The organism is Saccharothrix sp. NRRL B-16348 (genome assembly GCF_001280085.1).
Taxonomy (GTDB): Bacteria; Actinomycetota; Actinomycetes; order Mycobacteriales; family Pseudonocardiaceae; genus Actinosynnema.
This window is the reverse complement of sequence record NZ_LGED01000113.1, coordinates 57,672-173,014: the sequence shown is the minus strand read 5'-3', so window position 1 is coordinate 173,014 and position 115,343 is coordinate 57,672. Positions and strand designations below refer to the sequence as shown.

Sequence of the window (115,343 nt, the reverse complement as noted above, 5' to 3'; positions counted from 1 at the left end):
AGGTTCCGGGAGGCGAACTCCAGCATGCGGTCGTGACCGACCCGGCGGACCACGAGCGCGGCGATCTCGTCCAGGTCGAGGCCGGGGTTGTCCAGCCGGGTCAGGGCGAACTCGACCACGAGCTCCTCGTCCGTCATGAACGGCTCCTCCCGACACCGTCGAGCGTAGTCCGAGGAGGGTCGCCGGCGGGCCGACCGGAAGCACGAAGAGTCCCGGTTCTCCGAGCGGTGCGGCGGCTGCCGGTCTTGGATCCCGTGCCGGGTCGGCTCGACCACGACGGCTGCGGAGGGTCCGCCAACGCGGGGGTGGTGCCCGAGGACTTCGGCTGAGCTTCGGGCCGGCGTGGCGACTTCCGCAACCGGCCGTGCGGGCGCGGCGACTCGATTAGCCTCTGCCCGCGTGGACAAGGTCGGCAACCGCTACACCCCGGTGGAACGGCTCGGCAGCGGCGCGATGGGCGTGGTCTGGCGCGCGCACGACGAGCTGCTGCACCGGGACGTCGCGATCAAGCAGCTCCTCCTGCCCGGCCTGGACGCGGCCGAGGTGGACGAGGCCTGCCGGCGGGCCATGCGCGAGGCCCGCATCGCCGCCCGGCTCCAGCACCCGAACGCGGTCGGCGTGTTCGACGTGGTCGTCGAGGACGGCAAGCCGTGCCTGGTGATGGAGTACGTGCCCTCGCGCAGCCTGGCGGCGGTCCTCACCGAACGCGGCCCGCTGCCGCCGGTCGAAGCGGCGCGCATCGGTGGTCACGTCGCCTCCGCGCTGGCCGCCGCGCACCGGGCGGGCGTGGTGCACCGCGACATCAAGCCCGGCAACGTCCTGCTCGGCGCCGACGGCACGGTCAAGATCACCGACTTCGGGATCTCGCGCGCGGTCGGCGACGTGACCGTCACCAGGACCGGGATGCTCGCGGGCACGTTGGCCTACCTCGCGCCGGAACTGGCCCGCGGCGCGGACCCGACGCCGGCGTCCGACCTGTTCTCGCTCGGCGCCACCCTCTACGCGCTGGTGGAGGGCAGGCCGCCGTTCGGCGGCGGTGACAACGACCTCGGGATGCTGCACCGGATCGCCGGCGGCCGGGTCGTGCCGCCGACGCGGTCCGGCCCGCTCACCGGTGTGCTGACGAGGTTGCTGGCCAACGACCCGGCCGCCCGGCCGAGAGCGGAGCAGGCGAGCCGTGAACTGGCCGCCCTGACCGGTTCCGCGCCCACCCAGCCCACGCCGTTTGCACCTTCCGCGCCCACCCCTTCCGCGCCGCCGCCCACCAGGGCCATGTCCCCGGCGTACACACCGACCGCGGTCGCCGCACCACCCGTGACGGCACGTCCGATGGCGGCACCGCCGATGACAGCACCTCCCGGAACAGCACCGCCCACCCCGGACACGCGCCGCCGGTGGGTCGTGCCGGTCCTCGCGGCGGCCGTGATGGTCGCCATCGCGGCCACCGTGCTGATCGCGTCCCTGCTCGACCGCCCGGGGCAGTCGGCCGCGCCGAACACGTCCGAGCCGACCACCACCACCGCGGCGGAGCCGGCCGCCACCACCGAGGCAACCACCTCGGACGCGCCCACCTCGGACGCCTACCCGACGTCGGAGCAGACCACCGAGTCGACCGAAGCGGAAGCGCCGGACGCCGCGACGGTCGCCGCGTTCGTGCGCGACCACTTCGCCAACCTCCCGCACGACCCCGCCACGGCACGGGCGAACTGGGCACCGGAGAACCGGCCGGCGGAGTGGGAGGACGACCAGTTCTGGAGCGCCTACCGAGCCGTCGCGCTGAGCGGCGAGCCGGAGGTCGAGGCCGACGGGTCCACCTACGCCGTCGACGTGACCCTCGAACTCACACCCCAGGACGACGCCGACCCGGTCACCGAGGACTACCTCGTGACGGTCGTCGCGCGGGACGGCCGGTTGCTCCTCATCGGCCTCGACCAGGTGTGAGCCGAGCCGGCCTCACGACGACCACCAGGAGAAACCGGTGTCCGTGCCGGGCGCGGACCGGGCGCGCACGGTGGCCAGCGCCTCGTCCTGGGTGCGGTGCAGCCGCAGCAGGTCCTCGGTGTCGGTCATGCGGATCGGCCGCGCCACCGTGCGCCTGCCCGCCACCACGGCGAACCCGGCGCCCACCACGTCGGCGCGCTGCCGTGCCTCCACCAGCACCGCGATGCCCATCGACCCGAAGAACCCCACGTCGCGCAGGTCGACCACCAACGCGGACGCGCGGCCGTTCAGGCAGGTGAACAGCGCTTCGCGCACGTCGCGGAAGCTGTCGACGTCGAAGTCGCCGTGCACGGCGGCGACCACCACACCGTCGTCACCCACGTCCTCGACCGTCACCGACGGCTGATCGACATCACCGTGCACGGCCGCTCCCTCACCCCGTTCCCGGCTGCTGACCGTCTTCCACCTTTACCCGTTCGACGGCCGACCGACACCGCCAACGCGACCCACGGACGCCCGGCCGCGGAGTTCCCGCCACCCCAGCACGGCGTACCAGGCCATGACCGGCAGGTGGAGCGCGTAGCCCACCTGCTCCACCACCGGCGAGGGGCCGGCCGTCCCGGTCGTCCAAGGCAGCACCACGGAAGCGAGGCCGGACAGCGCGGCGACCACACCGGCCCGGCGCAGCCCGGCCGCCATGGGGACTTGGAGCACGGCGGCGGCGGTGGCCGCGACCCACAGCAACCCGGCCAGGTCGACGGTCCACTTGGCCGTGAGCAGCACCGCCCTGGCCACCTCGACGGCGGCGGGTTCGGCGGCCAGCTGGGTCACCGCCAGGTTGCCCGCGTCGTGGAGCAGCCCGGCCAGCCCCGCGCACGCGAGCAGCCCGGACGGCAGCAACGCCACCCGTCGGGCGGCCATCGTGAGCGCGGCGGCGACGAGGGCCGTCCAGCCGATCACGTCGAGCCCCAGCTCGACCAGGTGCAGCGCGGGCCGCGCGCGGATCGCGGCCAGTGTGGCGGCGGTTTCGGTCGGATTCAGGGTCAACCCCGATGGCACGACGACGGCCGCACCGGCGACCATGGCCGTAAGGGCGGTCAACAACAGGACACCGGTGAGCCGGTGAGCAGTGATCATGGCCGGACGGTAGGAACCTGACGCAGGGGCAAGGTCAACCATGTGGCGCATCGGGCAGGTGGCGCGGATGGCCGGCGTCTCCGACCGCACCCTGCGCCACTACGACAAGATCGGGTTGCTGCGCCCGGCCGCCGTGGACCGGGCCACCGGCTACCGCTGGTACGGCGCGGCGGAGCTGACCCGGCTGGAACGCGTCCGCGGCCTGCGCCGCCTCGGCCTGTCGCTGCGCCAGATCGCCGAGCTGGTCGACGCGCCCGACGCGCACGTGCGCCAAGCGTTGACCGAGACGGTGGACGTCCTCCGCCGCGACATCGCCGCCCTGTCGGAGGCCGTCGCCGCGGCCGAGGACCACCTCGCCGTCGAGACCGCGATCCTGCCGCGGCGGACCACGGTGGCCGCGCGCCGCCTACGCGTCCGGCGCGTCGAGGTCGGCCACCCGTCCGAGCTGGGCGCCTGGTGCTCCACCACGGTGTTGACCTGGCTCGAAGACCTCCCGGCGAACGGCTTCCCGGCGGCCGTGGCGGCGGACGGCGGCGAACCGTTGACGCTGCCCGAGCGGACCGTCGTGCGCGCGGTGGTGCCGCCGGCGTCCGGTGTCGTCCGCGCAGGTCGGGAGCTGTTCGACTGGCTGCGCCGCCACGGCCTGGCGATCGGCGGACCGACCGTGGAGGACCACCTGACCGACGCGGACGGCGTCACGGCCACCGTGCTGGAGATCCCGGTGCGACCCGGCGGCCCACGGGTCAGCGCGGGCGCGTGAGGTCGGGCCGGAGGGCGGCGCCCAGGGCACGGGCGAGCCAGCCGAGGTCGTGGGCGCGGCGGCGTTCGGCGTCGGTCATCCGGTGGCGTCCGCCGTGGTCGTTGAGCGACCAGCTGGCGCGCTGCGACTCGGTGAGCCAGGCGCGGACGTGCCGGCCGAGCGGGCTGTCGGGGGTGACGACCACGGGTTCCGCGCGTTCGGCCGCCGCCAGCGCGTCGGCGAGTCCCGGTGTGTCCGTCAGCCCGTGCAGGCCGGTGAGCCGCCGGACCTCGGCGACGGCGTCCACGGGTTCGTCGCGGCCGGGCCGCGACGCCGGCCGCTTGGGCGCCTCGGTGAACCACGGCTCGATGTGCGCGCTGGTCAACGGGCCGGTGAGCGCGTCGAACGCGGGCAGCACGCCGGTGATGTGCTCGACCACCAGCAGGCAGCGGGCGATGGTGTCGTCGAAGTGGCCGTCGTCGTCCTCGTCCGCGCCGAACCCGACGTCGAGCATCCGGGGGAGCAGGCGGTCCGGGTCGGCGCCGTGCCGGGGATTCGGGAACGTCGGGTCGAAGTAGGTGACCAGCTCGCCGTCGACCGCGTAGCCGAACGCGGGGGACGCGTAGTCGTGCCGCAGCACGGACACCGCCTCGGTCCCGCGCGACACGGCGGCCACCAGGTGTACGCCTTCGAAGCCGTTGGGCTCGAACACGACGGTCCACGTGCCGAGCGACAACGCCGACGCCACGGTGGGGTAGCCGTGGTCGTAGTCGTGCAGGTCGCCGATGTCGGGCAGCGCGCGGGTCGCGACGGTGTCGGGCAGCCCGCCCATCCGCCGCAACGCCTCGGTCTCGTCGACGTCCTTGACGAAGGTCAGGCAGAAGATCTCGCCGAGCGTCGGCCCGGCCCCCGGATACGCGTCCGCCCACGCGACGTCCTCGATCTCGCTCACGTCGTCCCCCTCGCCACCTCAACGGTGCGGGCGAGCCTAGCGGCGTGATCGGCGGCCCTCGCCGAGCACCGGAAGACGCGGTGAAGATCGCCGGTCGCGGCGCGGTCAGCCGCTCCCGAGGCAGACGAACGGCCGCCGCAGCGGGTCGACGGCGATCGCGTCCGCCAGCGCCACGGCCGGTCGCGCGCCGGCGGCCAGGCTGCGGTGGTAGTCGTCCATCGCGGCGGCGCACGCCTGGTCGCCGACCCGGCTCAGCGGGGCGACCACCACCTGCGAGCCGCTGGCGAGCAGGGCGCTGGCGAAGCCCAGGGGCTCGTCGCCGGGGCGGATCCGGTTGAGGGCGAGTTCGCACGCGGCCAGCACGACCTGCCGCGGCGGGTGGGCGAGGCCCGCCATCTCGTGCGCGTAGAGCGGGCCGTCGGTCAGCTCCAGCCGGGAGAACAGGGCGTTCTCCGGCTCGTGGACGCCGTGCGCGGCCAGGTGCGCGATCTCGGCGCCGTCCAACGCCTCCAGCACCGTGGCGACCGACGCCTGCCGGCCCGACATGAGCGCCGCGGTGGCGTAGTGCGCGCCCAGCTTGTCGATCTCGCCGACGGCGGCGGGCAGCCCGGGTCCGCGGACCAGCACCGTCCGCCCCGCGGGCCCGCTCTCGGCGCGGTTCGCGGCCAGCCACGCGGTGGCGGACGGCGCCACGACGGTCGGCCGGCCGCGCAACGTCGGCAGCACACCCCACGGGACCGCGTACAGCGCGCCGGTCGGCACCACCACCAGCTCCCGCTCGCCGATCAGCTCGGCCAGCGGTCGCACCAGCTGCGCGTCGAGCCGGTCGGCCTGCTTGCACGCCGACGCCGACATCACCCGCACCAACGGCTCCGGCAGGTGGTCGGGGGCCAGCGCGTTGAGGTCCGCGTTCAGCATCCGGGCGCTCTCGGCCGCCTGCCCGGCCGACCCGAGCCGGGCCAGCCGCACGTCGGAACCCACCACGACCACCGCGACCAGGGCGTCCTCGCACGCCGCGAAGCTGACCAGCGCCCGGTCGCCGAGCCGGGCCATCACGTCGGTCAGCCCGGCGACCGGGCGCGGGCTGCCCCACCGGCCGGTGTGCCAGCCGAGCCGGTTGGCCTCGCGGAGGCGTTCGGCCCGGCGGGCGCGCAGCGCGCCGGTCGCGTGACCGTCGTGCTCGGCCTGGTGGATCGACTGGGTGAGGCTGCGGACCTCGGCGATCCGCTCGGCCAGCTCGGGGTTGCCGACGTGGGTCAGCGGCTCGTAGCGGTAGGTCTGCGCCCGCGTGCGCTCCAGCCACGAGAACAGCCGGCGCGCGTTGCCGCCGTCGAGCACCAGCTGCACGGCCAGCTCGGCCAGCTCCCGGCCGTGCAGCGCGGTGCCGGACAGCAGCTCCAGGCCGCCCATCCGGTCCCGCACGTGGTCGAGGTCCGTGAGGCCGGCCCTGATCTCGGTGAGCGCGGCGGCCCGCCTGCCGCGGGCGATGGCCAGTTCGGCCCGGCACAGGCGGCGCAGCATCCGGTAGTCGATCGGCGCGAGCTTCCCCGGCCGGGGCACCCGGTCGAGGATCGCCGCGGCGGCGTCCACGTCACCGCGGCGGATCTCCAGCCGCGCCGCCAGCATCCGGGCGAGAGCCGCCTGCTCGGCCAGCCGCGGCACGGGCAACGAGTCGGCGAAGTCCAACGCGCGCCCGGGCAGCGACCGGGACACCCGCCCGGACCGCAACGCCAGCACGGTGTCCACCCGCAGCCCGATGAGGGTCGCGTTCGCGACGCACGTCTCGCAACCCCAACGCCGCATCCGCTGCCGTGCCGACGACGCCATGTCGCGCGCCAGGTCCAGTTCGTCGGTCATGTACGCGGCCGCGGCCCGGTACAGCTCCACGTTGCCCAGGTACCGGGGCACGCCGCGCTCGGCGCGCAGCACGGTCAGCACGGTGTCGAGTTGGCTGCCTGCCTCGTCCGCCAGTCCGGCGGCCATCAACGCGTGCGCCCGGTCCAGGCCGAGCGGGACCGGCATGTCGAGACCGTGCTTGCGGTACTCGCGCTCGCTGTTCTCGTAACGCCGCAGCGCCGCCGGCACGTCGCCGATCCGCAAGTTCAGCACGCCCAGCGCGTGGCTCGCGTCGGCCGCCCGTTCCGGCAGTCCGTGCTCCGTCGCCAGAGTCAGTGCCCTGGTCAGGTCCTGCCGCGCTTGACCGATCAACCCGAGCCTGGTGTGTGCCGTGCCCCTGCTCCACAGCGACTTCACGACCAGGTCGACCAGGGTCGACACCGGTCCGCCCGCGGCGAGCCTGCGTTCCTTGTGCTCGAGAGCGGAGTCGAAGGCCGTGATCGCCTCCTCGATCAACCCCGTGTTCAGCAGCAGCAGACCGCGGTTGTGCTCGACCCGACCGAGCAGTTCCGCCCTCACGACCGGGTCGGCCACGTCCTCGATCAGCCGTCGTGCCTCGGCCAGGCCGGCCAACCCCGTAACCGGGCCCTCGGTCTCCGCCACCACGCCCGCGAACGTCGACGTCAACCGGATCCGCATGGCGAGCCAGTCGGATCGGACCTCCGGGTCGACGGGGTCGATCGTGTCCGCCAGGCTCTGCCCGCGCCGCAGCAGCCGTGCCGCCTCGTGATGCCGCCCGGCGCACGAGGCGTCGATCCCCTCGCGGTGCAGTTCGCGTGCTTCACGGATGACGGCGGCTTCGTCGAGAGAAGCGGTTACAGGCACTGGTCTATGACAGCACAGAACGCATCAGGACAAAGAGCCCGCCGGCCAGGAGACCTGGCCGGCGGGCGTGATCACGCTTGACAGCTCACTTCGTGGCTGGGGCGTCCACGCATCCGCCGCCCACGCACAGCGGCGAAAGCTCGCCGTTCTCGTCCGTGTGGTGGTGGTGCGTGTGGTCGTGCTGGTGTTCGGGCTGCTCCGGCGTGGTTTCCGGCGCGACCGGAGCCGTGGTCCCGTCCTGCTGGACGTTCTCGGCGGACTCGACGGTCTCGGTGTTCTCGTCCACGAAGTCGATCTTGGTCTCGATGGGCGTCGACAAAGCGATCTCCCTCCCCTGAGGATCTGTCTTGGCCGTACAAGCGACTCAGGCGATTGCTCTGAGTCAGGTTCGGCGGACCCCTCGTACCGCTCGAACAGGGCAATAGTGGCACAACGGCGTAACGACCGAGAGGGAATTTCGCACATCCGGTAGGCAACTCGCCTCTGCCGTGCGTAAACAGCCCCAACTATCACCCATTCAGGTAACGCACCACGGACGGTAAGTCGATCATCGTGTGAGCGTCGCCGACGAGTGCAATTGGCATCCGGGTTGACCAGCGCGGTCGCGTTCCGGGCTCATCGGTCTGCCAGGTGCGCGTCGATCCCGCGGTGTGGCGAGAAGACCAGGCCGAGCGGGTTGCGGTGCTCGTCCAGGAACGCGCGGGCGAGGTCGCGGACGACGTCGCCGAGCCTGGTGCCGGGCACGAGGAAGGCGTCGGACAGCCTCGTGCGGTACTCGCGGAGGAACGCGTGCGGCAGGTCGAGCCGCGGCACGATCAGGCAGGGCGCGTCGACCCGCCCGTCGCCGTTCAGGCCGACCGCCACGCCGGAGCCCGTGACCGCGATCCGGCTGTCGGAGCCGGGCGAGCGGGAGGAGTTGTGCTCGACCAGGTGGCGGTAGCCCCAGAAACCGCGCGGGTCCCAGCGGTAGTCGTCGTCCCACACCGAGTCGTGGTCGTCCAGCGGGACGTAGAGCAGGCCCCACGGCACGAACAGGTTGTCGGACTCGACCGTGACGACGTGCTCGCCGGTGCGCAGCGCCGCGAGGAGGAGGTCGCAGAGCTCCTTGAGCCCGGCGTCGCCGTTGCGGAACAGCAGGGCGAACAGGTCGTGGCCCGCGCGGGCGAGCGCCGACACCACCTCGTCGACGTCCTGGCCGGCGAGGTCCCAGCCGTCGACGAACGGACGCCGGGTCGGCCGCACGCCCGGCTCGACGTGCTCGATCAGCCTGGTGCGCCACCGTGCCAGCAGGTCGCCGACACCCGCCTCCACCGTCGACGGGCCCAGCAGCACACGGCCCTGGCAACCGCCGCCGTCCGGGGGAAACGCGCTTCCCCAGGCCTGGACGAGGTAGCCGTCGTCCAGGCGCAGGAAGCGGAGGTGGACGGTGCGGTCGCGGTGGTGGCGGGTGTCCGGAATGGACCGGAGCCGGTCGCTGCGGTCGACCGTGACGGTGCTCGTCAGCTCGCGCATCAGGCCTCACCCACCGGCAGGTCGGCGCGGACCTCCTGGAGCAGGTGGCCGTCGCCGAGGTAGACCCGGAACACGAGTTCGAGCGTGCCGCGCTCGACGGGCACCACGCGGAACCGGACGGTTCTCGCGTCGAAGTCGGCGGGCAGCTCGAACACCCGCGTCAGCGGTTCGACGGTGGCGCCCTCGGCGTGCAGCAGCACGCGCACCACCTCGGTCACGGGTGGGGCGTCGTGCCCGGAGGTCGTCAGGGCGTCCCGGACGACGGTGTAGCCGAACTCGACCTCCGCCGGCACGCCGGCGACCACCGGCTCGGCGGAGAGCAGCCGCACCCGCGGATCGCGGGGCGGGTGCTGGGGCTGTGCGGGCGACGGCAGGCCCGGCCACCCGGCCTCGGCGTCGAGAAGAGCGCGCAGTACGTTCAGGCATCGACCCTCGGTGGGGCCGATGCCGCCACGCGGGGTGGACAGCGCGTCGGCGACCGCGCGGTAGTCGGGCCGGCCGGCCAGCACGGTGAGGCGCAGCAGTTCCTGGCACTTCGGGGACAGGCGACCGAACGCCCGCCACAGCCGGTGGTCCCGGTCGTCGAGCAGCGCCGCGTCCTCGGGCAGGCCGTGCTCGCTCACCAGTTCCGCGCTCCCGTCGCCCGCCGGTGCGTCACGGCGGGCCGGCGCCCACGTCCGCTGCGCCTCGCGACGGGTCGTGACGATGAGCCACCCGGCCAACGCGCGCGGGTCGGCCAACCGGTCGAGGTGCCGCGTCAGCGTCAGCCAGACCGTCTGCACCACGTCCTCCGCCGCGGCGCGGTCCAGCCCTTGTGCTCGGGCGACGTGCCACACCAACGGCGTCAGGTCCGCGACGAGCGCGTCGAAGGCCCCGCGGTCGCCTTCGCGTGCGGCGGTCACGCAGGCGGCGTGCCGTTCCGCACCCTCCAGGCGCAGCCAGTGGGGGTCGGGTCGCTGTGTTCCGGGCAGTGCCACCACTCCCTTTCAGGGGGCGAATCCCGCACGTTCGACCGCTACACCACCATGAGCGCGCGACAACTTGCCCGCACTAGTGCGGACGACAACTCCCCTGTTCGCTCGAACGCCTTCGGACGAATGAGGAAAGCCCCGCCCTCTCGAACCGAGGACGGGGCCGTCGAGCTGCCGGCGAGGGCTAGGGCTGGTTGGGCTGGTAGCAGTCCTTGAAGCCGTCGGGCTTGGGCTGGTTGCCGGCGAACGCGGCCACCACGTCCTGCTGCTTGAGGTTCTCGGGGTAGCCGGGCCAGTCCGGCTCCTGACCGTTGACGTGCAGCTCGTCCAGCCAGTAGCCGGACTGCCCGGACACCTTGGCGAACTCCAGGTCGCAGCCCTTGACCCGGACCGTGACTTCGAGGGTTTTCTGCGACGACTTGACCGTCCGCTTGCCGACCTTCTTGGTCTTCTTCTCGGACTCGCTGCGCGGCTCGCCGACCGCGGTGAAGCCGGCGGCCTTCAACTCCTCGACGAACTTGTCCTCGTTGCTGGAGCACCCGACCAGGGAAGCGCTCAACCCCAGCGCCAGCAGCACGGACGCGACCTTCGTGTTCATGGCGCAAAGCAAACCCGTCCCACCGAAACCTCAGGACCCGCCTCACCCAACCGTTACCGCGCTGTGACGTGGCGGCGGCCGTGGCCCGGGCGGTCCGACCCGCGCGCGAACGCCCGCACGTCGTCGTCGGTATTCCTCCCGGCAGCGCATGGCCGCGCTAACTCGAATGCCCGGGTCGCTCACCCGTTCAGGCCAGTTTCGCGGTGTATTCGTCCTGTTGTCGTAGGCGTATGGTCCGGGGTGGTACCCCTTTGCCCGGTCACCGTTCGAAAAACGCCGCAATAGTGCGGCACCACCCCTGTGGTCGGCGGCTACGGTCTGGATATTTGTGCGGACCCCATTCATTCGGGAGGGCCCGATGGCACCGTCCGAACCGGTCGACGCGGTATTCGTGCACGGACTGTTCTCCGCCGGCCGCACCTGGGACCGGTTCGTGAACCTGATCGCGGCCGACCCGGACTTGTCCGGTCGGGTCCGCACGCACGTTTTCGAGTACCCCTCACCGAAATTCAGCCTCCGGCCCGACCGGCGCATCGCGACCGCCGACGACGTCGCCGACCGGCTGAGCACCTACCTGCGGCACGAACTGGGCCAGTCGGCGTCGCTCCTGCTGGTCACGCACAGCCAGGGCGGCCTGATCACCCAGCGGTTCCTGGCCAGGACGCTGTGGCGGGGCGAGGGCGAGACCCTGGCCAGGATCAAGCAGGTCGTCATGTTCGCCTGCCCCAACGACGGGTCCGAGTTCTTCCTCGGCATCCGCAAGTGGTGGTATTCGGGCAATCCGCAAGAGGCCCAGCTGCGGCCGTTCGACACCGCGATCGTGGAGACCCAGCGGACGCTGTTCCGCGCCGTCGTCAACGCCACGGGGGTCAGCGAATCGACGTGCCGGATACCCATCGCGGCCTACGGCGGGCTGGAGGACCGGATCGTGCCGCCGAGGTCGAGCGCCTGGCTCTTCCACAACAGCGGCATGGTGGACGGCGACCACTTCTCGATCATCCAGCCGAAGGACTCGGCGGCCTCGTCCTACCGCGTGCTGAGAGGGCACGTGCTGGACGTGCTCAACCAGGGCGGCGCGCCCTCCGTCGCCACGTCCGAGACGGTGGTCGAGAAGACGGACGCGCGCCGGGCGGCCGTCTCCGTCACCCCGCGGCTGGAGGACCTGCCCAAGCTGTACGGGCGGAGCAAGCTCGTCGCGTCCGTCGTCTACGACCGGCAGTCGAGGGTGAACGTCCTGGCCGGCATCGGCGGTTCCGGCAAGAGCCGGATCGCGCTGGAGGTCGCGTCACGCGCCAAGAGGGCCGGGCACCGGGTCTGGTGGATCGAGGTGCCCCGGATCAACCTCTCCATGCGCGAGGTGGCGAACCAGCTGGGCGCGCCGCCCGACGAGGCGGAGACCGCCTGGCACGCGGGCCCGCGCAGCGCCGCCGACCTGCTGTGGCGCCTGCTCGACGCGAGCGGCGAGCCGTGGCTGCTCGTCTTCGACAACGCCGACGACCCCCAGCTCCTCGACCCCACGACGAAGCAGGTGTCCGGCGGGACGGGGTGGTTGCGCAAGCCCGCCTCGCCGCACGGCCGGGTCCTGGTCACCAGCCGCGACCGCAGCCAGGCCACCTGGGGCGACTGGGCCACCGTCCGCCCCGTGCCGCCGCTCGACCCCGACGACGGCGCCTCCATGCTGGCCGAACGGGTGCCGGACGGCGGCACCTCGCAGGAGGCCAGGGACCTCGCCGTGGCGCTGGGCGGGCTCCCGCTGGCGCTGCACGCCGCCGCCCAGTACCTGAACGCCGTGATCCGCGACCACGCCGGTTCGGGCACGCCGGCGATCACCGGCTTCCGCAGCTACCGCGCCGCGTTCGAGCTGCGCCTGAAGTCGACCACCGGCGTGTCCGACAACGAGTCCCTGGGCCTGGGGATCGTCGGCGAGGTGTTCGTGCTGTCCCTCGACCTGCTGGCCGCGCGCCGCCAGCCGTGGGCCGCGTCGCTGCTCAAGCTGCTCGCCTGCTTCCAGATCGCGCCGATCCCGTACCACATGCTGTTCAACAGCATCTCGCTCACCGAAACGCCGCTGCTGACCGATTTCGAGGCCACGTCGGACCAGGACTACCTGCCCGCGCTGGACGCGTTGGCGGACCTGGGCCTCGTGGAGCTGCAGCGCGTCGCCGGGGTGCGCGACCCCGACCTCGGGCGGACGCTCACCCTGCACCCGCTGGTGCACAGCGTGATGCGGCAGGACCCGGACGTGCTGGAGCGCCGGGACGACTACTACGGGCTCGACATCGAGATGCTGCTGGCCGCCACGGCGGACCGCGACCCGGACCTGCCCGAGTCCTGGGCGGTGTGGAACAAGGTCATCACCCACTCCGTCGAGCTGGCGAAGGCGTACCTGCTCGGCGGTCCGGCGCCGACCGACCGGCGGCTCGTCGCCGCCGCGCTGGGGCTGGCCAGGTCGAGCACCCGCTACCTGATCGCCACCGGCATCCTCAACCCCGGCTCGGACCTGGTCGAGGCGCTGATCACGCACTGCGCGCGGTTCAGGTTCGACCAGGACGACCCGGAGATCCTCGGGTTGCGGCACGAGCGCGGCCGGATCGCCCTGGAGCGCGACGAGCCCGAGGTCGCCGAGGAGGAGTTGGCGAAGGTGGTCGCGGCGCGGCAGCGCGCGCTCGGCGACGACCACCCCGACACGCTCGCGAGCATGCACAAGCACGCCAAGGCGATCGCCGAGCAGGGCCGCTGGGACGAGGCGGAACCGCTGCTGCGCCGGATCGTCGACGCGGAGCAGACGGTCCGCGGCCCCGAGCACTCGGACATGATGGTGGTCAAGCACAGCCTCGCGCGCACCGTGCTCGCGCTCAAGCGCGCCCCCGAAGCGGAACGGATGCTCCGCGACATCCTGGAGGTCCGCGTCCGCCTGTGGTCGCCGCGGCACCCGGAGACGCTGTCGGTGCGCCGGACGTTGGCGAACAGCCTGCTCGCCCAAGGCGAACTGGTCGGTGCGGAAGCGGAACTCGCCGACGCGCTCCAGGTCGTCGCGGACGACCGGCACGCGCGGGAAGCGCTGGCGCTGCGGTATTCCCTCTGCCTTGTGCGCGTGAGCCTGGGTACCGTGGAGGAAAAGGAACTCGCCATCCTGGCGGACGACCAGGCAAAGGCGTACGGGCCGCGGCACCCCGTCACGGACCGCACCCGGCGACTGCTCGCGCGGTTGCGCCGGGAGTTGCGTCCGTCCGCCCCAACCGATGATGGCTCACTAGAGTGAATGTAACACCGCGTTCGCCATCCGCGATTAGAACTGGTGTAGTTTGCTGCAGGTCTCGGGGGGCCGCCGGCGGATCCGGTTCCACCGCAGATCGATAGTCCGACGATGAAACGCTTGCCGGTGCCAACGCTGCGAGAGGTGTCTCATGATCTTCGCCAAGGACGACGGGGACGACAATCGGCCGCGCACCGGTTATTCGGCCGGTTCCTCCGGAATGGTCCGGGTAGATCAGCTCGACCTGGCCCGCAAAATTGCGCTCGAGACGCTGGAAGAAGATCAGCGGGCACTCGAGGTCGAGGCGCGTTCCGTCTTCCGCTGACCGGTCGATTCGCCATTCGGTCGGCCGCGGCAGGCAGCCGATACGACCAAAAGGCGGGCGATTACCGCGAGGGCGTGGCGATACCCTGAGTCGCGCCGCAACGACTCGTGGGAACGGGTGATGACGTTGAGCCCAGTCGACCTGCACGACCCCCACTTCGCCGCCGTGACGACCCCTGTTTTCCGTCGCGAGCTGATCGCGGATCTCGCGGCCGGCCGGTGCGCCGCCATCCGGGTGCCCGATCTCGTGCCCGCGGCGCTGTGCGCCGAGGTGCTGGACGCCCTGGTCGGGGCCGACTTCGACTCGTACGGCGAGGAACGCGTGTTCCCGCAGGTGATGCGGTTCGGGGTGGGGGTGAGCGACCACCGCGAGGACGGTCGCGTCGCCGACGGCTATTGGGACGCGGTGGAATCGTCGCGCAAGGCGTGGGCGGCTCTCAACCTGTCGTTCGACCCCTTCGAATTGTGCCGCGAGCGGCTGGGCGCCCACTGGCCCGCCGCGGTGGCCGTCGGCACGCGGGACGGCAAGGAGATGGGCGCCGGCGTCGCCCGGGAGCCCAACGGCGGTTTCCAGGTCCACTACGACGACGCGCTGCGCGAGTTCTCCGGGAACCTGCTCGACGCCAACCTGATCGCCCAATTCGCGTTCAACCTGTACTTGAGCGTGCCCGAGTCCGGCGGTGAGACGGTGGTGTGGCGGCATCGCTGGCACCCGGCCGACGAAGCGTTCCGGCTGCCGGGCTCCTACGGGTTCCGCGAGGCGGTCGTGGGTGACGCCGAATCGTTCGTGTTGACGCCCTCGCCGGGTGAGGGGCTGCTGTTCGACCCGCGGAATTTCCACGCGGTGCGGCCCGGCGACGGCGGCCGGCGGATCGCGCTCGGCTTTTCGCTCGGGCTCACCGACACCGGCGAAATACACGTCTGGGGCTGACCCGGTCGCGGTGGACCGGTGGTCCTTTGACCTTCTTTTGGCTCCTCGCTAGCATGCTTCGATGGAAATCCTGAGATATTCCGCTTTCAGCGCCTCTCCCGGTGGCGGCAATCCGGCGGGTGTGGTCCTGGACGCGACCGGCGTCGCCGAGTCGGACATGCTCGCGGTCGCCGCGGAAATCGGTTACTCCGAGACCGCGTTCGTCGTGCCCGCCGCCGACCGGGTGCTCGACATCCGCTATTTCAGCCCCCTGGTCGAGGTGCCGTTCTGCGGGCACGCGACCATCGCGACGGCGGTCGCCTACGCGGAACGGCACGGCGTCGGGGAGTTGGCGCTGCGGACCAAGGCGGGCCCGGTGGCCGTGTCGACCAGGAGCGCGGCCGACGGCGCCGTGGTGGCCACGCTGGTCAGCGTGCCGCCGCGCGTCGAACCGATCGATGCCGACGACCTGGCGGCCCTGGTGCGCGCGCTGCGGTGGTCCGCGGCCGACCTCGACCCGGCCCTCCCGCCACGCGCGGCGTACGCGGGCGCGTGGCACCCGGTCATCGCGGCGGCCGACCGCGGGCGGCTCGCCCGGCTGGACTACGACATGCCCGCCCTGGCGGAGTTGATGGAACGGCGCGGGTGGGCCACCGTCGACCTGGTCTGGCGCGAATCGCCCACCGAGTTCCACGCGCGCAACCCGTTCCCGCCGGGCGGTGTGGTGGAGGACCCGGCCACCGGGGCGGCGGCCGCGGCGTTCGGCGGCTACCTGCGCGAGCTCGGGCTGGTGCCGACGCCGTGCGAGATCGTCGTGCACCAGGGCCACGACATGGGTCGGCCGAGCCGGATCGAGGTGGCGATCCCGGCGGAGCCGGGCAGCGGCATCGCCGTCACCGGGTCCGCCGTCGCGCTGGCGCCGTGACGGACGGCCGTTCCGGCGAGTGCGGAGGGTCTGCGCCGCCCGCACCCGCCGGCGTCCGGCCTCATCCGCCGATCTCGACCACGACCTCGACCTCCACCGGGGCGCCCAGCGGCAGCTCGGCCACGCCGACGGCGCTGCGGGCGTGGCGACCGGCGTCGCCGAACACCTCGCCGAACAGCTCGCTGGCCCCGTTCACGACGGCGGCCTGCCCGGTGAAGCCCGGGGCCGACGCGACGAAACCGACGACCTTCACCACTCGGACGATCTCCTCCAGGCCGACCACCGAGTCGATCGCGGCCAACGCCGCCAACGCGCACTGACGGCAGAGTTCTTTTGCCCGTTCGGGTGAAATATCGGCGCCGACCTTGCCGGTGGTGACGACTTCGCCGTTCACCATCGGCACCTGTCCCGAGACGAAGACGAGGTTTCCGCTCCGGACCGCCGGCAGGTAAGCGCCTTTCGGCGGACTCACCGGTGGTAATTCGAGACCGAGTTCGGACAGGGTCGAGCGCACGTCGGCAGCCATTGCGTTCCCTGAAGTCGGAAGGGGTGGGAGAAGAGCGTACACCCGGGCGTTTCGAGTGAATTTGCGAATGGCGGGAAGGCGCACGGCGGACGTGTCCGGGGATCCGGGGGAGTCGGCCGCAACCGCCGGCCCGTCCGGCACGTCCCAGTGACCATGAGAACGCTGCCGAACCGGACCGCGCTGCCGGGGGTCGTCCTCGTCGCGGTCCTCGCGCTGGCCACGGGGTGCTCGACCAGCGTGACCGGCACGGGCTCCGGCTCCGGGGCCGTGACGACGACCGTCGAGGCGACGCCCAGCCCCGGACCCGGCCCCGAGTCGAGCGCCGAGTCGAGCGCCGAGCCGACCGCGGCGTCCAGCCCCACGCCCGTGCCGTTGCCGACGATCGACGAGGGCGCGCCCGCCCAGTACTGCGACGACCCGTTCCCCGGCGCCCTGGGCAAGCCCATGCTGGCCGTCGTCGTGGAGACCCCGTCGGGCCGGCTGACGTGCGACCAGGCCGCCGCGGTGCTGTTCGACTACTACACCCAGCGCCGCGACCCGACCCCCGGACGCGCGCCGCTGCTGGTCGGCACGATGACGTGCAACCAGGTCCCCGAACCGGCGCTGCCGCAGGTCGTGTGCGCGGGCGAGGACGACCTCGTCTACTCGATGTGGCCCCAGACCTGACGCGGGTCAGAACCGGCCGAACAGCCAGCGACCGGGCTTGTCCGGCGTCGGGTCCAGGCAGAACTCCCTGGTGGCACGGATGATCTCGGCCGTCCCGACGGTGCCGCGGCCGTCGGCGTCGAGGCGGTCGAACAGGGTGCGGGCGTCGGGGTCGGGCAGCCCGCACCGGGTCGTCAGGGTCAGGAACTCGTCGCGTTCCACCACGCCCGAGCCGTTCGTGTCGACGAGCGCCAGCACGGCCGCCGCGAGCGGGCGCAACGTCCGGTCGAACGCGGTGTGCGCGGCGCGGGCGGCCCAGGCCAGGAACTCGGCCTTGCCGACGCGGCCGTCGTCGTCGGTGTCGGACTCGGCGGCCAGCGCGCGCCACAGGCCCCGGTAGCCGAAGCGCACGGCCATCGCGGCGGCCGAGCGGGGCGGGTGGCCGAACGACTGGACCAGGCGCAGCGCGAAGACCTCGTAGTCGTCACGGCGCAGGTAGCCGTCGCCGGTCGCGTCCAGCAGGTCGAAGCGGGCGGACGGCGTGGCCGGGGCGTGCGTGTGGCCGGTGATCGTGGCCGCCCAGTCCGCCGCGTCGGGGTGGGCCGCGGTGAGGATCGTGCCGTGGTCGGCGTCCGGGTACGTGGTCAGGCGGACGTCGCTGCCCGCCGTGGCGATGTCGTCGGCGAAGTCGTGGATCACGGCCGGCGGCACGATCTCGTCGTGCCCGGCGGCGGCGAGGAAGACCGGGCGGTCCAGGCGGGTGACCGGGACGCGGCACTCGTCGAGCACCCGGGCCACGTCGACGTGGCGGGTCAGGTCGGTCATGCCGGTCTGGTCGTTGGTGATCAGCCTGGTGGCGCGGAGCATCTCGACCAGCGACGCGCGTTCGGCCAGGTCGACCAGGGTGACGCCGCGCTCGGTGAGGAAGCCGTGCGCGAAGCCGGGGTGCCGGACGCGCATGCCCGCCAGGACGATCGGCACCAACGCGCACACGGCCTCGGACGCGTCCTTGGTGCGGGTGGCGATGACGCGGACCAGGTGGACGGGTGGCGCGAGCGCGACCGTGCCGAGGAAGTCCAGCTCCGGCGCGTAGCTCGTCGCGATCAGCGCGGTGAACAGCGCGGCGTGGCCGCCCTGCGAGAAGCCCGCGACGAGCCACCGGCGGTCGAGTGGGTGGTCGAGCCGCCGGGCGGCGCGGACGATGTCGATCACGTCGTCGGCCACCGCCTCGCCGTTGAGGTACGGGTGCGGGCCGGGGGTGGCGAGGCCTTCGTAGTCGGTGGCGGCGACGGCGTAGCCGGCCGCGAGCCAGGCGGCGATGTGCGCGCGTTCCAGCCGGAGCAGGCCGGTGCGCGACGGCGCGGTGCGGTCGGACAGGCCCGTGGTGCCGTGGGCGTAGCTGATCACCGGCCAGCCGCCGGCGGGAGGCGTGCCGTCGGGGATGAACACCGACCCGGTGACGAGGCGGCCCCGGCCGTCGTGCCCGACGCCTTGGTAGAACACGCGGTACGCGGCCTCGGCGTGGTCCGGGCGGAACCGGCGCGCGAGCGGGTCGGCGCGGATCAGCGCGCCGGGTCGTCGGCCGGGTTCCGTTCCCGTGGGTGCGTTCATGTCCCCCGAACGGTAGCGGTTGTCGCCGTCCCGATCGGGTGAAACCCCCTACTTTATCGATCTGCGATGCGCTCTTTTGAGGAAGTCGTTGACCGGTTGTCGTCGCGGCGGTGCCCTCATTGAGTTGACTATGTCCCTATTCCCGGTCGTTTCGACTCGACTTTCGGGTTCACTCGGTCGGGGTGTGGTTCGGTTGCCGGGTTTCCGCTTCAATGGCACGGAACCGTCGCGACGCCGGCTCGGCAATCGTCTCGGTGCAGGGGAAATTCGGGTCCGGCGAGCCAATGGCACGCGCCTGGTGCTGTTTCCGATCCGGTGGGGCGGCTTTGTGCTGCCCGCGATTTCGCGCAGTGATCTGTTTCTGGCGTTGGGGGGAAACGGTGGCCGGACGGGATGTGGCCTGGGGCAGCCGGGCTCGCCGGCTCGCGTCGGTGTGCGTGGTGTTGTTGGCGTCGAGCCTGGTGCAGCCGGTCACGTGGGCGCGCGCGGCGGGAGCGCCACCCGGCGTGACGGCGGGAGCGGGACCGGTGGACCGGCCCGCGCCCGCGTCGGCGCGCCCGGACGAGGCCTTGCCGCCGGAGAAGTGGCCACCGGCCGTGCCCGCGGGTGTGCGGGCCGACGGCGAGCCGAGGAGGTTGTCCGCCTCGGACTGGGCCGCGGTGCGCAAGCCCGGCCAGGGCGCGGCGGGGGCCGAGGAGGTGTTCGCCGGCGTCCTGACCAGGCCGGGGTTCGTCGTGGGCGACACCTCCCTGGTCGCCTACTTCGACGTGCGCGACGACGGTCGGGCGTGGTCGTCGTGGCGGGCGCGGGTGTTCGAGACGGCGACGGGCGCCGAGCAGGCCTCGACGGTGCTGCCGCGGTCGGAGTTGCAGGTCCCGTGCGGCGCGGTACGGCAGTTCTGCCGCTCGTTCGGCGGCCGTGAGGGGTGGGTGCTCGACCCGGGCAAGGAGTACTTCGTCACGCTGGCGGCCATCCTGGACGAGGGCGGCGAGCTGGTGTCCGAGCCGGGGCCCACCACGCGTCCGCGCACGACGGTCGAGCCGCCGCCGATCCCGGTCGAGCAGGCGTCCGGCTGCGGCTGCGGCACGGCGTTGAGCACGACCGGCGCGCGGCAGGCGTTCCGCGGCGACGGGGTGAACACGGCGACCGGCGCGTTCACCCGGATCGAGCCCGACCTGACGATGGCGTCGTTCGGGGTGCCGTTCACCTCCACCAGGGTGTACTCCTCGACGTTGAACCAGCCCGGGCTGTTCGGGCCGGGCTGGGCGTGGACCTACGGGATGCGCGTGACACCCGTCGACGGCGGCGCGATGGTGCTGGCCGACGACGGTGCCCAGGTGCGGTACCGGCTGGTCGACGGCGCCTACCAGCGGCCGTCCGGTGTCCGCTCCACGCTGCGCAAGACCGACGGCGGCTGGGAACTGGTCACGCTGGGCAAGCTGGTCTACGGCTTCGACGGCCAGGGCCGCCTGGTGTCGATCCGCACGCCGCGCGGGATCGGGGTGTCGCTGGCGCACACCGACACCGAGATCGCCGTCACCGACGCGTCCGGCCGCGTGGCGCGGGCGCGGGTCGTCGACGGCCTGGTCCGCGCGATCACGCTGCCCGACCACCGCAAGGTCCGGTACGAGTACGACGAGGCCGGCCGGTTGGCGGTCTACCACGACGCGCGCGGCGGCCAGTGGCGCTACGGCTACTCGGCCGAGGGCCGGCTGACCGAGGTGCGCGACCCGCAACCGCACCGGACCGCGTTGGTGCGCAACGAGTACGACGCGTCCGGGCGGATGGCGCGCCAGCTCGACGCCGTCGGCAACGCCACCGCGTTCGCCTGGAACGCCGCCGAGCAGGAGGCGAGGACCACGGACGCGGACGGCGTCGTGGTCATCGACGGCTACCGCGGCAACGTGCTGCTGCACAGCAGGCGCGGCGCGGGCGACACGGACAACCACCGCTACGACGGCTCGCTCAACCGCAACCTGCTGGTCAACGGCAACCACAACCAGCACGAGACGCAGCACGACGCCAACGGCAACACGATCCGCCGCGCCGCGCCCCAGGGCTTCGACGAGAAGACCAAGTACGACGAGCGCGACAACCCGATCGAGTTCACCGACGCCAAGGGCAACGTCTGGAAGAACACCTACAACGAGTTCAACGAGCTGGTCCGCAGCACCGACGCGGAGAACCACTCGATCAGCTACACCTACGACGAGCGCGGCCTGCGGACCAGCAGGACCGACCAGCGCGGCAAGGTGACCCGCTTCGAGCACATCCCGGTCGGTCGGCCGAACTCCGGGCTGCTCGCGGCCGTCATCTCGCCGGAAGGGCGGCGCACGGAGGCCGAGTACGACGCCACCGGCCGCCGGGTCGCGTCGACCGACCCGCGCGGGACGGTGCGCGGTGCCGACCGGCGGGCGTTCACCACCGAGTACCGCTTCGACGCGCAGGACCGCGTGGTCGAGGTGTCCGAACCGGGCAAGCACCACTCGTGGCGCACGGACTACGACGAGGTCGGCCGGATCAGCCGGACGGTGAACCCGGAGCACGTGAAGGTCGAGTACCACTACCTCGAGAACGGTCGGCTGGAGAAGGTCACCGATCCGCGCAAGACCACCTCGATCACCTACACCGCCGCCGGCCGGCGCGCGTCGGTCCGGGTCGAGATGGGCCGCGGCGAGCAGGACGTCGTCACCGCCTACCGGTACAACGCCAAGGGCCTGCTGCACGAGGTGATCTCGCCGCGCGGCAACGTGTCCGGCGCCAACCCGGCCGACTTCACCACCACCTACCGCTACGACGCCAACGACAACCTCGTGCGCATCTCCCGCCCGTACCCCGGCGGCCAGGTCGTGCACAAGGACATCAAGGTCGACGAGCTGGACCGCACCACGTCCACAGTGGACGAGTTCAACAAGCCGTCCACGTTCCAGCGGGACAACACCGGGCACGTCACCGGCACCACCGACAGCCTCGGCCGCAGCCTGTCCATGGGCTTCGACCGCAACGGCCGCCAGACCTCCGCCACCGACGCCGGTCGCAACACCACGAAGTCGACCTACGACGAGGCCGGCAACAAGATCCGCCAGGAGAACGCCACCGGCGGCGTCACCACGTGGGAGTACAGCGACGACGGCCTGCTGCTGCGCACCACCGAGCCGCGCGGCAACGTCGAGGGCGCCGACCGGGAGCGGTTCACCACGCACTTCGAGTACGACCTGGCGGGCAACCGCACCAAGGTGACCGACCCGCTGGACCACACCACGGTCTCGGCCTACGACGCCAACAACCGCCTCACCTCGGTCACCGACGCCAACGACCACACCACCCGCTACCGGTACCGCGAGGACAACCAGCTCGACAGCGTCCACGGTCCCGACGCCCGGTTCCACCCGCACGCGCCGCACCTCGGCGCCACCGTCTACAGCTACCACGCGGACGGCCTGCTGGCGGCGATCCGCGACCCGAACCACCACGTCCGGCGCATCGACTACGACCGGGCCGGACGACCGACGCACACCACCGACCCGCTGGGCCGCCGCGTCGAGGCCACCTACGACGTGGAGAACAACCTCGTCGCCGCCCTCACCCGCGGCGAGCACGAGTGGATCAGCGACGCCGAACGCGCCAGGCGCACCATCGTCGACACCTACGACATCGTCGGCCGCCGCACCGAACGAGCCCTGGGCGACAGCGGGCCGAAGTACACGTGGGGCTACGACGCCAAGGACCGCATCACCTCCTATGGCGACCCGCTGGGCGTGCGCAAGGTGTCCTACGACGACGAGGACCAGATCACCCGCGTCACCCGCGAGGAGGCGGCCGGGCGCAGCGAGACGTTCGACTACGACTACGACGTGCGCGGCAACATCACCACCCGCGCCTACCCCGACGGCACCCGCGTCACCAGCGGCTACGACGCCGACAGCCGCCTGTCCGAACTGACCGTCAGCGGCGGCAGCGCGGGCGCGGACGCGGGCACCTGGCGGTTCGGCCACGACATCGCGGGCCGCCGCACCAGCACCACCCTGCCCCCGGTCACCGGCCTGGTGGAACGGCGCGCCTACGACGACGCCGGCCGCCTGACGTCCATCGGCACCGACCGCACGCCGGGCGCCGGCCCGCCGCCGAACGTGCAGGACCCGATCTCCGCCTACCAGCTCGACCTGGACCCGGTCGGCAACCCGATCAAGGTCACCACGACCCGTGGCGGGGTGTCGGAGGCCGTGGCCTACGCCTACGACCCGGCCGACCGCGTCACCTCCGCCTGCTACGCCGCCACCAGCTGCGACCCGCACGCCGCCAACGCCGGGCGCATCGACTACAGCTACGACCTGGTCGGCAACCGCCTCACCCAGAAGCGCACCGGCACCGCCGGCAGCGACACCACCCGCTACCACTACGACGCCGCCGACCAGCTCCGCAAGCGCATCGTCAGCGGGCACCGCGCCGACGCCGCCAACGCGCCCGACGGCGAGGCCACCGGGCACGGCAGCGTCACCGAGTTCGACTACGACCTCAACGGCAACCAGACCAAGGCCGGCCGGGACACCTTCGCCTACAACCTGGACAACACCCTGGCCACCGCCACCACCGGCGGGCGCACCACGTCGTTCGCCTACGACGCCGCAGGCCTGCGCCTGAGCGCCACCTCCGGCACCGGCCAGGCCGCCACCACCCAGCGCTGGACCTGGGACGTCAACGGCACCCTGCCGCAGATCGCCCTGGACACCACCAGCAACGCGGCCGGCGCGGTCACCGAACGCCGGGGCTTCGCCTTCGGGCCGGACGACGAGCCGTTGGCCCTGCTCGACCCCGCCACCGGCGCCCACCCGTACACGCACGACTGGCTGGGCGGCGTGGCGAACATGCTCAGCCCCGCCGGCGTGCCCGAGGCGGGCTACGACTACGACCCGTTCGGCAACCCGCGCGAGGGCGACACGCTCACGCCGGGCGACCCGTCCGGGCCCGCCAACCCGCTGCGGTACACCGGCGCGTACCAGGACTCGACGTCGGGCGAGGGCAACTACTACCTGCGCGCCCGCAACTACAACCCCGACACCGGGCGCTTCACGAGCACCGACCCCATGCCGCAGCCCGGCGCCGCCGTCTCCGCGTACGCCTACGCCGAGAACAACCCGATCTCCTACACCGACCCCACCGGTGCGGTCGTGGACGCGGGCGGCGGCAGCGGCTCGCCGTCCGAGAACGGCGCCACGGAGCCGACCGGCCCGAGCCCGGAGGACGTGGCCAAGGCGCAGCAGCTCCAGAGCAAGAGCCTGGTCGACGTCATCCTCGAGGCCGGCGGCCAGATCCTCATGGAGTTCCTGGGGATCAACGACATCGTCAACTGCCTCAAGGGCGACATCGGCGCCTGCGTCTCCATGGTCATCGGCGCCCTGCCCTGGGGCAAGATCTTCAAGGCCAAGAAGATCGCCGAGGCCATCTTCCGCGCCGGCAAGGCGGTCATCACCTTCTTCCAGGAGCTGAAGTGGGCCCGCGCCATCATCCAGGGCGCGGAGAAGGCCGCGGAAGCCGCCAAGGCCGCCGCCGCGGCCGCCGCCAAGGCAGCGGCGGAGAAGGCCGCCAAGGCCCGCGCGTTGGCCGAGGAAGCGGCGCGCAAGGCCGCCGCACAGGCCGCCGAACGTGCCAAGGCGATAGCGGCCAAAGCCAAGGCGGCCACCAAGAAGAAGCCCGCGAAGGAGGGCTGCAACAGCTTCCCGGCGGGCACCCGCGTGCTGCTGGCCGACGGCACGACCAAGCCCATCGAGCAGGTCCGGCCGGGCGACCGGGTCCGGACGACCGAGCCGAAGACCGGGCGCGGCGAGGACCGGCAGGTCACCCGCGCCATCCGGACCGACCACGACAAGCGGCACGTCACGCTGACCGTCACCGGTGACGACGGCGCGCGGCACACCATCACCGCCACCGAGCACCACCAGGTCTGGTCGGTCACCCGGGAGCAGTGGGTGGAGGCCGGGCGGTTGCGGCCGGGCGAGCTGCTCCGCACGTCGGCGGGCACGTTCGTCCAGCTCGGCGCGGTCGAGGCGCACCGGGCCGACCGGCGGACCCACGACCTCTCCGTCGACGGCATCTCCGCGTACTACGTCGTCGCGGGCGCGGTGTCGGTCCTCGTCCACAACTGCGGCGAAGGTCCGCTCCGGCCCAGCGTCGAGAAGACCCGGCCCGCCGTCGGCTCCGGTCCCAGCCAGGCGTACCAGGTCGCGCACACCGGCAACTGCGAGCAGCTGTGCGTCGGCGGCGGTTCGCAGGTGTGGGCGGACGGCGTGGAGGGGTTGAGCACCATCCTGGACGCCAAGTTCATCGGCAACCCGGGGCGCAGCCCGTTCATCCCCAACTCGGGGCTGCCGGACAAGATCCGCGGCCTCATCAACGCGAAGATCGAAGGCGAGTTCAGCCGATACGGTGACGTGATCAACGATCCCAGCACGCCGTTCGAGCGACTTCGGGTCATCACGAACGAAGCGGCGGCGGTACCGTACTTCGAAGGTCTGATGACCAAGTTCAACATCCCGGGCGAAGTGGTGGTCAGGTAGGGGAGATGACGTATCTGGCGCTCGTCGAAGGCGACGACTGGTCGCTCGGCAGGGACGCCCTCGTCGAGGCGCTGCGCCGGGACTGGCCGGCGAGCGTGATCGAGGAGGACGGTCGGGGAGACCCGGCCCGCGACGTCGCCTGGAGCCACGGGGACGCGATCTCCGAAGTCGAGGGGACGGCGCACGAGTCGGGCCAGTGCCTCTACCTCGACGGGCAGGTGCGGCCGGTCGCGGAGTTCGTGGCGTGGTACCGGCGGCTCGTGCCGGCCGACCAGACGGTGATCCTGTGCGACGACACGTACAGCTTCGACGCCGTCGTGGAGCCCGGCGCGGACCCCGGTCGGGTCCTGTCGCTGTTCCCCGCCTGAGCCGCAACGCACGCGTTCCGTGCCGTGTCAAGTGTGACAACGTTTCAAAGTGGGCACGATAACGGGTGACGGTTCGCGGTTGCGATGGCACGCCTCGGACCGCGGGTGTTGGCTGGTGCGGACAGGAGGCGGATGGCGATGGGCGGCGGGCAGCGGGTTGTGGCGGGCGACCACGTCGCCGAGGGGTTGGTGCGGCGGCTGGACGACGTGACCGGCGCGTTGGAAGGGCTGTCCGAGCTGTTGGAGCAGGAGGAGGACCTGTCGGTAATCCTCGACCGGATCTGCAGACAGGTGGCGCACGCGATCCCGGGCGCGGACCAGGTGAGCGTGACGCTGCTGTCCGACGGCGAGCCGGTGACCGGTGCGGCGACCGGGCAGGCGGCGCTGGACGTGGACTTCGCGCAGTACCTCGTCGCCGAAGGGCCGTGCCTGCAGGCCGCCCGGACCGGGCAGGTCGTGCACGCCGTGCCGGCCGAGCTGCCGTACCGGTGGCCGTCGTTCGGCCGGCTGGCGGCGGGGTTCGGCATCGCCGGGTACCTGTCGGCGCCGTTGTGCGTCGACGAGGACGCGCCCGGTTCGCTCAACCTCTACAGCGAGCGGCCGGACGCCTTCCGGGCGCTCGACGCGGCGCTGCTCGAGCTGTACACCACCGCGGCGGAGGCGGCGCTGCGCAACGCCCGCCGCTACCTGCGGGCCCGTGCGCAGGCGGTGCAACTGCGTCACGCGCTGACCTCGCGAGCCGTCATCGACCAGGCGAAAGGCGTCGTGATGGCCGTGCACCGGGTGTCCGCGGACGAGGCGTTCGCGATGCTGGTCGACCGGTCGCAGCGGGCGAACGTCAAGCTCCGCGACTTCGCCGAGCGGTTCATCGAGGAGATCCTGACCGGCGACTGACCTGGCGTTCTCCCGGACGGGGGCGCACGCTGGACGCATGACCACGTCCGCGCGCCTGCTCGCCGCCCACGTCGCGACGGCGCGGCGGATCGCGGGCTCGGTGGCCCGCCGGGCGGCGTTGCACGAGGCGATCGGCGCGGTTCGCGGGTGGGACGGCGGCACGGTCGGGCAGGCGGGGGAGCGGTTCGGCGCGTGCGACGGCGACGTCCAGCGTGACGCCGAGGTGGCCCGGGTGGCGGCCGAGGTGGAGGCCACGGCCGATCGGCGTGCGGATCCGGACTGGGGCGGCTGACGGTCTGCGGGCTGGGACCAGGCCGCGCTGGGTCGGGCTGAGCTGGGTGGGGCTGGGCTGCGGTCGATCGGTCGATCGGTCGATCGGTCGGTCGGTCAGTCGGTCAGTCGGTTGGGTTGGGTCGGGTCGGGCTGCGCTGGACCGGGCTGGACCGGGCCTGGTGGCGTGTCGTCGGCCCGCAGATCCGGTTGCGGTTGGCAGGCCTGGCCGGGGCGGTGGCGCGGTTGGACTCGCGGGCCGGTCCGGAGTCGGGCAATCGGCGAGTGGTCCGGGACCGTGGTGGTCGGCTAGTGGTCGGCTTGGTGGTCCGGTGCGGGCAGGGCCAGGGTTGCCGGGTCCAGTGAACCGTCGGTCACCGCGCGGGCGATGTCGCGGACCGGGCGGTCGTGCAGGCGGGCGTGGGCGAGGATCGCGGTCCTGGCGTGTTCCGTGTCGATGGCACGCGCGCCGGCGACCATGCCGATGGCGTGCGCCAGTTGGACCCGGTCGTTCAAGGCGGTCAGGGTGCGCTCGGCCAGCCGGTCGACCCGCCGCACGTCGCCCTCCTGGGACAGGCCCAGCACGGCGAGGTCGGCGAGGACGCGACCCAGCCGGTCCTGCCACGCCACCCACGCCCCGGGACGCGTGTAGAGCACGTTCAGCCCGCCGACGACCCGGCCGTCCAACCGCATCGGCACCGCCTGCACCGACCGGTAACCCGCGCGCACCGCGGCCGGGGCGAACAACGGCCAGCGGTTCGACTCGTCGGTCAGGTCGGCGGAGCTGACGGCCGTGCCGTCGCGGATGCACTCCACGCACGGGCCCTCGTCCGACTGGGCCTGCATCAGCTCGACGAACCGCGCCCGCTCGTCGGACGCCGACACGACCCTGATCCCGCCGCGCGGATCGGCCAGCAGCACACCCGTCGCGGACGCGGCCAGCAGGCGCGTGCACGCCGCGGTGACCATGCCCAGCACCGAGTCGGTGTCGCGGCCGTCGGCCAGTCCCGTCGTGATCTCGCTCAACGCGACGGCGATCTGGTCCTGGACGCCTGGCACACCCGCAGCATACGGTCCCGGGCCCTCGACGCGGTCACGCCGGCCGGTCATTCGGCGAGCCGATCCAACGAGATGCGGCGGGCCAGCACGTCGCCGGAGACCTCCAGCACCGACCGCCCGGTGGCGAACGCGTGCGCCCGCAGCCTGGCGAACGCGTCCTCCAGGCTGATCCGCAGCTGCGCCGCCAGCATCCCGGTCGCCATGTTCACGTCCTGGTAGGAGATCACCCGGCGCAACTCGTCCTCGTCCGACCGCTCGGCGTGCTGGAGCAGGGCCAGCGTGACCACGTCGGCCAGCACCACGGCGTCGGCCACCGCGTCGACGGACAGGCCGCCCGGGCGGCGCCGGTAGAGGTCCAGGGTGCCCAGCCGGATGCCGCCGACCTGCAACGGGAACGCGAACACCGCCGCGACGCCCGCCGCCGCGCCCGCCTCGGCGAACCCCGGCCACCGCACCTGGTCGACGTGCACGTCCGCGACGAGCACCGGGCCGCCGTCGGTGAACGCCTCCACCGCCGGCCCCTCGCCGAGGGTGTACTGGATCTCCTCCAGCCGGGCCGCCCACGGGTCGCTGGCGCCCAGCATCTCCTGCGCCCGCGAGGCGCTGCGCAACGTCAACGCCGCTCCGTCCACACGGGGCACCGCGCGGACGCACACCGTGCACACCGCCCGCGCCCAGTCGCCGCGGCTCGGCTCGGTCGCGCACTCCGCGACCATCCGCGCCAGCAGATCTCGACGCCGCCCGTCCAACAACCCGTCCTCGTCGTCACCGGTGAGGTGCACCACGGGACCCGCGCACACCGCCTGCGGCCAGTCCCACCGCGCGAACGCCGGACCTCGCGCGGGCACGGCGGAGCGCCGCACGGGACTGCCCGGGTCGAACCTAGCCGGGCCACCCCGTCGTCCGCACGCCGCGTTCTGGCTCACCGCCCGGTGCGGGCCGCGGACTACCGGCTCGCCACCCGCCGCGTCGGCACGTCGGCCCGCAGTGCCGTGAGCGCGTCGCCCAGGGTGGGGTGGACGTCGACCGCCTCGCTCACGAGGGTGATCTCCAGGGGCCGCAGGACGGTGCGCCGGTCGGTCGCCACCGCCAACGGCACGCCGAGGCGTTCCGCGCGCGCGATCGCGTCGACCACCAGTTGGATGCCCGCCGAGCCGAAGAAGTCGACGTCGGCGAGGTCGAGGACGAGGCCGTCGGGCCTTCGGTCCAGCTGTGCGGCGATGGCCGCTCGGACCGGTTGTTCGCAGGCCATGTCGATCTCACCGGCCACCGCCACCACGGCCAGGCCGTCGTGGTCGTCGGTACGGGTGATCGTCACGGGTGTGGTTTCGGCGCGGGTATCGCCCACGGGGCACTCCTCGGTTGGTACGAGAACCAACAACCGAGCTTCTGCTCAACCCGATTTCGTCGCCCTGCGCTACGCGTGGTGGCGGCTGGACACCTCAACGATACGACGCCGCCCGGCCAACCACAACCGCCCACCTGCGCCGATGCCCGCCGGGCGACGACCTGGCGTCACGCGTCGACGTCGAGCCGGTAGCCCGTGCCGCGCACGGTCAGCACGAGCGCGGGCTCGTCGGGGTTGGTCTCGACCTTGCGGCGCAGCCGGCGGATGTGGACGTCGAGCAGCCGGGTGTCGCCGAAGTAGTCGTAGCCCCAGACCCGTTGCAGGAGCTGTTCGCGGGTGACGATCCGCCCGCCCGCCGAGGCCAGTTCGACCAGCAGCCGGAACTCGGTGCGGGTGAGGTGCGCCTCGACGCCCGCCCGGTGGACCGTGCCGACGTCCGGGCGGATCTCCAGCGGCCCTACCTGGAGCACCTCGTCCTGCCGCCCGCCGCCGCGCCGGCGCAACAACGCCCGGATGCGGGCGGCGAGGACGCTGGCGACGAGCGGTTTCGTCACGTAGTCGTCGGCGCCCGCTTCGAGCCCGGCGATGACGTCGGCGGCGTCGGCGCGGGCGGTGACGATGATGATCGGCAGGTCGCCGCGGGCACGCAGGGTGCGGCAGACCTCCAGGCCGTCCACGCCGGGCAGCATCAGGTCCAGCAGCACCACGTCGGGCTCCGCGGCGGCGAGCAGCTCCAGCGCCTCCTCGCCCGAGACCGCGTCGGTGACGGCGAAACCCTCGTCGGCGAGGGCCAGGCCGAGGGCCTGCCTGATGTGCTCGTCGTCCTCGACCAGCAGCACTGAGAAGTCCATGACAACGCGATCCTGCCTCACGTCGCCGGTGCGCGTGGGGATCGCAAGCTGAACGCAAGGTTCACCCACCGCGTGCCGGACCGGGGCGCGTCGATCACGGCGTCCCGGCGGTTGCCAGACTCGTCCGCATGGCACGAACCAGGCGGGCGGCTTCCACGCCCGAGCACGGGGCCGACCCCCTGGCCGGGGTGGCGGACACGGCGAGCCGTGACGCGCACGGCGTACCCGCCGACCTCCTCCAGGGGTACCTGGAAGAACTGGACGAGGTCAGCGCGACGGGGCGGCAGTTGCGGCCCGACCAGCTCCGGGTCCGCCGCGAGGTCGGTGCGCGGGCGGCGGCCCGCGGCGTCACCCTGCACGGGGTGATCGACCTGCACCTGAGCGCCACCTGGCTGGCCTGGCGGTCGTTGACCGGTGTGCGGCGGGCGACCGGCGCCGACGCCGTCCGCGCCGCGGGCGAAGCGGTGTTCAAGGCCGCCGACGCGGCCGTCACGGCGATCGCCGAGGGTTACGAGGACGCGCAGCGCTGGTCGGTGCGCCAGGAGGAGTCGTTCCGCCGCGAGTTCGTCGACGACCTGCTCGACGGGCGCAACCTCGGGCAGCTGGCCGAACGGGCGGAGCGGTTCGGGCTCCGGCTGGCCGGCAGCAACGTCGTGGCCGCCGTCCGCTCGGCGCACCCGCTGGTCGACGGCGGCGAGGTGGCGCGGGCCGTGGAGACGGCGCTGGGACTGCGCCTGGACTCCCGCGGCGTGCTGGTCACCACCAAGGAGGGCCTGCTCATCTGCGTCGCGCCCGACGCGATGACCGACGTGCCGGACGAGTTCGTGCGTCAGGTGGCCGCGGCGCTGGGACCGGAGTCCACCTGGCGGGTCGGCCTCGGCCGCGCCCACTCGGGCCCCGGCGGCGTGGTTCGCTCGTTCGAGCAGGCCGTCCACGCGCTGGACATCGCCGAGCGGCTGCACCTGCCCGGACACCTGCACAAGGCCTCCGACCTGCTGGTCTACCAGGTGCTGCTGCGCGACAGCGCCGCGCTGGCCGACCTCGTGTCGGTCGTCCTCCACCCCCTTCGCGAGGCACGGGGCGGTGCCGGGCCGCTGCTGGACACGCTGTCGTCCTACTTCGCGAACGGGCAGGTGGCGGCGGCCTGCGCACGTGAGCTGCACGTGGGTGTCCGCACGGTGACCTACCGCCTCCAGCGGGTCGCGGAGCTGACCGGGTACGCGGTCGACGACCCCACCCAGGCGTTGTCGCTCCAGGTCGCGGTGCTCGGCGCGAAGCTGCTCGGCCGGCCGCCGTCCGACGACCAGGCGCCGTGACGGCCAGTCGGTGACGGCTTGCCGACCAGCCCGTGACGGCGACCTGAACGCGGAGGTGCGAACACCGCCGATCGGCTGCCGATCGACTCGCCCGTGCGGCGGAAATCCGCCTCGCCTGCCGCCGCGAGGGCGCACCGGGCCGGATGATCGACGTCGGGTCGCGGTCGGGTCGGCCGAAAGCCCTCACCTGGGTGTCCGATTCGGACCGGGATGCCGGTAACGTCGCCGCGGCACGAGTACCGGGGGCGAGTGCGAGGCGAGGTGCGGGATGGCAGGGCAGGCCGAACTGCTGCTGCGCCGGTTCGGCCGTCGGTACGCGGCGGTGGTGCGGTTGGCGACGGTGCTGCCCATCGGCGCGATCGCCATGCTGCGCGTGACACCGGAGCACCTGCCGGCCACCGCGCTGGCGGTCGGCGTCGCCGTGCTGTGGACCTGCGGGTACGCGTGGTGGCTACAAAGGACCGACGGCGGCCTGCCGGTCGCGGTGGACCTGGTGGTGCTGCTCGGCGTGTGCCTGAGCGTCTTCGGGACCGACGCCGTCGAGCGCACCAACATCGGCTGGATCAGGCTCCTCGTGACGTTCGCCTGCGTGACGTACCAGTGGCACACCTCGCTGAGGACGGGAGTCGTCGCGGCGCTGCTGGCCGACGGGTGGCTGGTGGCCGTCGTCACCGCGGCCGGGTCGGAGGACCGAGACCTGTGGATCTCGCAAGTGTGGATCCTGGTGGCGGCCGGGTTGTCCCGCGCGGCGTGGCTGCTGGTCCGGCGGGCCGCCGAACGGGCCGACCGGATGGCCGCCGACGCCGCCCGCGCGCACCGGGACTCGTCGGTGGCGGCGGCCGTGCGCGCCGAGGAACGGGAGTTCGCGGCGGCGCTGCACGACACCGCCGCCGCGACGCTGCTGATGGTCGGCAGCGGGCAGGTGCGCGAGGACAGCGCCTGGCTGGCGGCGCAGGCGCGCCGCGACCTCGACCGGCTGCGCTCCGGGCCCGCCGACGCGTCCCGGCACACCGACCTCGTGCGGTTGCTGGCCGCGGAGGTCGAGGCCGTGCACCTGGACGTCGAACTCGACGCGCCCGCCCGGCTGCCGCTGCCGTCCGACGTGGCGGCGGTGTTCGCCGACGCGACCCGGGAAGCGCTCAACAACGTCCGCCGGCACGCGGGCACGACGCAGGCGTCCATCCGGCTCGGCGGCGACGGGCGGCGGTTGCACCTCGACATCGCCGACGGCGGCAGGGGTTTCTCGCCCGACGACGTCCCGGTGACCCGGCGCGGCTTGCGAGAATCCGTGCACGGCCGGTTGAACCGCATCGGCGGCACGGCCACGGTCACCTCCACTGTCGGCGCGGGCACCGTCGTCCGGCTGGAGTGGCGTGATGCCGGTGAGTGACACCGTCGGCGGGCAGACCCGGGCACAGCTCCTGTTCGGACTGCGGGTCGCGACCCTGCTCGTGACCGCGGTCGTGGTCGGCGTGCTCGGCCTGGTCAACCTGCTGCGGCGCTGGGAATCGCACGACCTCCCGTTCGCCCAGCTGACCGCGTTCGGCGCGCTGATCGCGGTGCTGGCCGGCGAAGCCGTGCTGCTCGCCCGGCGGCGGCCGTGGGGCAGGCTGCGCCCGTTCGCCGTCGCCGTGGTGCTGGCCGCGTCCGCGCTGGCCGCCGTGACCCTGCCCCTGGAGCGCACCGCGAGTGCCGTCGACTGGGCGTTCGGCGCGGCGAACTGGGTGGGCCTCGTCGTGCTCCTGGACCGTCCACTCCGGACGGTGGTGCTGTTCCTGTCGGCGCACGAGCTGATCGCCCTGTCGAACATGCTCCTGTTCTCCGACGTGCACAAGGGTGACCTGGCCCGGCTCGCCACGGGCTCGGTCACCGTGATCGGCTTCCCGCTGTGCCTGGCGGTGGTGGCGTCCGTGCTGCACCGGCTCGCCACGGCCGCGGCGACCGCGGGCGACGAGATCGAACGGGTGCGGACCGCAGAGGCCGTCGCGGCGGAGTCCCACCGGCGCAGGCGGCAGCGGTTCGCCGAGCTGTCCGCCGGCGCGATCCCGCTGCTGACAGGGCTCGCGGACGGCTCGCTCAGCCCCGAGGACGCGGCGGTCCGGCGCCGCAGCGCGATCGAGGCCGCCCGGATGCGGCGGCTGTGCGCGGAGACCGACGTGGTGACGAACCCGTTGCTGCACGAGCTGCGGCACTGCGCGGACGTCGCCGACCGCAAGGGGGTCGTGGTGGAGTTGGAGGCACGCGGCCAGTGGCCGACGCCGCCCGTGGCCGTCCGGCGCGACCTGACCGACGCCGCGCTCACCGCGCTCGCCACGGCCGGGTCGTGGGCCCGCGTCACGGTGATCGGCGACCAGGGGTTGGTGTCGGTCAACGTCGTCGCCGACTGCGACGACGTCGTGCCGCCGAGCCCGGCGACGTCCGGCGTGCGGGTCGAGGTGCTCGGCAACGGTGGAACGGTCTGGGTGGAGGCCACATGGCAGCCGACGACGTGATCACGGCGGTGATCGTGGACGACCACGCGGCCATCACCGCGGGGGTGCGGTACTGGTGCGAGCAGGCCGTCCCGCCGATCCGCCTGGTCGACGCGGGCGCCCGGCTCGCCGACGTGTGGACCGGACCGGGCGCCGACGCCGACGTGGTGATCTTCGACCTGGAGCTGGTGCCGGGCCGGCCGGACTTCGCCGAGCTGCGCAGGCTGGTCGACAACGGCCGCCGGGTCGTCGTCTACTCGCAGCACGCGGACACCGCCACCGCGCTCAAGTGCGTCGACCTCGGCGCGTTGGCCTACCTGACCAAGCGGGAAGGGCTCGACCACCTGATCCCGGCGATCAGGGCCACCGCGCAGGGCATCCCGTACACCGCGCCGTCCCTGTCGGGCGCGCTCGTCGCCGACGACGCCCCCGATCGGCCGCGCCTGTCACCGCGCGAGTCGGAGGTGCTGCGGGCGTGGTTCACGTCGTCGTCCAAGGACCTCGTCGCCGCGAAGCTCAACATCACCGTGAAGACGGTCGACACGCACATCGCCCGCGTGCGGGTGAAGTACGCGAACGCCGGCCGGGCGGCCCGCACCAAGAGCGAGCTGGTGAGCCGGGCGCTCGACGACGGGCTGATCACGCTCGCGGAGCTCAACCAGACCGAGACCCCTTTGTAGGGTGTTCACCTGACACCGCGGCGCCCGCTGCCCGCGTACGGTCGTGATCCGGAAGCCGCCGGCGGATTTCCGCCTGCGCACCGCGCCTTTCGTGGGGTAGACGCGGTCTGCGGTCGGGTCGGCGGACTGGCCGGGGACGAATCGCCACGAACGCGGGTGGGCATTTCACATGGGATACACGACGGCCTTTGTCGAGGAGGTCCGATGACGCACCCCGGTGCGCCACAGCAATTCCCTCAGCAGGGGCACCACCCGCAGCAGCAACCCCAGTTCCCGCCGCCCGGGCAGTTCCCGCAGCCGGGGCAGCCCTACCCGCAGCAGTGGGGACCGGGTGGGCCGGGTGGACCCGGCGGAATGGGTGGACCCGGCGGGCCGTGGGGACCGGGAGGTCCAGGGGGTCCGGGGTTCCCCGGTGGACCGGGTGGACCGCCGCCTCGGCGCGGCGGGAAGGGCGCGGTGATCGCGGTGGTGATCATCCTGCTCGTGCTCGGCCTGGGCGCCGGCGGGTACTTCGTGTACACCAGGCTCGACGACTCCTCCGCCGACGCGAAGCCGGTCGTGGACACGTCCGACGACCTGGAGAAGGCGCCGATCGGCTGCGCGATGTTCGAGGAGGCGGAGGTCGCGCCGCACATCCCCGGGCGCATGGACTACAGCGCGGGCGGCGCCAACCCGGGTGTGGGGCAGGCGCACGACCAAGGGCAGTGCAACTGGAACAACTCGGGCAGGCTCGCCAAGGACAACGTCCGCGGCGCCTACGTGATCGTGACCAGCTACGTCTACCACGCCAACCACAAGCAGTCCGGCGTGGACAAGGCGAAGGAGCACATGGAGGACCGCGTCCGCAACGGCGTCGCGGTGAACGTGGAAGGCGCGGACGACGCCAAGCTCGTGTCGCAGGAGAAGGTCAAGTGGTCGGCGGAGGTCGTCGTCCGCTACCGCAACGTCGTCTACTCCATCGCGCACTCCAACCAGACCGAAGGCGCGAACGTGAAGGCCGTCGCGACCTCCCTGGCCACCCTCGCGATCGGCAAGGTGGTCAAGGCCGAGGAGGGCTGACCAAGCGTCAGCCGGACCCGGCCAGGTGCCGCTGGAGGCTGGCGTGGCGGAACTGGTAGACCGTGCCCGTCTGCCGGAGCACGCCGCGCCGGTGCGCGTCGTCGAGGAACCGCATCAGCCGCCACGGCAGCCTGCCGCGCAACGCCCACCAGGCCAGTGAGGCCGCGTACAGCACCGAGGCGTTGTTGACCACGCAGCCGAGGCCGGTGCCGAGGCCGAAGCTCAGCGCCATGGCCGGCAGCGAGGCGTCGACGGACTTGCCCATCACGACGATGGCGAACGCCACGGGCAGCTGGAACGCCACGATCCACGCGAGCAGCCACACGGCGGTCGACGCGACGTCACCGCGCAGCGACCTGGTCGGCCGGGGGACGCTGAACCGGTCCGGCGGGCTGGTCAGCCACGTGCCGAGGCCCCAGGCCACGGCCACCATCACGCTGAGCGCGAGGGGCGCCGACCACAGGTCCCGGCTGTTGACGACCCCGTGCGCGGGTATCGCCGCGGCCATGGCGGCGACCGTGATCACCACGCCGAAGGCCATCCGGGAGAGGACCGCCCTGCCACGACCGCGCAGGCGCAGGCCCGTCCGGTGCGGTGGGCGGTGCACCGACAGGGCGACGCCGACCAGCAGCGCGAGCCCTGCCGCGGCCGCCGCGGTCACGCCGGGGGAGCTGGGGCGCTCGTAGGTGATGAAGAAGATCGCCACACTGAGCACCAAGGGTGCGAGGAGCAGGTGACGCACCGGCGCCCGGCGGCGCACCGTGCCGATCAGCCAGGTGAACGCGGCACCCAGCGCGAAGCCGACCGCGACGGCGGCGTGCTCGCTGGTCGCCACCCAGCACAGCAGGCCGGTGAGGACGATCGCCAGGACGAGGTGCGGCCGGGGCAGCCGCCACCAGGCGATGTCGCCGGCCGCGTTCGAGGCAGCGTGGCCGGCCAGGAAGCCCAGCCAGCGGCGGGCGCGGTCGGCGGGGTAGCGCGCGGCGCCCGACGGCAGGGGCGCGAGCCGGGGCGGTGGTGTCGGCGGGTCGCCGTAGACGGCGGTCACCAGCGAGTCGAGCAGGTGCCGGTCCAGGGCGGCCGGATCGCCGAACCGCTGCTGATCGACCAGTTCGGCCGGGTCGCGGTCGGGGCGGCCGTAGACGGCGCGGGCGAGGTTGATCGTCAGCGGGGTCGACAGCGACCACGCGACCACCGAGTCCCGCGTCGTGCGCAGCTGGTCGAGCACCGGGGCCCAGCGCTCGACGACCTGCGGCAACGAGGCGGAGAGGAACTCGATCGCGTCGTCGGCGGCGACCGGTTCGAGTTCGACCACCGCGGCGGCGGGCAGCCCCGCGCCACCGGCGCGCACCGCGGCTTCGTACTCGTCGCCGCGGCAGGTCAGGACCAACGGCCGGCCGGGGCCGAACGCGCGGTGGACGCCCTCCAGCGCGGGCACGAGCAGGTCCGGCGGCAGCTCGTCCAGCCCGTCGAGCAGCGGCAGCAGGCGTTGTTCGGCGACCAGGCGGCGGGCCGCGTGCCGGCCGTAGGCCTTGCGGTCGCGCAACGCCGGGTAGTCGGTCTCCAGCCGCCGGATGAGCCAGTCCTCGAGGTGTTCGTTGTGCGGGTTCCACGAGGCCGGGGACAGCAGCACCGGCACGGGCCCGTCGGGCGCACGGCGTTCGAGCAGGTCCAGGGCGAGCAGCAGCGTCGTCGCGGACTTGCCCGCGCCGGGCCCGCCGAGGAGCACCAGCTGCCGGTTCGCCGACGAGGCGAACAGCCGGTCGAGGTCGCCGAGGTCGCCGCCCGCGACCACCGGCGCGTCCGGGTAGGCGACCTGCCGGCGGGTGGGCGCCCAGCGCAGGCGCAGCGGCTGCGGTCGGCGCAGCGAGCGGACCGCGGCTTCGGCGGCCCACTGCCGGTGCACCACGGCCGCCAGGAGGTCGGCGGCGCCGTCCAAGCCGGAGGGCGCTCGGCTGATCACGTCACCGTTGATCACGTCGGCTTGGACGACGGTGCGCGCGTTCCCGGTGAATTCGTTGCGAACGATCCGTGGCCCTGGTGGATCACGCCGAAAAACGCCCATGCCGTCCCCTGGTTTCCGCCCTGTGCAGACGGTACCGGGGTAATCACGTTCTGTTAATATTCGGTCGTGAATTCACACTGACGGGGACTCGAAGCGGAATTCGAGCAGGCAGCGGTGATCGGTCAGTTCGGTCACGGTGTCGAGGACCAGGCCGTGCGGCGAGGCGAGCGCGCGGAACTCGTCGAGCCGCCGTTCCCGCCCGCCGAAGATCACCAGCATGTCCAGGTCGCTCGCGCTGCTCGCCCGCAGCCCGCCGACCCCTTCGACGACCAGCACCCGCCCGCCGGGGTGCGCGGCCTCGACGCAGCGGGCCAGGATGCGGTTCGCGTGCTCGTCGTCCCAGTTGTGCAGGATGTCGAACAGCACGTAGGCGTCCGCGCCGGCCGGGAGCGGGTCGAAGAAGCTGCCCGCGGTCACCTCGGCCCGCTCGTCGAGGCCGTGGGCGCTGAAGGTTCGTCGGGCCTCGTCGGCCGTCGGTCCGACGTCGACCAGGTGGCCGCGCATCCCCGGGTGCGCGGTGAGGACCGCGGCGAGCAAGCCGCCCTGGCCGCCGCCGACGTCCACGACGGTGGCGAACCGCGACCAGTCGAACCCGGCGACGATCCGCGGTAGCTGCGCGCGGAACCGGTGCGCCATCTGCCGGTCGAACGACTCGCGGAGGCGCGGGTGCTCGTCCAGGTCGGCGTAGAAGTCCTGGCCGTACCGGTGCGGGTAGGCCGCCTGGCCGGTGCGGACGCTGTGCGCGAGCTCGACGAACGCGAGCTCGGCCCGCCCGCCCGCGGTGTCCAGGCCTAGGAGGCCAGCCCGTTGCCGGCGCCGGCGCGGAGGTGCTCGCCGTACGCGCTCGTCCGGTAGCCGGTGGAGGTGCGTTCGACCACCCCGAGCGTCGCCAGGTGGGCCAGCAGGAGCCCGAGCGCCACCGGGTCGACGTCGAGTTCGGCCGCCAGGTCGTCGGCGGGCGAACCGTCGCCGTGCAGCCGATCCGGCAACCCCAGCGTCACCGCCACGCGCAGCGCCATCGGTGTGGCGAGCCCGGCCAGGTCGCGGATCGCTTTCACATCATCGTCTCCCACGGCAATTCACTATGTCAGCGGCGTCAAAGGAGATCCGGGCACCGCGATCGGTCCAGTCCCCGCGCAGGACTCCTCGAAGTTTCCGGCCGCGGTGTCGATCCGGGCCGTCGCCGTTCGACTCAAGGGTGACAGGCCACGAACGAGACCCCGGGAGACGATGATGAGGGCAGGACGACGCGAGTGGTGGGGGCTGGCGGTGCTGGCGCTGCCGACGCTGCTGTTGTCGCTGGACATGAGCGTGCTGCACCTGGCGGTCCCGCACCTGGCCGCGGACCTGCGGCCGAGCAGCACCCAACTGCTGTGGATCATCGACATCTACGGCTTCATGATCGCCGGCTTCCTGGTCACGATGGGCACCCTGGGCGACCGGATCGGTCGGCGGAAGCTGCTGATGGCCGGCGGGGCCGCCTTCGGCGTGGCGTCGGTCGTGGCCGCGTTCACCACCAGCCCGGAGATGCTGATCGCGGCACGGGCCGTGCTCGGGGTCGCCGGCGCGACGCTGATGCCGTCCACGCTCGCGCTGATCAGCAACATGTTCCAGGACCCCAAGCAGCGCGGCACCGCGATCGCGGTGTGGATGAGCTGCTTCATGGGCGGCATGGTGATCGGGCCGGTGGTCGGCGGCGTGCTGCTGGAGCACTTCCGGTGGGGTTCGGTGTTCCTGATGGCCGTGCCGGTCATGGTCCTGCTGCTGGCCACCGCGCCGAAGCTGCTGCCGGAGTACCGCGACACGGCCGCCGGCCGGCTCGACCTGGCGAGCGTGGTGCTGTCGCTCGGCGCGATCCTGCCGATCGTCTACGCCCTCAAGGAGACCGCCAAGGACGGCGTGTCGGTGGTCAACGCGGTCGTGCTCGTCGCGGGCGTGGCGGTCGGCGCGGCGTTCGTCCGCCGCCAGCGCGGGCTGGCCGACCCGATGCTGGACCTGAAGCTGTTCCGGGTGCGGGCGTTCAGCGCGGCGGTGAGCATCATGCTGGTCGGCGCGCTCACCATGGGCGGTGTCTTCCTGCTGGTCAGCCAGTACCTGCAGATGGTCGCCGGGCTGACGGCGGTGCAGGCCGGGCTCCTGCTGGTGCCGCAGGCGGGCGCGGTGGTGGTCGGCTCGCTGATCGCGCCGCGGCTGGCGCGGCGGTTCCGGCCGGAGTTCGTGCTCGGGTTCGGGATGCTGGTCGCGGCGGGCGGGATCCTGCTGTTCACGCAGGCCACCGGCGCCGCCGGGGTGGCGTTCGTGGTGGTGGGCATGTCGATCGCGAGCTTCGGGATGGGGCCGCAGGGCGTGCTGTGCACCGAGATGGTGGTCAGCTCGGTGCCCCCGCAGAAGGCCGGCGCGGCGTCGGCGACGTCGGAGACCAGCGCCGAGTTCGGCATCGCGATGGGGATCGCGGTGTTCGGCAGCGTCGGCACGGCCGTCTACCGCGACGAGGTCGCCGTGCCCGCGGAGGTGCCCGCCGAGGCCGCCGCCCTGGCGACGGACAGCATGGCGGGCGCCCTCCAGGCGGCGGGCGCCCTGCCCGGTGCGCTGGCGGACGGTGTGCTCGCCACCGCGCGTGACGCCTTCTCGTCCGGCCTGCACACCGTCGCCGTCATCGGCGCCGCGGTCGTCGTCGTGTTCGCGGTGGTCGGCATGATGACGCTGCGCAGGACCGGCCCGGAGGTCGCCGAAGAGCGGGTTCCGGTCCTGGAGAGCCGCTGACCGCTCAGGCGGGCGTGCGCAGGGACGCGATGGCCGCGGCGATGCCCTTCTTGTCGTAGCTGCCGGTGGGCATCGTCGCGCCGTGGGCGTGGCGGACGATCCCCTGGCGGTCGACGAGGACGCTGCCGGACTGCTGCAGCGAGCCGAAGACCTTCTTGCCCAGGCCGACCATCTCGTGCGGGCTCTCGCGGCGGCCGGTGAGGACGGGGAACGGGATGCGGCGCTTCGCCTTCCACGCCGCCGCCGTCTCCCGGTCCTCCGGTACCGCGATGAGGACGAGGACGTCGTCGGCGGCCAGTTCGTCGGCGCGGTCCACGAGGTCCCGGACGTGGGCGGCGCAGACCGGGCACGACGTCGAGCGCACGAAGAAGACCAGCACGGCGTGCTGTCCCTGGTAGTCGGACAGGCGGACGGTCTGCCCGGTGGTGTCTTCCAGCACCATCTGCGGTGCGGGCGATCCGGTGGTGAGCATGGGGATTTTCCCTTTCGGACGGGGTTGGCGAGAACGTCAGGACGGGTCGGCCGGCGGCGGGGCGACCCCGTCACGCAGGCTGAGCCGGAGCGCGGTCCTGGCCCGGTGCAGGTGGGACTTCATCGCCGGGGTGCTCAGCCCGAGCGCCTCGGCGACCGTCCGCCCCGGGTGGCCCAGCACGTCCCGCATGATCAGCACGCGGCGCTGGACGTCGGGCAACGCCCCGATCGCCTCCGCGACGCGCTCGGCTTCCAGCCGCCGGAGCACTTCGTCCTCGGCCGACGCCACCGGGTCGTCACCGGTGTCGTCGTAGCGGTCGAACAGGCGGCGGGCGCGGCGCAGGCACTCGTGCCGGACGACCCGGAACATCCACGAGGCGAGCGCCGCCGAGGCGCGCAAGGTGCCGATCTTGCGGTAGAGGACGATCAACGCCTCCTGCGCCGCGTCCTCGGCGTCCTGCGGGGACGCGCACAGGTGCCCGGCGAAGCGCAGCACGTGCGGATGAGCACCGTGCACCACCGCGGCCAGCGACTCCGGGTCACCGCCTTGTGCGGCCTCGATGAGCTGCTCACTCGCCCAACCGCGGTCAACCACGTCCCACCCCCGCCGCACGGCGCGAACCCGTCGCCCGTGTCCCTCGTGACGTATCCATCGCCTATAAGAGACACCGACACGGCGAAAGGGTTCAGCCCCGGCTCCATGGGTTTCGCCGAAGTTGATTGTCCGTGTCGGTGTTGTTCCCTATCCTGCGCTGGACACGGGGGTTTCCTGCTGTCGGGGGTCTTTGACTTGGGGGGATTTGTGCGCACTTTCCGTGGCGCTGGAGCCTGCGCCGCCGCGCTTCTGGTCGCGACGACACTGATCGGCGGAGCGCCCGCCGCGGCCGCCGCGGAGCCGCCCGCCGCGCCGTACACGGCCTTCACGTCCCACTTCGAGGGCTGGGGGTACATCGACGGGAGCTTCACCTACGAGAGATCCCGGAACACGCTCAACGTCTACCAGCAGACCGCCAACGGGTACGCGTTGTCGATGCACGGGTTCACCGAGGGCAACCGGCACTGGCACCACCTGAACGTGTCACCGCCGAACGGGACGCGGTTCGAGGCGGGCCGGTCGTACCCGACGCAGACCAACTTCTACACCTCCGACTCGATCACCGTGTTCAACATCAGCGGCGACGGCCAGGGTTGCGAAGGGGCCGCGGCGACCTCGGGCACGCTCAACGTCCACGAGGTCGCCTACGACGAGGCCACCGGCCAGTTCACCGCGTTCGCGGCCGACTACTCGATGCGGTGCGGCAGCGCCGGCCGGCTCGCCAAGGGCGAGATCCGGTTCCAGTCCGCCCTCGGCTACCGGGCCGCCGACAGCTGGGACTACCGCCTGCAGTTCGGGCAGCAGCCGTGGGGCAAGCCGGGCACGCCGCTGGAGGTGCCGGTCGAGGCGACGGGCACCCTGCCCACCACCTTCGGCGAGGCGTCGTTGACGGGCCCGAACCCGGACGCCTTCGAGATCACGGCGAACACCTGCTCGGGCAACACCCTGTCCTACGGCCAGAAGTGCGCGCTGACCGTCACGCCGACGGCCACCGCGATCGGCGCCCAGACCGCGCAGCTCACCCTGCCGAACGACGCCGTCACGGGCAACGTCAGGCGCCTGCTGTCGCTGGAGGGCTACCACACCGACCAGGGCACCTACTACCCGCTCGCGCCCCACCGCGTGCTGGACACCCGCGCCGGTCAGGGCGCGCCGCCGGTCAAGGTCGGCGCGGGCCAGGCGATCCGCCTGCAGGTGACCGGCCAGGGCGGGGTGCCCGCCGCCGCGTCGACCGTCGTGCTCAACGTGACCGTCACCGAGCCGGGCAGCGCCGGCCACATCTCCATCTACCCCACCGACGTGGCGCGCCCGACCGTCTCCTCGCTGAACTACACGCCGGGGTGGACCGGGGCCAACTCGGTCACCGTGAAGGTCGGCGCGGACGGCGCGGTCAACCTCTACAACCACGGCGCGCCCGTGCACCTCATCGCCGACATCAACGGCTACTACTCCAAGGGCCGCATCGGCTACACGGGCGGGCAGTACCACCCGCTGACGACCCCGGTGCGCCTGGCCGACACCCGCGAGTGGGGCATCGGCCGGCTCCCGGCCGGCTACTACTTCAACGTGACGGCGTCGTGGGACGACCCCTCGGTCAACCCGAGGATCCGCGCGTTCGCGGTCAACATCACCGCCACCGACACGCGCGCCCCCGGCTTCCTCACCGCGTGGAACGGCTACGGCCCCGGCCTGCCGAACACGTCGACGCTGAACTACGCGGCCGGCAGCACCGTGACGAACTTCGCGGTGGTGCCCAGCCGGCCCTGCGCCGAGTGCGGCAGCGGCACGGGCGACCCGTCCATCGGCGTGTACACCAGCCAGGACACCCACGTCGTCGTGGACATCGTCGGCTTCTACGACGACAGCTCGCTGTCCGGCGGGCTGCGCTTCGAGCCCGTCGTGCCCGACCGGATCGCCGACACCCGCACGGGCCTGGGCTGGCCGGCCGCGCTCGCCCCGGCCACCACCGCGACCGTCGTCACGCCCGACCACCTCGCGGGCACCGAGACGTGGGCGCTGGCCACCAACGTGACCGCCGTCGAGCCGACCGCGTCCACCTACCTGACGGTGTGGCCCGCGGGCTACACCGGGGTGGGCCGGCCCAACACGTCCAACCTGAACCCGGCCGCCGGGGCGATCGTGCCCAACGCCGTGCAGACCATGATCGGTCCGGACTACGGGTTCCACGTCTACAACAACAGCGGCCGGACCCACCTCCTGGTGGACGTCGTGGGCACCTTCTACTACGAGCCGTCGCCCACGTCGTCCTCGGCACCGTCCACCCGGAGCCGGCTGACGGCCCCGACGGTGGAGGCGCCGAAGGCGGCACCTCTGAGCCGTCCCCACCGCGCGTAGTCCCGGTGCCAACGGATGCCGCACCTGCACCTTCGGGCGCACGTGCGGCATCCGTGCGTCCGGGGCAAGGCGCGTCAGGGGAGGGGCAGGTCGGGCGGGATCTGGAGGGCGACCGTGATCAGCGAGTGGACGCGGGTGGCGACCGCGGCCAGCAGGCCGTGCACCTCGGGTGACGCGGCCTCCGCCACGGTCTGGAGGGTCCGCAGGTCCTCGTCGATGCGGTCGAGGATCGCGCCGAGGTCGGCGTGCTGGTTCCGGAGCGCGGTGGCGATCTCCTCCAGGGGAACACCCTGGACCTCGAGGCGTTGCACGAGGTGGATGCGGTCGACGTCGGCGGGGTCGTAGAGGCGGTAGTTGCTCGCCGTGCGCTTCGCGGGGGTGAGCAGGCCGAGGCTGGTGTAGTAGTCGACCGTGCGGGGGCTGACCTGGGCGCGGGCGGCGAGTTCGCCGATCTTGAGGAGAACGTCGGTCACTGTTCGTCACACCTCCACTCGCTCACAGTCAACCGTACAGTTGTACGTGCTACCGTGAAGTATGCCTGATAGCGCTGATACGGACGGTTGTAGTAGTGGGCCGGGTGGGACCCGGCTGATCAAGGATTCGCCCCGGGGGACGGGTGCGCCGTGTTGATCTTCACCGGCCTGCTCGTGATCGTGGCCCTCACCGTGGCCACCGGGTACTTCGTGGCCCAGGAGTTCGCCTACATGGCGGTGGACCGGGGCCGGTTGCGGCAGCTGGCCGAGGGCGGTGACAAGGCCGCCGAGCGGGCCCTGCGGGTCACGCGGAAGTTGTCGTTCATGCTCTCCGGCGCCCAGTTCGGCATCACGGTGACCGCGCTGCTGGCGGGTTACGTGGCCGAGCCGTTGCTGGGTACGGGCCTGGCGGACCTGGTCGGGCTGACCGGCTTGTCGCCCGCCGTGTCGGTGTCGCTGTCGATGGTGGTCGCGCTGGTGGTCGCCACGGTCGTGCAGATGGTGCTGGGCGAGCTGCTGCCCAAGAACTTCGCCATCGCTCGGCCCGAGGCGTTGGCCAAGGCGTTGAGCGCCTCCACGCTGGTCTACCTCAAGGTCGCCGGTCCGGTGATCCGCCTGTTCGACGCGGCGGCCAACCGGCTGCTGCGCGCGGTGGGCATCGAGCCGGTGGAGGAGCTGCCGCAGGGCGCCACGGCGGAGGACCTGAAGCAGATCATCGGCGACGCGAGCAGCGAGGGTCACCTGGACCCGGAGTTGTCGCACCTGCTGGAACGCGGTCTCGGCTTCCGCGAGCTGGTCGCCGAGCAGGCCATGTCCCCGCGGGTGGTGGTGCACTCGGTGCGCGCCGACGAGCCGGTCGCGCGGGTGGTGGAGCTGTTGGACACCGGCCACTCCCGGTTCCCGGTCTTCGGCCACGACCGGGACGACCTGCGCGGCGTGGTCGGGTTGGCCGAGGTGTTGACCGTGGCGCCCGAGCGGCGCGCGGACACGCCGATCGGCGACGTCGCCTCGCCCGCGCTGGTGGTGCCCACGACGTTGCCGCTGCCCGCCGTGCTGGAACGGCTGCGCGCCGAGCGCCGGCAGCTGGCGTGCGTGGTGGACGAGTTCGGCGGCTTCGCCGGCGTCGTCTCGCTGGAGGACCTGGCCGAGGAGCTGGTCGGGGAGATCCACGACGAGGACGACCTGGTCGAGGACGTCATCGAGCCGTTGGGCGCGGAGGTCTGGCGGGTGCCCGGCCGGATGCGGGTGGACGAGATCGCCGACGCCACCGGCGTGGAGCTGCCCCGGCACGACAGCTACGACACGGTGTCCGGGCTGGTGCTGAGCCGGCTGGGGCGCACCGCGCGGGTGGGTGACGAGATCGAGGTCGACGGGGTGTCGCTGCGGGTGACCGCGGTCGCCCGGAACGTGCCCTCGACCGTCGTGCTGGGCGTTCCGGCCGCGGTCCGGGAGGACGCGCGATGAGCACCACCTGGTCGTTGCTGATCTCGCTGGTGCTGTTGGCGGCCAACGCGTTCTTCGTGGCCGCCGAGTTCGCGCTCATCGCGGCCAAGCGGCACCGCCTGGAGCAGGACGCCGAGACCAGTCGTGCCGCCCGTGCGGCCGTGGCGGGTGTCCGGGAGCTGTCGTTGATGCTGGCCGGCGCGCAGTTGGGCATCACGCTGTGCACGCTCGGGTTGGGCGCGCTGGCCAAGCCCGCGGTGGCCGACCTGGTCGACCCGCTGCTGCTGGCCGTCGGGCTGCCGTCGGGTGTGTCGTACGCGATCGCGTTCACGCTCAGCCTGGTGCTGGTGGTGTTCCTGCACATGGTCGTGGGCGAGATGGCCCCGAAGTCGTGGGCGATCTCCCACCCCGAGCGGTCGGCGGTGCTGCTGGCGCTGCCGTTCCGGGCGTTCGCGCACTCCGTGCGATGGGTCCTCAGTGGACTCAACCGCACCACGAACGCGTTGCTGCGGCTCGGGAAGGTCGAGCCGCAGGACGAGCTGGCGCAGGCGCACCGGCCCGACGACCTGCGGATGCTGGTGCGCCAGTCCGCCGAGCACGGCCTGATCCCCGAGGGTCAGCAGCGGCTGCTGACCCGGATGCTGCAGTTGCAGAACACGACGGTCGCCCAGGTCATGGTGCCCGTCGAGGACACGGTGAGCGTGTCCGAGCACAGCAGCGCGTTGGCCATCGAACGCCGCAGCCGTGAATCGGGGCGTTCCCGGTTCCCGGTGCTGGACGTGCACGGCCGGTTCGTCGGGCTGGTCCACATCCGGGAAGCCGTGCGGGCCACCGCGCAGCGCCGCCGGGCGACCGCCCGCGACCTGATGGCCCCCGCGGTCACCCTGCCGGCCGCCATGCCGGTGGCGGGCGCGGTCACCGCGATGCGCGCCGAGCGGGCCCAACTGGCGTTGGTGTCCGACCCGGAGGACCGTGTCATCGGCATCGCGGCCTTGGAAGACCTCCTCGAAGAGCTGATCGGCGACTTCGAGGACGAGACCGACACCTTGCTCCGCACCACCTGAACACCCACCCTCCCGGAGGAATGAACCCGATGTTCAAACGGTTGCTCAGCGCGTTCGGCGTCGGCGGACCGTCCGTCGACACCGTCCTGGACACCCCGCACGCCACCCCCGGCCAGGTCGTCACCGGCCAGGTCCGCATCCAGGGCGGCAGCAACGACGCCCAGATCGACCAGATCGTGCTGTCGCTCGTCACGCGCGTCGAGGTCGAGCACGGCGACCACGAGTTCGCCGGTGTGTCGGAGTTCCTGCGCGTCGTGGTCGCCCAGGGCGTGCGGGTGCCGGCCGGTCAGCCGATGGCGGTGCCGTTCCAGCTCCCGCTCCCGTGGGAGACCCCGATCACCGCGGTCGGCGGGCAGCCCCTGCCCGGCATGACCGTCGGCGTGCGCACCGAGCTGGTGATCTCCGGCGCTCCCGACAAGGGCGACCTGGACCCGCTGCTGGTCGGCCCGCTGCCGTCCCAGGACCGCGTGCTCGACGCGTTCGGGCAGCTGGGTTTCCAGTTCCGCAGCGCGGACGTGGAAGCGGGCCGCATCCGCGGCGTCCAGCAGGAACTCGGCTTCTACCAGGAGATCGAGTTCTTCCCGCCCGCCCAGTTCGCGGGGCGGATCAACCAGGTCGAGCTGACCTTCGTCACCAACCCGCACGAGCTCGTGGTGGTGCTGGAGGCCGACAAGCGCGGCGGCATGTTCTCCTCCGGCTCGGACGCGTTCGGTCGCTTCCACGTGTCGCACCAGGACGCGGTCAACACCGACTGGGCCGGCGCCATCAACCAGTGGATGGCGCAGATCGCCGAGCGCGGCGGCCACTCCGCGTTCGGCGGGCAGTACGGCCAGCCCGGTTACGGCCAGCCGAGCCACGGGCACCACGGCGGTCACTACGACGACGACCACCACCACGGGCGTCGCGGTCCGGGGATGGGCGCGGTCGTCGGTGGCGTCGCGGCCGGCGTGGTCGGCGGCATGGTCCTCGGCGAGGTCGTGGAAGAGGTCTTCGAGGACGACGGCGGCGGGGAGTGACCGCTCCACCGACCGCTTGACCGCACGAAGGCCGTGGCACCGCGCCACGGCCTTCGTGCGTCCCGGGATCAGCCGCGGTCGGCGGCCCGGCGCCAAGCGGTGTCGCGCAGCAGGCGGAGGCCGTTGAGGCCGACGATGACCGTCGAGCCTTCGTGCCCGAGGACGCCCAGCGGCAGCGGCAGGGTGCCGATCAGGTCCCACAGGACCAGTCCGGTGATGAAGACGCCGGCGATGACGAGGTTCTGCACCACCAGGCGGCGGGCGGCCCGGGAGAGCGCGACGACGGCGGGGACGGTGGCGAGTTCGTCCCGGACGATGACCGCGTCCGCCGTCTCCAGCGCGAGGTCGGAACCGGCGCGGCCCAGGGCGATGCCCGTGTGCGCGGCGGCCAGGGCGGGTGCGTCGTTGACGCCGTCCCCGATCACGAGCACGTGCCGCCCGGCCCGCTCCTGCTCCCGCACCGCGGCGACCTTGTCCTCGGGCAGCAACCCGGCACGGACGTCGGTGATGCCCACCTCGGTGGCGAGGCGGGCCGCCGCACGCGGGTTGTCGCCGGTGAGCAGCATCGGCGGGCGGCCGGTGAGCGCGGTGAGGGCGGTGACGGTCTCCGCCGCGTCGGGGCGCAACCGGTCGGCGATGCCGAGCACGCCGACCGCCGTCCCGTCCCGCAGCACGACGACCGCCGTGCGGCCACCGCCCTCCAACTCCGCGACGACCGCGTGCGCCTCCGTGTCGAGGCCGTCGAGCAAGCGGGCGGGTGTGCCGACGACGACCGCGTGGCCGTCGACGGTCGCGGTGACGCCGACGCCGGGGGTGGAGCCGAAGTCGCCTGCCTCGGGCACGGCGAGGCCGCGGGTGCGGGCGGCGTCGACGACGGCGCGGGCGAGCGGGTGCTCGCTGGGGCGTTCGGCCGCGGCGGCCGCGGTGAGCAGGGCGTCCTCGTCCAGGCCGGCGCCGTCGAGCGGGCGGACGTCGGTCACCCGCGGCGTGCCCTCGGTGAGGGTGCCGGTCTTGTCGAGCGCGACCGCGTCGACCTGCCCGAGGCGTTCCATGACCACGGCGGACTTCACCAGCACGCCGTGCCGCCCGGCGTTGGCGATGGCCGACAGCAGCGGCGGCATGGTGGCCAGCACCACCGCGCACGGCGAGGCGACGATCATGAACGTCATCGCGCGCAGCAACGCGCCGGTCAGGTCGTCGCCGAACCCCAGCGGGACGAGGAACACCGCGAGCGTGGCGACGACCATGCCGAGCGAGTAGCGCTGCTCGACCTTCTCGATGAACAGCTGGGTCGGCGCCTTGGTCCCGGACGCCTCCTCGACCATCGCCACGATCCGGGCGATCACCGAGTCCGACGCGTCGCGCCCGACCCGGACGCGCAGGGCTCCCGTGCCGTTCAAGGTGCCGGCGAACACCTCGTCGCCGGGCTCCTTGGCCACCGGCAGGGGTTCGCCGGTGATGGTGGCCTGGTCCACCTCACCGGCGCCGGCCAGCACGAGACCGTCGGCGCCGACCCGTTCGCCGGGCCGGACCAGGATGACGTCGCCCACCGCGAGCGCGGCCGTCGGGACGGTCTCCTCGGACCCGTCGACGTCCAGGCGGGTCGCGGTGTCGGGCGCCAGGTCGAGCAGCCCGCGCACGGCGTCCTGGGTGCGCGCGGTGGCCAACGCCTCCAACGCGCCCGAGGTGGCGAAGATGACGATCAGCAGCGCGCCGTCCATCACCTGCCCGATCGCCGCCGCACCGAGCGCGGCGACGATCATCAGCAGGTCCACGTCCAGGGTCTTCTCTCGCAGGGCCTTCAGCCCGGCCCAGCCGGGTTCCCAGCCTCCGGTGACGTAGGCGATCGCGTACGCGGGCCCCCACAGCCAGGCCGAGGCTCCGGCGAGTTGCAGCGGCAGCGCGATCAGGAACGCGACGGTGGCCGCGGCCGCCCAGCGGGCCTCCGCGAGCGCGAGCACGCGGGTCCGACGTCGGGGGGCTGCTGGCCGGCGCGTGGTGGGTGCCGGGTGCTCGGCGAGGGTGGCAGACATGGGGCGGTGATCCTCCGCGTTGGCGACGTCGCCAAGATACAGGAACATATGAATAAGTCTTCATTCGTTCCTGAACGTAGGATGGGCGCATGGGCCATCGAGTGGTCGCCGGCGGCGACAACGCCGTGCCGCGCACGAGGCTGGACGCGGCCGGTGCGGCGAAGGTGGCGACCACGCTCCAGGCCCTGGCCACGCCGTCACGGCTGCTGATCCTGTCCCGGCTCAGGGAAGGGGCGCTGCCGGCCACCGAGCTGGCCGCCGAGGTCGGCCTGGAGCAGTCCGCCTGCTCCCACCAGCTGCGCCTGCTGCGCAACCTCGGCCTGGTCGTGGGCGAGCGGCGCGGGCGTTCAGTGGTCTACGCCCTCTACGACCACCACGTCGCCGAACTCCTCGACCACGCCGTCTACCACGTCGAACACCTGCGCCTGGGCCTCAGCGACGCCCGGCAGGACGTCGTCGCCGAGAGCTGACCCGCCGGGCTCACGCGGGCCAGCGGGCGTGGAGGTCGTCGATCCGGTACGGGTGCGCGTGCCGCCAGTGGCCGTCGACCAGGTCGGCGTCGGCGAGGTGGTCGTGTCCGTGGTCCAGGTCGTGCTCGTGCTCGACCAGCTCGGGGTCGCGTGCCGGCCAGAACCGGACCGCCAGCGCGGTCGCGGTGGCCGTGATCGCGGCGAGGGCGGCGAGCGCGACGGGCATCCCGGCGGCGGTGGCGAGCCACCCGGCGAGCGGGTAGCAGAGCAGCCAGCACGCGTGGGAGAGGGAGAAGTCGGCGGCGAACACGGCGGGCAGGTCGGCGGGGTGCGCCGAGCGGCGCAGCAGCCGGCCGCCGGGGGTGAGGACGAGGGAGCTGCCCGCGCCGATCAGCGCCCACAGGGCGAGCAGGGCGGCCCAGCGCGAGTCGTCGAGCAGGGCGGTGACGGGGATGGCGAGCAGCAGCACGGCGGCGAGCGCGGCGCAGGCGCGCAGCATCACGACGCGATCGGCGAACCGGTCGAGGATCGCGGGCAGGGCGAACGCGGCGACGAGCGAGCCGAAACCGTTGGCGGCCAGGGCGACGGCGACGGCGGTGTCGTCGCGCCCGAGCAGGTCGCGGACGTAGGTGACGGTGTTGACCAGGACCATCGACCCGGCCGCGGCGACCGCGAGGTGGACGGCGAGCAGGCCGCGCAGCCGGGGCGTGGCCAGGTAGATCCGGACGCCCTTGGTGGTGGCGGCGATCGTCCGGTCGCCGGGACGCGGCTCGCGGCCGGCGGGCAGCGCGGCGGAGACCACCAGCAGGGCGGAGCCGACGAAGCCGATCGCCGTGCCGACGAACAGGTCGTCGGCGGCGACCAGGGTGAGCACCGCGGCGGCCAGCAGGGGGCTGAGCAGGCTTTCCAGGTCGTAGGAGAGGCGGGACAGGCTCAGCGCGCGGGTGTAGTCGCGTTCCTCGGTGAGGATCTCGGGGATGGTGGCCTGGAAGGCGGGCGTGAACGCGGCGGACGCCGCTTGCAGCAGGAAGATCAGCAGGTAGACCTGCCAGACCTGGTCGACCCACGGCAGGGCGAGCGCGATCCCGGCGCGCACGAGGTCGAGTGCGACGAGCAGCGTCTTGCGCGGCAGCCGTGCGGTGAGCGCGCTCGCGATCGGCGCGACGCCGACGTAGGCGACCATCTTGATGGCCAGCGCGGTGCCGAGGACGGCGCCGGCGTCGGGCCCGGCCAGGTCGTGGGCGAGCAGGCCCAGCGCGACGGTGGCCAGACCCGTGCCGACGAGGGCGACCGCCTGGGCGGTGAACAGACGTCGGTACGTGCGGTGGGACAGCACGGCGAGCATCGGGTGCACCTCCAGTCGGGCTGGCGCTTCGCCTGGTTCGCTGAGACCATACGTGCTCATGTATGCACGCGACGACGTTGCAACAACGCATGACTGGCAACAGCTACCCACTGGCGGGCACGTGGACGCGGCCGTGGACGGCTTCCGGATGCTGGCCGACCCGACCCGGTTGCGGATGATGTGGCTGCTGTGCGGGTCCGAGTACGACGTGACGACGTTGGCCGAGGCGGTCGGCACCGCGCGGCCGGCGGTGTCGCAGCACCTGGCGAAGCTCAAGCTGGCGGGGCTGGTGTCACTGCGCCGCGACGGCCGCCGTGCCGTGTACCGGGTGCGCGGTGGTCACATGCGACGGTTGTTGGGCGAGGCGATCGAGGCGGCCGACCACCGGGTGACGGGCCGCCCCGACCACGACTGATCTTGGAGGCTCGGGTGGACAAGCGCGTTCAGGCCGTTCTGATCGTGGCGGCGGTGGTCCTGGTGCTGGTGGCCGGCTACGTCGTGGCGGCGAACTTCTAGCCTGCCCACGACGACCGGGACGTTCCGCCGCCGGGCTGCACTGGACCACCCGCCGAACCCGTCGGGTAGCGGCCGGTCCGGGTTACGGGCGCCGGTGGGCGCGCCAGGCACGGGCCGCGACGGCGGCGGGGAAGGCGGTGATGACGACCGCGCCGAGCGCGATCAGCGGCACCGAGGACAGGGTCACGCCGGCGATCACGGCCAGCAGACCCACCACGTAGGTGGCGACCAGGGCCGCGCCCAGCAGCACCGGCCGCGGGATGCGGTGCCACGAGCGCGTGTGGTCGAGTCGGGCGGCGAAGCGGGGATCGTCTTCGGCCAAGCGCTGTTCGATCTCCGCCAGCGCGCGTTCTTCGCGGTCCTGCAGTCCCATCTCCGCTCACCTCCGTGCCAGGGCCGGGTGGCTACGCCTCAGTGTCGCCCAGGACGGAAGCGGCCCGCCACCTCTCGATTGGCATTGCCGCGGGCGGCTGAGGTCGCGGGGAAGAACAAGACTGCACCTTCACGAGTTCGCCGTGCACCCTCGACGGCATCGGTGATCGAGTCGTGGGGGCGCAGTGGTCGGCAGTGAGATCGAGATCGAGCAGGAGCACCTGACGGGCCTGTACGCGCGGGTGGACGCCCTGCGGGACGAGGCGGCGGCACGCCTGGCGACCGCACGGCGGGCCGGCGCGGACCGGGACGCGGTCGCCGTCTGGGAGGCGGAGATCACCCGTCTGGACGCCGCGGCGGACGGGTTGTGCTTCGGGCGGATGGACCTGCGTGACGGGCGCCGGACGCACATCGGCCGGCTGGGGCTGTTCCGGGACGGGGACGACGAGCCGTTGTTGGTGGACTGGCGGGCACCCGCGGCGCAGGCGTTCTACACGGCGACGGCCGCCGCTCCCCAAGGCGTGCGACGACGGCGTCGCATCACCACGCGTGGCCGGACGGTCACCGCGCTGGACGACGAACTGCTCGACCAGGACGACGCCGAGACCGACGGCAGCCTGGTCGGGGAGGCGGCGATGATGGCCGCGGTGACCGCGGAGCGGACCGGGCGCATGCGGGACGTCGTCGCGACCCTGCAGGCGGAGCAGGACCGGATCATCCGGAACGAGCACCGCGGGGCGCTGGTCGTGCAGGGCGGTCCGGGCACGGGCAAGACGGCTGTCGCGCTGCACCGCGTCGCCTACCTGCTCTACCGGCACCAACACCTGCGCACCCGCGGCGTCCTGGTCGTGGGGCCCAGCCGGATCTTCCTCGACTACATCGGCCAAGTCCTGCCCGGCCTCGGCGAGCACAGCGTGGTGACGGCCACGATCGCCGACCTGCGCCCCGGCGTCGAGGTCAGCCGGGTGGACCCGCCCGGAACCGCGGCGCTCAAGGGCAGCGCGGTCATGGCGGACCGGCTGGCCGCCGCCGTGCGGGCGCGGATCAGGGTTCCCGACGAGCCGGTCGAGGTCGAGTTCGAGCGGCAGGTGCTGCGGCTCGACCCGGACACCTGGCGCCGTGCCGTGCGGAAGGCCGGGCGGACCGGGCTGCCGCACAACCAGGCCAGGCTGGTCTGCCACCGGGAGGTCGTGGAGGTGCTCGCCCAGCGGCTGGTCGAGGACATGGAGGCCGTGGTGCTCACCGACACCGGCGAGGCGATCGACGGTGGCAGCGCCGACGGCAAGCTCGGCGAAGCCGACCTGCGCGCGTTGGCGGCGGCGGGCGTCGTGATCGGCCAGGACGATGCCGGCGGCGGGGGAGACATGCTGGACGCGACCGACGAAGCCGCTCTGCGGGACGCGCTGCTCGCCGACACCGGGGTCCAGACCGCGCTTGACCGCCTGTGGCCGCCGCTGACCCCGGAAGGCGTGGTGGCGGACCTGCTCGGCGAGCCCGGACGGGACTGGAGCGCCGCGGACGTCCCGCTGCTGGACGAGGCGGCGGCCCTGGTCGACGGCGACCACCGGCACGCCGACGGCCGGGCGACCTTCGGCCACGTGGTCGTCGACGAAGCGCAGGAACTGTCCGGGATGGCCTGGCGGATGCTGATGCGCCGGTGCCCCACCAGGTCGATGACCATCGTCGGCGACCTCGCCCAGACCGGGGACCCGGCCGGCGCCTCCTCGTGGGAAGACGTGCTGCGCCCGCACGTGGGCGACCGCCTGCGACTCGTCCAGCTCACCGTCAACTACCGCACGCCGGCGGAGATCATGGCCGCCACCGCCGACCTGCTCGCCGCCCACCACCCCGGTGCGCGGCCACCCCGGTCGGTCCGCTCGACCGGCGAACCACCGTCGCGCGTCCGCACGACCGCCGCCGAACTGCCCGACGTCGTCGCCGAACTGGCCGGGACGCTCACCGGCGGCCGACTCGCCGTCATCGCCCCGCCGACCCACCTCGGCTGCTTGGCTGCCGCGCTGTCCCTCACCACGCCACCGGACACGCCCCCGGACCTGACGAACCCGGTGGTGCTGCTCACCCCCGGCCAGGCCAAGGGCCTGGAGTTCGACTCGGTCCTGATCGCCGACCCGGCCACGATTCTCACCTCCGCGCCGCTGGGCCACAACGACCTGTACGTCGCCATGACCCGGGCCACCCGGCGACTGGTCGTCGTCCACCCGGGCCCGCCACCGGCCGAACTGACGGCCGTGCACGAACTTCCGCGTTGACGCGGGCCGGGGTCAGAGGTAGCTCACGCCGGTCAGCTTCTCAGCCGCCGCCCAGAGCCGTGCGCCGACGGCGGGGTCGGCCGCCTCCGCGCTGAGCCGGGCCTCGGCGACGGGCCCGCGCGTCTCCCAGAGCCGGGACGGCCCGTAGAACCGGCCGCCCGGCACACCGGGTTCGGTCGCGGCGCGCAGTTGCGGCAGCGCGCCTTGCTCCACCGACTGCGTGACCGCCAGGCCGAGTCGGGCGATCACCCGGCCGAGCCGGCCGCGGTGTTCCCAGGCGCGCGGGGTCAGGTTGGTGCGGGTGAGTCCGGGGTGGGCGAGCACGCTGCGGGTCGGTGACCCGGCGGCGCGCAGCCGGCGGTCCAGTTCGACGCCGAAGACCGTGGTGGCGAGCTTGGACCGGCCGTAGGCGGGAGCGGCCCGGTAGCCGCGCTCGAACATCAGGTCGTCGAAGTCGAGGTGCGCGTTCTTGTGGGTGATCGAGCTGAGGCCGACCACGCGGGCTTCCCGGCCGGCGGCCAAGGCGTCGAGCAGCAGGCCGGTCAACGCGAAGTGGCCCAGCAGGTTGGTGCCGAGGTGCAGTTCGAAGCCGTCGGCGGTGGTGCGGCGCGGGCCGAGCAGGACCACACCGGCGTTGTTGACCAGCAGGTCGATCGCCGGGTGGTCGGCGGCCAGCTTCGCGGCGAACACGCGCACCGAGTCGAGGGAGGCCAGGTCCAGCTCGCGCACCTCGACGTCGCCGCCGATCCGGCGGGCCGCCCGCTGGCCGGCGGCGGTGTCGCGGACGGCGAGCACGACGTGGGCGCCGTGCCGGGCCAGCTCGGCGGCGGTGACGAGGCCGAGACCCGAGTTCGCGCCGGTCACGACGGCGACCCGCCCGTGCTGGTCGGGGATGCGGTCGGCGGTCCATCCGGTCATCTGCTGCTCCTGGAAGCGTCGGGGGTGCTGGACTCCGACGCTAGGAGCGATCCGGGCCGGCTCGGTCGGCTTCCGTTGCCCAGGTCTGCGAGACCTACCTTGGGCGGCCGGCGGAACGGCACACTGGCGGGCATGGACAGCCGTCATCCGTACGCCCGTGAGCTCGGTGACTTCCTGCGCGCACGGCGCAGCCGGCTGCGGCCGCACGACGTGGGCCTGGAGCCGGGCGGTCGCCGCAAGGTCAGCGGGCTGCGCCGCGAGGAGCTGGCCCTGCTGGCCGGGCTGAGCACCGACTACTACCAGCGGATCGAGCAGGGCCGCGAGGTGCGCCCGTCCGACGACGTCCTCGACGCGCTCGCCGCCGCGCTCGGCCTCGACGCCGAGGAACGCCGGCACCTGCTCACCCTGGCCCACGCCGCCCGCCGGCCGGTGCCCGCGCGGGTGACCCGCGACCCGGAACGGGTGCCGGACAGCACCCGCCGGCTGCTGCGCGTGACGGACACCCCGGCGGTCGTCCTCGGCAGGCACCTCGACCTGCTCGACTGGAACCCGCTGGCGGAGGCGTTGCTCGGCTCACCGGACACCTACCCGCCCGACCGGCTCAACATGCTCCTGCTGCTGTTCGACGACACGCGGACCGGCGAGCGGACCTGCCCGGACTGGGAACGGCAGGCGCTGGACTACATCGGCATGATGCGCGCCGCCGTCGCCACGGACCCCACGCACCCGCGCGCGACCGCGATCGTCGGCGAGCTGAGCATCCGCAGCGCCGAGTTCCGCCGGCTGTGGGCCCGGCACGACGTGCGCGGCTCGGTCAGCGGCACCAAGACCTTCCGGGTGCCCGAGGTGGGCGAGATCGTCCTGGACTGGGACACCTACCCGCTGCCGGGCAACCCCGGACCGGTCATGCTCGTCTTCACCGCCGAGCCGGGCAGCGCCGACGCTGACCGCCTGCGACTCCTGGCGTCCTTGCACGCGTCCCGGTCGAGGGCCGCCGACCAGCGCTTCTCGTAGCGCCCCGGGGTGCCGGAGTGATCGACGACACCCCGGCATCAGGATCGCGTAAGGAACCGTCGTCACGGGTCGACCGGCTCCGCCGGCCTCATTAGGGTCCGCCCGGCGGAGGTGCGACGTCCGCGGTACGACTGCGCACCCGCCGCGGACGACGACATCCTGATCCTGACCGGTCCTGGTCGCGTCAGGCCGGACCGAGACCCCTGAGGTTCCCTGCCTCCATGCCGAAGCTCGCCTCCGTCGCCAAGCGGCTCCTGGTCGGGCGGCCGTTCCGCAGTGACCGCCTGTCGCACACCCTGTTGCCCAAGCGGATCGCGCTGCCGGTGTTCGCCTCCGACCCCATGTCCAGCGTGGCGTACGCGCCGGAGGAGATCCTGCTGGTCCTGTCGGTCGCGGGGGCGTCGGCGTACGTGTTCAGCCCGTGGATCGCGGTGCTGGTCGCGGTGGTGATGGCCGCCGTGGTGGCGTCCTACCGGCAGAACGTGCGCACCTACACGTCCGGCGGTGGCGACTACGAGGTGGCCACCGTCAACCACGGCCCGAAGTGGGGGCTGGTGGTTGGCAGCGCCCTGCTGGTCGACTACGTGCTGACGGTGGCGGTGTCGATCGCGTCCGCCGCGGCGAACATCGGCTCGGCGGTGCCGTTCGTGGCGTCGCACAAGGTCGAGTTCGCCGTCGGCGCGATCGTGGTGCTCACCGCGATGAACCTGCGGGGTGTGCGGGAGTCGGGCACCGCGTTCGCCATCCCCACCTACGCGTTCGTCGTCGGCATCCTCGCCATGATCGTGTGGGCGTTGGTCCGCGTGTACGTGCTGGGCGGTGACGTGCGGGCGGAGAGCGCCGACTTCGAGCTGGTGGAGGAGCACGGCGGGTTGGCCGGGCTCGGGTTCGCGTTCCTGGTCCTGCGCGCGTTCTCGTCCGGCAGCGCGGCGTTGACGGGGGTGGAGGCGATCAGCAACGGCGTGCCCGCGTTCCGCAAACCCAAGGGCCGCAACGCCGCCGTGACCCTGCTGATGATGGGTGTGCTGGCCGTCACCATGTTCCTGGGCCTGATCATGCTGGCCGGGCTCACCGGCGCCCAGGTCGCCGAGGACCCCGCGCACCAGCTGGTCGGCGCGCCCGCGGGCTACGAGCAGAAGACCCTGGTCGCCCAGCTCGCCAACGCCGTGTTCGCCGGGTTCCCGCCGGCCACCTGGTACGTCATCTTCTTCACCGGCCTGATCCTGGTGCTGGCCGCGAACACGGCGTTCAACGGCTTCCCGGTGCTCGGCTCGATCCTCGCCCAGGACCGCTACCTGCCGCGCCAGCTGCACACCCGCGGCGACCGGCTGGTGTTCTCCAACGGCATCGTGTTCCTCGCCGGGTTCGCGATCGTGCTGGTCATCGCGTTCGACGCCGAGGTCACGCGGCTGATCCAGCTCTACATCGTCGGCGTCTTCATGTCCTTCGTGATCAGCCAGAGCGGCATGATCCGGCACTGGGCCCGGTTGCTGCGCACCGAGGACGATCCCGCGGCACGGCGGCGGATGCGCCGTTCGCAGGCGGTCAACGCGTTCGGCTTCACCATGACCGCGCTGGTGCTGGCCGTCATCCTGATCACGAAGTTCACCCAGGGAGCGTGGATCTCGCTGGCGGCCATGGCGGCCATCTACGCGTTGATGAGCGCGATCCGCCGCCACTACCAACGGGTGAGCGACGAACTCCAGGAGGACGACGACGACCCGCCGGTGAGGCTGCCGTCCCACAACCACGCGATCGTGCTGGTGTCCAAACTGCACCGTCCCACCAAGCGGGCGTTGGCGTACGCCAAGGCGGTGCGGCCGGACCGGCTCGAAGCCGTCACCGTCAACGTCGACGACCGGGACACCCGGGAACTCGTCGCGAAGTGGCACGAGCAGAACTTCTCCATCCCGCTGAAGGTCATCGAGTCGCCGTACCGCGAGATCACCAAACCGGTGCTGGACTACGTCAAGCGGATCCGCACCGACAACCCGCGCGACGTCGTCACCGTGTTCCTCCCCGAGTACGTCGTCGGGCACTGGTGGGAACAGCTCCTGCACAACCAGAGCGCGTTGCGGCTCAAGGGCAGGCTCCTGTTCCAGCCCGGCGTCATGGTCACCAGCGTGCCCTGGCAGCTCGCCTCCTCGGCCAAGGTCCACGACCGTCCCGCGCCGGCGCCGGGAGCCGTCCGCCGCGGGCTCGACACCGAGGACGGCGGCCGGCCCGTCAACAACGCGTCAAAGACCTGATCGAGGGCGTCAAGGACGCGTCAGACCGTCGGGCGGCGCCCGCGGGTCGATGCACTCTTCTCCGGTGATGCGGTTCCGACGGTGGATCGCGTGGAGTCGGAGAGGGGCAACGCTCATGGCCGACGTGGCCTATGCGCTGCTGTCGATCGGTGTGTTCCTGGTGTTGGCGCTCGGTGTGCGCGGTCTGGAGCGGTGGTGAGCGGCACGGGCGTGGTGGCGAACGTGGTCGGCGGTGTGGTGGCCCTGCTGCTGCTCGGGTACCTGTTCGTCGCGTTGGTGCACCCGGAGAGGTTCTGATGTCCTCGACCGGAGCCGGCCTGCTCCAGGTCGGCGTGCTCCTCGTCGCGCTGGCCGTCGTGCACCGGCCCTTCGGGGACTACATGGCTCGCGTGTACACCAGCGCCGAGCACACCGGGGTCGAACGGGCGGTCTACCGGGTGGCCGGGGTGGACCCGGACTCGGAGCAGCGCTGGAGCGCCTACGCGCTGGGCGTGCTCGGGTTCTCGTTCGTCGGCGTGGTGCTGCTCTACGTGGTGCAGCGGGCGCAGTCGTTGCTGCCGTGGGACTTCGGCCGGGGGAACGTGCCGCCGGCGGTGGCGTTCAACACGGCGGTCAGCTTCGTGACCAACACCAACTGGCAGTCCTACGTGCCCGAGACCGTCATGGGGCACAGCGTGCAGCTGATCGGCCTGACGGTGCAGAACTTCGTGTCCGCGGCCGTCGGCATGGCCGTCGCGGTCGCGCTGGTGCGCGGGTTCACGCGGCACCGGACGGACCGGCTGGGCAACTTCTGGGTGGACCTGACGCGCGGGGTGCTGCGGATCCTGCTGCCCGTGGCGTTCCTCTTCGCGATCGTGCTGGTGGCCACCGGCGTGGTGATGAGCCTGAAGTCCGGTGTGGACGTCGACGGGCGGACCGTGGCCCTCGCGCCGGTGGCGAGCCAGGAGGCGATCAAGGAGTTGGGCACCAACGGCGGCGGGGTGCTCAACGCCAACTCCGCCCACCCGTTCGAGAACCCGAACGCCTGGTCCAACCTGATCGAGGTCTTCCTCCTCCTGGTGATCCCCGTGTCGCTCACCCGGACCTTCGGCACGCTCGTCGGTGACCGCAGGCAGGGTTACGTGCTGCTGGGCGTGATGGGCGTGCTGTGGAGCGCGGTGCTGACCGTGATCTGGGCCGCCGAGGCGCACGGGCTGCGTCCGCTGGAGGGCAAGGAGTTGCGGTTCGGCGTCCCCGGCAGCGCGCTGTTCGCCAACTCGACCACGGCCACGTCCACCGGTGCGGTGAACTCGGCGCACGACAGCTTCACCGGCCTGGGCGGCGGGGGAGCGTTGCTGAACATGCTGTTCGGCGAGATGACGCCCGGCGGTGTCGGCACCGGCCTCTACAGCATCCTGGTGATGGCCGTGATCGCGGTGTTCCTGGCGGGGCTGATGGTCGGCCGCACGCCGGAGTACCTGGGCAAGAAGCTGGGGCGACGCGAGGTGACCGCGGCGGCGGTGTCGATCCTGGCCATGCCGACCGTGCTGCTGCTCGGCGCGGGCGTGGCGGCGGTGCTGCCGTCCACGCGGGGCGCGCTGAACAACCCCGGCGCGCACGGCCTGTCCGAGATCCTCTACGCCTACGCCTCGGCGTCGAACAACAACGGCAGCGCGTTCGCGGGCCTCACGGCCACCGGCGACTGGTTCCAGGCGTCGTTGGGCGTGTGCATGGCGTTGGGGCGGTTCGTGCCCGTCATCGCCGTGCTCGCGCTGGCCGGCTCCCTGGCCGCGCAGCAGAAGGCGCCCGTCACCGCGGGCACGCTGCCCACCACCGGACCGCTGTTCGGCACGCTGCTGACCGGCTCGATCGTGCTGGTGGCCGCGCTGACCTTCGTGCCCGCTCTCGCCCTCGGTCCCATCGCGGAGGCCTTGCAGTGACCATCACCGACCGTCCGCGGCGCACTCCCGAGGAGATCCGCGAACGCCACGCCCACGACCCGCGCCACGGGGGCGCGGCGGGCGTCTTCAGCCCCCGGCAGCTGCTGACCTCGTTGCCGGACGCGCTGCGCAAGCTCGACCCGCGCCACCAGGCCCGCAACCCCGTCATGTTCGTGGTCTGGGCCGGCTCCGCGCTCGTCACGGTGTTCGCGATCGGCGACCCGGGCGTGTTCACGGTGACCGTCGCCGCGTGGCTGTGGGCGACCGTGCTGTTCGCGAACCTGGCCGAAGCCGTCGCCGAGGGGCGGGGCAAGGCCCAGGCCGAGTCGCTGCGCAAGACGAAGACCGACGCGGTCGCCCGGCTGACCGACGGCCGCACCGTGCCCGGCGTCGAGCTGGTGGTCGGCGACCTGGTCGTGGTCGAGGCGGGTGAGGTGATCCCCGGCGACGGCGACGTGGTCGAGGGCATCGCCACCGTGGACGAGTCCGCGATCACCGGCGAGTCCGCGCCGGTGATCCGCGAGTCGGGCGGCGACCGGTCCGCCGTCACCGGCGGCACGACCGTGCTGTCGGACCGGATCGTCGTGCGCGTCACCGCGAAGCCGGGCGAGACGTTCGTGGACCGGATGATCGCGCTGGTCGAAGGCGCGCGGCGGCGGAAGACGCCGAACGAGGTCGCGCTGACGATCCTGCTGTCGACGTTGACGATCGTCTTCCTGCTCGCGGTCGTGGCGCTGCAGCCGTTCGCGGTGTACTCCGGCGGCGAGCAGTCGGTGATCGTGCTGACCGCGTTGCTGGTGTGCCTGATCCCGACGACGATCGGCGCGCTGCTGTCCGCGATCGGCATCGCGGGCATGGACCGGCTCGTGCAGCGCAACGTGCTGGCCACCTCAGGCAAGGCCGTGGAGGCCGCCGGCGACGTCGACACGCTGCTGCTGGACAAGACCGGCACCATCACCTGGGGCAACCGGCGCGCCACCGAACTGATCCCGGTCGCCGGCACGCCGCTGGACGCGCTGGTGGACGCCGCCCGGCTGTCGTCGTTGGCCGACGGCACGCCCGAGGGGCGCAGCGTGGTCGAGTTGTGCGCCGCCGAGCACGGCCGCTCCGCCGTGGCCGACGAGCACGAGAAGAGCGGCGAGTTCGTGCCGTTCACCGCGCAGACCCGGGTCAGCGGCGTCGACCTCGACGGCCGGCGCGTCCGCAAGGGCGCGGCGAGCGCGTTCACCCTGGACGAGTCGACCAGGACCGTGGTGGACGGGATCAGCGCGGCCGGCGGCACGCCGCTGGTCGTGGCCGAGGACGACGTGGTCCTGGGCGTGATCCGGCTGTCCGACGTGGTCAAGCCGGGGATGCGGGAGCGGTTCGCCGAGCTGCGCGCGATGGGCATCCGCACGGTCATGGTGACCGGCGACAACCCCCTCACCGCGAAGGCGATCGCGGCGGAGGCGGGGGTGGACGACTTCCTCGCCGAGGCCAGGCCCGAGGACAAGATGGCGTTGATCCGCCGTGAGCAGGAGGGCGGGAAGCTGGTCGCGATGACCGGCGACGGCACCAACGACGCGCCCGCCCTGGCCCAGGCCGACGTGGGCGTGGCCATGAACACCGGGACCTCGGCCGCCAAGGAGGCCGGGAACATGGTCGACCTGGACTCCGACCCCACCAAGCTGATCGAGATCGTGGCGATCGGCAAGCAGTTGCTGATCACCCGCGGCGCGCTGACCACGTTCAGCGTGGCCAACGACCTGGCGAAGTACTTCGCGATCCTCCCCGCGATGTTCGCCGCCATCCACCCGCAGCTGGACCGGCTCGACGTCATGCGCCTGGGCTCGCCGCAGTCGGCGATCCTGTCGGCGGTGATCTTCAACGCGCTGATCATCGTGGTGCTGATCCCGCTGGCCCTGCGCGGCGTCCGCTACCGGCCCTCCGGCGCGTCCGCGCTGCTGCGGCGCAACCTGCTGGTCTACGGCCTGGGCGGCGTCGTCACGCCGTTCGCCGGGATCTGGCTGATCGACCTCCTCGTCCGACTCATCCCCGGAATCGGGTGACCGCTCGTGAACGCGCTCGTCAGACAAACGCTTGCGGGACTTCGGGTCCTGCTCGTGCTCACCGCCATCACCGGCGTGCTCTACCCCGCCGCGGTGTGGGGCGTGTCCCGGCTGCCCGGACTGCACGCCAACGCCGAGGCCGTCGACACCACGCTCGTGGCCGTGCCGCGCGAGGGCGACCGGTGGTTCGTGCCCCGTCCCTCGGCCGCCACGCTGCCCGCCTCGGGCGGCTCCAACAAGGGCGAGCGCAACACCGACTACGACGCCGTCGTCGCCGAGCGTCGCACCGAGGTCGCGCGGCGTGAAGGTGTGACCGAGGACCGCGTGCCGCAGGACGCCGTCACCGCCTCGGCCTCCGGCCTGGACCCGCTGATCAGCACCGCGTACGCCGACCTCCAGGTCCCGCGCGTGGCCAGGGCGAACGGGCTGGGCGAGGACCGGGTGCGGGAGCTGGTCGCCGAGCACGCGGAGGGCCGCTGGTCCGGGGCGCCCGACGTCAACGTCACCGCGCTCAACCGGGCGATCGACACCGAGGGATGAACGGACGGCACCTGACGCCATCGGGGACCTCGGCGACAGCGCACACTGAGGCCGTGGAAGGCAAGCGCAAACGCGGAGAGCTGCGGATCTACCTCGGCGCCGCGCCCGGCGTCGGCAAGACCTTCGCCGTGCTCGGCGAAGCCCACCGCCGCCGTGAACGCGGCACCGACGTGGTGATCGGGCTCGTGGAGACCCACGGCCGGGACAAGACCGCCGCCCTGGTGGACGGGCTGGAGGTCGTCCCGCGCCACGAGAGCCACTACCGGGGTGCGACCGTCAGCGAGATGGACGTCGACGCCGTGCTGGCCCGTGCCCCGGAGGTGGCGGTGGTGGACGAGCTGGCGCACACCAACGCGCCCGGCTCCCGCAACGCCAAGCGCTGGCAGGACGTCGAACAGCTGCTGGAAGCGGGCATCGACGTGCTGTCCACGGTCAACGTCCAGCACCTGGAGTCGCTCAACGACGTGGTCCGGCGCATCACCGGCGTCGAACAGCGCGAAACGGTGCCCGACGAGGTGGTGCGGCGGGCCGACCAGGTGGAACTGGTCGACATCACCCCCGAAGCGCTGCGCCGCCGCCTCGCCCACGGCAACGTCTACGCCGCCCACAAGATCAACGCGGCGCTGGGCAACTACTTCCGGGTCGGCAACCTCACCGCGTTGCGCGAGCTGGCCCTGCTGTGGGTGGCCGACCAGGTCGACGTGGCGCTGCAGCGGTACCGCACCGAGCAGCGCATCACCGACACCTGGGAGGCCCGCGAACGCGTCGTCGTGGCCATCACCGGCGGCCCGGAGAGCGAAACGCTCATCCGCCGGGCCCGGCGCATCGCCGTCCGGGCCGCCGCCGAACTGCTCGTCGTCCACGTCCTGCGCGGCGACGGGCTCACCGGGCCGCCGCCGGACTCCGTCACGGCACTGCGCAAGGTCACCGAGAACGTCGGCGCGACCTTCCACACCGTGGTCGGCGACGACGTGCCGACCGCGCTGCTGGAGTTCGCCCGCGGCGTCAACGCCACCCAGCTCGTCCTGGGCACCTCGCGCCGCTCGCGCCTGGCCCGCGTGTTCGACGAGGGCATCGGCTCCACCGTCGTCCAGGCATCCGGCCCGATCGACGTGCACATGGTCACCCACGAGGAATCCCGCCGCGGGTTGAGCTGGCGCCTCGACCGCAGCGTGCTCGCCCTGTCCCGCCGGGTCCTGGGCTGGGCGCTGGCGCTGCTGCTGCCCGCCGCCGTCACCGGCCTCGGCCTGCTGACCAGGGACGAGGTGTCGTTCTCCACCGACCTCATCGGGTTCTTCCTGGCCACCGTGGTGGTGGCGCTGGTCGGCGGGCTCGGCCCGGCGGTGGGCGCCGCCCTGCTGGGCGCGGGGCTGCTGAACTACTTCTTCACCGAGCCGTACTACAGCGCGGCCGTGGCGACCCCGGAGAACCTGATCACGCTGATCGCGATGCTGGCCGTCGCGGTGCTGGTGGCCCTGGTCGTGGACCGGGCGGCCAGGCTGTCGGAGCAGGGCGCGCGGGCCCGCACCGAGGCCGCGCTGCTCGCCTCCTACGCGCGCACCGTCCTGACCAGCCCGCACCCGCTGGCACGGCTGCTGGAGAAGGTGCGGGAGAACTTCGGCCTGGAGTCGGTGGCGCTGCTGGAGCGCCACGACGGCGAGTGGGAGCGCGTCGCCTGCGTCGGCCCCCGACCGTGCGACGAGCCCGACGACGCCGACATCGACGTGCCCGTGACCGCGGACGTCCACCTCGCGCTGCGCGGCCGCACGCTCCCCGCCGGCGACCAGCGGGCGTTGGAGGCCGCCGCCGGGCAGGCCCTGCTGGCGTTGCGGCAGCAGCGCATGGCCGCCGAGACCGCCGACGCTCAACGCCGGGCGGCGACCACCGAACTGCGCACCGCGATCCTGTCCGCCGTCGGCCACGACCTGCGCACCCCGCTGACCTCGATCAAAGCCGCCATCGGCAGCCTGCGCGACCCGCACCTGCGCCTGTCCGCCCAGGACACCGGGGACCTGCTGGAAACCGTCGAGCTGTCCGCCGACCGGCTGACCGGGCTGATCGACAACCTGCTCGACTCCTCACGCCTGGCCACGGGTGCGGTCGCGCCACGGCTGCGGCCGGTCAGCTACGACGAGGCCGTGGGCCGCGCGCTGGCCGGCATCGACGAACGCGCGACCGTCGCCGTGGACGTGCCCGAAGACCTGCCGCCCATCGCCGCCGACGTCGGTCTGCTCGAACGCGTCGTGGCCAACGTCGTGGACAACGCCCTGCGCCACGGCAGGCTCACCCCGCGCCGCACCGTCGACGTGGACGGCGACGGCCGCATCACCACCGACGAACCCGAGATCGCCCTGCGTGCCAGCGCCCACGGCGACCAGGTCGAGTTGCGCGTCGTCGACCACGGCCCCGGCCTGCCGAAGAACACCGCGGACACCGTCTTCGCGCCCTTCCAACGGCTGGGGGACCGGGACAACATCCCCGGCGTCGGCCTGGGTCTGAGCGTGGCCAAGGGGTTCACCGACGCGATGGGCGGCACGATCACCGCCGAGGACACCCCCGGCGGCGGCCTGACGATCGTGCTGTCCTTCCCCGTGGCCGAGCCGACGCCGGTGTGACCCGGGTCAGCCGCCCGGCGGTCTATCCGCGGCAGAACACCACGTCGAGCAGCCGGTTCAACGCCTGCGGGAACTCCGCCGCCGGGTTGTTCTCGGCGTCCCCGGTGGTGATCGAGGCGGTCAGGGTCCTGCTGCCGTCGGGCGTGCTGTACATCAGGGCCGCGTAGCCGTTGACGCTGCCGTTGTGGTTGAGGAGGGTGCCGACGCAGTCCGGGCCCGTGTCCTGCACGTAGAGCCCGAGGCCGTAGCGGCCGAAGAGGCCTTCGCTGCGGGGGTGCGGCGTGCGCATCTCGGCCAGGAGCGGTGCGGGCAGGAGCTTTCCGCTCTGCAGCGCGGAGAAGAACGTCCGGAGGTCTTCGGTGGTCGAGATCATGTCGCCGGCGCTGGAGATCCAGGTGGGGTTCTGGCGGGTGACGTCGACCGTCTGCCACTGGCCGCCGTCCTCGTACCGGTGGTAGCCGTGGGCGTGCGGGCCGGGGATCTCCGGCGAGGCGCCCGGCACCACGGTGCCCCGCAGCCCGAGGGGCCGCAGGATCCGACGCTTCATCTCCTCGGCGTAGGAACGGCCCGCGACCTCCTCGATCAGCAGCCTGGCCAGCACGTAGTTCGTGTTGGAGTAGCTCCAGTCCGTTCCCGGCTCGAACCGCGCCGGCCTGGCCAGCGCCAACCGCACCAGCTCGTCCGGCTGGTAGGTGTGGAACCGCAGGTCCACCCACTCCTTGCCCTGCCAGGGGATGCCCGGCACGACGGTCCCGTCGGGGTAGTACTCGCCGGTGAAGTTGAACACCCCGCTGGTGTGCTGCAACAACATCCGCGCCGTGATCCGCCGGTCCAGCCCGAACCGCGGCAGGCGGTCGGCCACCGGGGCGTCCAACCCGACCCGGCCCTCGGCCACCAGTTGCAGCAGCAGGGTCGCCGTGAACGTCTTGGTGGCACTGCCGATCCGGAACCGCCCGTTCGTCGGCGGCTTCGCCGTCCCGCCCAGCTCACGCACCCCGGCGCTGGTGACCCAGTCGCCCCGCTCGTCGTGCACGCGCAGCTGCACCCCGGCGAAACCGGCGTCGACGAAGGACTGGACGGCCTGCCGCAGCTCCGGGCGGTCCGGCCCGGCCGACGCCTCCGGCACCGCGCCACCGGCTGCCGTCACCCCGGTCACCAGCGCCACCGCGAGCGCCGCGACCCCCACTCGACGAGCCGATCGCGACCCGTGGAACCTCGTTGAGTTGCTCATGGCGACAACCATCACCGCCTGCCCTGACACCGAACGGTCACCACCCTGACACCGCCGCTGACACCGGGCACGTCCTCGACGCCGACACCTGCACCTGGCGCTGCCCTTCGACGCCCACCGACCACCAGCCCGTGAGCACCGGCCCCTCGACGTCCGCCGACCACCGGGCGGCGCACCGCGTGGCCCCGCCGTCATCGCGGGCTGGCACGCAGTCCAGCGGCGATACGACCGCTGAAGTCCAGTACCAGCGCCAACGGCGTGGTGTTCAGCGCCGTTCGGCGGCAGCCCTCGCGGCTCGCTCGACCTCCGCGCGCCGGGCTTCCCGGAAGGCCGCGTCGTGCCGCGCGTTCGGCTGCCCGACCACCGTCCCGGTCGCGCCGTCGAACTGTTCGCGCAGGATGTCGGCGTGCCCGGCGTGCCGGCTGGTTTCGGTGAGCACGTGGACCAGGACGTTGAACAGCATCACGTCGGGACGTGGCTACCAGGGCACGTGGCCCGGTGCGTCGATGGCGAGCGCGGTGATCGTCGTGTCCGAGTGCGCCCAGACGCGCCGGTAGCGGGCGACGATCTCCTCACGCGTCTCGTGCTCGCTCGCCCACATGTCGGTGCCGCGTCGGCCGATGTCGTCCCAGCGGGGCAGGGGTTCGGGGAACGGTCGGCCGAAGACCTCGCCGAAGTACCGGGACTCCGACAGCGACAGGTGCTTGACCAGGCCGAGCAGGTTGGTCCCCGTCGAGGTCAGGGGACGGCGGACGTCGTACTCGCCGAGCCCGTCGAGCTTCCAGAGCACCGTCTCGCGGATTTCCCGCAGGTCGCCGAGCAGGTACTCCTTCGCGAAGTCGTCGATCACGAGCACGAGCCTGTCACCCACTTCCCGCGGGCTCAACCCGACCGCCGACGATCCTGGTACGCTGGCCGTGATGATCACCTTCTTGAGCAGATCGGGGGTTCCGTTCGCACAAGGTGAGTGCTGATGCGCCCCTTGACCGCGAACGAGAACGTCCGCCTCCTTGTCTGGTCGCACGTGCGCGAGTTCGCCGTGCCGACGTCCATGATCGAGTCAGCGACCGCCCGCCGGACGGTGGGCGACTGGGCCGGGGCCTGTGCCGCCGCCCGCGTCGACGTGGACCTGAACCTGCGCGCCCTGGGTCGCACCCACGGCAGGCAGTTCGCCGCACAGGTCCGCGCCGACCTCCGTCACCTCGCTCCCGACCTGCTGCGCTGGCACTTCCCGAGGATCGCTCCGGACGGCCTGGTGCGGCCCGGACTCACCGTCTCCCTGGCCCGGTACCCACCCACGGCCGACAGCGGCGGCCCGGTGCACCTCGTGGCGCGCACGCCGCCGGCGTGGGCGGCTGCCGGTCAGCGGATCGGCCTCGCGCTGTGGGAGCCCGCCCGGCCGGGGGACGGTGCCGGCCTGCACCCCCATCCCCGGCCCGACCGGCGGTTCCGCCTCGACCTGCACCGCCACCTGTGGGACGTGCGCAGGGCCGGTGAGCTGGGGGAGCGGTCCGGGGGCGGCGAACCCGCCCGGGAGCAGCTGAGCGGCTTCGCCGTGGACCGGTGGGCGGCGGAGGCGGCGTTGCTGCTGCGCGCGGACGGATGCGCGGACGGCGTCGTCACCGTGCGGCTCGGCACCCGGCGGCGGCTGGTGCTGGACGTGGGCACGGGCACGCTCACGGCGGCTCCTCCGCGAGGTGGCGGACGGGAGCGGCCCGTCCTGCCCGACGCCGCGATCCGCGTGCTCCCCGACCTGGAGCTGCTCCGCGCGGGGATGATCGACGCCGACCGGCTGCACCCGCTCGTCGCGTCGGCACTCGTACCCGACCACCGGCCCGCCGGCACCTCACGGGGTCCGGACACCAACCATGCGCGTCTCGTCGAGTGCCGTGGCGCCACGCACCGGATCGGCGTGGTGGACGGGGTGCTCGTCCCCTTGGACCACGACCCCGACGAGATCCGCCGCGAGGAGCTGCTGGTCGCGTTGGGCGGCACCGCGTTGCCGTGCCTGCGGGTGATCGACGTGGCACACCGGCAGCCGGAGTCCCTTGTGGACGTTCGCGCCCTGCTGGACCACGGCGACACCGCGGGCGCCCTCGCCGCCGTCGAAGAGCTGCTCGGACCGGACGTCCTGCTGCGCAGCGGCGCGTTGCGCGACGAGTTGGAGGAGGCGGTGCGTCGCCGGGTGGCCCACGGGCTGTTCCGGGCGGGCCTCGCCGGCTCCGGTCCGGGGCCTGCCTCCCGGGACACCCGCCGCCGTGACGTCCGGTCCCACCCGCGCCACGCGATTGCCCGCTGACCTCTTGTACTCCGCTCGTCCTCCCTGGCCGTCGCACGGCCTCGACCAGACCAAAGGTGATCGCCCATGCCTGCTGCCCTGGACACTTTCTCCGGAACGGCCCACGTCCGACCGCTGGACACCGCCGCTGCCCTGCTCGCCCTGCTGCGGGACACGACCACCGAACCGCGCGCCGACACCCAGCTGGAGGCGTTGACGCTGGCCGTGTCCGCCGATCTGCCCGTCCTGCTGTGGGGCGAGCCGGGCATCGGCAAGACCGCGGCCCTGAACCAGCTCGCCGACGCCCTCGAACTGCCGCTGACGACGGTGATCGCCAGCGTGCACGAGCCGTCCGACTTCGCCGGCCTGCCGGTGGTCGGTGACGATCCCGCGGTGCAGGGCGTGCCGATGGCGCCGCCCGACTGGGCCGTGCGCCTGGTCCGGGCCGGTCACGGGCTGCTGTTCCTCGACGAGCTGTCCACCGCGCCGCCCGCCGTCCAGGCGGCTTTGCTGCGCGTCGTGCTCGAACGCCGGATCGGCGCGCTGCGACTGCCGCCCGGTGTCCGGATCGTGGCCGCCGCGAACCCGCGTTCCTCCGCGGCCGATTGCTGGGAGCTGAGCCCACCGCTGGCCAACCGGTTCGTCCACCTGCGGTGGGCCCACGACCACGACGTCGTGGTGCGCGGGCTGGGCGGGACGTGGCCGAGGGCGGAGCTGCCGCGGCTGGACTCGGCGCGGCTGCCCGACGCCGTCGCGTTCGCCCGTCGGGCGGTGTGCGAACTCCTGGCCGCCCGTCCCGGGCTCGTGCACCAGTTGCCGAAGAACGAAGCTGGTCGCGGCGGTCCGTGGCCGTCACCGCGCAGTTGGGACATGGCGTTGCGGCTGATCGCGTTCGCCACCGCGGCGGGCGCCTCCCGTGACGTGCTGTCGATGCTGGTGCGGGGCACGGTGGGTGACGGGCCGGGCCTGGAGCTGCTGGCGAGCCTGGACCGGATGGACCTGCCGGACCCCGAGACGTTGCTCGCGGACCCGGCGGCGGCCGTCCTGCCCGAGCGCGGCGACCTGCGCCAGACGGTGCTCGACGGCGTGGTGGAGGCGGTGCGCAGGCGGCCGGACGAGTCCCGCTGGGACGCGGCGTGGTCACTGCTGGTCCTGGCGCTGGAGACCGGGGCGCCGGACCTGGTGGTCGTGCCGGCGGCCACGCTGGCCGCGCTGCGCCGTGACGACTGGCAGGTGCCGGCGGCGATCGAGCGGCTGGCCGGTGCGGTGTCGCTGTCACGGCGGGCGGACCGTGCGGCGGTCGGCGCGGGCGCCCGGCGATGACGCCGGGGAGCTTGGACGAGGAGAAGCTCTTCGCCGCCCGGTTGCACGCGGTCCGGAGCCGGCCGTACCTGGCGACGGCGTTGTTCGCGTTGCACGCCGTGGAGTCGCGGCGGGTGCCGACGATGGCGGTCGACCGGCACTGGCGCTGCTACGTCTCGGCGGCGTTCGTGGATCGCACCCCGTTGGAGGAGCTGGCCGGCGTGTGGGTGCACGAGGTCTCCCACCTGCTGCGCGACCACCACGGCCGCGGCGACCGGTTCGCGGCGAAGCACGGGCTGAGCGGGCCGGGCGAGCGGCTGCGGATGAACATCGCCGCGGACTGCGAGATCAACGACGACGTGTTCGGCGACGGGTTGGCCGAACCCGCGGGCGCCGTCCGGCCGGCTCTGCTCAGGCTGCCCGAGGGGGAGCTGATGGAGGACTACCTCCGCCAGTTCCGGCTCGGACCGCACACCGACGGGTTCGCCTGGCTGGACTGCGGCAGCGGCGCCGACGGGCTGGAACGCGACTGGGACCTGGGGCCGGACGGCGCCCACGGGCTCACCGCGGAGGAACGGGACGCCGTCCGGTTCCGGGTGGCGCAGGGCCTCAACGCCCACCCGGGCACCGCGCCGAAGGGCTGGCAGCGGTGGGCGCGGGAGGCGTTCCACCCGCCGCAGCCGTGGCGCGAGCTCCTGGGCGCGGCGGTCCGCTCGGCGGTGTCCGGCCCCGGTGTGGGCGAGGACTACACCTACGGCCGGCCCTCGCGCCGGTCGGCCGGCCTGCCCGGGGTGATCCTGCCGAGCCTGCGGCGCCGGCCGCCTCGGGTGTGCGTCATCGTGGACACCTCGGGGTCGGTGAGCGACGACGAGTTGGGCAGCGCGATCGTCGAGATCGCCGCGATCGCCCGCGCGGTGGGCGGCCGACGTGACCTCGTCTCGGTGATCTCGTGCGACGCCGCCGCCCACGTCACGCACCCGCTGTGCCGTGCCGAGGGGATCCCGCTGGTGGGCGGCGGCGGTACGGACCTGCGCAGCGGGTTCGCCAAGGCGCTGCGCGGCGGTTCCCGGCCCGACGTGATCGTCGCCCTGACCGACGGGCAGACGCCCTGGCCCGACGCCCGTCCGCCGTGCCGGACCGTCGTGGGCTTGTTCCCGAGGCCGGGGCGATCGGGCGAGGACGATCCCGACTACGTGCCGGACGCGCCACCCGCGTGGGCGCGGGTCGTCACGGTCGGCTGATGTCCCGGTGGGGGAGTGGAGTGTTCCGCGCCTCGGCCACGCGGTGGATACCCTGCCGGGATGAAGATCGCGGTGGGGTGCCTCGTGGCGGGGGCGGGCTACGGGGCGGCCACGTCGCTCGTCAACGCGCTGTCGTCGCCGTACGGGGACCTCGGCCGCCCGCTCGTGGGCACGGTCTGGGCCGCCGCAGCCAAGGTGCTCAGCCTGCTGATGGGCGTCGGCTGGGCGTGGGCCGCGTTGGCGGTGGCGCTGGGCCTGCTGGCCGGGACGTGGGCCCGGGGCGCGGTGGCCGGGGCGCTGGGGCTGGTCGCGGCCACGGTGGCGTACTACGTGACGGACTCCCTCGTCCTGGGCGACCCGCTCGCCTTGTACGCGACGGAGCTGGTCATGTGGTCGGTGGCGGGCCTGGTGCTCGGCTCGGTCCTGGGTGTGGTGGGAGCGGCGATCAGGCGGCCGGGGGTGATCGGCCTGCTCGCCGCGTTGACGGTGCCGGTGGGCGCCGCCGCGCAGGTGGTCGTCGTGCCGAGCCGGCCGCACCTCACCGCGACCTCGGCGATCGTGGTCGCCGAGGTCGTCGTCTGGGCGCTCGTCGTGCTCGGTGCCTGCTGGGCCGTCCTCCGGTTCCGGGCCGAGAGGCGTGCGGCCGTCTGATCATCACCCGGTGGTGAAGCCGCCCCGGACCTCGTGGGCGCCGTCGGCGGCCGTGCCCTGCGCGAGGTAGGTGTCGGTTTTGGCCTCCCGCTTGCCTTCGGGGTGGTTGTACTGGGCGGCGAAGACGTGGTCCCCGGCCGGTGCGGTGCGGCCCGGCTCGAGGTCCCAGCGGTAGACCAGGACGCCGTCGACCTCGTGCACGGTGATGGTGAAGTCGTCGCCCGGCCCGGTCTGCCACTGGCCGGTGCTCTGCACACCGCCGGTCTGGGCGATGCGCAGCTCCACGGTGAGCGAGGTGAGCGGCTGGGTGATCGTGAGGGCGAGCCTGCTCTGGGACCAGTAGACGTGGCTGTGCGGATCGATCGAGCCCTCCGACGACAGCGGCCCGTCGGTGAGCCGGTCGTCGGGCGGCGAAGCCGGGTTCGGATCCGTCGTCCGTCCCGCGGTCGTCCGGTCCGGCACGCCCTGTGCGGGCGGAGCCGCGCTGTCGGCGGTGCGAGCGGGGTCCGTGGAGCCGGTGGTGCCGCTCGGGGACGTGGCGATGGCGCTGGTCGCGCTGTCCGGGTTCGCCGGCGCGGTCCGCACGACGCCGGCGACGGTGAGCCCGGCGGTGGCCAGGATCCCGGCCGCGGCGACGCCGGCGAGCGCCACCTTCGGCCAGGACCGCGCGATGCCGGGCGCCCGTGGGCGGACGGCGGCGCCGGCCATGCCGCGCTGCACGCGGGCCAGCACCCGGGCGCGGTCGGGCTGGTGCGCCTCGGCGGCCTCCCGCAGTTGCCTGCTGATCTCCTCGTTCACCGACTCCTCCTCCCCGCCACCACGTCGCCGGCCGCGTGCGCACCGACGATCCGTGCCAACTCGGCCATCCCCTTCGAGGTCTGGCTCTTCACCGCGCCGACCGATATTCCCAGTGCCAGCGCGGTGTCCTTCTCCGACAGGTCGAAGGCGTGCCGGAGGACGACGCAGGCGCGCTTGCGGAACGGCAGCCGGTCCAAGGCCGCCCGCACGTCCACCACGGCGGCCACGTCCGGGTCCTGCGCCTGCTGCGGCCGTTGTGACCAGAACAGCGCGATCCGGCGGCGCTCGCGCACCGCGCCGCGGATCCGTTCCCGCGCCAGGTTCGCGACCACGCCGCGGGCGTAGGCGAGCGGGTGGTCGGCCTGGCGCAGCCGGTCCCAGCGCTGCCACAGGGCGATCAGGGCGTCGGCGGCCAGGTCGTCGGCCGCGTCCGCCTCGCCGGTCAGCAGGTAGCCGAGCCGGGACAGCTCGGCGTGGTGCCGCTGGAAGAAGGCGTGGAACTCCGCCGACGCGTCGTCAGGAGGCATGGCTCTCGGCTGCCCTCTCCCCACCCGTGTGCCGCCCCTCCGAGGCGGAAGCGGACCAGTGGCCGGTCACCGGACCCGGCTGCCGGACGCCCGGTCGGGCCGGCGCGAACGCCGGCCCGACGGACACGTCGCGTCCCGTGGTCAGGACGGTTCTCCGTACAGCACGCCGCGGCCGTTGGTGCCGACGTAGACCCGGCCGTACACCTCGGGGTCCCCGGTGATGACACCGCCGACGGCTCCGCCGAACTGGTTCCGGTCGTCGTTGATCCTCACCCAGGCGGCGCCGCCGTCGGTGGAGCGGAAGACCCCGCTGACGCCGTTCACCGTCCCGATCAGGTACAGGGCGTGGTAGCGGGCGCCGGGGGCGGCCTTGCCGAACCCGACGGAGTCGGCTCCCTGCACGCCGCCCACCTCCTGGAAGCTCACCCCGCCGTCGGTGGAGTGCGCGAGCCCGCCGCCGTCCGCGATCCACAGGTCGCCGGGGTTGCCGGGAGCCGCCTTGAGGCGTCCCCCGGGGAGGCCGCCGGCGCGGGCGGTGAAGCTCCGGCCGCCGTCGGTGCTGGCGAACAACTTGCCGCGGCTGAGCGCGTAGAACGTGCCCGCCGTGGCGCGGTCGGCCACGACCGCGGTGCCCGCGGGCAGGCCCGAGGACGCCATCCAGGTCTTGCCCCGGTCCGTGGAGACGTGGGGCACCTGCCCCGCCGCGGTCCACACCAGGACGCCGCCGTCCGCCGAGATCGCCACCGTGCCGCCGCCCGCCGCGCTCACCGGCGCACCGGCGAACGGCGTCCAGGTCGCGCCGCCGTCCGTGGAGTAGGCGCCGCGCTCTTCGCCGCTGTAGCCGACGCGCACCACGACGTTCGGCTTGGCCTGCGCGAAGTCGATGCCGGTCGTGTTGCTGAAGCGCGGCCCGGACGACGCCGCGGCCGGCACCTCGTCCAGGTCGTCGTGGCGGAAGCCGCCGATGTCGCCGAGCGCGCTGACCAGCTTGCCGCCGGGCGGCGCGACCAGGCCGAGGACCGCGGTCTCCTCCAGTCCCTTCACCGGGACCGTCCAGTGCGTGTCGCCACTGCGGTCCGCCGCGGTCACGTCCCGGCTGGCCCACAGACCCGCCCCGGTGCCGTACAGGACGTGCCCGGAGTCGAACGGGTCGATGGCCAGCGCGCCCATCCAGTGGCCGATGCCGGTGCCGACGTACGGCGCCGCGGACGCGTCCCGCACCGACGTGGCGCCGAGCGCCTTCCAGGTGCCGCCGCCGTCGGTGGAGCGGAACAGCTCGTCGGACGGCCACCAGCGGTCGAGGGTGGTGACCATCACCGTGGACGGGCGTTGCGGGTCCACGGCCAGCCCGGCGTAGCCGAAGCCGGTGCCGGGGATCGGCGAGATGTCCTGCCAGGCGCCGCCGGCCGGCGTGTGCTTCCACACCGAACCGGCCTTCACGCCGTTCGGGCCGGGGGCGTCGGTGTAGGTGACGTACAGCGAACCGTCACCGGACAGGACACCGTGGTGCGGCAACTGACCGGTGGGCTGACCGGGCACGGCCTGCCAGGTGCCGCCGCCGTCGGTCGAGCGGTACAGCGAGGTCGTCTTGTCGGCGACGCCCACGTAGATAGTCCTGCTGCCGGCGGGCCCGAACGTCACGAAGGACAGGCCGACCCCGCTGCTGCCGCCGTCCTTGACGGGGAAACCGGCGTCCTGGCTCCACGTCACGCCGTGGTCGGTGCTGCGCCACAGCCCGTTCTTGCGGGTGCCCAGGTAGAGGGTGCCGTGGTCGGCGGGGTCGATCGCGAGCCGCTCGCCCATGGACCGGCCGTCCTCGTTGGCGCCCAGCTTGAACGGCAGGTCGGTGCGCTGGAACGTCCTGCCCTGGTCGGTGGACCGCAGGAGCGCGCCGTTGCCCGCCCAGTCGTTGGTGTAGGTGCCGGTCGCGAGGTACAGGCGATCGGGGTCGACCGGGTCGGTCGCCACGCTCTCGATGCCCATCAGGTTCCAGTCCTCGGCCCAGTCGGTCAGCGGGACCCAGTGGCCGGCCCCGCCGTCCCAGCGGTACGCGCCACCGACGTCCGTGCGCGCGTACAGCAAGTCCTTGCGGCTGGTGTTGAAGGCGAAGCCGGTGACGAAGCCGCCGCCCGCGATCTGGACGTTGCGCCAGGCGTAGCCGTTCTTGCCGGTCTCCGGCTCGGCCGGTGTGGACGGCGCGGGGGAGGTGCTGCGGGAAGGCTTCGGCACGTGGGCCGTCGCGGGCGCCGAAGGCTTGGCGACGGCGTCCGCCCGCGCCAGCTTCCAGTGCTGGTCGGCGCTGCCCCGGTCGGGGGACTGGACGACCGCTCGGCCGTCGGAGCCGTCGTTCACGCACAGGACCAGGCCGCTGTCGCGCGAGACGATCTTCACCGCCCCGCCGCCGACGTCGGTGAGCTTCCACTGCTGGGTGGTGGCGCCGGTGTCCGACTGCTGCTCGACGTTGGCCGGCGCCGTCGAGGCGTTCGGCACACCCAGGACCTTCCCGCTGTTGTGGTTGACCAACTGGTGGTAGCCGCCGTCCACGGGCTGCAACCGCCACTGCTGGCTCGCGGCACTGGCGGCGACCGCCTCCTGCTGGATCCGGACGCCGTCCGCGTCGTCCGCGCCGGCCACGTCCAGCGCGTTGCCGTTGTGCACGGAGACGAGCTGGTAGTAGGCGGCGGCGTCGACCGTCACCGCCTCCGGGTCGTCCCGCACGAACAGCAGGTAGGGACCGAAGAACGCCGCCACGCCCAGCGTCACGGCGATCGCCGTCCAACGCCCGCGGTGACGCCCGCGTCCGCGCGGCACCGCGCCACCTCTCCGGCGCACGCGCCGGCCGGCGGACTCGGTCTCACTCATAGCAGCACTCCTCGACTCCGCCGTGCCTCGCGCACGGCTCAGGGCGGCGCCACGGCGCCCGAGCACGCCGCGCGACACGCGGCGGTCGGGACCGGGCAACCCGGCGTTGGGTCCTCTTCGGATCTGCCCACTGGTTGCCGCCGCGCCCGGAAAGGTTTCCGCCCGGTCCGAGATTTTTTGAGCCGATGGCCTCGGGGCCGACGCCCTGGTGGACGGAACCGGAGTCGGCAGGGGTCGATGGCCGGCGCCTGGCGGTGCCCGCCGAAAGATGTGAACGCTAACGTCACGGCCAGGTGATCGCAAGCGGGGCGTCCTATCAAGACGATGGAACGTGTCAAACGCTGGTGTCGCGATGAGAAATGGGTGTCAGCGCAACCGTCTCAGGTGGACTCGATCCTTGACACGACCCTGCCGCGACCCATCAATGTTAGCGCTAACGCAACATTGTCGCGGAGCAGGGAGAACATGATGCGAGTAAGGACACGGCGGCTCATCGCCTGCGCCGCCGGGTTGATCGCCGCCACGCTGCTGCCCACCGCGCCGGCGGCCGCGGAGTCCAACGGCGGCACGCGGGTCATGCCGCTGGGTGACTCGATCACCGAGGGGACGCAGGTGCCGGGCGGCTACCGCATCGGGTTGTGGCAGCGGTTCGGGGGCGGGAACTACCGCGTGGACTTCGTCGGCGCGGAGTTCAACGGTCCGGAGTCGTTGGGCGACCACGACCACGAGGGGCACCCGGGCTGGCGCATCGACCAGATCGACGCGAACGCCGTCACCTGGCTGCGCAACACCAACCCGCGCACCGTGCTGCTGCACATCGGGACCAACGACGTGCTTCAGAACTTCGACCTGGCCAACGCGCCCGCTCGTCTGTCGGCCCTGGTCGACAAGATCACCGCGACCGTGCCGAACGCCGACGTGTTCGTCGCGACGATCATCCCGCTGGCCAACGCCGGGCAGGAGTCCGCCGCCCGGACCTTCAACGCCACGATCCCGGGCATGGTGCAGAGCAAGGCCAACGCGGGCAAGCGCGTGCGCCTGGTCGACATGCACGCCGCGCTCACCACCGCCGACCTGATCGACGGCGTCCACCCGACCGCCACCGGCTACGACAAGATGGCCACGGCCTGGTACAACGCGCTGCGCGCCGTGCCCGGCAGCATCGGCGACCCCGTCGCGGGCAGGCAGATCGTCGGCGTGCCGTCGGGCCGTTGCACGGACGTGCCGGGGGCGACCACCACCAACGGCACGCGGGTCCAGCTGTGGGACTGCCACGGCGGCGCCAACCAGAACTGGACCCACACCTCGGGCAGGCAGCTGGTGGTCTACGGCACGAAGTGCCTGGAAGCCTCCGGCTGGGGTTCGGCCGACGGCACCCCGGTGGCGATCTGGGACTGCCACGGCGGCGCCAACCAGCAGTGGAACGTCAACGCCGACGGCACGATCACCAACGCGCTGTCCAACCTGTGCCTGGACGCGAACGGCTGGGGTTCCGCCAACGGCACCCAGCTCGTCCTGTGGTCCTGCACGGGCCAGGGCAACCAGCAGTGGAGGTCCTGACCCCGGTCGGGTGATATCGGGGCCGCCCAGCGCCGTGGAAACGCGCCGGGCGGCCCCGACAACTATTCCTGGGCCTTGCCTCCGGTGACGCGGGACAGCGCGAGGGCGATGAGGATGATCGTGCCGTTGAGGGCGCCGATCCACTGCGCGGGCACGCCGCCGAGCGTGAGCACGTTCTGGATCATGAACAGCAGCAGGATGCCGGTGAAGGCGCCGAACATCGTGCCCTTGCCGCCGTTGAGGCTGATGCCGCCGATGACGGCCGCGGCGAACACGGTGAAGATGTAGCCGTTGCCCTGGCCGGAGGCGACCGAGGCCAGCCGGCCGGACAGCAGCAGGCCGCCGACGGCCGCGAGCAGGCTGGCGGTGACGATGACGATCCAGAGCACCCGGTCGGTGCGGATGCCGGCCGCCTTCGACGCGTCGACGTTGCCGCCGATCGCGTAGAGGGAGCGGCCGAAGCTGGTGAAGCCGAGGACCACGATGCCGATCGCGAACAGGATCAGGCACAGCCACACCGACGCGGGCACGCCGAGCCACTGCGTCGTGCCCAGGTAGAGCATCGACTCCGGGAGGCGGAAGAACGTCTGCCCGCCGGAGATGCCGGTGAGGATGCCGCGCAGCACGATCAGCATGCCCAGCGTCACGATGAAGCCGTGCAGCCCGAACCGGATGATGAACAGGGCGTTGACGACGCCGATCAGGACGCCGACGGCCAGGGTGATGGGCACCGACCAGCCGCCCGGCAGCAGACCCAGTCCGTGACCGGTGCCGACGGGCACGGTGAGCCAGGCGGCGACGCCGGGCGCGAGGCCGACGGTGGACTCCAGCGAGAGGTCCATCTTCTTCACGATCAGGACCAGCGTCTGGGCCAGGACCAGGACGGCGATCTCCGACATCGTCTGCAGGATGTTGATCAGGTTGTCGGCTTGCAGGAACACCGGGCTGACCAGTTGGCCGACGATCGCGATCACGATGATCGCGGGGATGAGCGCCAGGTCGCGCAGGCGGGCGAAGGCGATCCGCCGCCCACCGGCGGGCTTGGCGGACGGGCGCTTCCCGGCCGGATCACCCGTCGAGCCGTCGCCGGTGACCGCGGCCGCGGTCGTGGTCTCAGGCATCGAGGTCCACTCCTTCCATCGCGGCCACGAGCTGGTGGTCGTGCCAGCCGCGGGCGGTCTCGGCGACCACGCGGCCCTGGAACACCACCAGGACCCGGTCGCACATGCGCAGGTCGTCGAGTTCGTCGGAGGCGATGAGCACGCCGGTGCCTGCTTCGGCGATCTCCTCGACCTTGGCGAGGAGGAACTCCTTGGACCGCACGTCGACGCCGGCGGTCGGGTTGATCAGCACCAGCACCTTGGCGTCGTTGGCCAGCGCCCGCGCCATGACGACCTTCTGCTGGTTGCCGCCGGAGAGCCCGGACACGGGCAGCTCCGGTCCCGGCGTCTTGATCGCCAGGTTGTCGATCATGGCTCGGGCGAAGGCGTCCCGGCGGCGGCCGTCGATGAAACCCGCGCGGCCGAGCCGTTCCGGGATGGTCAGGGTTCCGTTGTCCGCGATGGACATCTCCGGCACGAGGCCCTGCCGGTGCCGGTCCTGCGGGACGAACCCGGCGCCCGCTTTCAGCGCGGCGGGCACGCTTCCTGGCCGTGGCCGGGAGCCCGCGATCTCCACCGTGCCGCGGACGGCCGCGCGCAACCCGACGACGGTCTCCGCGATCTCGATGCGGCCGCTGCTCGCCGCGCCGGCGAGACCGACGACCTCGCCCGCGCGGACGCGGAACGACACGTCCTCGTACGCGCCGGGCAGGGCCGCGTCGTCGACCTTGAGCACGTCCGCGGCGTCCGGCGACGGTCCGCGCCGTCGACTGCCCGCTTCCGCCGCCGCCTCGCCGGTCATCGCCGCGACCAGCTCGGACCGCGGCAGCTCGTCCACCGCGGCGGTCAGGATGTGCCTGGCGTCGCGGAACACCGTCACCGCGTCGCAGATCTCGTAGATCTCCTGGAGGTGGTGGCTGATGAACAGGAAGGTGACGCCCTGGCGCTGGAGGTCGTTGATCCGGGTGAACAACCGGGAGATGGCGGCGGCGTCGAGTTGGGCGGTGGGCTCGTCCAGGATGATGAAACGCGCTCCGAACGACAGCGCCCGGGCGATCTCCACGAACTGCCGCTGCTCGACGTCGAGCTCGCGCGCGGGGGTGCGCACGTCGACGTCGACCGACCACGTGTCCAGCAGGTCCCTCGCCTTGGCGCGCACCGTCTTCCAGCTGATCAGCCCGCCGGCGCCGCGGTCGTGCCGGTTGAGGAAGAGGTTCTCGGCGACGGTCAGCTCGGGGATGATCGTGGACTTCTGGTAGACGCACGCCACCCGCTGCCGCCAGGCGTCGCGGTCGGCGAGGCGCGGCGCGGGCTCGCCGCCGAACGTCACCGAGCCCGCGTCCGCCGGCTGGAGCCCGGTGAGGATGGACACCAGCGTCGACTTGCCCGCACCGTTGCGCCCGACCAGGGCGTGGGTCTGCCCGGCGTCGATCCTGATCGACGCCTCGTGCAGGGCCACCGTGGACCCGAACCGCTTCGTTATCCCCGTCGCCTCGGCGACGGGCGCAGTCGTGGACATCTCGCGTCTCGCCCTTCCGATCAGCCGAGCTTGTTGCCCCACAAGGACTGGTCGTCGCTCTTGAGGCTGGGGACGCCGTCGTAGGTGCCGCCGTCGGACGTCACCAGGGGAGCGGAGAGCTGGTCCTCCAGCACGCCGTCGCGGACCTGGATGATGGTGCTGTCGTGGTCGGTCTTGCCCGGGGCGAACGTCTTGCCGTCGATCGCGGCCTTGAGGTAGTGCAGGGCGTACTTGGCGTAGAGGTCGGCCGGCTGGGAGACGGTGGCGTCGATCTTGCCCTCGGCGATGCTGGTGAGCTCTTCGGGGATGCCGTCGTTGGAGACCACGAAGACGTGCTTGGGGTCCTCCGGCCCGACCAGCAGGTCCTTCTGCTTGAGCACCTGGAGGGTGCCGGCGAGGGCGAAGCTGGACTGCATGTACACGCCCTTGATGTCCGGGTGGGCGGTGAGGTCGGTCTGGAGCTTCTGCGCGGCGACCGCGCCGTCCCAGTTCGTGGCCTCGCCGAAGACCGTGATGTCCGGGTAGTTGGCCTTCATGCAGTCGTTGAACGCCTCGGTGCGGTCGCGGCCGTTGATCGAGGCGAGGTCGCCCTGGAGCATCACGACCTTGCCCTTGCCGCCGAGCTTGGCGCCGAGGAAGCGGCACGCCTTCTCGCCGTAGGCGCGGTTGTCGGCCCGGACCACCATGTACACGTTCCCGGTGTCGGGTCGGGTGTCCACGGTGACGACCGGGATCTTCTTCGCGGCCAGCTGGTCCAGGGTGGGCGCGATGGCCGCGGTGTCCTGCGGCGCCATCGCGACGCCCTTGACGCCCTGGCTGATGAACGTCTGCGCGTTGGCGGTGAGCTTGGCGACGTCGTTCTGCGAGTTGGTGGTCTTCAGCTCGAGGCCGAGTTCCTTCGCGAACTCGGGGCTGTACTTGATGTAGGAGTTCCAGAAGTCGGTGTCGGACCGGGGGTAGTCGACGCCGACCACCGGTCCGCCTGCTCCCGATCCGGCGTCCGGGCCGGCGCAGGCGCTGAGCACGGCGGCGACGACGACGGAAGCGGCGAGGCGGGCGCGGGTCTTGGTCTGCACGGCGGGTCTCCTAGCGTGCGGTGTGGTGCGGGGAGCCGGAGGCTGCGGTCGTGGTGCGGTGACGGGTGCGCAGGCCGCTCGTGCCGCCGTCGACGGCGGCCGGTTCGGGCGCGGTCATGCGGTGGCCTGCCGGTTCCAGACGGGCCCGTCGGGGAAGCGGTGGGCGGCGATGGACGCGGGGTGCAGTTCGGCGCTGATGCCGGGCGCGGTGGGGGCGAGGTAGTGGCCGCGGCGGATCCGCACCGGGTCGGTGAAGTGCTCGTGCAGGTGGTCGACGTACTCGATGACGCGGTCCTCGGTCGTTCCGCTGACGGCCACGTAGTCGAACATAGCCAGGTGCTGGACCATCTCGCACAACCCGACGCCGCCCGCGTGCGGGCAGACGGGGATGCCGAACTTGGCGGCCAGCAACAGGATGGCGACGTTCTCGGTGACGCCTGCGGTGCGGCTGGCGTCGAGTTGCAGGATGTCGAGAGCACCCGCTTGGAGCAGTTGCTTGAACATCACCTGGTTGTGCGTGTGCTCGCCGGTGGCGACCTTGACCGGCGTCAGCGCCCGGCGGATGGCGGCGTGGCCGAGGATGTCGTCGGGCGACGTGGGCTCCTCGATCCAGTACGGGTCGTACGGCAGGAGCGGGGCCATCCAGTCGATCGCCTGCCGCACGCCCCACGCCTGGTTGGCGTCGACGGCGATCCTGATGTCCGGTCCGACCGCTTCGCGGGCCAGGCGCAGGCGGCGCACGTCGGCCTCGGGGTCCGCGCCGACCTTCAGCTTGATCTGGGTGAACCCGTCGGCGACGGCTTCCTCGGACAGGCGCACGAGTTTCTCGTCGTCGTAGCCGAGCCAACCCGGTGTCGTGGTGTAGGCGGGGTAGCCGTGCTCCAGGAGGTGCGCGGCGCGTTCGGCGCGGCCGGGTTCGGCGCGGCGGAGGATGTCGAGCGCCTCGTCGCGGGTGAGCGCGTCGTCGAGGTAGCGGAAGTCGACGAGGTCGACCAGCTGCTCGGGGGACAGCTCGGAGAGCAGTTGCCAGACCGGCTTCTGCTCGCGCCGCCCGTACAGGTCCCAGACGGCGTTGACGATGGCGGCGGCGGCCATGTGGATGGCGCCCTTCTCGGGGCCGAGCCAGCGCAGTTGGCTGTCACCGGTCAGCCTCCGCGAGAACGCGCCCAGGTCGCCGAGCACCTCGTCCACGGGCAGACCGAGGACCAGCGGGGCCAGCGCCCGGACCGCGGCGACCTCGACGTCGTTGCCCCGTCCCACGGTGAACGCGAGCCCGTGGCCCGCGGCGCCGTCGCTGGTGCGGATGGTGACGTAGGCGGCCGAGTAGTCGGGCTCGGGGTTCATCGCGTCGGAGCCGTCGAGTTCGAGCGACGTCGGGAACCGCACGTCGACCGCGTCGACGGCGGTGATCAGCTCAGTCATCGTGCCCGGCACTTCCGGGTCGAGCGGCCAGGCGTTGGTTCGACGGCATGGCAACCACCCCTCGTCGTGTGTCGCTGGCATGTCCGCGGTGCGACGAATCACGCCTGGACATGGGATGGATTTATAGGTTGCCCGCAGGCTGATGTCCAGACCGGACGGCCAATTGGGTCAGGGAGATCCGCGTCTTGGCTGGTGATGGCAGTCTTCTGGTCGCCTGCCGCTTCGGCGATACATCCCATCTCTTTCCCGGAGGTGGGATGTATTGCTAGCCTGCCCCGGCGCGCCCGCCACTTCCCGGGAGAACCACCGAATGTCACTGACCGACCAGGCGATAGACCGCATCAGGGACATGATCCAGTCGGGTGAGCTGCCACCGGGGTCCAAACTCCCGCCGGAGCAGCAGTTGGCCGCCGAGCTGGGCCTGTCGCGGAACCTGATGCGGGAGGCGGTCAAGGCGCTCGTGGTCGCACGGGTGCTGGAGATCCGGCGGGGCGACGGCACCTACGTGACCAGCCTGGAGCCGGAGGTGCTGCTCGGCAGCATCGCGTCCGCGGTGGCGCTGCTCCGCGGCGACACGCTGTTGGAGCTGACCGAGGTGCGCAGGCTGTTCGAGCCGGTCGCCACCGGGCTCGCCGCCACCCGCATCTCCGCGGCGGAACTCGCCGAGGTCGAGCGCCACCTCCACGCCATGCGCATGGCCCGTGACGACGTGGAGCTGCTGAACAAGCACGACGCCGCGTTCCACCGGGCGGTCGTGGCCGCCACCGGCAACGCCACGCTGACCACCCTGCTCGAAGGCATCTCCGGCCCCACCGTCCGCGCCCGGGTCTGGCGCGGGTTGGTAGACGACAACGCGGCGAGCCGCACCCTGGCCGAGCACGAGGCGATCTACCACGCCCTGGTCGACCGGGACTCCACCCTCGCGCAGGCCGCCGCCCTCGTGCACATCAGCACCACCGAGCGCTGGCTGCGCGAGCACGTGGACCGGGACGCCGACCTCCGGCCAGCCGGCCGGTAGCACCCGACGTGCCCGCGGTGAGGAGAACCCGATGAGACTGCTGCGCGTGGGCCCGGCGGGCGCGGAACCGCCCGCCGTCCTGGACGCCCACGCCGTCGCCCACGACCCGACCCCGCTGACGGCCGACATCGACGGCGCGTTCCTGGCGGTCGGCGGCGTGTTGCCCGTCGTCGACGGGCAGGCCTGATGACGACGCCGTGGTTCGCCGAACGGGTGCCGCTCGGCCGCTCCGGCGTCACCGTTACCCGGCTCGGCCTGGGCACCGCGCCGCTGGCCGGGTTGTACTCGGCGGTCGCCGAGGAGCAGGCCGCCGCCACGCTGGAGACGGCGTGGGAGGCGGGCATCCGCTACTTCGACACCGCACCCCACTACGGCGCGGGACTGGCCGAACGGCGCCTCAACCCGTTCCTGGCCGCCCGACCCCGTGCGGAGTTCACCGTGTCGACCAAGGTCGGTCGGCTGCTGGTGCCGGGTGAGGCACCGGCGGGCGGCGAGGGCTTTCCCGACGAGCAGGGCGTGGTGCGGGTGCGCGACTACAGCGCCGAAGGGATCTACCGGTCGCTCTCGGAGAGCCTGGAGCGGTCCGGCCTGGACACCTTCGAGATCGTGCTGATCCACGACCCGGACCACCACTGGGAGGAGGCGGTCACGGGGGCGTACCCGGCGCTGGAGCGGCTGCGCGCCGAGGGCGCGGTGCGGGCGATCGGCGCGGGCATGAACCAGACCGCGATGCTCACCCGGTTCGTCGCCGAGACCGACGTCGACTGCGTGCTCGTGGCCGGCCGGTACTCCCTGCTGGACCGCGGCGCGGCCGACGACCTGCTGCCGCTGTGCGAGCGGCGGCAGGTGGGCGTCATCGTCGGCGGTGTCTTCAACAGCGGCATCCTCGCGAACCCGGCCCCCGGCGCGACCTACGACTACGCACCCGCGTCGGACGACGTGTGGCGGCGCGTCCGGGCCCTGGCCGAGCGCTGCGCCGCCCACGGCGTCCCGCTGGCCGCCGCCGCGCTGCGGTTCCCGCTGCGGCACCCGGCGGTGACCAGCGTCGTCGTCGGCGCCCGAAGCGCGCGGGAAGTCACCGAGAACACCGCGCACGCCGCTACGGTGATCACGGACGCGCTGTGGGCGGAACTCGACGCGCTGGAGGCGGCGACGTGATCTTGCGCGAAGACGGCACGCGCGCGCCTGCCCTCGTCGCGCAAGGAGGATGAACGTGGCCGGACCGGACGTGGTCGACCTCGGGTTCGCCAAGGTCGACGTCGATCGCGAGGCGCGCCAGGGGCTGCCCGAGGTGATCTACGGCAGCGGGAAGACGCCCGAGCAGATCATCGCGATCGTGCGGACGTTGTTGCGGCACAACGACGGTCCGGTGCTGGCCACGCGCGTGGACGGTGACGCGGCGGCGGCTGTGCTGGCCGCTGTGCCGGACGGTTCGTACGACAGCGCGGCCCGGCTGCTCGTGTGGCGTCCGGCGGCGTCGACCGGGTTCGGCGTGGTGGTGGCCGCGGCGGGCACGGTGGACCTGCCGGTGGCGCGGGAGGCCGCCGCAGTGGCCGCCGCGGCCGGTCTGGACGTCACCACGGTCACCGACGTGGGCGTGGCGGGGCTGCACCGGTTGCTCGCCGAGCAGGACCGGCTGCGGGCGGCGGACACCGTGATCGTGGTGGCGGGGATGGAGGGCGCGCTGGCCAGCGCGATCGGCGGTCTGGTGGCGTGCCCCGTGGTGGCCGTGCCGACCTCGACCGGTTACGGCGCGGGTCTGGAGGGGATCACCGCGTTGTTGGCGATGCACGCGTCCTGCGCGGCGGGGATCACCGTGGTGAACATCGACTCGGGGTTCGGTGCGGCGATGGCCGCGTTCCGGCTGGCCCGCGTGGTGGGGCGGAAGCGGTGAGCCGGGTCTGCGTGATCTCGCCGTTCACCGGGCTGGCCGGTGACATGCTGCTGGCCGCGCTGGTGGACGCGGGCGCGCCGCTGGACGCGATCCGGGCGGCCGTCGCCGACACCGGCCTGACCGGCTGGGACCTCGCCGTCGACCCCGTGCTCACCCACGGGCTCACCGGCCGCCGGGCCGTCGTGTCGGTGTCCGACGACGCGACGAGCCGCAAGGCGGGCGAGCTGATCGCCATGGCGGGCCGGGTGCGGGACCGCGCGGTCGCGGACACCGCGGTCGCCGCGCTGCGGGCGATCGCCGAGGTCGAGGGACGGCTGCACGGCGAGGAACCCGATCAGGTGCACCTGCACGAACTCGGCGGTCACGACACGCTGGTGGACATCGTCGGCGTGGCCGCCGCGCTGCGCGCGCTGGACGTGCGGGCCGTGCACTGCGAGGCGTTGCCGATCGGCGCGGGGTCGGTCCGGACGGCGCACGGTGTGCTGCCCTGTCCGGCCCCGGCGACCTCGGCGCTGCTGCGGGGCGCGCGCGTCGTGGGCACCACCCTGTCCGGCGAGACCGTGACGCCGACCGCCGCGGCGCTGCTGCTCGCGATCGGCGCCGACTACGGCCTGGCTCCGGAGATGCGGCTGACGGCCACCGGCTACGGCGTGGGCACCAGGACGCTGCCCGACCGACCCAACGTGGCCGTGGTCCGACTCGGCGACCGCGTGGCCGCCGACCGGGAGGCCGTGGAGCGGGAGACTGTGGACGTCCGTGACCTGGTGGTGCTGGAGACCAACCTGGACGACGTCACGGGCGAGGTGCTGGGGTACGTCGTCGCCCTGTTGCTCGACTCGGGCGCGCTGGACAGCTGGATCACCCCCGCCACGATGAAGAAGGGCAGGCCGGGGCACGTGCTGCACGCGCTGGTCGAACCGGAGGCCGCCGACGGGATCGAGCGGCGGATGCTCGTCGAGACCGGCACGCTCGGCGTGCGGCGGGCGACCGTGCGGCGTACCGCCCTGCCCCGGACCGCCGACACCGTGCACGTCCGCGGGATGCCGGTGCGCCGCAAGCACGGACCGCACCACGGCAAGCCCGAGTACGACGACGCCGTCACCGTCGCCCGGCGGACGGGCCTGCCGCTGCGCGCCGTGCTCGCCGAGGCCGCCGAGAAAACAGCAGCCGACAGCACCTCCGCAGACAGCACCTCCGCAGACAGCACCGCCGCCGACAGCCCCGAGGAGCACTGATGGACACCGACACCGCCGCGGCACGGCTCGTGGCACACCTGGCGGCGGTCGGTCCCGTCGCCGTGGCGTTCTCCGGCGGCGTGGACTCCGCGCTCGTGCTCGCCGCCGCCGCGCGCGCCCTCGGACCCGACGCGGTGCTCGCCGTGACCGCCGACTCCGCGAGCCTGGCCACCGCCGAGCTGGCCGACGCGGTCGCGTTCGCCGACCGCCTCGGCGTGCGGCACCTCGCGCCCGGGACCGCCGAGCTGGACAACCCGTCGTACGCGGCCAACGGTCGGGACCGCTGCTACTTCTGCAAGTCCACCGTGCTGGACACCATCACCGCCGTCGCACGGGAGCACGGCCTCGCCTCGGTGGCGACCGGCGTGAACGCCGACGACGCGCACGACCCGTTCCGGCCCGGCATCCGGGCCGGCGACGAGATCGGCGTGCGCACACCGCTGCGCGACCTGGGGATGACCAAGGCCGACGTCCGCGCGGTCAGCCGCCACTGGGACCTGTCCACTTGGGACAAACCGGCGATGCCGTGCCTGGCGAGCCGGGTGCGCTACGGGATCGCGATCACCCCCGCCCGCCTGGCCAGGGTGGAACGCGCCGAGGTGGCAGTCCGGGCGTGGCTCGCCGACGCGGGCGCGCCGACCAGGGACCTGCGCGTGCGCGACCTCGGGGACACCGGGCGGGTCGAACTCGACCCGCACCTCCTCGAACGCCCCGAGATCGCGCCCGCGCTGACCGAGGTCGTCCGGGCGGCGGGGTTCGACGGCGTCGAACTGGCCGTGTTCCGGTCCGGCGCCCTCAACCACGAGTGAACCCGCGCTAGTCGCCGAACAGCTTGCCGGTCTGCTCGATGATCGTCATGATGCTCAGCGCGCCGAACAGGAGCACCGACCAGCCGAGCGCGGCCATGCGGCCGGCGCGGATGCGGATCGGCGCGGGCAGCGCCTTGCGGTTGAGGACGATCAGCAGGCCGGAGTAGATGAACATCATCAGGCCGCCCACGCACGCGGAGATCACCAGCAGGATCAGCGGCTGGCCGAGACCTGCCAGCACGATCACGCAGCCCACCAGCACCAGCACCCACACGACGGCGAAGTAGAGCGTGCTCTCCTTGACGTTCTTGGCGTACGCGGTCTTGATCACGTCCGCGACGAGGCGGCTGGAGTAGTCCACGATGCCCAGCGCCGCGGCGAACAGCGCGAACGCGCCGACCACCCAGAACAGCGTGCCGAACCAGGCGCCGACCGTCTCCTTCAGCACCTCGCCCTCGATCCGCAGGAACCCGATGTTGTTCGGCAGACCCGGCCTGCCGTACACGGTGGCGTAGGCGAGCAGCGAGGTGAACATGATGGACAGGAACGTGATCAGCACGAAGGTGTACAGCTGCTCGCGGTTCGCGAACCGCCACCACGCGCGCCACCGGGTCAGGTGCTCGTCGGTCGGCTCGAAGATGAACCCGGTGCTCGGCGCGGCCTCCGGCTTGCCGGTCACCGGGCTCTTGATGCGCGGCACGTACTTGCCCATGCCGAAGCCCTTGTCCCGGATCCAGTTGCTCTGCACCAGGTTCTGGCCGCCACCGGCGCCCGCGAACGCGAGCGCGCCGGTCAGGAACGCGAGCCCGAGCGGGTTGATCGGGATGCTCGCGTCGGTCACGATGGTGGGCACGGCCGCCCAGGTGTCGGCCGAGATCGCGACCACCGCGCCGACCGCGAGCAGCACCAGCACCGCCGCGACCTTCAGCATCTCCGTCCGCTCCAGCGCCACGTACACCACGGGCGCCAGCGTGAGGATCAGCCCGATGGCGAGCAGCATCCCGACGGAGATCCAGCGGACGTTGCCGCCCCACAGGTAGGTGACCATGGTCGCCGAACTGGTCGCCCAGCCCGGCCACAGGTTCGCCAGCATGGTCAGCGCCGCGAACACCAGCCCCCAGTGCCGCCAGAAGCGGCTGAAACCGGTCAGCGCGGTCTCGCCGGTGGCGAGCGTGTACCGCTCGATCTCCATGTTCAGGAAGTACTGGGTGGCCAGACCCACCAGAGCCGCCCAGACGAACACCAGGCCGACCTGGGAAGCGATGTAGGGGAAGAGGATGAACTCGCCGGACGCCAGTCCGACGCCCGCGGCGACCACTCCCGGTCCGATGATCCGCCACGTGGAGGCCGGTGCCTCCGGCAGCGGTCGGACTTCGGGTGGTGGCAGGTGTCGGCTGGAAGGAAAGCGGCCGGTCACGTCGTTGTGCTGCCTCGTCATCAGGTGATCCCTTCGCCGGAACTAGGAGATCTCCGTTGAGACCATACGGGGAACCCGCACGATCACGCGAGGAAAGTCGATCGGGTCCGGTCGAGGAGGACTGGGATGGACGTGGCGTGGCGGGGGTGGCCGCCGGTCGACGACGAGGCGTCGACCGGCGGCCGCGGCTCAGCGTGCCGAGCAGGTCGGGGCGAGACCGGTCGCGCTGCCGGTGGCCTGGAAGCCGAACTCCACCGACTGGCCCGCCGCGACGGAGCCGTTGTAGTCGACGTTGGTGAAGGCGACGGTGCCGGTGGTGCCGCTGCGGTTGGCGCTCCACTGGTTGGTGACGGTGGCGCCGGACGGCAGGGCCACCGAGACCGACCAGCCGCGGAGTGCCGACGAACCCGCGGTGACCTTGATGTTGGCGACGAAGCCGCCGTTCCAGCTGTTCAGCGTCGCGGTCGCGGTGCAGTCGCCGGTGCCGGGGTTCGACGTGGTCGTAGTGGTGGTGGTCGTGGTTGTCGTCGTGGTCGTGGTCGTAGTGGTGGTGGTCGGCGAGGCGGCGTTCAGCACCTCGAGGACGGCGTTGTAAGCGGGCTTCTTGTTGCCCGAACCGTCGAACAGCAGCGGCGAGTCGCCGGGGTAGCGCCAGGAGTCGGTGTCGCGGATGCCCCACACGGTGATGCCGGTGCACCGCGGGACGGCCACGCACGCCTGGGTCATGCGGCGGTAGTTGTCCGCCTGCTGGGTGCCGGAACCGGCGATGTCCAGCTCGGTGATCTGCACGTCGACGCCGAGCGCGCCGAAGCGCTCGATGGTGGTCCGGTAGTCGCTCGGGATGCTCGTGCCGAAGTGGGACTGGAGGCCGACGCAGTCGATGGGGACGCCGCGGGCCTTGAAGTCCTGCACCATCCGGTAGACGCCCTGGGTCTTGGCGGCGGCCCAGCTGTCGGTGTTGTAGTCGTTGTAGCAGAGCTTGGCGCCCGGGTCGGCCGCGCGGGCCGTGCGGAAGGCGACCTCGATCCAGTCGTTGCCGGTGCGCTGCAGGTTGGAGTCACGGCGACCGCCGCCACCGCCGTCGGCGAAGGCCTCGTTGACGACGTCCCAGGCGTAGATCTTGCCCCGGTAGTAGGAGGCGACCCGGTTGATGTGGTTGACCATCGCGGAGCGCAGCGCCGAGCCCTCCATGCCCTGCATCCACCGCGGTTGCTGCGAGTGCCAGGCCAGGGTGTGGCCGCGCACGCGCTTGCCCTGGGCGATCGCGTGGTTCACGATGCGGTCGCCGTTGGCGAAGCTGAACTGGTTCTGGTTGGGCTCGGTGGCGTCCATCTTCATCTCGTTCTCGGCCGTCACCATGTTGAACTCGCGGTTCAGGATCCCGACGTAGGTGGAGTCGCCGAGCCGGCCGGCCGCGACGGCCGCGCCGTAGTAGCGACCGCTCTGGGCCGCGGACGCGCCGAGGGTGGTCGCGGCGCTCGCGGACGTGGTCGCGAGGAACGCGACGCCGCCCGTGGTGGTGGCGATCAACGTCGCCGCGAGCACCACTCGTGACACTGACCTCGCTGTCAGCTTCATCTTCGACACCTTCACCGAAAGGCACCCGCCGCGCGTGACGGGTGGGATGGGCAGAACCGGTCTGCCGGTCCGGCACCGCCGGGTCGCCGGGATGCGGGGCGGCGCGCGGGCGTCGTGCGCGGTGCGAGCGCGGGCCGGCGGAGTTCCGCGGAACGGCGCACGCCGCGCGTTCCGCGAGTCTGGCGCGAGTCAGTGTCGCACCACATTGTTGACGCTCACAAGGGCCGCGCTTCGGGAAATGCTCCAGTGCGTGCGCTGGATGGAGCAATGTGCTCGCGCAAGTTCCTGAGCTGTGGTTATCTGACCTTGTCGAATGCCGTTCAACGCAGTTTGACGGCGCGTAGCTAAAGTGAGCGCTCACATATTTAGCTTTGACCGGCGGAATCGCCCATCGCTACATTCGACGGGCAATCGGGGTCGCCCCGCAGGCCGCGACCCGACCCTGCCGGTGTCCGCCGGACGACGCTGGGCCGCCGCGCGTCGCGCGAGCCACGACACCGAACAGCGAAGGGATCCAAGACCATGGAACACCCCCGGCGACATCGCTTCGCGCACGCCGTGTCCGCGGCCCTGCTGGTGGCGGCAGGCATGGTGACGGTGCTGAACGCCGACCCGGACCCGGCCAGGGCGCTGGACAACGGCGTGGCGCGCACGCCACCGATGGGCTGGAACTCGTGGAACACGTTCGGCTGCAACATCAACGAGACGTTGATCAGGCAGATGACCGACGCGATGGTCAACTCCGGCATGCGTGACGCGGGCTACGAGTACGTCGTGGTGGACGACTGCTGGATGAACCCCAACCGGGACTCGGCGGGCAACCTCCAGGGCGACCCGGGCCGGTTCCCCAGCGGCATGAAGGCGCTCGGCGACTACATCCACGGCAAGGGCCTCAAGTTCGGGATCTACCAGGCGCCGTTGACCGAGACGTGCGCCCAGTACTTCAACTCCTACCCCGGTTCGACCGGTGCGCTGGGCCACGAGGAGCAGGACGCCCGCCAGTTCGCCGCGTGGGGCGTGGACTTCCTCAAGTACGACTGGTGCTCGCCCAGCGGGACGATGGACGACCAGGTGCGCGCGTTCGCGAAGATGCGCGACGCGCTGCGCGCCACCGGCCGCCCGATCGTCTACAGCATCAACTCCAACAGCATCCACGACAAGACCGGGCCCCGGCGCAACTGGGGCGACGTGGCGAACATGTGGCGCACCACCGAGGACATCACCAACAAGTGGGACACCGGGCAGACCAACGGCTACCCGATGGGCGTCCAGAACATCGTCAACGTCACCGTGCCCCTGGCCTCCTACGCCAAGCCCGGCGCGTTCAACGACCCGGACATGATGGAAGTCGGCCGCGGCGGCATGAACGACACCGAGATGCGCAGCCACTTCGCCCTGTGGGCGATCATGGCCTCGCCGCTCATCGCGGGCAACGACCTGCGGAACATGGACGCCGCCACGCAGACGATCCTGAAGAACGCCAACCTCATCGGGATCAACCAGGACCCGCTCGGGTTGCAGGCCGTGCAGATCTCCAACGACGGCACCCGCCGCGTGCTGGCCAAGCGGCTGTCCACCGGCGAGGTCGCGGTCGCCCTGTTCAACCAGGGCTCCACCCCGACCACGGTCAGCACCGCCGGCTACATGATCGGCCTGGAAGGCGTGTCGATCACCCTGCGGGACGCCTGGACGAACGCGATCAGCAGTGGGAGCGACGGCATCTCCGCCACCGTGCCCGCCCACGGCACCGTCGTCTACCTGGCCAAGGGCTCCGGTATGCCGACGACGACCACCACGACCACGACCACCACCACGACCACCTCGGCGCCGGGCGGCTCCTGCCGGGTCACCAACACCGTCAACGCCTGGGGCAACGGGCTGACCTCGGACATCACCATCACCAACACCGGGTCCACGCCCGTCAGCGGCTGGTCGCTGGCGTTCACCCTGCCCGGCGGGCAGACCATCACCTCCGGCTGGAACGCGAGCTACTCGCCGTCCTCCGGGCAGGTGGCGGCCAGGAACGTCTCCTACAACGCCGACATCGCACCCGGCGGGTCGGTCAGCATCGGCTTCCAGGCCACCCACACCGGCAACACGGCCAAACCGACCGCGTACACCCTCAACAGCTCCACCTGCACGGCTGCCTGACCCCGGTCACCTGACCACCGGCGTGGAGCGGGGCTCCTGCTCCACGCCTCGGCACGGCACCCGACGCGCCGGACCGCGGACCCTTGCCGTCCGCGGTCCGGCTCTCCGGGTGCCGCGCGTCGACGGAACTGTGGCGCGCGAGCACCACGCAGAGGGGGACGGCAGTGGGCAACAGCGCCTTCCACCCGCCCGCGATGGCGGACGTCGCCCGGCTCGCCCAGGTCTCGCACCAGACGGTGTCCCGGGTGCTCAACGGGCACCCGTACGTCCGGGACCAGACCAGGATGCGGGTCCAGGCGGCGATCGACCAGCTGGGCTACCGGCCGAACCGGGTGGCCCGCGCCCTGGTGACGGGCCGCTCGCAGCTGATCGGCGTGGTGGCGCAGAACTCCACCTTGTACGGGCCGGTCTCGCTGGTGGCGGCGTTCGAGCAGGCGGCGGCCGAAGTGGGGTTCGTGGTGACCGCGCACCGGGTCGACGTGGCGGACCGCGCGTCCGTCACCAGCGCCCTGGAGTGGCACCGCGACCAGCGGGTGGCGGGCATCGTCGTCATCGCGCCCACGGCGTCGGTGAGCGACGCGGTCGACGCCGTGCCGCCCGACGTGCCGCTGGTGATGGTGGACGGCGACCCGGAGCGGTCCACCCCGCTGGTGACGGTCGACCAGGAGGCGGGCGCCTACGCCGCCACCCGGCACCTGCTCGACGCGGGCCACCGCACGGTGTGGCACGTCTCCGGCCCGCCGGACTGGTTCGACAGCGCGGGTCGCGTGCGCGGCTGGCGGTCGGCGTTGGCGGACGCGGGCGTGGAGGCGCCGCCGCCGCTGCCCGCGGACTGGAGCGCGGCGTCGGGGTACCGGGCGGGGCGGAGGCTGGCGCGGATGCCCGAGGTGACCGCGGTCTTCGCGGCCAACGACCACCTGGCGCTCGGCATCCTCCGCGCGATGAGCGAGCACGGCAGACGGGTGCCGCACGACGTGAGCGTGGTCGGCTTCGACGACGTGCCCGAGGCCGGCTACCTGATCCCGTCGTTGACGACCGTCCGGCCGGACTTCGACGCCGTGGCCAAGGAAGCGCTGGACCTGCTGCTGGCCCAGGTCGGCGGCCACGACGTCGGCGACCCGCAGCGCACCATCGCGCCGACCCTGGTGCCGCGGGACAGCGTCCGCCCGCCGTCGGGCCGTGATCAGGCCGGCGCGCCGAGCCCGCGTTCGCGCAGCCAGGCCAGTTGCACGGCGGGGTTGGAGCCGTAGCCGCCGCCGTGGTCGGCGAAGGGCCACACCGTCATGGTCCGGTCTTCGCCCGTGTAGTGGTTGAAGGCGGCGTACACGGTGGAGGGAGGGCAGATCGGATCCATCAGGCCGACGCTGAACAGCGCGGGCGCCGTCGCCCGTTGAGCGAAGTGCACACCGTCGAAGTAGGACAGCGTGGCGAAGGTCCGCTCCACGTGCTGGCGGCTGTGCCACCGCAGGTACTTCACCAGCTCCTCGTACGGGCCTTCACCGCTGACCTCCGCCGCGTGCCGGTAGTGGCACAGGAAGGGCACGTCCGGCATGACCGCGGCCACGCTTCCCGGCGCCAGTCCCGCGACGGCGAGCGCGAGGCCGCCGCCCTGGCTGCCGCCGGCGACGATCACCCGTCGCTGGTCCACCCCGGGCAGGTCGGCGACCGCGTCCACGGCGCGGACGCAGTCGGTCATCAGACGCCGGTAGTAGTAGTGCTCGGGGGATTCGACGCCGCGGGTCATGAACCCGGAGGCCCACTGCGTGCCCTGGCCTTCCGTCGTGTCCGGCGTGTCGTGGCCCTGGCCGCGGCTGTCGACGACGAGCTGCGCGTACCCGGCGGCGGACCAGAGCAGGTGGTCGGTGGGCAGGCCGCGACCTCCGCTGTAGCCGATGTAGGTCACGACGACGGGCAGCGGGCCTTCGGCGCCGCGCGGGCGCAGCAGCCAGGCGGCCACCGGTTCGCCGTTCCAGCCCGGGAACCGGATGTCGTCCACGTCCACGGTGCGCAGCAGGTGCCGGTCGGTGACCGACTCGACCTTCACGGCGCCGCCGCGGGCGCGTGCCGTCGCGAGGGTGTGCTCCCAGAAGGCGTCGAAGTCCGGTGGTGGGCTCGAATCCGGGCGGTAGCGGGCCAGCTCGTCCTGCGGGGAGTCCGTCAACGGCATGGGGGAGTCCTCCGGGGTGGCACGGGGAGTGAAGCGCTTCGACGTTCGCATGTGCGCCACTGGTATGTCAATCGTGTGACGGCAACGAGTATTCGCGCTGTTGGAGCCCTTGTTGAAGGTCAATGTGCGTGGTTAGTCTCAACGCGACTGTTCAAGCGCTTCGACACGGGAGAGTCATCGTGACCGACGAACCGCGCGTGATCCAGTGGGGGCACGAGACCTTGGCGGCCGAGTTCGCCATCGCCGAGGACGGTGCCGTCCGACTGACCCGGCTCGGTTCGCCCGGTGACGCACCGGACCCGCACGACCCGGGCGCGGCGGTGCCGCTGGTGGCCGTGACGACGGTGGGCCACGGCCGCTGGTGGTCGGGCAACCGCTTCATCCACTCCACGATCGGCGAGCGGCTCCGCTACCGGGCGCACCGCTCGACCCACGAGGACGGTTGGCACGCGCTCACCGTCGAACTCGTCGACCCGGAGACCGGCCTGGTCGCCGAGGTGGTCTACGGCTCGCCGGACGGCGTCCCCGTGCTGCGCGGCGAGGTCGTCCTGCGCAACGAGGGTGGCACCACCCTGCACCTGCAGGCGGTCAGCTCGCTCGCGGTGGGCGGCCTCACGGCGGCGCGGGAGGGTGCGCTGGACGACGCCGACCTGCTGTGGGCGGACAACGACTGGTTCGCCGAGTGCCGCTGGCAGCGCCGACCGCTGCGGCTGACCTCGCCGGCCCTCACCAAGAGCGTGCGGATGTCCAACGGCCGGGGCGCGTTCGTGCTGGCCGGTCAAGGCGCCTGGTCCAGCGGTGGCCGGTTGCCGATGGGTGGTCTGGCCGACCGCCGGACCGGCCGGGCGTGGGTGTGGCAGGTCGAGCACAACGGTGGCGGCTGGCGCTGGGAGTGCGGCGAGCGCGAGGTCTCCGCCTACCTGGCGGTGTTCGGCCCGTGCGACGGCCACCACGGCTGGCGCCACGACCTCGAACCGGGCACGGAGTTCCGCACCGTGCCCGCGGCCCTCGCCTTCGGCGCCGATGGCGGGACCGACGCCGCGTTCGCCGCGCTGACCGAGTACCGCCGTGCGACGCGCCGACCGCACCCCGACCACGAGCACCTGCCCGTCATCTTCAACGACTACATGAACTGCCTGATGGGCGACCCCACCACGGCCAAGCTGCTGCCGCTGGTCGACGCCGCGGCCGAGGCAGGCGCCGAGTACTTCGTCATCGACGCGGGCTGGTACGCCGAAGAGGCCGAGAACTGGTGGGACACCGTCGGGCTCTGGGAGGCGTCCCGCTCCCGCTTCCCCGGGCCGCGCGGCCTGCACGAGGTGCTGGACCACATCCGGGACCGCGGCATGGTCCCCGGCCTGTGGCTGGAACCGGAGGTGATCGGGGTCCGCAGCACCGTCGCCGACGCGTTGCCCGAGGAGGCCTTCTTCCGGCGTGACGGCGTGCGCGTGGTCGAAGCGGGCCGCTACCACCTCGACCTGCGCCACCCCGCCGCCCGCGCCCACCTGGACGAGGTGGTGGACCGCCTGGTCGGCGAGTGGGGCGTCGGCTACCTCAAGCTGGACCACAACGTCGACATCGGCGTCGGCACCAGCGGCCGGCCCGGCGAGAGCCCCGGCGCGGGTCTGCTCGGCCACAACCGCGCGCACCTGGACTGGCTCGACGGCGTCCTGGACCGCCATCCGCGGCTGGTCGTGGAGAACTGCGCTTCCGGCGGCATGCGGATGGACCACGCGTTGCTGTCCCGGCTGCAGATCCAGTCCACCAGCGACCAGGAGAGCCTGGAGCTCTACGCGCCGATCGCCGCCGCCGCGCCCACCGCGGTCACCCCGGAGCAGGGCGCGGTCTGGGCCTACCCGCGGGCGGACGACTCGCTGGACGAAGTCGCCTTCACCATGGCCAACGCGCTCCTCGGCCGGGTGCACCTGTCCGGGCGGATCCTGGAGCTCGGCCCCGAGGCGCTCGCGCTCGTGCACGAGGCCGTGGCCGTGTACAAGGACATCCGCGCCGACCTGCGGCGGGCCGTGCCCTCCTGGCCGCTCGGTCTGCCCGCCTGGGACGACCCGTGGATCGCGCTCGCCCTGCGCACGCCCGACACCACGTACCTCACCGCGTGGCGCCGACCGGGGGTGGAGGACACCGCGACGCTGCGCCTGCCGCACCTGCTCGGCGCGGACGTCGTGGTCGACCTGCTCTACCCCGGCATCAGCGGAGCCGTCACCGCGTGGGACCCCGGCACGGCCGAGTTGACGCTCACCATGCCGGCGTCGCCGTCCGCCGTGCTGCTGCGCCTGAGCCGTGCCGAGTAGCCGGGCGCTTTGTTTGCGCTAACAAAATTGCTCGTCGTGCATTGTGCGTTCAGTGACCTGAACGCGCGGCCGGCGTGAAGGTGCCGTCTGACCAGTGACTATTGCCGGGAGCCTGTCGATGGCATTCGACGGCGACGGCCCTGCCTGGTGGAAAGTGAGCGCTAACAAGTTTAGCTCCGTTGAGCGTTGACCGTCGCCGGGGTGGCCGGCTAGATTGACTTCGAAAGTGGAAGTCTCTCCACCGAAAGTTTCGAACCCTGTCGGCCGGGCACCTCCGCCGCGGCCGTCCGTCAACGACGACGTTGGGGACACGGATGCGATCGCCGCCTGCGCTGTGCGCGTTCGACGCGCACCCCTCCTCCGGGCTCTCCCGATCGACGAGTCGGCACGCCCGCGAGCGCCGTCGGCCGGTCGTGCGCGCGCGATCCCCTGTCGCGAGACCTTCCATTGAGGACGGTGCGTCCGCGCGGTTCCGCTCCTGGACGGCGCCTGGACCCGCGACACCAGCCACGGCGTGCCCTGGCGGCTCGGCCTGCTGACCCGGACCGACTCCGCCTGCCGACCCGCGTCCTCCGCCGCCACGGGTGATCGGCCGCCGCGGTGACCGCTCACCCACAGCACTCGATGTCCGAACTGCAGAAAAGAGTCTCTGATGATAGCGCGTAGGCTTCTCGGGCCCGCGTTGGCGGCGGTGCTCCTCACCGCGGCGGCGACCGGCACGGCATTGAGCGGAGGGCTCGGCGAAACAGCGCCGTCCGCGCAGGTCGGCGCGCTGGCGTCGAGCGCCGGCTGCGGCAAGGCCCCGACGTTGCGCAGCGGCACGCACACGATCACGAGCAGCGGCAAGAGCCGCAGCTTCATCCTGCGCGTGCCGGACGGCTACGACAACACCCGCCCCTACCGGTTGATCTTCGGCTTCCACTGGCGTGGCGGCACGATGAACGACGTCTCCTCCGGTGGCACCAGCGGGACGGCGTGGTCCTACTACGGGATGCAGGAGCAGTCGAACAACAGCGCGATCCTGGTGGCGCCGCAGGGCCTGGGCAACGGCTGGGCGAACTCCGGCGGCGAGGACGTGGTCTTCACCGACGACATGCTGCGGCGGATCGAGGCCGACCTGTGCGTCGACACGGCGTTGCGCTTCGCGATGGGCTTCAGCTACGGCGGTGGCATGAGCTACGCGCTGGCGTGCGCCCGGGCGACCGTGTTCCGCGCGGTGGTGGTGTACGCCGGTGCGCAGTTGAGCGGGTGCAGCGGCGGTAGTCAGCCGATCGCCTACTTCGGCATGCACGGCATCACGGACAACGTCCTGAACATCTCGATGGGGCGGCAGCTGCGGGACAAGTTCGTGGCGAACAACGGTTGCACGCCGCAGAGCCCGCGTGAGCCGTCGCAGGGCAGCATGACCCACATCACGACGACCTACTCGTGCCGTGCGGGGTACCCGGTGCAGTGGGCCGCGTTCGACAACGGCCACATGCCCGGCCCGGTCGACGGCACCTACAGCGAGAGCGGCATCCGGACCTGGACCAAGGGCGAGGCGTGGAAGTTCATCTCCCAGTTCCAGGGCGCGCCCGGCACCACGACGACCACCACGACCACGACGACTTCGACCACCACGACGACCACGACGCCGAACGATCCCGGTGACGGCTGCAAGGTGACCGACACCATCAACGCGTGGAACTCCGGCCTGACGTCGGAGATCGTCATCACGAACACCGGCAGCGCGCCGATCAGCGGCTGGTCGCTGGTGTTCACCCTGCCCGGCGGGCAGACGATCACCTCCGGGTGGAACGCCTCCTACTCGCCCATGTCGGGACAGGTCACGGCCAGGAACGTCTCCTACAACGGCAACATCGCCCCCGGCGGCTCGGTGAGCATCGGCTTCCAGGCCAACCACACGGGCAACGCCGGCAAACCGGCCTCGTTCAGCCTCAACGGCGCGGCCTGCGCCTCCTGACCCGCCGGCGCGGGCCTGTCCGGCAACGCCGGGCTTGACGCTCGCGTCCACGGGTTCGGAGCACACCACCACGGGAGCCGCCGTCGCGGACCGGGGTGCGGACGACCAGTCCGCACCGACCGGCCGCGACGGCGGCTCTCGTTGTCATGTCGCCGTTGCCGTCGAACCGGTTCGATTTCGCGACGGTCGGTTGGCGTCTTCGGCCCGCCAGGGCTGGACCCACGCTCGGGACGGACTTCTACTCACCGGGCAGGAGCTGACTGTTGTGCTGCCCGCCGGTCTGCGCGTACGGTGCTGTTGCTAGTCGAATCGGTTCGACCTCCGCTTGGTCCGATCGAATCGGGGTCTTCGTGGTTCAACGGCGAACTGCCACCTCCGCGGCGTCGCGCCCTGTCGCCGCCGGCGACGTGCGGAGTGGGATCGGGGTGCGGCTGGACGTGGTGCGGTCACGACCGCGCCGCCGCGCCCACGTGGTAGCCGACCGTGTCCACGACGGAGTCCGGGACCGCGGCCACCATGACCAATCCCGCACCAGGAGTCTCCTGTGGACACCAGAACCCAGCGGCGGCGCCCTCGCCGCCGCCTCGCCGCCCTGCTCGCCATCGGCGCCTCGGTCGCCTCGTCCCTGCTCGCGATGACCGCGCCCGCCCAGGCGGGCGACGAGTCGATCGCGGTCGACTTCTCCGTCGCCGGCGGTTCCCCGACCTACCGGGCGTCCGGCTGGATCTACGGCATGACCGAGGACGCGTCGGGACCCGCGGACAACTTCTTCCGCGACGTGAAGTTCCGGTACATGCGTGCCGGCGGCGCGCAGCTCGACAGCCCGGGCGGCTGGGTGTCGGGCAAGTACGACCGCCGGTGGAACGCGACCCGCGCCCAGCTGTTACGGACCCGGTCGCTGGGCGGGGAGTTCGTCCTGCTGCCCCACGACCTCTGGGGCGCCGACGGCTACCCGATCTCCCGCTTCCCGGGCGACAACGGCAACTGGACCGACTACGACAACTTCCTCAACCGCCTGATCGAGGACGTGCGGGCCACCGGGGCGCCGGTGCAGTGGGACATCTGGAACGAGCCCAACATCACGCTGTTCTGGAACCGGCCGCAGGCGCAGTACTTCGAGCTCTGGCGGCGCTCGTACCAGCGCATCCGCGCCGCGTTCCCCACGCACCTGATCGTCGGCCCGAGCTGCGCGTGCGTGCCGTCGACGTCGGGGTGGTGGACCCAGTACCTGGACTTCGTCAAGGCCAACAACGTCGTGCCCGACATCATCAGCTGGCACTCCCTGCCCGGTGACCCGGTCGCGAACGTGGCGACGGCCAACGCCACCCTCGACGCGCGCGGCATCCCGCACCCGCGGCCGTACCAGATCAACGAGTACGGCGCGTCCAACGAGCAGAACCCGGGCGACGGCTCCTGGTACATCGCCCGGCTGGAGCGGGCGGGCGCGGACGGGCTGCGCGCCAACTGGGCGAGCGCGGGGAACCTGCACAACGACCTGGGCAACCTGCTGGTCCGCGACTCGGCGGGGCGGCACCAGCCGAAGGGCGAGTGGTGGGTCTACCGGTTCTACGGCTCCCAGACCGGTCAGATCACCTCGGTCACGCCCAGCCAGAACTACGACGGGTTCGCGACGAAGGCGCCGGGCGAGGCCAAGGTGCTGGTCGGCGGTGGCCGCACGACCGGCAACATCGCGGTCAACCTCCGCCGCCTGGACGCCACCGAGGGCATCGTGGCGAACAACCAGGTGCGGGTGCTCGCCGAGCGCATCCCGCACAACGGCGGCGGGGCGGTCCAGGGCCCGGTGACCGTGCTGAACACCATCGTGACGCTGTCCGGCAACGCCACCACCGTGAACCTGCCGCACTCCAACGTCGACGACTCGTTCACCATCACGGTCCTGCCGCCCACGGGCACCGGTGACGGCTCCTTCCAGTCCACCGCGGTCGCCCAGCACTCGCAGCAGTGCCTGACCAACCCCAACCGCAGCACCGCGGACGGCACCCAGCAGCGGCAGTACGCCTGCGCGACCGGTGACGAGCAGCGGTGGAACTTCCGCCCGGTGGCCGGGCTCGCGGACACCTTCACGGTCGTCAACCAGCAGTCGGGCAAGTGCCTGGACGTCAACGCGGCGTCCACCGCGGACGGCGCCGCGGTCATCCAGTGGTCCTGCAACAGCGGCGCGAACCAGCAGTTCACCCTGCGGAAGGTCACCTACGCCGGCAACGACCCCGACGACCACCAGCTCGTGGCCCGGCACAGCGGCAAGTGCGTCGACGTCAACGGCGTCTCCACCGCGCAGGGCGCCGTGGTCCACCAGTGGACCTGCAACCCGACGAGCCAGGGCACCACGCTCAACCAGACCTGGCGACTGCCTGGTCGCTAGACCCTCGTGCGGTGGTGCTGCCCGACTCCGTGCCGGTCGCCGGCCGGAGCCGGGCAGCACCGCCGGTCACCGCACCGTCCGGAACGCCCGGCGGTGGTCGGTCGGGGTGATGCCGCGACGGTCGGTGAAGTGGTGCCGCAGCGTGTCCGGACTGCCCAAGCCCGCTCGGGCGGCGACGGCGTCCACCGTCAGGTCGGTCGTCTCCAGCAGCCGTTCGGCCAGGTTCAGCCGCTGGTCGAGGATCCAGCGGTGGGGCGTGGTGCCGGTGGCGGCGCGGAACCTGCGGGCGAACGTGCGGGGTGACATGTGCGCGCGTGCGGCCAGGGCGTCGACGGGGAGCGGTCGGTCCAGGTTCCGCTGGACCCAGTCCAGCAGCCGGGCCAGGTCGTCGTGGTCGGCCCGGACGGGTACCGGGGTCTCGACGTACTGGGCCTGGTCGCCCGAGCGGTGTGGCGGCACGACCATGCGCCGGGCCAGGGCGTTGGCCGACTCCGCGCCGAACTCGCGCCGCACCACGTGCAGGCAGGCGTCGATGCCGGCGGACGCGCCCGCGCTGGTGACGATCGGGCCGTCCTCGACGTAGAGCGCGTCCGGGTCCACCCGGACCCGCGGGTGGCGTCGGGCCAGGAGCGGGGCGACCTGCCAGTGCGTCGTGGCGCGGCGGCCGTCCAGCAGCCCGGCCCCGGCCAGGGCGAAGGCGCCGGTGCACACGGAGACCAGGAGCGCGCCGCGGTCGGCCGCCGCGCGCAGGGCGTCGGCGAGGCCGGGCGGCAGGGGCGCGTCGACGTCCCAGGCGGGCACGGTGACCACGTCGGCTGCGGCCACGCGGTCGAGGCCGTGCTCGACGTCCAGTGCGAAGCCCGAGGTCGTCGGGATCCGGCCGGGAGTGGGCGCGCACACGTCGAAGGTGAAGGCGGGCAGCCCGCAGTCGGTGCGGTCCAGCCCGAAGACCTGGCACACCAGGCCCAGTTCGAACACCGACGCCTGCTCGCCGACCACGGCCACCACGTCCCGGATCACGCCCACGAGTATGGCAGGAACTTCCGGAACCCTGGCATCCCTGCCACTCACCGGACCGGGGCCGCCGGATCAGGATTGCCGCCATGACCAGCTTCCCGGGCACTCGCCCCTACACCGTCGTGGCGCCCGCGCCGGGCGTCGGCCCGCACCAGTGGGCCGGTGCGCCGTGTGCCCTGTTGGACGACGACGGCTCGTTCGTGCTCGCCTACCGCGTGCGTGGCGACGGCGACCACAACGTCATCGCGAGGTCGGCCGACGGCGAAAACTTCACGACGGTCGCCACGATCACCGGGGACCGCTTCGGCGCGTCGATGCTGGAACGGCCCGCGCTGGTGCGGACCGGGACAGGGACGTGGCGGCTGTACGTCTGCTGCGCGGAGCCCGGGACGTCGCGGTGGTGGATCGACGCCCTGGAGGCGCCGACGCTGGAGGCGCTGCCTGTCGCGCCGATCACCCGGGTCTTCTCCGGCGACCCGGTCACGGCTGTCAAGGACCCGGTGGTGCGCCGCACCGCCGAGGGCTGGGAGGCGTGGATCTGCTGTCACGCCCTGGACGTCCCGGGCGAGGAGGACCGGATGAGCACCGCGCACGCGACCAGCGCCGACGGGCTCTCGTGGACGTGGCGCGGCACGGTGCTGAGCGGCCGACCGGGGGAGTGGGACGCCCGCGGTGCGCGGTTGACCGCGGTGCTGCCCGACGGCCGCGCGTTCTACGACGGCCGGGCCACGCGGGCGGAGAACTGGTTCGAGCGCACCGGGCTGGCCGCGCCGGTCGGCGGCCGGTTGGTCGCCGTGCCGGACGCGCCGGTGGTGGACGTCCGCTACGTGGACGTCCTGCCGCTCCCGGACGGTGGGCGCCGGTTCTACTACGAGGCCCGGTTGCCGGACGAGAGCCACGAGCTGAGGACGGAACTCGTCCCCCCGGGCGGGTGGTGACGACGAGGAAGACCGCCGAAGGCCGTTCGAGGCCTTCGGCGGTCGTCCCGTCGAGCGGATCCGGGTTCGGTCAGGCGGTCGTGCCGGTGACCGACGTGCCCGACTTGGTGACGTGGTACGTCACCTTCTCGCCGCTCCAGTAGTGGAACGTGAGCGTCACCCGCGCGTCGTCGTTCACCTTGTCGAAGAACTCCTTCTTCAGGATCGTCTTGCGGTCCGTGTAGTTGGGCTCGAACGTGTAGCCGAACTGCTTGAAGGACGTCCACGGTTCCGGGCCCGCGCCGGAGCCGTCGTCGTACTTGGCCTCCATCGTGGCGATCTGGTCGCCGCGGAAGTCCGTCGGGATCTCGAACTTCTCCGTCGTCCCGGTGGCGTCGGACAACACCGGGGTGTCATAGGTGATGACGTAGAACCGCCACGGCACGCCCTGGGAGAAGCGGGCCGTCAGCACCGCGTTCGTGCCGTAGGACCGGGAGCCGCTGAGCCTGGTCAGCGCCGAGGCGGTCAGGGTGAGCTGGTCGCCGTCGAGGGTGTAGTCGGCGCCGCGGGTCAGGGCGGTGTTCCCGTGGTACAGCCCCGAGAACGACGTGCCGTTGAGGTTCAGCTTGATCGTCCTGGCGGTGATGGTGCCCGACTTCGCGGTGAACACCTGGTCGGTGTAGGCCGTGCCGGAGCGGGTCGTCCAGCTCGACTTGATGTGCGCGAAGAGCTCCGGGTCGCTCCACTGGAACGAGGTGCGGTTGAAGTGCTGGCCGTTGTCCCAGAGCATCGTGGTGAGCTTCTTGGCCCGCGCGTAGTGGCCGAAGTACTCGAAGAACTTCAGCTTCTCGCCCTGCTCGATGGTGCCGGTGTGCTGGTCGAAGCCGAGCAGGCCGTACTCGCCGACGATCACCGGGATGCCCCGCGCGACGAAGCTGTCGTGCACGCGGTCGAAGTCGTCGGTGAGGTACTGCTGGACGCTCGCGTCGAAGCGCGTGCCGCCCGCGACGTTCGCGCTGAACGGCCAGAAGCCGTAGTAGTGCACGGTCGCGATCAGGTTGGGGTCGTTCAACCCCTGGATCTGGGCCACCAGCGGGTCGATGTACTGCTGCTCGGACGAGGTGTGCATGGTCGGCAGGACCAGCAGGCGCTTGGCGTTGTTGCCGCCCGATCGGCGCACGATGTCGAAGAACGACGCGTTCAGCTCGGCGTTCAGCTGGATCTCCTGCGGCTTGCCGGTGCTACCGGTGAACTGCGGCTCGTTCCAGCTCTCGAACGTCAGCTTGGGCCCGAACTCGGTGAAGGCGCCCGCCACCTGCGTCCAGATCTTGTTGAACTGGTTGAGCACCTGGTCGTGCTGGGTCGGCATGGTCCAGGTCCACTGCCACGAGTCGTGGTGCAGGTTGATCATCACGTACAGGTCGCGCTCCAGCGCCCAGCGCACGACCTCCTTGACGCGGGCCAGGTACGCCGCGTCGATCGTGTGGTCCGGCGCCGGGCCCACGCGCGCGGTCCACGTGACGGGGAGGCGGACGCTCTTGAAGCCCTGCGCCTTCACGTTGTCCAGCAGGGCTTCGGTGATGAGCGGGTTGCCCCAGGACGTCTCGTCGTGGGGCCGCCCGACCGAGTCCAGCGAGTTGCCGAGGTTCCACCCCGGCTGCATCGCCGCGGTGTGCTCCATGGCGGTGAGCTGCTTCCCGCCGTGGACGCAGGTGACGCCGTTGAGCGAGAACGACAGCGGCGCGGTGTTGGCCTCCGCCCAGGTGCCGATGAAGCCGAACTTCACCGTCTTGTCCGTCGCGACCTTGGCGTTGTAGCCGGCGTCCGCGGCGGTGACCTGGTTCCCGGACCCGGTGACCTTCGCGTTCCAGGCGTTGCGGACCTGCTGGCCGGTCGGCCACTCCCAGGTCAGCTGCCAGCCGTCGACCGCGGCGCCGTTGTTGGTCACGGCGACGTCGGCGTTGAAGCCACCCGACCACTGGCCGGTGACCGTGTACGCCACGGTGCACCCGGCCTCGGCCGCGACGGCCTCGGTCGCCGTCACCGTGACCAGGCTCGCGGCCAGGGTCGCGACCCCGGCCGCCACGACACCGATCCGCCTGCGGACCGGTTGGGTCCTGCGCAATCCGAACATGGGACTCCTCATCTTGGAGCTGACAAACAGTTCAGGGGTGGCGGTCCGGTGGTCCGCCGCGGATGCCGCCTGCCGAGGCGGCGGGTGTTACGGCTGAGGTGGCGCGTCGTCGGCCGCGGTGAAGACCCGCACGTCGCACGCGTCCAGGTGGACGGGTTGGCCGGCGCCGACCGCGTCGCCGGACAGCACGTCGGTCAGGTCGCGCGGTGCGCGGACCTCGACGGGCCGCGGGCTCCAGTTGTGGATCACGTGCACGCGTCGGCCGTCCGGTGACGTCCCGGTGGTCGCGGTGGCGGAGGCGGGCAGGTCGGTCCAGCCGCTGACGGGGGTCGGCGCGAGCCAGCCGGCCAGCGACCGGGCCAGGTCGCGTCCGGGCACCGTGCCGACGCAGGTGACGCGGCCGGCGCCGTGGCGGCGGGTGGTGACGGCTGGCCAGCGGCCGAAGTGCGGGTGGTCGTACTCGGCGAGCACGTCGGCGTCCACCGCGGTCAGGCCCTCCAGCCACCGGGTCGCCGTCGCGTCGGCGGTGAGGTCGAGCGGGCTGTCCGGAGAAGCCCGGACCGGCAGGGGCGTGGCCAGGTTGCTGAACTCGTCGTACCACGCGCCCGCGGCGTCGACGAGCCGCGGCGGCGCGGGCTCGGGCCGGGCGCGCGCCTCGTGGTCCGCGTACCCCGTCCGCGGGCCGACGACGAGGTGGCCGCCGGCGTGCGCGTAGGCGACGAGCCAGTCGAGCGTCGCGTCGTCGGCCAGGTACAGGCCAGCGGCGATCAGCACCGGGTGGCGTGCCACCGCGGCCTCGGGCGTGAAGCGCTGGTGCAGCTGGCGGGCGTGGATGATGCGCGCCTGCCTGCCGGCCTCGAAGACGCCGCGGTAGAACGAGTCGAAGATGCGGTGGTACGAGGAGTGGTCCGGGCTGCCGTCCGCGGTCGCCAGCGGCGGGTACTTCTGCATCAGCCACTTGTTCGGCATCGAGTAGACCAGCGCGATGTCGGCGTCCGGCTCGATCCCGGCGACCAGCTCGCCCGCGGTGTCGAACTCGGCGCCGAGGCGGGCGATCTCGGCGTAGACCCGGCCGGGACGGCCGCTGTGCGGCAGGACGCCGCCCCAGTGGGTCTCCGCGCCGAAGTGCAGCGTGTGCCAGTGCCAGTACTCCACCATCCGCGCGCCGCGCGAGACCAGCGCCCAGGCCGCCTGCCGCCACTGCCCGTCGTAGCCCGGCCGGTTGTCCGACGTGCCGCCGACCGCCTGCGCGTTGGTCTCGGTGATCAGGAACGGCTCCTGGCGGGAGGAGAAGACGCGGTCCGCGTTCTCGTAGAGCGCCCACACGCCGGTGGTCTTCCAGTGCTGCTGCTCGTGGTCGTCGGGTGTCGGGTCGGGCAGCACGAGGCCGTCCTGCATGTCGTAGTACGGGTTGCCCGCCGTGACGTCCAGCGGGTCGGTGAGCTCATCGTCCTCGAACGCCGGGTGGCCGTAGGAGATGCACGTGGTGATGAACTGGTCGGGGCTCGCGTACTCCCGCACGATGTCCGCCTGCCAGGCGACGAACTCGGTCGTCTGGCGCGCCTGGAACGCCCGCCAGGCGACGTCGTACTGCGGCTGCGCGTTGTTGTCCGGCGTCCAGAGGTCGGCCCAGGTGGACAGCCGGTGCGACCAGTAGACCAGGCCCCACTCCAGGTTGAGCGCCTCCACGGTCCCGTAGCGCTCCCGCAGGTGGTCCACGAACCGCTGGAAGAGGCCGTGGTTGTGCGGCAGCCGCAGGCCCGGCTCGTTGTCCACCTGGAAGCCGATGACCGCCGGGTGCGAGGCGTGCCGGGCGAGGATCTCGCGGCTCACGCGCTCGGCGTGGAAGCGGAACGCGGGGTGGGTGAAGTCCACCTCCTGGCGGGCGCCCCAGCCGATGCGCTGCCCGGTGGCGTGCTCGGCGGCGATCTCGGGGTACTGCCGGGACAGCCACGGCGGCACCGCGTAGGTGGGCGTGCCGAGGACGACGGAGATGCCGCGTTCGTGGGCGCCGTCGAGGACCGGCCGCAGCCACTCGAGGTCGAACCGCCCGTTCTCCGGTTCCCAGGTGGACCACACCGACTCGCCGACCCGCATGACGCTGAACTTCGCCTGGGCCATCAGGTCGAGGTCTTCGTCCAGCCGGTCGTAGAGCTGGTACTCGTGGTAGTAGGCCGCGCCGAACAGGACGCGCGGGGGCATGGATCGATCCATTGGCGGTGAGCCTCCGAAAGCCGTGAAGGGTGGCCCGACGGCCGGGGTCCACAGCGGACCCCGGCTGCCGGGACCGGTCAGGACGTCGTGCCGGTCACCGAGGTGCCGGACCTGGTCACGTGGTAGGTCAGCTCGGCGCCGCTCCAGAAGTGGAACGTCAGCGTGACCGGTTCGCCGTCGCGGACGGCCTCGCAGAACGCCGGTGGCAGGACGATCGCCCCACCGGGGTAGTCCGGGCGGACGGTCGTGTAGAACTCCTGGAACGGGGTCCAGTTCGTCGGGCCGGCGGCCGAACCGTCCGCGTACTCCGCTTCCATCGTCGCGAGCCGGTCGCCCCGGAACAGCGTCGGCACGGTGAGGGAGTTCGCCGTGCCGGTCGCGTCGGACAGCACCGGCGCGTCGTTCGTGATCACGTCGATCCGCCACGGGACGCCGCGCGAGAACCTGGCCTCGACCGTCGCGTTGACGCCGTACGCCCGGTCTCCGACGAGCTTCGTCAACGCGGTGGCGGTGAACGTGAGCCGGTCGCCGGACACGGTGTAGTCGCGGCCCTCGCGCAGCCTCGCGTCGCCGTGCCACAGCCCTCGGAAGCTCGTGCCGTTCAGGTTGAGCGTGAGCGTCGTGGCGGTGATCGGGGTGGACTTGGGCACGAACAGCAGGTCGGACGAGGCCGTGCCCGAGCGGGTGGTCCAGCCCGACTTGATCTGGGCGAAAACGTCCGGGTCGCGCCACTGGAGCGCGTGGCGGTCGAGGAACGAGCCGGCGTCCCACAGGGCCGTGACGACCTTGCTCTTGCGGGCTTCCTCGCCCACTGCCTCGAAGTACTTCAGCACCTCGCCGCGCTCGATGATGCCGGGACGGGTGTAGTCGTAGGAGAGCAGGGCGTACTCGCCCAGGTAGACCGGGATGCCCTTGGCGGTGAAGGTGTCCCGCATCCGGGCGAACGCGTCGGTCATGTCCTTGCGGACGGTCTCGTCGAAGCGGGTGAAGCCCGCGATGTTCACGCTGAACGGCCAGAAGCCGTAGAAGTGCACGGTGGCCATCAGGTTCGGGTCGTGCAGCGAGGCCATCGTGGTGGCCAGGTCGTCCATGAGCCCCTGGTCCGGCGTGCAGACCTGCGTGGGCAGCACGAGCAGGCGCGTCGCGTTCCGGCCGCCGGACTGCCGCACGACGCGGTGGAACGAGGTGTTCAACTCGTGCAGCAGCTCCACCTTCCGCGCGTCGTCGGCGTTGGTGAAGGTCGGTTCGTTGACGCTCTCGAACAGCAGCCTGCGCGACGAGTTCCCGAACGTCGTGGCGATCTGCGTCCAGGTCGAGGTGAACCGCGCGAGCACGTTGTCGTGGTCGGCGGGCATGGTCGCGATCCACTGCCACGAGTCGTGGTGCAGGTTGAGCACGACGTAGAGGTTCTCGGCCAGTGCCCAGTCCACGACCTGCTTCACGCGGCCCATGAACTGGGCGTCGATCGTGTAGGGGGCGGTGGTCGACTGCGCGTTCGACCACGTCACCGGGATGCGGACGCTGCGGAAACCTTGCGCGCGAAGGGTTTCGAACAGCTGTCTGGTGGCGGGCGGGTTGCCCCACGCCGTCTCGTCGGGGATGGCGTCGAGGCTGTTGCCCAGGTTCCACGACGGCTGCATCGCGGCGGCGACGGCCATCGCGTCGCTCGGGACGCCGTGCTCCGCCTCGGGTGCGGCGCCGGACGCCGTGCCCGAGGCCAGGACCCCGGCGACGACCAGCGCCAACGGGACGGCCACCACCTGTCGGAGCCTGCCGCGCCAGGACAGCGGTCTGGTTCGATCCATGTCGGTGCCTTTGCTGTCGGTGGGATCGTTGCGGCGGCGGGCTTGGGGGGACGTCGGTCAGCCGTCGAACGGCTCGTAGTCGGACCAGTCGAAGTGGACGGCGCCCGCGGCGGCGTACAGGCCGATGACCCGGCCGGTGAAGCCGCCCGCGACCTCGGTGGACAGGTAGCGGCCGTCGAGCGTGGCGAGGGTGGTGAACGTCCCGTCCGGCTCGCCGACGCCGAACGACACGGTGTCGGGGCCGGTGCGCGCGTCCCGGAGCTTCTTCTCCTCGTGCACCTCGACGCCGAGGACCAGCGGTCCGGCCGGTACCGCCCGGGACGCCACCACGGTCTTCAGCGAGCCGACCCGGGCGACCACCCGCACCTCGTCCGCGGTCGCCTCGATCTCGTAGTGGTGCTCCTCGTCCAGCCGCACCGCGAGACCGCCCGTGCCGCCCGAGGCGTCCACGAGCGTGCGCACCCGGCAGGACAGGTGCCGCTGGCGGCGGCCGACGAACACGGCGTCGAGCGCGTCCAGGGACTCGCCGCGCGCGCGGAGGGTCAGCCACCCGGCGCGTTCCGCCGTCGTGCAGTGCCGCTCCTGGCGGTCGCGCAGCGAGATCCAGGCCGGCTGGAGCACGGGGAGGTCGAAGTCGTCGCGACCGGTCTCGGCCGGCGCCGGCCCCAGCGGCCACGGCACGGTCGACTCGGGCTCCAGGGGGCCGACGACCGGCCAGTCGTCCACCCAGGTCACGGGCGCGAGGAACGTCTCACGGCCCAGCACGTGCCAGCCGGGCGTCCCGCCGCCCGGCCGCACGCCGAGCAGCACCAGCCACCAGGAGCCGTCCGGCCCCTGCACGAGGTCGCCGTGCCCGGTGTTCTGGATCGGGTGGTCGGTGCCCCGGTGGGTGAGGACCGGGTTGGCCGGGCACGGCTCGAACGGTCCGGCGGGCGTGCGACCGCGGGCGATCGAGACGCCGTGGCCGCGTTCGGTGCCGCCCTCGGCGATGAGCAGGTACCAGTACTCGCCGATCCGGTACAGGTGCGGCGCTTCCGGCGCCTTCGCGCCGGGCCCGCCGGACCAGATCCGCCGCGGCGCGTCGAGCACCTGCCCGGTGAGCGGGTCGATCCGGACCTGGGACACCCCGGCGACCGTGCTCCAGCAGTCGCCGTTCTCGTCCCACGCGAGGTCGGGGTCGATGCCGGGCAGGTCGGGCAGCAGGATCGGGTCCGACCACGGTCCGGCCGGATCGGTGGCGGTGACCAGGAGGTTGCCGTCGCCGCTCACGTTCGTGGTGATCAGGTGGAACCGGCCGTCGTGGTGGCGCAGGGTCGGCGCGTAGACACCGGCCGACGACGGCGAGTCGAGCGGCAGGCGCAGCTGCTCCGGCCGGTCCAGGACGTTGCCGATCTGCGTCCACCGCACCAGGTCGCGGCTGTGGAAGATCGGCACGCCGGGGAAGTACTCGAAGCTGGAGCAGACGAGGTAGTAGTCGTCGCCGACGCGGCAGACGCACGGATCGGGGTGGAAGCCCGCGATCACGGGGTTGGTGAACGTGCTGTGGGATGACATCCGATCAAGTCCTTCGTGGTTCGGGGCGCGTTCCAGCGCACCGGTGCGTCGCGGCGCACGGTGTGGTCGACGAGGTCGGGTGACGGTCAGGGCATCCGGAGCACGGCGCAGCCGTGAGGTGGCAGCTCGGTCAGCGGGCCACCGGTGAGCAGGTCGTGCGCGGCCTCGGGGAGCGGAACGGTGTCATCGCCGTGGTTGATCAGGAAGCGGTGGCCGCCGCGGGTGACGGCCTCCACGCCGGGCGGCCACTCGCGGACCACGCCGGCCTCACCCAGCAGCCGGTCGACCAGCGCGGCGTAGTCCGAGGTGTCGAGGACGGTGGAGAGGTACCAGCCGTGGCCGGCGCCGTGGGAGTGGCGGGTGAGCGCCGGCTGCCCGGCGAGCATCCCGTGGGTGTAGTTGGAGATCGCCTCGGCGCCGTCGAGGTGCAGGTACTCGCTCCACACCGTGCCGTGCGCGCCGTCGGACAGCGCGATCCGCTCCTCCCGCCGCAACGGCCGGGGCTCCTCGACCCGGATGCCGAGGGCTTCGCGCAGCGGCCGGGCCGGGAAACCGCCGAGGCGGGCGTGGGGGCGTTCGTCGACCACGCCGCTGAAGTGCTGGACGAGCAGCGTGCCGCCGTCGGCGACGTAGCGGCGCAGGTTCGCCGCGGCCGCGTCGGACATCAGGAGCAGGGCGGGCGCCAGGACGAGGCGGTACCGACTGAGGTCGTGCTCCGGGTGGGCGAAGTCGGTCACGACCCCCGCGTCCCACAACGCCCGGTGCGCACGGCGGAGCATCGAGTGGTAGTCCAACTCCGGCGAGGGCAGGCCGTCGGCCTCCGACGCCCACCACGCGTCCGCGTCGTGCAGCACGGCCACCTCGGCGGTGACGGTCGACCCGGCGACCTCCGCGAGCCGGGCGACGGCCTCGCCGAGCGCCTCCACCTCGCGGAAGACCCGGCTGTCCGGCCCGGCGTGCGGCACCATCGCCGAGTGCCACGTCTCGGCGCCCGCCCTCGACTGGCGCCACTGGAAGAACAGCGCGCCGTCCGAGCCGCGCGCGATGTGGCTCAGCGTGTGCCGCATGATGTCGCCCGGGTTCTTCGGCAGCACCCGGCCTTCGGCGTAGACGGTGTTCGCGCCCTGCTCCATGAGCAGCCACGGCCGGCCGCCGCCGAACGACCGGGCGCGGTCCGCGCCGAACGCGGTGTCCGCCGCGGCGTCGACACCGGGCCGGTCCGGGTAGTGGTCGACGGTCACGAAGTCCAGCTCGCGGCCGAACGCCCACAGGTCGAGGTTCTGGTAGCCGGGCAGCATCAGGTTGGTGGTCACCGGGCGGTCGCTGTGCGCGCGGATCGCGTCGCGCTGCTCCCGGTAGGCGGCGAGTGCCGTGTCGGACCAGAAGCGGCGGAAGTCCAGCGACTGGCCGGGGTTGTGGTGCCACTGCGTGGCGCGCGGCGGCAGCACGTCGTCCCACGAGGTGTAGCGCTGGCTCCAGAACGCCGTGCCCCACGCCTCGTTCAGCGCGTCCAGGGTGCCGTGCCGGTCGCGCAGCCAGGTGCGGAACGCGGCGGCGGCGTGGTCGCACCAGCAGATCGTGGCGTACTCGTTGTGCACGTGCCACAGCGCGACCGCGGGGTGCTTGCCGTACCGCTCGGCCAGGGCGGTGGCGATGCGGAGGGCCGCGTCGCGGTAGGCCGGCGCGGCGAGGCAGTAGGTGTCGCGGCTGCCGTGCACGAGCCGGACGCCGTCGGGGCTCACCGGCAGCGCGTCCGGGTGCGCCCTGGTGAACCACGGGGGAGGGGAGGCGGTCGGCGTGGCCAGGTCGACGGCGACGCCGCCCGCGTGCAGCCGGTCGATGTGCTCGTCGAGCCAGGCGAAGTCGAAGCGGCCTTCCTCGGGCTCCAGCAGGGCCCAGGAGAACACGCCGACGGTGGCGAGGTTGACCCGCGCCCGGCGCATCAGCTCGTCGTCCTCGGCCCAGACCTCCTTGTCCCACTGCTCGGGGTTGTAGTCGCCGCCGAAGGCGAGACCGCCGAGCCGCTCGGTCAGGTCGCGCGTCGTCATGCCTGCTCCTCGTGCAGTGGCAGCCGTGCGTCGTCGCGCACGAACAGGGGGATGCGTTCGAGCGGCGCGGCGACGGTGACCGTCTGCCCGCCCGCGTGTTGCCGCCCGGTCCACGCGTCGGTCCACCGGGCGCCGGCGGGCAGGTGCACCGCGCGCTCCCGGGCACCCGCGGCGGTGACGGGCGCGACGAGCAGGTCGGGGCCGAGCAGGAACGCGTCGTCGACCTCCCACGCCCGCTCGTCGTCGGGGAACTCCAGGAACAGCGGCCGCATCGGCGGCAGACCGGTCGCCGCGGCGGCGCGCATCTGCTCCATGACGTACGGCCGCAGGCGTTCGCGCAGGTGGAGGTGCGCGACCAGGATCGGGTAGACCTCGTCGCCGTAGGACCAGACCTCGTTCGGCAGGCCCGTCATGGCGGGCTCCAGGACCTGCGAGGGGCCGCGGAAGCCGTGCAGGCGGAACAGCGGGCAGAACGTCCCGTACTGGAACCACCGCACCAGCACCTCGCGGTACGCCGGGTCGTCCGGGTCGCCGCCGTGGAAGCCGCCGATGTCCGTCGTCCACCACGGGATGCCGGACATCATCACGTTCAGGCCGGCCTTGATCTGCGCACGCAGCGTGGCGAAGTCCGTGCCGATGTCGCCGGACCACAGCGCCGCGCCGTAGCGCTGCGCGCCCGCCCAGGACGACCGGTTGAGCGAGACGATCTCGGTCTCGCCCGCCGCGCGCAGGCCGTCGTGGACCATGCGGGCGTTCTCGCGCGGGTACAGGTTGGCCACCTCCTGGCCCGGACCCGCGTGGTAGCGCAGACCGGTCTGGTGGCCGGGCCGGATCTCGGGCTCGGAGCCGTCGAGCCAGAAGACCGTGATGCCCAGCTCGTGGTAGCCGCGGCGGATCCGCTCCCAGACGTGCTCGCGGGCGGCGGGGTTGGTGCTGTCGTAGAACGCGACCTGCGCCGAGTACGCGCCCAG

General features: G+C 72.5%; 91 protein-coding genes and 2 pseudogenes (2 of these 93 cut by a window edge). 49 read left to right on the top strand and 44 right to left on the bottom strand.

The genetic code is table 11. From position 1 onward, the window contains the following. Positions 1 to 137: the 5' portion of a hypothetical protein gene (locus ADK67_RS12305; protein ID WP_053716529.1), read on the bottom strand. Its footprint begins 94 nt before the window's first position; the window shows 137 of its 231 coding nt (coding positions 1-137); the start codon lies at positions 135 to 137; its stop codon lies beyond the left edge, outside the window. 262 nt (positions 138 to 399) lie between these two features. On the opposite strand from ADK67_RS12305, the gene ADK67_RS52460 reads away from it, so the two are divergent. Continuing rightward, the gene (locus ADK67_RS52460; protein ID WP_063797577.1) at positions 400 to 1,941 is read left to right on the top strand and encodes a serine/threonine-protein kinase; all 1,542 of its coding nucleotides are present in this window, start codon (positions 400 to 402) and stop codon (positions 1,939 to 1,941) included. Between the two features lie 12 nt (positions 1,942 to 1,953). Here the strand turns inward: ADK67_RS52460 and ADK67_RS12295 are convergent, their stop codons facing one another. Together ADK67_RS12295 and ADK67_RS12290 are read right to left on the bottom strand one after the other, a co-directional pair. After that, positions 1,954 to 2,364: an STAS domain-containing protein gene (locus tag ADK67_RS12295; RefSeq protein ID WP_053716528.1), complete on the bottom strand. Its 411-nt coding sequence runs from the start codon at positions 2,362 to 2,364 to the stop codon at positions 1,954 to 1,956. A gap of 45 nt (positions 2,365 to 2,409) precedes the next feature. Beyond that, entirely contained in the window at positions 2,410 to 3,078 is a 669-nt protein-coding gene (locus ADK67_RS12290; protein WP_053716527.1) for a hypothetical protein, read from the bottom strand. Between the two features lie 40 nt (positions 3,079 to 3,118). Here ADK67_RS12290 and ADK67_RS12285 point away from each other — a divergent pair, with 40 nt between their 5' ends. Continuing rightward, positions 3,119 to 3,838 carry a MerR family transcriptional regulator gene (locus tag ADK67_RS12285; RefSeq protein WP_053716526.1) on the top strand — a complete coding sequence of 240 codons (720 nt, stop codon included), beginning with the start codon at positions 3,119 to 3,121 and terminating at the stop codon, positions 3,836 to 3,838. Here ADK67_RS12285 and ADK67_RS12280 read toward each other — a convergent pair. The 6 genes and pseudogenes from ADK67_RS12280 to ADK67_RS12255 all read right to left on the bottom strand — a co-directional run bounded on the left by ADK67_RS12280 (position 3,822) and on the right by ADK67_RS12255 (position 10,571). Continuing rightward, complete coding sequence (locus tag ADK67_RS12280; RefSeq protein WP_053716525.1) at positions 3,822 to 4,769, bottom strand: DUF6461 domain-containing protein; 948 nt, start codon at positions 4,767 to 4,769, stop codon at positions 3,822 to 3,824. The two genes, ADK67_RS12285 and ADK67_RS12280, sit on opposite strands and share 17 nt — an antisense overlap. 105 nt (positions 4,770 to 4,874) lie before the next feature. Next, complete coding sequence (locus tag ADK67_RS12275; RefSeq protein ID WP_053716524.1) at positions 4,875 to 7,490, bottom strand: CHAT domain-containing protein; 2,616 nt, start codon at positions 7,488 to 7,490, stop codon at positions 4,875 to 4,877. A gap of 85 nt (positions 7,491 to 7,575) precedes the next feature. Continuing rightward, positions 7,576 to 7,809: a hypothetical protein gene (locus ADK67_RS12270; protein ID WP_053716523.1), complete on the bottom strand. Its 234-nt coding sequence runs from the start codon at positions 7,807 to 7,809 to the stop codon at positions 7,576 to 7,578. Between the two features lie 296 nt (positions 7,810 to 8,105). After that, entirely contained in the window at positions 8,106 to 9,002 is an 897-nt protein-coding gene (locus ADK67_RS12265) for a hypothetical protein (RefSeq protein ID WP_053716522.1), read from the bottom strand. A 383-nt stretch (positions 9,003 to 9,385) separates the two neighbouring features. Next, positions 9,386 to 9,979, bottom strand: a pseudogene (locus ADK67_RS53550) (RNA polymerase sigma factor); the annotation flags it as partial. A gap of 178 nt (positions 9,980 to 10,157) precedes the next feature. Then, entirely contained in the window at positions 10,158 to 10,571 is a 414-nt protein-coding gene (locus ADK67_RS12255) for a hypothetical protein (RefSeq protein WP_053716521.1), read from the bottom strand. 358 nt (positions 10,572 to 10,929) lie between these two features. On the opposite strand from ADK67_RS12255, the gene ADK67_RS12250 reads away from it, so the two are divergent. The 4 genes from ADK67_RS12250 to ADK67_RS12240 all read left to right on the top strand — a co-directional run bounded on the left by ADK67_RS12250 (position 10,930) and on the right by ADK67_RS12240 (position 15,986). After that, a complete protein-coding gene (locus tag ADK67_RS12250; RefSeq protein WP_053716520.1) occupies positions 10,930 to 13,833 on the top strand; it encodes an alpha/beta hydrolase in 2,904 nt (967 codons plus the stop codon). A 145-nt stretch (positions 13,834 to 13,978) separates the two neighbouring features. Then, positions 13,979 to 14,152, top strand: a complete 174-nt coding sequence (locus tag ADK67_RS50730) for a hypothetical protein (RefSeq protein WP_157620198.1) — start codon at positions 13,979 to 13,981, stop codon at positions 14,150 to 14,152. Between the two features lie 120 nt (positions 14,153 to 14,272). Further along, positions 14,273 to 15,082 (top strand): 2OG-Fe(II) oxygenase, encoded by an 810-nt coding sequence (locus ADK67_RS12245; protein ID WP_053716519.1) that lies wholly within the window; start codon positions 14,273 to 14,275, stop codon positions 15,080 to 15,082. 61 nt (positions 15,083 to 15,143) lie between these two features. Continuing rightward, positions 15,144 to 15,986, top strand: a complete 843-nt coding sequence (locus ADK67_RS12240) for a PhzF family phenazine biosynthesis protein (RefSeq protein ID WP_053716518.1) — start codon at positions 15,144 to 15,146, stop codon at positions 15,984 to 15,986. A 61-nt stretch (positions 15,987 to 16,047) separates the two neighbouring features. Here ADK67_RS12240 and ADK67_RS12235 read toward each other — a convergent pair whose 3' ends face one another. After that, positions 16,048 to 16,512: a RidA family protein gene (locus ADK67_RS12235; RefSeq protein ID WP_053716517.1), complete on the bottom strand. Its 465-nt coding sequence runs from the start codon at positions 16,510 to 16,512 to the stop codon at positions 16,048 to 16,050. A gap of 153 nt (positions 16,513 to 16,665) precedes the next feature. Between ADK67_RS12235 and ADK67_RS12230 the strand changes: the two genes are divergently transcribed. Beyond that, on the top strand, positions 16,666 to 17,178 hold the full coding sequence (locus ADK67_RS12230) for a hypothetical protein (protein ID WP_157620195.1): 513 nt from the start codon (positions 16,666 to 16,668) through the stop codon (positions 17,176 to 17,178). A 6-nt stretch (positions 17,179 to 17,184) separates the two neighbouring features. On the opposite strand, the gene ADK67_RS12225 is transcribed toward ADK67_RS12230, so the two are convergent. Next, a complete protein-coding gene (locus ADK67_RS12225; RefSeq protein WP_053716515.1) occupies positions 17,185 to 18,768 on the bottom strand; it encodes a lipase family protein in 1,584 nt (527 codons plus the stop codon). Between the two features lie 380 nt (positions 18,769 to 19,148). On the opposite strand from ADK67_RS12225, the gene ADK67_RS54580 reads away from it, so the two are divergent. From ADK67_RS54580 to ADK67_RS12205, 4 genes are all read left to right on the top strand, one after another. Then, the gene (locus ADK67_RS54580) at positions 19,149 to 25,322 is read left to right on the top strand and encodes an RHS repeat-associated core domain-containing protein (RefSeq protein WP_197289409.1); all 6,174 of its coding nucleotides are present in this window, start codon (positions 19,149 to 19,151) and stop codon (positions 25,320 to 25,322) included. Between the two features lie 5 nt (positions 25,323 to 25,327). Then, on the top strand, positions 25,328 to 25,690 hold the full coding sequence (locus ADK67_RS12215; protein ID WP_053716513.1) for a hypothetical protein: 363 nt from the start codon (positions 25,328 to 25,330) through the stop codon (positions 25,688 to 25,690). Positions 25,691 to 25,822: 132 nt separating this feature from the next. Further along, the gene (locus tag ADK67_RS12210; protein WP_231648146.1) at positions 25,823 to 26,584 is read left to right on the top strand and encodes a GAF and ANTAR domain-containing protein; all 762 of its coding nucleotides are present in this window, start codon (positions 25,823 to 25,825) and stop codon (positions 26,582 to 26,584) included. 37 nt (positions 26,585 to 26,621) lie between these two features. Then, positions 26,622 to 26,876, top strand: a complete 255-nt coding sequence (locus tag ADK67_RS12205) for a hypothetical protein (protein WP_053716512.1) — start codon at positions 26,622 to 26,624, stop codon at positions 26,874 to 26,876. Positions 26,877 to 27,163: 287 nt separating this feature from the next. On the opposite strand, the gene ADK67_RS12200 is transcribed toward ADK67_RS12205, so the two are convergent. The 4 genes from ADK67_RS12200 to ADK67_RS12185 all read right to left on the bottom strand — a co-directional run bounded on the left by ADK67_RS12200 (position 27,164) and on the right by ADK67_RS12185 (position 30,112). Next, a complete protein-coding gene (locus tag ADK67_RS12200) occupies positions 27,164 to 27,913 on the bottom strand; it encodes a GAF domain-containing protein (protein ID WP_053716511.1) in 750 nt (249 codons plus the stop codon). A 47-nt stretch (positions 27,914 to 27,960) separates the two neighbouring features. After that, entirely contained in the window at positions 27,961 to 28,776 is an 816-nt protein-coding gene (locus tag ADK67_RS12195; protein ID WP_231648145.1) for a GAF and ANTAR domain-containing protein, read from the bottom strand. Between the two features lie 83 nt (positions 28,777 to 28,859). Then, on the bottom strand, positions 28,860 to 29,261 hold the full coding sequence (locus ADK67_RS12190; protein WP_053716510.1) for an STAS domain-containing protein: 402 nt from the start codon (positions 29,259 to 29,261) through the stop codon (positions 28,860 to 28,862). Positions 29,262 to 29,428: 167 nt separating this feature from the next. Continuing rightward, the gene (locus ADK67_RS12185) at positions 29,429 to 30,112 is read right to left on the bottom strand and encodes a response regulator transcription factor (protein ID WP_053716509.1); all 684 of its coding nucleotides are present in this window, start codon (positions 30,110 to 30,112) and stop codon (positions 29,429 to 29,431) included. Between the two features lie 128 nt (positions 30,113 to 30,240). Between ADK67_RS12185 and ADK67_RS12180 the strand changes: the two genes are divergently transcribed. From ADK67_RS12180 to ADK67_RS12160, 5 genes are all read left to right on the top strand, one after another. Next, positions 30,241 to 31,428: a PucR family transcriptional regulator gene (locus tag ADK67_RS12180; protein WP_082403406.1), complete on the top strand. Its 1,188-nt coding sequence runs from the start codon at positions 30,241 to 30,243 to the stop codon at positions 31,426 to 31,428. 268 nt (positions 31,429 to 31,696) lie between these two features. Next, positions 31,697 to 32,818, top strand: a complete 1,122-nt coding sequence (locus ADK67_RS12175) for a sensor histidine kinase (protein WP_053716507.1) — start codon at positions 31,697 to 31,699, stop codon at positions 32,816 to 32,818. Further along, a complete protein-coding gene (locus ADK67_RS12170) occupies positions 32,811 to 33,920 on the top strand; it encodes a hypothetical protein (protein ID WP_157620192.1) in 1,110 nt (369 codons plus the stop codon). Before ADK67_RS12175 ends, ADK67_RS12170 begins: the two co-directional genes overlap by 8 nt. After that, on the top strand, positions 33,902 to 34,579 hold the full coding sequence (locus tag ADK67_RS12165) for a response regulator (RefSeq protein ID WP_053716505.1): 678 nt from the start codon (positions 33,902 to 33,904) through the stop codon (positions 34,577 to 34,579). Before ADK67_RS12170 ends, ADK67_RS12165 begins: the two co-directional genes overlap by 19 nt. A 456-nt stretch (positions 34,580 to 35,035) precedes the next feature. Beyond that, on the top strand, positions 35,036 to 35,638 hold the full coding sequence (locus ADK67_RS12160) for a hypothetical protein (protein WP_053716504.1): 603 nt from the start codon (positions 35,036 to 35,038) through the stop codon (positions 35,636 to 35,638). 7 nt (positions 35,639 to 35,645) lie between these two features. Here the strand turns inward: ADK67_RS12160 and ADK67_RS12155 are convergent, their stop codons facing one another. The 3 genes from ADK67_RS12155 to ADK67_RS55055 form a co-directional block, all read right to left on the bottom strand. Continuing rightward, positions 35,646 to 37,601, bottom strand: a complete 1,956-nt coding sequence (locus ADK67_RS12155; protein WP_157620186.1) for a hypothetical protein — start codon at positions 37,599 to 37,601, stop codon at positions 35,646 to 35,648. A gap of 174 nt (positions 37,602 to 37,775) precedes the next feature. Then, a complete protein-coding gene (locus tag ADK67_RS12150; protein ID WP_331459281.1) occupies positions 37,776 to 38,492 on the bottom strand; it encodes a methyltransferase in 717 nt (238 codons plus the stop codon). A 2-nt stretch (positions 38,493 to 38,494) separates the two neighbouring features. Next, positions 38,495 to 38,776, bottom strand: a complete 282-nt coding sequence (locus ADK67_RS55055) for a methyltransferase family protein (protein WP_331459279.1) — start codon at positions 38,774 to 38,776, stop codon at positions 38,495 to 38,497. Between the two features lie 160 nt (positions 38,777 to 38,936). Here ADK67_RS55055 and ADK67_RS12145 point away from each other — a divergent pair, with 160 nt between their 5' ends. Beyond that, positions 38,937 to 40,466: an MFS transporter gene (locus ADK67_RS12145; protein WP_053716589.1), complete on the top strand. Its 1,530-nt coding sequence runs from the start codon at positions 38,937 to 38,939 to the stop codon at positions 40,464 to 40,466. A 4-nt stretch (positions 40,467 to 40,470) separates the two neighbouring features. Here the strand turns inward: ADK67_RS12145 and ADK67_RS12140 are convergent, their stop codons facing one another. After that, complete coding sequence (locus ADK67_RS12140) at positions 40,471 to 40,938, bottom strand: peroxiredoxin family protein (protein ID WP_053716502.1); 468 nt, start codon at positions 40,936 to 40,938, stop codon at positions 40,471 to 40,473. A gap of 36 nt (positions 40,939 to 40,974) precedes the next feature. Beyond that, a complete protein-coding gene (locus tag ADK67_RS12135) occupies positions 40,975 to 41,532 on the bottom strand; it encodes an RNA polymerase sigma factor (RefSeq protein WP_053716588.1) in 558 nt (185 codons plus the stop codon). A 207-nt stretch (positions 41,533 to 41,739) separates the two neighbouring features. Here ADK67_RS12135 and ADK67_RS12130 point away from each other — a divergent pair, with 207 nt between their 5' ends. Continuing rightward, entirely contained in the window at positions 41,740 to 43,887 is a 2,148-nt protein-coding gene (locus ADK67_RS12130; protein ID WP_053716501.1) for a hypothetical protein, read from the top strand. Between the two features lie 74 nt (positions 43,888 to 43,961). Here the strand turns inward: ADK67_RS12130 and ADK67_RS12125 are convergent, their stop codons facing one another. Beyond that, positions 43,962 to 44,360: a MerR family transcriptional regulator gene (locus ADK67_RS12125; RefSeq protein ID WP_053716500.1), complete on the bottom strand. Its 399-nt coding sequence runs from the start codon at positions 44,358 to 44,360 to the stop codon at positions 43,962 to 43,964. A gap of 150 nt (positions 44,361 to 44,510) precedes the next feature. On the opposite strand from ADK67_RS12125, the gene ADK67_RS12120 reads away from it, so the two are divergent. Genes ADK67_RS12120 through ADK67_RS12110 form a run of 3 tightly spaced genes read left to right on the top strand, consistent with a single transcriptional unit; the run spans position 44,511 to position 47,883 of the window. After that, positions 44,511 to 45,824, top strand: a complete 1,314-nt coding sequence (locus ADK67_RS12120) for a hemolysin family protein (RefSeq protein WP_053716499.1) — start codon at positions 44,511 to 44,513, stop codon at positions 45,822 to 45,824. After that, complete coding sequence (locus ADK67_RS12115; protein ID WP_053716498.1) at positions 45,821 to 46,867, top strand: hemolysin family protein; 1,047 nt, start codon at positions 45,821 to 45,823, stop codon at positions 46,865 to 46,867. The genes ADK67_RS12120 and ADK67_RS12115 overlap by 4 nt, the downstream gene beginning before the upstream one ends. 29 nt (positions 46,868 to 46,896) lie before the next feature. Continuing rightward, positions 46,897 to 47,883 (top strand): sporulation protein, encoded by a 987-nt coding sequence (locus ADK67_RS12110; RefSeq protein WP_053716497.1) that lies wholly within the window; start codon positions 46,897 to 46,899, stop codon positions 47,881 to 47,883. 68 nt (positions 47,884 to 47,951) lie between these two features. On the opposite strand, the gene ADK67_RS12105 is transcribed toward ADK67_RS12110, so the two are convergent. After that, positions 47,952 to 49,916, bottom strand: a complete 1,965-nt coding sequence (locus tag ADK67_RS12105; protein ID WP_053716496.1) for a heavy metal translocating P-type ATPase — start codon at positions 49,914 to 49,916, stop codon at positions 47,952 to 47,954. 89 nt (positions 49,917 to 50,005) lie between these two features. On the opposite strand from ADK67_RS12105, the gene ADK67_RS12100 reads away from it, so the two are divergent. Further along, entirely contained in the window at positions 50,006 to 50,386 is a 381-nt protein-coding gene (locus tag ADK67_RS12100; RefSeq protein ID WP_053716495.1) for an ArsR/SmtB family transcription factor, read from the top strand. Between the two features lie 10 nt (positions 50,387 to 50,396). Here the strand turns inward: ADK67_RS12100 and ADK67_RS12095 are convergent, their stop codons facing one another. Then, positions 50,397 to 51,731, bottom strand: coding sequence for an MFS transporter (locus ADK67_RS12095; RefSeq protein WP_053716494.1), 1,335 nt, complete (start codon positions 51,729 to 51,731; stop codon positions 50,397 to 50,399). 58 nt (positions 51,732 to 51,789) lie between these two features. Here ADK67_RS12095 and ADK67_RS12090 point away from each other — a divergent pair, with 58 nt between their 5' ends. After that, entirely contained in the window at positions 51,790 to 52,146 is a 357-nt protein-coding gene (locus tag ADK67_RS12090) for an ArsR/SmtB family transcription factor (protein WP_053716587.1), read from the top strand. Positions 52,147 to 52,329: 183 nt separating this feature from the next. Here ADK67_RS12090 and ADK67_RS12085 read toward each other — a convergent pair whose 3' ends face one another. Further along, positions 52,330 to 52,620: a DUF3040 domain-containing protein gene (locus tag ADK67_RS12085; protein ID WP_053716493.1), complete on the bottom strand. Its 291-nt coding sequence runs from the start codon at positions 52,618 to 52,620 to the stop codon at positions 52,330 to 52,332. A gap of 184 nt (positions 52,621 to 52,804) precedes the next feature. Between ADK67_RS12085 and ADK67_RS12080 the strand changes: the two genes are divergently transcribed. Continuing rightward, the gene (locus ADK67_RS12080) at positions 52,805 to 54,889 is read left to right on the top strand and encodes a HelD family protein (protein ID WP_053716492.1); all 2,085 of its coding nucleotides are present in this window, start codon (positions 52,805 to 52,807) and stop codon (positions 54,887 to 54,889) included. Positions 54,890 to 54,901: 12 nt separating this feature from the next. Here ADK67_RS12080 and ADK67_RS12075 read toward each other — a convergent pair whose 3' ends face one another. Further along, positions 54,902 to 55,807, bottom strand: coding sequence for an oxidoreductase (locus ADK67_RS12075; RefSeq protein WP_053716491.1), 906 nt, complete (start codon positions 55,805 to 55,807; stop codon positions 54,902 to 54,904). Between the two features lie 132 nt (positions 55,808 to 55,939). Between ADK67_RS12075 and ADK67_RS12070 the strand changes: the two genes are divergently transcribed. The 8 genes from ADK67_RS12070 (at position 55,940) to ADK67_RS12040 (ending at position 66,192) form a co-directional block, all read left to right on the top strand. Continuing rightward, positions 55,940 to 56,821, top strand: a complete 882-nt coding sequence (locus ADK67_RS12070) for a helix-turn-helix domain-containing protein (protein ID WP_053716586.1) — start codon at positions 55,940 to 55,942, stop codon at positions 56,819 to 56,821. 221 nt (positions 56,822 to 57,042) lie between these two features. Then, entirely contained in the window at positions 57,043 to 59,070 is a 2,028-nt protein-coding gene (locus ADK67_RS12065) for an APC family permease (RefSeq protein ID WP_053716490.1), read from the top strand. 64 nt (positions 59,071 to 59,134) lie between these two features. Continuing rightward, positions 59,135 to 59,269 (top strand): hypothetical protein, encoded by a 135-nt coding sequence (locus ADK67_RS54575; RefSeq protein WP_269435990.1) that lies wholly within the window; start codon positions 59,135 to 59,137, stop codon positions 59,267 to 59,269. Continuing rightward, positions 59,266 to 59,367: a K(+)-transporting ATPase subunit F gene (gene kdpF / locus ADK67_RS12060; RefSeq protein WP_053716489.1), complete on the top strand. Its 102-nt coding sequence runs from the start codon at positions 59,266 to 59,268 to the stop codon at positions 59,365 to 59,367. The genes ADK67_RS54575 and kdpF overlap by 4 nt, the downstream gene beginning before the upstream one ends. Beyond that, a complete protein-coding gene (kdpA, locus tag ADK67_RS12055; RefSeq protein WP_053716488.1) occupies positions 59,367 to 60,989 on the top strand; it encodes a potassium-transporting ATPase subunit KdpA in 1,623 nt (540 codons plus the stop codon). The genes kdpF and kdpA overlap by 1 nt, the downstream gene beginning before the upstream one ends. Further along, the gene (kdpB, locus tag ADK67_RS12050; protein ID WP_053716487.1) at positions 60,986 to 63,037 is read left to right on the top strand and encodes a potassium-transporting ATPase subunit KdpB; all 2,052 of its coding nucleotides are present in this window, start codon (positions 60,986 to 60,988) and stop codon (positions 63,035 to 63,037) included. Before kdpA ends, kdpB begins: the two co-directional genes overlap by 4 nt. A gap of 6 nt (positions 63,038 to 63,043) precedes the next feature. Further along, entirely contained in the window at positions 63,044 to 63,577 is a 534-nt protein-coding gene (locus tag ADK67_RS12045) for a potassium-transporting ATPase subunit C (RefSeq protein ID WP_053716486.1), read from the top strand. A 53-nt stretch (positions 63,578 to 63,630) separates the two neighbouring features. Then, complete coding sequence (locus ADK67_RS12040; RefSeq protein WP_053716485.1) at positions 63,631 to 66,192, top strand: DUF4118 domain-containing protein; 2,562 nt, start codon at positions 63,631 to 63,633, stop codon at positions 66,190 to 66,192. 22 nt (positions 66,193 to 66,214) lie between these two features. Here ADK67_RS12040 and ADK67_RS12035 read toward each other — a convergent pair whose 3' ends face one another. Together ADK67_RS12035 and ADK67_RS12030 are read right to left on the bottom strand one after the other, a co-directional pair. Then, complete coding sequence (locus tag ADK67_RS12035; protein ID WP_053716484.1) at positions 66,215 to 67,423, bottom strand: serine hydrolase domain-containing protein; 1,209 nt, start codon at positions 67,421 to 67,423, stop codon at positions 66,215 to 66,217. Positions 67,424 to 67,688: 265 nt separating this feature from the next. Then, positions 67,689 to 68,273, bottom strand: a pseudogene (locus ADK67_RS12030) (DinB family protein). Between the two features lie 123 nt (positions 68,274 to 68,396). Between ADK67_RS12030 and ADK67_RS12025 the strand changes: the two are divergent. The 4 genes from ADK67_RS12025 to ADK67_RS12010 all read left to right on the top strand — a co-directional run bounded on the left by ADK67_RS12025 (position 68,397) and on the right by ADK67_RS12010 (position 72,895). Next, positions 68,397 to 69,722 carry a hypothetical protein gene (locus ADK67_RS12025; RefSeq protein ID WP_053716585.1) on the top strand — a complete coding sequence of 442 codons (1,326 nt, stop codon included), beginning with the start codon at positions 68,397 to 68,399 and terminating at the stop codon, positions 69,720 to 69,722. 66 nt (positions 69,723 to 69,788) lie between these two features. Continuing rightward, positions 69,789 to 71,024, top strand: a complete 1,236-nt coding sequence (locus tag ADK67_RS12020; protein WP_053716483.1) for an AAA family ATPase — start codon at positions 69,789 to 69,791, stop codon at positions 71,022 to 71,024. Continuing rightward, positions 71,021 to 72,244 carry a vWA domain-containing protein gene (locus tag ADK67_RS12015; RefSeq protein WP_053716482.1) on the top strand — a complete coding sequence of 408 codons (1,224 nt, stop codon included), beginning with the start codon at positions 71,021 to 71,023 and terminating at the stop codon, positions 72,242 to 72,244. Before ADK67_RS12020 ends, ADK67_RS12015 begins: the two co-directional genes overlap by 4 nt. 60 nt (positions 72,245 to 72,304) lie before the next feature. Further along, on the top strand, positions 72,305 to 72,895 hold the full coding sequence (locus ADK67_RS12010) for a DUF6518 family protein (RefSeq protein ID WP_053716481.1): 591 nt from the start codon (positions 72,305 to 72,307) through the stop codon (positions 72,893 to 72,895). Between the two features lie 3 nt (positions 72,896 to 72,898). Here the strand turns inward: ADK67_RS12010 and ADK67_RS12005 are convergent, their stop codons facing one another. From ADK67_RS12005 to ADK67_RS11995, 3 genes are all read right to left on the bottom strand, one after another. Beyond that, on the bottom strand, positions 72,899 to 73,693 hold the full coding sequence (locus ADK67_RS12005) for a hypothetical protein (protein WP_053716480.1): 795 nt from the start codon (positions 73,691 to 73,693) through the stop codon (positions 72,899 to 72,901). Next, positions 73,690 to 74,220, bottom strand: coding sequence for a SigE family RNA polymerase sigma factor (locus ADK67_RS12000; protein WP_053716479.1), 531 nt, complete (start codon positions 74,218 to 74,220; stop codon positions 73,690 to 73,692). Before ADK67_RS12000 ends, ADK67_RS12005 begins: the two co-directional genes overlap by 4 nt. A 141-nt stretch (positions 74,221 to 74,361) precedes the next feature. Further along, complete coding sequence (locus ADK67_RS11995) at positions 74,362 to 77,082, bottom strand: RICIN domain-containing protein (RefSeq protein WP_082403403.1); 2,721 nt, start codon at positions 77,080 to 77,082, stop codon at positions 74,362 to 74,364. Between the two features lie 468 nt (positions 77,083 to 77,550). On the opposite strand from ADK67_RS11995, the gene ADK67_RS11990 reads away from it, so the two are divergent. After that, positions 77,551 to 78,642, top strand: coding sequence for a ricin-type beta-trefoil lectin domain protein (locus tag ADK67_RS11990; RefSeq protein ID WP_053716583.1), 1,092 nt, complete (start codon positions 77,551 to 77,553; stop codon positions 78,640 to 78,642). Positions 78,643 to 78,704: 62 nt separating this feature from the next. On the opposite strand, the gene ADK67_RS11985 is transcribed toward ADK67_RS11990, so the two are convergent. From ADK67_RS11985 to ADK67_RS11970, 4 genes are all read right to left on the bottom strand, one after another. Then, complete coding sequence (locus ADK67_RS11985) at positions 78,705 to 79,763, bottom strand: ABC transporter permease (protein WP_053716478.1); 1,059 nt, start codon at positions 79,761 to 79,763, stop codon at positions 78,705 to 78,707. After that, entirely contained in the window at positions 79,756 to 81,261 is a 1,506-nt protein-coding gene (locus ADK67_RS11980) for a sugar ABC transporter ATP-binding protein (RefSeq protein WP_053716477.1), read from the bottom strand. The genes ADK67_RS11985 and ADK67_RS11980 overlap by 8 nt, the downstream gene beginning before the upstream one ends. A gap of 20 nt (positions 81,262 to 81,281) precedes the next feature. Continuing rightward, a complete protein-coding gene (locus ADK67_RS11975) occupies positions 81,282 to 82,337 on the bottom strand; it encodes a sugar ABC transporter substrate-binding protein (protein WP_053716476.1) in 1,056 nt (351 codons plus the stop codon). Positions 82,338 to 82,451: 114 nt separating this feature from the next. Then, positions 82,452 to 83,759, bottom strand: a complete 1,308-nt coding sequence (locus ADK67_RS11970; protein ID WP_053716582.1) for an enolase C-terminal domain-like protein — start codon at positions 83,757 to 83,759, stop codon at positions 82,452 to 82,454. Positions 83,760 to 84,069: 310 nt separating this feature from the next. Between ADK67_RS11970 and ADK67_RS11965 the strand changes: the two genes are divergently transcribed. The 6 genes from ADK67_RS11965 to larE are packed head-to-tail and all read left to right on the top strand — an operon-like array spanning position 84,070 to position 88,715. Continuing rightward, positions 84,070 to 84,777, top strand: a complete 708-nt coding sequence (locus ADK67_RS11965) for a FadR/GntR family transcriptional regulator (RefSeq protein ID WP_053716475.1) — start codon at positions 84,070 to 84,072, stop codon at positions 84,775 to 84,777. A gap of 31 nt (positions 84,778 to 84,808) precedes the next feature. After that, positions 84,809 to 84,964: a hypothetical protein gene (locus ADK67_RS50725; protein ID WP_157620184.1), complete on the top strand. Its 156-nt coding sequence runs from the start codon at positions 84,809 to 84,811 to the stop codon at positions 84,962 to 84,964. Then, entirely contained in the window at positions 84,964 to 85,935 is a 972-nt protein-coding gene (locus ADK67_RS11960) for an aldo/keto reductase (RefSeq protein WP_053716474.1), read from the top strand. The genes ADK67_RS50725 and ADK67_RS11960 overlap by 1 nt, the downstream gene beginning before the upstream one ends. Positions 85,936 to 85,990: 55 nt before the next feature. Continuing rightward, entirely contained in the window at positions 85,991 to 86,671 is a 681-nt protein-coding gene (larB, locus tag ADK67_RS11955; RefSeq protein ID WP_231648144.1) for a nickel pincer cofactor biosynthesis protein LarB, read from the top strand. Then, positions 86,668 to 87,906, top strand: a complete 1,239-nt coding sequence (gene larC / locus ADK67_RS11950; protein ID WP_231648143.1) for a nickel pincer cofactor biosynthesis protein LarC — start codon at positions 86,668 to 86,670, stop codon at positions 87,904 to 87,906. The genes larB and larC overlap by 4 nt, the downstream gene beginning before the upstream one ends. Then, positions 87,906 to 88,715 carry an ATP-dependent sacrificial sulfur transferase LarE gene (gene larE / locus ADK67_RS11945; RefSeq protein WP_053716472.1) on the top strand — a complete coding sequence of 270 codons (810 nt, stop codon included), beginning with the start codon at positions 87,906 to 87,908 and terminating at the stop codon, positions 88,713 to 88,715. Before larC ends, larE begins: the two co-directional genes overlap by 1 nt. A 7-nt stretch (positions 88,716 to 88,722) precedes the next feature. Here the strand turns inward: larE and ADK67_RS11940 are convergent, their stop codons facing one another. Both ADK67_RS11940 and ADK67_RS11935 read right to left on the bottom strand, forming a co-directional pair. Continuing rightward, a complete protein-coding gene (locus tag ADK67_RS11940) occupies positions 88,723 to 90,153 on the bottom strand; it encodes an Nramp family divalent metal transporter (RefSeq protein ID WP_053716471.1) in 1,431 nt (476 codons plus the stop codon). A 168-nt stretch (positions 90,154 to 90,321) separates the two neighbouring features. Continuing rightward, entirely contained in the window at positions 90,322 to 91,710 is a 1,389-nt protein-coding gene (locus ADK67_RS11935) for an endo-1,4-beta-xylanase (protein WP_053716470.1), read from the bottom strand. Positions 91,711 to 92,232: 522 nt separating this feature from the next. On the opposite strand from ADK67_RS11935, the gene ADK67_RS53530 reads away from it, so the two are divergent. Continuing rightward, positions 92,233 to 93,861, top strand: coding sequence for a cellulose binding domain-containing protein (locus ADK67_RS53530; RefSeq protein ID WP_053716469.1), 1,629 nt, complete (start codon positions 92,233 to 92,235; stop codon positions 93,859 to 93,861). A gap of 164 nt (positions 93,862 to 94,025) precedes the next feature. Continuing rightward, entirely contained in the window at positions 94,026 to 95,111 is a 1,086-nt protein-coding gene (locus ADK67_RS11925; protein WP_231648142.1) for a LacI family DNA-binding transcriptional regulator, read from the top strand. Here ADK67_RS11925 and ADK67_RS11920 read toward each other — a convergent pair. Further along, a complete protein-coding gene (locus ADK67_RS11920; RefSeq protein WP_053716468.1) occupies positions 95,045 to 96,028 on the bottom strand; it encodes an acetylxylan esterase in 984 nt (327 codons plus the stop codon). The genes ADK67_RS11925 and ADK67_RS11920 overlap by 67 nt on opposite strands. A 179-nt stretch (positions 96,029 to 96,207) precedes the next feature. Between ADK67_RS11920 and ADK67_RS11915 the strand changes: the two genes are divergently transcribed. From ADK67_RS11915 to ADK67_RS11905, 3 genes are all read left to right on the top strand, one after another. Then, positions 96,208 to 98,337, top strand: a complete 2,130-nt coding sequence (locus tag ADK67_RS11915) for an alpha-galactosidase (protein ID WP_053716467.1) — start codon at positions 96,208 to 96,210, stop codon at positions 98,335 to 98,337. Positions 98,338 to 98,989: 652 nt separating this feature from the next. Further along, positions 98,990 to 100,300, top strand: a complete 1,311-nt coding sequence (locus ADK67_RS11910; protein WP_053716466.1) for a cellulose binding domain-containing protein — start codon at positions 98,990 to 98,992, stop codon at positions 100,298 to 100,300. Between the two features lie 544 nt (positions 100,301 to 100,844). After that, entirely contained in the window at positions 100,845 to 102,683 is a 1,839-nt protein-coding gene (locus ADK67_RS11905; protein WP_053716465.1) for an RICIN domain-containing protein, read from the top strand. A gap of 66 nt (positions 102,684 to 102,749) precedes the next feature. Here the strand turns inward: ADK67_RS11905 and ADK67_RS11900 are convergent, their stop codons facing one another. Further along, a complete protein-coding gene (locus ADK67_RS11900; protein ID WP_053716580.1) occupies positions 102,750 to 103,703 on the bottom strand; it encodes a GlxA family transcriptional regulator in 954 nt (317 codons plus the stop codon). A gap of 83 nt (positions 103,704 to 103,786) precedes the next feature. On the opposite strand from ADK67_RS11900, the gene ADK67_RS11895 reads away from it, so the two are divergent. Continuing rightward, on the top strand, positions 103,787 to 104,638 hold the full coding sequence (locus ADK67_RS11895) for a hypothetical protein (RefSeq protein WP_053716464.1): 852 nt from the start codon (positions 103,787 to 103,789) through the stop codon (positions 104,636 to 104,638). A gap of 70 nt (positions 104,639 to 104,708) precedes the next feature. Here the strand turns inward: ADK67_RS11895 and ADK67_RS11890 are convergent, their stop codons facing one another. The 6 genes from ADK67_RS11890 to ADK67_RS11865 form a co-directional block, all read right to left on the bottom strand. Beyond that, positions 104,709 to 106,751, bottom strand: a complete 2,043-nt coding sequence (locus ADK67_RS11890; RefSeq protein WP_053716463.1) for a cellulase family glycosylhydrolase — start codon at positions 106,749 to 106,751, stop codon at positions 104,709 to 104,711. Positions 106,752 to 106,838: 87 nt separating this feature from the next. Then, positions 106,839 to 108,953, bottom strand: coding sequence for a beta-galactosidase (locus ADK67_RS11885; RefSeq protein WP_053716462.1), 2,115 nt, complete (start codon positions 108,951 to 108,953; stop codon positions 106,839 to 106,841). Between the two features lie 89 nt (positions 108,954 to 109,042). Then, positions 109,043 to 110,770: a cellulase family glycosylhydrolase gene (locus ADK67_RS11880; RefSeq protein WP_053716461.1), complete on the bottom strand. Its 1,728-nt coding sequence runs from the start codon at positions 110,768 to 110,770 to the stop codon at positions 109,043 to 109,045. Positions 110,771 to 110,827: 57 nt separating this feature from the next. Next, positions 110,828 to 112,324: a glycoside hydrolase family 43 protein gene (locus tag ADK67_RS11875; RefSeq protein ID WP_053716460.1), complete on the bottom strand. Its 1,497-nt coding sequence runs from the start codon at positions 112,322 to 112,324 to the stop codon at positions 110,828 to 110,830. Between the two features lie 86 nt (positions 112,325 to 112,410). Continuing rightward, positions 112,411 to 114,372: a beta-galactosidase gene (locus tag ADK67_RS11870; protein WP_053716459.1), complete on the bottom strand. Its 1,962-nt coding sequence runs from the start codon at positions 114,370 to 114,372 to the stop codon at positions 112,411 to 112,413. After that, a protein-coding gene (locus ADK67_RS11865; protein ID WP_053716458.1) for a glycoside hydrolase family 31 protein crosses the window boundary here: on the bottom strand, positions 114,369 to 115,343 show its 3' portion. The gene runs 1,056 nt beyond the window's last position; the window shows 975 of its 2,031 coding nt (coding positions 1,057-2,031); the start codon falls outside the window, past its right edge; the stop codon is at positions 114,369 to 114,371. Before ADK67_RS11865 ends, ADK67_RS11870 begins: the two co-directional genes overlap by 4 nt.

Bases quoted from the DNA above. Each gene is read 5' to 3' on its own strand.
- ADK67_RS12290 (WP_053716527.1), bottom strand. From the start codon at position 3,078: ATGATCACTGCTCACCGGCTCACCGGTGTCCTGTTGTTGACCGCCCTT.
- ADK67_RS12285 (WP_053716526.1), top strand. From the start codon at position 3,119: ATGTGGCGCATCGGGCAGGTGGCGCGGATGGCCGGCGTCTCCGACCGC.
- ADK67_RS12265 (WP_053716522.1), bottom strand. From the start codon at position 9,002: ATGCGCGAGCTGACGAGCACCGTCACGGTCGACCGCAGCGACCGGCTC.
- ADK67_RS12255 (WP_053716521.1), bottom strand. From the start codon at position 10,571: ATGAACACGAAGGTCGCGTCCGTGCTGCTGGCGCTGGGGTTGAGCGCT.
- ADK67_RS12250 (WP_053716520.1), top strand. From the start codon at position 10,930: ATGGCACCGTCCGAACCGGTCGACGCGGTATTCGTGCACGGACTGTTC.
- ADK67_RS50730 (WP_157620198.1), top strand. From the start codon at position 13,979: ATGATCTTCGCCAAGGACGACGGGGACGACAATCGGCCGCGCACCGGT.
- ADK67_RS12245 (WP_053716519.1), top strand. From the start codon at position 14,273: ATGACGTTGAGCCCAGTCGACCTGCACGACCCCCACTTCGCCGCCGTG.
- ADK67_RS12240 (WP_053716518.1), top strand. From the start codon at position 15,144: ATGGAAATCCTGAGATATTCCGCTTTCAGCGCCTCTCCCGGTGGCGGC.
- ADK67_RS12235 (WP_053716517.1), bottom strand. From the start codon at position 16,512: ATGGCTGCCGACGTGCGCTCGACCCTGTCCGAACTCGGTCTCGAATTA.
- ADK67_RS12230 (WP_157620195.1), top strand. From the start codon at position 16,666: ATGAGAACGCTGCCGAACCGGACCGCGCTGCCGGGGGTCGTCCTCGTC.
- ADK67_RS12225 (WP_053716515.1), bottom strand. From the start codon at position 18,768: ATGAACGCACCCACGGGAACGGAACCCGGCCGACGACCCGGCGCGCTG.
- ADK67_RS12215 (WP_053716513.1), top strand. From the start codon at position 25,328: ATGACGTATCTGGCGCTCGTCGAAGGCGACGACTGGTCGCTCGGCAGG.
- ADK67_RS12210 (WP_231648146.1), top strand. From the start codon at position 25,823: ATGGCGATGGGCGGCGGGCAGCGGGTTGTGGCGGGCGACCACGTCGCC.
- ADK67_RS12205 (WP_053716512.1), top strand. From the start codon at position 26,622: ATGACCACGTCCGCGCGCCTGCTCGCCGCCCACGTCGCGACGGCGCGG.
- ADK67_RS12185 (WP_053716509.1), bottom strand. From the start codon at position 30,112: ATGGACTTCTCAGTGCTGCTGGTCGAGGACGACGAGCACATCAGGCAG.
- ADK67_RS12180 (WP_082403406.1), top strand. From the start codon at position 30,241: ATGGCACGAACCAGGCGGGCGGCTTCCACGCCCGAGCACGGGGCCGAC.
- ADK67_RS12175 (WP_053716507.1), top strand. From the start codon at position 31,697: ATGGCAGGGCAGGCCGAACTGCTGCTGCGCCGGTTCGGCCGTCGGTAC.
- ADK67_RS12165 (WP_053716505.1), top strand. From the start codon at position 33,902: ATGGCAGCCGACGACGTGATCACGGCGGTGATCGTGGACGACCACGCG.
- ADK67_RS12145 (WP_053716589.1), top strand. From the start codon at position 38,937: ATGAGGGCAGGACGACGCGAGTGGTGGGGGCTGGCGGTGCTGGCGCTG.
- ADK67_RS12140 (WP_053716502.1), bottom strand. From the start codon at position 40,938: ATGCTCACCACCGGATCGCCCGCACCGCAGATGGTGCTGGAAGACACC.
- ADK67_RS12115 (WP_053716498.1), top strand. From the start codon at position 45,821: ATGAGCACCACCTGGTCGTTGCTGATCTCGCTGGTGCTGTTGGCGGCC.
- ADK67_RS12110 (WP_053716497.1), top strand. From the start codon at position 46,897: ATGTTCAAACGGTTGCTCAGCGCGTTCGGCGTCGGCGGACCGTCCGTC.
- ADK67_RS12105 (WP_053716496.1), bottom strand. From the start codon at position 49,916: ATGTCTGCCACCCTCGCCGAGCACCCGGCACCCACCACGCGCCGGCCA.
- ADK67_RS12100 (WP_053716495.1), top strand. From the start codon at position 50,006: ATGGGCCATCGAGTGGTCGCCGGCGGCGACAACGCCGTGCCGCGCACG.
- ADK67_RS12095 (WP_053716494.1), bottom strand. From the start codon at position 51,731: ATGCTCGCCGTGCTGTCCCACCGCACGTACCGACGTCTGTTCACCGCC.
- ADK67_RS12090 (WP_053716587.1), top strand. From the start codon at position 51,790: ATGTATGCACGCGACGACGTTGCAACAACGCATGACTGGCAACAGCTA.
- ADK67_RS12085 (WP_053716493.1), bottom strand. From the start codon at position 52,620: ATGGGACTGCAGGACCGCGAAGAACGCGCGCTGGCGGAGATCGAACAG.
- ADK67_RS12075 (WP_053716491.1), bottom strand. From the start codon at position 55,807: ATGACCGGATGGACCGCCGACCGCATCCCCGACCAGCACGGGCGGGTC.
- ADK67_RS12070 (WP_053716586.1), top strand. From the start codon at position 55,940: ATGGACAGCCGTCATCCGTACGCCCGTGAGCTCGGTGACTTCCTGCGC.
- ADK67_RS12065 (WP_053716490.1), top strand. From the start codon at position 57,043: ATGCCGAAGCTCGCCTCCGTCGCCAAGCGGCTCCTGGTCGGGCGGCCG.
- kdpA (WP_053716488.1), top strand. From the start codon at position 59,367: ATGTCCTCGACCGGAGCCGGCCTGCTCCAGGTCGGCGTGCTCCTCGTC.
- ADK67_RS12035 (WP_053716484.1), bottom strand. From the start codon at position 67,423: ATGAGCAACTCAACGAGGTTCCACGGGTCGCGATCGGCTCGTCGAGTG.
- ADK67_RS12025 (WP_053716585.1), top strand. From the start codon at position 68,397: ATGCGCCCCTTGACCGCGAACGAGAACGTCCGCCTCCTTGTCTGGTCG.
- ADK67_RS12020 (WP_053716483.1), top strand. From the start codon at position 69,789: ATGCCTGCTGCCCTGGACACTTTCTCCGGAACGGCCCACGTCCGACCG.
- ADK67_RS12015 (WP_053716482.1), top strand. From the start codon at position 71,021: ATGACGCCGGGGAGCTTGGACGAGGAGAAGCTCTTCGCCGCCCGGTTG.
- ADK67_RS12010 (WP_053716481.1), top strand. From the start codon at position 72,305: ATGAAGATCGCGGTGGGGTGCCTCGTGGCGGGGGCGGGCTACGGGGCG.
- ADK67_RS12000 (WP_053716479.1), bottom strand. From the start codon at position 74,220: ATGCCTCCTGACGACGCGTCGGCGGAGTTCCACGCCTTCTTCCAGCGG.
- ADK67_RS11995 (WP_082403403.1), bottom strand. From the start codon at position 77,082: ATGAGTGAGACCGAGTCCGCCGGCCGGCGCGTGCGCCGGAGAGGTGGC.
- ADK67_RS11990 (WP_053716583.1), top strand. From the start codon at position 77,551: ATGCGAGTAAGGACACGGCGGCTCATCGCCTGCGCCGCCGGGTTGATC.
- ADK67_RS11985 (WP_053716478.1), bottom strand. From the start codon at position 79,763: ATGCCTGAGACCACGACCGCGGCCGCGGTCACCGGCGACGGCTCGACG.
- ADK67_RS11980 (WP_053716477.1), bottom strand. From the start codon at position 81,261: ATGTCCACGACTGCGCCCGTCGCCGAGGCGACGGGGATAACGAAGCGG.
- ADK67_RS11970 (WP_053716582.1), bottom strand. From the start codon at position 83,759: ATGACTGAGCTGATCACCGCCGTCGACGCGGTCGACGTGCGGTTCCCG.
- ADK67_RS11965 (WP_053716475.1), top strand. From the start codon at position 84,070: ATGTCACTGACCGACCAGGCGATAGACCGCATCAGGGACATGATCCAG.
- ADK67_RS50725 (WP_157620184.1), top strand. From the start codon at position 84,809: ATGAGACTGCTGCGCGTGGGCCCGGCGGGCGCGGAACCGCCCGCCGTC.
- ADK67_RS11960 (WP_053716474.1), top strand. From the start codon at position 84,964: ATGACGACGCCGTGGTTCGCCGAACGGGTGCCGCTCGGCCGCTCCGGC.
- larE (WP_053716472.1), top strand. From the start codon at position 87,906: ATGGACACCGACACCGCCGCGGCACGGCTCGTGGCACACCTGGCGGCG.
- ADK67_RS11940 (WP_053716471.1), bottom strand. From the start codon at position 90,153: ATGACGAGGCAGCACAACGACGTGACCGGCCGCTTTCCTTCCAGCCGA.
- ADK67_RS11935 (WP_053716470.1), bottom strand. From the start codon at position 91,710: ATGAAGCTGACAGCGAGGTCAGTGTCACGAGTGGTGCTCGCGGCGACG.
- ADK67_RS53530 (WP_053716469.1), top strand. From the start codon at position 92,233: ATGGAACACCCCCGGCGACATCGCTTCGCGCACGCCGTGTCCGCGGCC.
- ADK67_RS11920 (WP_053716468.1), bottom strand. From the start codon at position 96,028: ATGCCGTTGACGGACTCCCCGCAGGACGAGCTGGCCCGCTACCGCCCG.
- ADK67_RS11910 (WP_053716466.1), top strand. From the start codon at position 98,990: ATGATAGCGCGTAGGCTTCTCGGGCCCGCGTTGGCGGCGGTGCTCCTC.
- ADK67_RS11895 (WP_053716464.1), top strand. From the start codon at position 103,787: ATGACCAGCTTCCCGGGCACTCGCCCCTACACCGTCGTGGCGCCCGCG.
- ADK67_RS11890 (WP_053716463.1), bottom strand. From the start codon at position 106,751: ATGTTCGGATTGCGCAGGACCCAACCGGTCCGCAGGCGGATCGGTGTC.
- ADK67_RS11885 (WP_053716462.1), bottom strand. From the start codon at position 108,953: ATGCCCCCGCGCGTCCTGTTCGGCGCGGCCTACTACCACGAGTACCAG.
- ADK67_RS11880 (WP_053716461.1), bottom strand. From the start codon at position 110,770: ATGGATCGAACCAGACCGCTGTCCTGGCGCGGCAGGCTCCGACAGGTG.
- ADK67_RS11875 (WP_053716460.1), bottom strand. From the start codon at position 112,324: ATGTCATCCCACAGCACGTTCACCAACCCCGTGATCGCGGGCTTCCAC.
- ADK67_RS11870 (WP_053716459.1), bottom strand. From the start codon at position 114,372: ATGACGACGCGCGACCTGACCGAGCGGCTCGGCGGTCTCGCCTTCGGC.